The sequence below is a fragment of the Bacillus sp. VA15 genome (assembly GCF_055721145.1).
In genome coordinates this window covers 57,672-173,014 of sequence record NZ_JBVQPQ010000006.1, presented here as the reverse complement: position 1 = coordinate 173,014, position 115,343 = coordinate 57,672, and the positions used below count along the sequence as shown (strand labels likewise).

Genomic DNA, 115,343 nt, shown 5'->3' with positions numbered 1-115,343 from the left:
GATCGGGGAATATGACAGGCGTTTTTTCAGTACAGGATGCGGGAGAACCGAGAGACGAATCAGGAGTTTCACTGCAATCTGCGATGTATGAGAACGGCTTTGGCAAAGGCGTGTTTCAGTCAGCGTATAGGACAGATATCAGTGCTTTTGTTGAGCTTCATATTGAACAGGGGAAGACATTGGAAATGTCAGGACGGGATCTCGGCATTGTGACAAGTATTGCGGGGCAGAGGCGATATCTCGTCACGCTGGAGGGGGAATGCAATCACGCGGGAACCACCTCCATGAAATGGCGCAAGGACCCGCTTGCAACCAGCAGCCGCATCATTCATGAACTGCTGCTGCGGTCGGAAGAGCAGCCGGATGAGCTTCGTCTGACATGCGGAAAAATAACGGCAGAGCCCAATGTAGCCAATGTCATACCGGGCCGCGTGCAGTTTTCAATCGATATTCGCCATCAGCATCAGCACGTGCTGGAGCAATTTCATGAAGATATGGCTGCTTTGATCAACGGCATTTGCCATCAAAAAGGAATTCGCGCCATGATCGATGAATATATGCGGATAGAGCCTGTGCCGATGGACGAAAGGCTAAAGGCTGCGGCTTTTGAGACAGCGGCAGAAAACGGGATCAGCTGTGAAGAAATGGTGAGCGGAGCAGGGCATGATGCACAAATGATCGGAAGGTGCTATCCGGCTTGTATGCTGTTTGTGCCAAGCCGCGGCGGCATCAGCCACTCTCCGAAGGAATATACTTCAGCCAGACAGCTTGAGATCGGCGTCCGCGCATTGACTGATTTATTATACAAACTGGCTTATTGATAAAGGAGGAATGGCTGTGTCAGGCAGAAAAGAATTATGTACCCCGTTAAGAACGATTATGACGCCGGGTCCTGTTGAGGTTGATCCGCGTGTATTAAGAGTGATGAGTACCCCGATTGTTGGGCAATTTGATCCAGCGTTTACCGGTATCATGAATGAAACAATGGAGATGCTTCGGGAGCTGTTCCAAACGAAAAACCGCTGGGCATATCCGATTGACGGTACTTCACGGGCGGGAATCGAAGCGGTGCTTGCGAGTGTGATTGAGCCGGAAGATGATGTGCTTATTCCAATTTACGGCCGCTTCGGTTATTTGCTGACTGAAATTGCCGAACGGTATGGGGCGAATGTTCATACGCTTGAGTGTGAATGGGGAACGGTTTTTGACCCGGATGACATCATACGGGAAATGAAAAAAGTGAAGCCGAAAATTGTGGCAATGGTGCATGGGGAAACATCGACAGGGCGGATTCACCCGCTAAAAGCCATCGGCGAAGCCTGCCGAGCCGAGGATGCATTGTTTATTGTCGATGCAGTTGCGACGATTGGCGGCTGCGGGGTTAAAGTCGATGATTGGAAGATTGACGCGGCTATCGGCGGCACACAAAAGTGCTTGTCTGTTCCATCGGGAATGGCGCCGATTACATATAATGAGCGGGTGGCGGATGTGATTGCGGCGCGTAAAAAGGTGGAGCGCGGGATTGCGACACAAGCTGACAGGACAACGCTTTCGGGAAACCGGCCAATCACAAGCAATTATTTTGATTTGAGCCAGCTTGAGGATTATTGGAGCGAAAGACGGCTCAATCATCATACAGAAGCGACGACGATGCTGTACGCCTTGCGTGAGGGTGTCAGGCTGGTGCTTGAAGAAGGTCTTGAAGCCCGTTTTGAGCGGCATCGCCACCATGAGACCGCATTAGCAGCTGGGATTAGGGCAATGGGGCTGAAGCTGTTTGGAGATGACAGCTGTAAAATGCCTGTTGTCACTTGTGTAGAAATCCCCGGCGGCATTGACGGCGAGTCTGTCCGCCACATGCTGTTGGCGCAATTCGGCATCGAAATCGCCAGCTCATTCGGCCCGCTGGCGGGAAAGATCTGGAGAATTGGCACGATGGGCTACAGCTGCAGGAAAGAAAACGTGCTGTTCGTGCTTGCCGGGTTAGAGGCTGTACTGCTGAGACATGGCGCAGGGATCGAAGCAGGAAAAGCCCTCCAGGCAGCGCTTGATGTGTATGAAAACGCTGGCCGCCAGGCAGCGGTATAAAGAAAAGCTTGCGGAACGCCGCAAGCTTTTTTAGTGATGCGATTTCGCTTTTTCTCCAATCTGTTTTTCTTTGTTTGACTCTTTTTACAAATCCTCTTTCTCTGTGTTGCATTTTCTGACGAAGCATGAGTCATTTCTCCTTCCATCATCTATTCTTTATACAAGTTACCTATAAAACCATGCTGAACTTGTTGTTTCTTACAGCGATTTTTGAGAGGGGGATGCAGCATTGGGAAATTTGCACATGGTGTTAGATGCGCTCCTGGAAGATCAGGATGAGGCTGTACTTGCGACACTTGTTCAAGTGGAAGGCTCATCGTATCGAAAAGCAGGCGCTTCTATGCTCTTTAAGAAAAATGGCGAACGGGTCGGATTGCTGAGCGGCGGGTGTGTGGAAGAAGATTTGCTCCACAGAATTAGTGAACTGGGCGATCAGCTGACGTCAGTGCTGATTCCATATGACATGCGGGCGGAGGACGATCTTTCCTGGGGCATGGGAGCCGGATGCAACGGCATAATTCATATTCATGCGGAGCGAATCACTAAGGAAAAAAGACGGCACTATGAAAGAGTGAGGGACTGCCTTCATTCAGGCAAAGCTGTCACAGCCGTTACGCAGCTTGACTCCTCCCGTTATATATTTCTGTCGGAGAACGGGCAATTTGGGAACTGGCCGGACGCGCCTCTGCAAGACATTCAACGTACCGCTTCAACGCTTCATTTACCGCATTTTGATTCATCAACCAACATGTTTATTCGGCGAATTGAACCGAAGCCGCGTCTCATTCTGTTTGGAGCAGGGCCGGATATTGTGCCGCTTGCCAATTTGGCGGCTGATACAGGGTTTTCTGTTATCGTGACAGATTGGCGCCCCGCTTATTGCACATCCTCTCTATTCCCAAAAGCGGATCGGCTGATCACTGCTTTTCCGGAACAAATGCTGAGTGAATTTCAGTTTTACCCGCATGATGCAGCTGTTGTGGCAACCCACCATTTTCAGCACGATCAAGCGATCATCGACTTCTTATTTTCTCAAAATCTTCATTATATCGGACTGTTGGGTTCGACAAACCGTACGAAGCGGCTGCTGAATGAAAAACAGCCGCCGGCTCACTTTTACAGTCCGGTCGGGCTGAAGATCGGTGCGGAAGGCCCCGAGGAAATTGCCGTCAGCGTTGTCGCGGAAATCATTCAAACAAGAAAACGGCTGGCGGTTGTATGAGAAGCCCCTATATGATCGGAGTGTTTCTCGCTGCCGGCAAAAGCAAAAGAATGGGGCAAAACAAGCTGGCTTTGCCGTTAAAGGGAGAAACCATTGGGTCGCTTTCTTTGAAAACCGCTCTCTTGTCCCGCCTTGATCACGTGCTGATCATCGAGAGAACTGAACGTGCTTCCCATGAGTGGATGGGGGCGCCATATCACGCGCCGCCTTTTCGAAAACGCTGGAGCCTGCACGTTTGTCAAGAAGCTGAAAAAGGGCAAGGGCATTCAGTCAGCAGCGGGGTGAGAAAAGCAGAAAGCATGGGAGCGGACGGGGTTGTCATTTTATTAGCCGACCAGCCGCAGCTTTCCGTCAATCATCTCAATGCCCTTGTGGCAATGGCTCCTGAGTCATTTGCCGTGTCTTCGTCTTTAGGCGCGTTCGCCCCGCCAATCTATTTCTCATCGGCTTGTTTTCCTTATGTAAAGGAGTTAAAGGGAGATGAGGGGGCTCGCAGTCTTTTGAAAAGCGGGCAGCTCGGAACAGTAGCCGTTTTGGAGGCAAAGGCAAGCTCGGAGTTGAAAGACATTGATACACCGGAGGAATACGACATGGTGAGGAGGTTGATGGTTTGAATGGCCAAGTGACAAAAGCAAGGATGAATATACAATTATGGAGGCCGGCAGCGCTCGATGAAGCCTACTCACTTTTGGAGCAGCTTGCCCCAGGTGTGTGTGCCGTCTCGGGCAGCACGCTGCTTCAGCTTCAGTGGGACAAAGGGATTCTTCCAAAACAGCATCTCGTCAGTCTTGAAGGAATCAACGAGATGAGAGGAATCAGCGCCAGTGACACCCACCTCTCGATCGGGGCGCTTACAACACTGAGTGAATGCAGAAAGAACTCCCTAATTAAGAGTGCGCTTGGTTGTTTCAGCGAAGCTGCTTCCGCTGTTGCTGCACCCGGAATCCGCAGCCGGGCCACGCTTGGCGGCAACATCGCGAGTAAAATCGGGGATTTGCTTCCCCTCCTGCTTGTGCTTGATGCTGAGCTTATCGTGTACCAAAAGGAGCTGATGAGGCTACCGCTTGGCGATTGGCTCATAGATGAAGACTTTGAAACTGCCATCGTTACGCGTGTCATCATCCCTCGTGCGGAGGGAGAGCGAGTGTTTTACCGCAAGCTTGGGAGGCGCCAGGCTTTTACTGGAGCTGTTGCGGTTATAGCTGGACGTTTTTTGAAAGACGGCGGCATTAGCCTCGCCGCTGGCCATGCCGATATTACACCGGAAAGATTAATGGAAAGCGAGGCGATATGGATGGCGTCAGGGTGGAATCCGCACGAGCTTTACGAAACGCTTATCCATGAGCTGCCGTTTGCCGCAGATGCTTTTATGTCAGCGGCATACAGAAAAAAAGCCGCTGCCAACGTCATCATGGCAGAGCTGATGGCTGAGGGAGGGGAATAAATGATGATCAACAAACCGTCAAGAATCAGGCCGGATGGAAGAGGAAAGGTCACAGGGGAACTGAAATATATGACCGACCTCAGCTTTCCAGGAATGCTGTATGGCAAAGTGCTGAGAAGCGCTTATCCTCATGCGGAGATTGTGTCGATTTGCACCATGAAAGCTGAAGAAATGGAAGGTGTGCGGGCAGTTGTCACTCATAAAGACGTTCCCGGTTTAAACCGATTTGGCATTGTCATCCCTGATCAGCCGGTTTTATGTACGGATAGGGTACGGTACGTCGGAGATGCGGTCGCCGCAGTTGCTGCGGAAACGGAGGAAATCGCGGAAGCGGCGCTGGAGCTGATTCGTATTGAGTATAAAGAACTGGAGGTCATTGATTCACCAGAAAAAGCGCTTCGGCCGGACGCGCAAAAACTGCACGAGGACGGGAATATCCTGCATCGCGCATGTTTTTCACACGGCGATGTTGAAGAAGGATTTCAAGCATCTGGCACGGTCCTTGAAGAAACCTACGAGCTGCCGCGGCAGATGCATACGTATATGGAAACGGAAGGAGGCGTAGCCGTTCCTGAAGACAATGGGGGCTTTACGATGTATGCAGGAACGCAGCATGGCTATAAAGACCGTTTCCAGCTTGCCCGTATTTTTGACATTTCTGAAGAAAAGATCAGGGTTGTGTCGAGTCCGATGGGCGGCTCGTTCGGCGGGAAGGATGAGCTGAATATCCAGCCGTATGCCGCTCTTTTAGCACTGAAAAGCGGACTTCCCGTCAAAATTCATCAGACCAGAAAGGAATCTGTACGTTCTGGCATTAAACGCCATCCGATGAAGATTACGATAAAAACGGGTGCGGATCATGCGGGGAAACTTTTGGCTCATGATGTGAAAATTGTGGCGGACACAGGCGCTTACGCTACACTCGGACCGGCTGTTATTGACTTTTCTGTCGAGCACGCCGCGGGGCCTTACCGTATTCCAAATATCCGGACTGAAGGGATATCTGTGTTTACGAACAACGGGGTGGCGGGTGAATTTCGGGGCTTTGGCGGCAACCAAATCACATTTGCCCTCGAAACCCATCTAGATCGTCTCAGCGGCATGCTCGGCATCGACCCGCTGGAGCTGAGAAGAAAAAATATCAGAAAACCGCATGACTTGGGGCCGCTTGAGCACCGGATTGCACCGACTGACGGAGCGGCGCAGGTGTTGAATGCCATTTCTGAATCTCCCATTCTTACAAGAAAACACCAGAACTCCGGGTGTATACGGAGAGGCACGGGAGCGGCAATCACAATGCACGGCGGCGGGCTGGGGTATGGACGAATGGATGCGGCAGGAGGCCGTTTGTCCCTTTCAAGTGACGGCAAAATTACGGCTTCGTTCGGATTTGAAGAATGCGGACAGGGTATTCTAGCGGCAATCGAACATATTGTCACCGAGGAGCTGGGCTGTGTTGCGGAAGATATTTCCATTGTCATTGGGGATACCGCAAAAGTACCAAAATCAGGCTCATCCACAGCATCCCGCGGCACAAGCATGGTATGGCACGCGATCCAGCGTTTGAAGAAGCCGTTTCTTTCTCAGCTGAAAAAACGGGCGGCAGAATGGAGCGGCTGTTCAGCGGAAAGCCTTATTCCCGGCGCCGAGGGCTTGCGTGACAAAAACACAAAGGAGCTCGTGGTGACATATAGAGAGCTGGCTGAAGAAGGCCCTTTGGTAGAGGAAACAGCATTCGATTTTCCGACAACGCCTGATCCTGTGGTAGGCGGCCATTTTCTCTACTCATTTGGCGCGGCGGCTGTTGAGGTGGAGGTTGATCTATTAACAGGCGATGTCAAATTGATAGATTGTGAGCACGCCATTGCGGCAGGACCGGTTGTCAGCCCACAGGGCTACCGGGGGCAAATCGAAGGCGGCGCTGCCATGGCGCTCGGCTACACACTAATGGAGGAAGCGAAAATGACGGACGGCCGTTATGCCGCGGAAAATCTCGACCAGTATATCATTCCCGGCGTGAAGGATGTTCCCGAAATGAAGCTGACTGCGTTAGAAGAGCTGATGGAAGGCGATTCCCACGGCCCGCGCGGTGTAGGCGAAATCGGAACGATTGCCATCACCCCAGCGATTGTAAAGGCAGTGCACGATGCGGTCGGATGCTGGATAAACAAGCTGCCGATTTCAAGAGAAGAGCTGCTTGACGAGATAGACAGAAAGGGGATGAAGCAATGGACGTAAAAGAAGCTGGACCATTTCCTGTAAAAAAGGAACAGTTCCGAATGACCGTGAATGGGCAGGAGCGGGAGGTTGCAGCCGTTCCTACGACACGTCTGAGTGACCTGCTTAGAATGGAATTTCAGCTGACCGGGACAAAGGTGTCCTGCGGAATCGGCCGCTGCGGAACGTGCTCCATCCTAATCGACGGAAAGCTGGCCAATGCGTGCATGACCATGGCTTATCAAGTGGACGGCCATTCCATTACAACCATCGAGGGACTTCAAAAAGAAGAACTGGATATCTGCCAAACCGCTTTCCTGGAAGAAGGGGGCTTCCAATGCGGCTACTGTACCCCTGGCATGACGATTGCCCTCAAAGCGCTGTTCGAGGAAAACCCGCATCCCACAGATGAAGAAATAGAAGAAGGGCTGGCGGGGAATTTGTGCCGCTGCACCGGGTATGGCGGGATTATGCGGTCTGCTTGCAGGATTAGAAAAGAGTTGAGCTGCGGGAAAAGGGAGTCCGGTTTTTAAAAGCCGGGCTTATTAGTCTAATCAATTTATTTTCGAATTGTCATATGTAAAGAGCAGCCGAAGGATCAATTGCCGGTCTCTTGCTGGGGCATTGTGGACTCACCCAGTGGGAACAAAGATTTTCAAAACGGTCATATTAGGGTGAACACTGTGGATATTTTAAAGATGCAGATTTGTAGAAAATGTTTATATTTCCCTGATTAAGAAACGTTTGTGTCAGATAGATAAGCAAAACGCCATAAAAATTTTTTATGGCGTCTATCGAACAGGGAGGTGCTCATAAAACGGAGGTGCTAGGCAAAGTTAAAGCTTAAAAACCACCAAAGAAAGAAGTACCAACAATGATTAACAAAATGAATAGCACCACGATTAAAGCGAAGGAGCTACCATAACCATTAGAGTAACCCATATTGCCACCTCCTTTAGTGAGGATAGTATAAGATATGCCAAACGATCATTTTCGACATAGATTTAAGTCTAAAAAAGAGAAAATGAATATTTTGTCTAAAAGTGTAAGAGAGAACGCATAATCAATCACTATCTCAAATGCTGCTGCACCCCAGGAATGACGATTGCTCTCAAAACGCTGTTTTTAGAAAACCCGCACCCTACAGGTGAAGCATAGAAGAAAGGTTGCAGGCAATTTGAGCGGGTGTACCGGGATTATTTATGCGGTCAGCTTGCAGGACTAGAAGAATCGAATGGTAGAAAAAGGGAGTCCAGCTTTTAAAAGCCGTACGTAAAAATTGATTTCTCATACTGTTAGACGATCGAGAGGGTATTCCCTTATTTCTTTCTCGACTATTATGGAGTTATTGAATCATTATTGAAGTTAGTGAAAGGTATACATATCGTATAAGAGTTGTTGGATAGCACTGTAAAAACTTATGGGTCATATAAATCGGAAAACTCTGTAATATAATGAATAAAAGGGAGCGTTGCTCCCTTTTAGGGTTACTATAAGATTTTTCTGGGCGATAGTAATGTCCATCTCAAGTTTATAGCTTCGTCAGGGTAAATCGTAGGAACAATGATTTCCTCTTTTGCTTTTATTTTCATCAAGAATGCACCAATTTTTCATCTTTTAACCACCTTTCAGAAGGTGAGTTCAAACTCAACTTCTTCCTCTTAAATATTATGTCCAAGAAATACTATAGATCCACGTTCCCTTTCCGGTTACATCATGAAATTCTCCTAATCTCGTCTCTTTAAAAAGTATAAAATCATCTATTTTGACTCCTTTTAATGCATCTTATTGGTAACTCGCCTCAAATTAGAATTTCTATTTGAATTTTCTGAACATACTTCGGACGGTAATAGTTGGGCTGTAACACAATAATATATGATCAATGAACTTGTAGAAGAATTGTATATTTTGTGGAAAATACAGAATCCTCTGGAATAATGGTGTTTAAAAATGATAGAGTATACATATTCAAGTATTTTACATACTTGTAAAATTATATTAAAAATCGAAAGGGTGTTAGAGTCATGAAGAAATTTTTAGGTTCTGTAGTAATTGGTTGTGCAGTTTTATTCAGTTCATTTATGGTGCATCAAGAGTCAGCTTCGGCAGCTTCACAAGTGGAGACTATTCTCCAAAAATCACAAACTTCAAACTCTACGAAGAGAATTAAAGTTAAAGCAGGTCAAAATTTACAAGTTCGTGTTTTCCCTTTCAACAATAAAACGATTAAGTTGACTGTATTCAAAAACGGTAAAGCTTGGACCAGTAACCTAACCAGTTCTCCATCCATCTATGACTATACTTATAAAAATCCTGGTGCGGCAGAATATTCACTAAGGTTATATTGTGGGAAAAATGGCGGTCAAAAAGGTTGTTATGGTCAAGGCCTACTTACTGTGAGATAATGCAAAGTAAAAGACGCCAATAGCTTGGCGTCTTAATATTAACTTTGAAATAAAGTCGTAAGGTTTGAAAACCATATGTTTATCCATATCATTTTATTGGTGTATAAGAGTACGCCGATAATAACAAGTAAACCTCCACCTATCTTTAGTAGCAGGTTTGAATATTTGAGAAACACTCTTGCCTTTCCGATGAAAAATGCCATTAGAAAGAAAGGGATGGCAAAACCTAACGAATATCCGGTTACGTTAATAAAAGTATCTATCGTGTTTGGGTTGTTAAAGTTTGCGTACATGATCGTTCCGAAAATCGGGCCAATACATGGAGTCCATCCTGCTGCAAAAATGATGCCAACTAATATTGAATTTAATACGCCAATTTTGCCTCTTCGAAAAGTAAATCTTTTTTCCTGCATCATGAATTTTGGTTGAAAAATGCCTAGTAAAAAAAAACCCATTGTACACACAAAAATTCCGCCAAGCATTCTAATAAGATCTTTGTACTCGGTGAAAAATCTTCCAATTGAACTAGCAGAGAATCCTAATATGTAAAAAATGATTGAAAATCCTAATAAAAATGATGCTGCATGAATAGCAATATTTTTATTAAGTGTTTTAGAATTTCTATTTTTTAACTCATTGACAGAAACCCCTGTAATATAAGATATGAATGAGGGGTATAAAGGGAGACAGCAGGGTGAGATAAATGATAATAACCCTCCACCAAAAGCTAACCATACAGTCACATTTTCCATTGAATCAGCTCCTATTTAATAAAATTATAGAGGTGAGGACATGAAAAAAAGAAAAAGATTATTGCTTAGAATGTTAATTTTGTTTCTCCTTTTTACGGCAATTGGATTTGCACTGTATCAAAACTTATTTGCAGCAAACAGCGAGGAAGCCGTACAAGTCAACAAGCCGGCGGCAAACTTTAAACTAGCTCAATTTAATGGAGAACCCATTGAATTAAAACAACTTAAAGGAAAGGCTGTACTTGTTAATTTTTGGGGATCGTGGTGTGAACCGTGCAAAAATGAAATGCCTGCCATGCAAGATGCATATAATCATTATAAGAAAGATAAGTTTGAAATAGTTGCAATTAATGTTCAAGAATCTGACATTACTGTGAAAAATTTTATAAAAAGTTACGACTTATCATTTCCGATTGCTTTAGACAAGCAAGGGGAAGTGTACCGATCATGGGAAATTTTTAATCTTCCAACGTCCGTCTTTATAAATCCTAATGGAACCATAGAAAGGACCTATGAGGGTGAAATGAAAATGAAACAATTAGACCAGTGGATAAGAGATATATTACCTAATAAATCTTAGTAACTCAAAAAACCCCTTAAAGGGGTTTAGTATTAATTAATTTTAGCAGTCAAAACTCTATATGTCCCACTACCATAAAGGCCAATAACTACTCTTGTAGTATATTCAAAAGGGGTATATTTCAACGCTTTAAATGTCCCGGAACTCCTAATCTCCCAAACACTAGGATCTAATTTAGAAACTGATGTTGAGTGAGATTTTGAGTAAAGTGGTCCGGTTAAATAGACATCGTAACTGTTTCCTTTAATTTTACCTTTTTCATAAGTGAATTTACCACTAACAGAGTGTTTAAATCCTGCCCCTGGAAAGGTATTTGCGATGTAGCCAGAATATGATTTCTGTTGTACTGCTTTGATGGAGCCTTCACCGGATGTCTTAGTATTGACACCTAGTTCAATTCCGTCACCCTGTACATTCAGTGCTTTTTTGACTACAACATTTGTTTTGCCAGATGCAAGTTGCTTGTTTACTTCTTTTTTAGCCTCACTAAGAGCTTGATTTGCCTTATGAATAGTGAATGTATTTTCAGTGTAAGCGGGTTCTTTTGGTGTCTGGGCATTAACGTCAACAGGACTAAGGGCTAATGATAATGCAGTAACCGGAAGCAAAAGGGACGAGAACAAAACTTTTTTACTTAATGATCCAAAACGCATATTGCTCAACTCCTCTTCACGTGATAAAGTACAATACAATGGTACCATTACATATAATGGGTTGTCTACTATAATATGGTAATGTTTATAAAAAGGAGGAATGAAGTTGTTGAGCATCATTTTTGCAGTTGTTACTTTATTCATCATCTTTTATCTAATCAATTATATTGGACAGAAGCTAATGAAAACGGCAATAAACCAAACATTTCTACTGTCGCTTTCTATAATAGAGGCAGTTATCGTGTTAGGTTTGTTTTATTACAGGCCATTCTTTCTTTAAGCTATAACAGCTGTTGCGTGTTTATGGAATCTGCCGCAAATTAATTTGCGGTTTTTTTGCGGACATACATATTATCGGAAATGTTAGAATATTACACAAAGTGGTATATGAGGAGGGATCTTGTGAATCCGGTATTGCCATCATCAAAAGTTGGCGTAAAGATCAATGAATGGTATAAAATGATTCGTCAATAGTATTTACTTATTTACTTCTCTCTCATGAAATTCCGGTATCAGCACATGTTAGATTATTTGGAACCAGTTACAACACGAATTAGGCCAACTATTGTTGAACTGCTTGAAAAAATAGAGGCATCAAATAAAGGCATATCTGGTCTTTTGTCGTATTATTCTCTGTTTTTCCGAGGGATGTATGAGTTTGATCAAAAGCTATATGAAAGCCATCTACTATTATAGAGAAGCGGAGAAACAGCTTATAGCATGATCCATATTGCTTCTGACCGTTTTCAAACGTAAAAAAGTGTGTTCTTAATTCTTGGGCTGTCATTGACTTTAGTATGTGGTTTCATAGTTAACTTACCAGAGAACCAAACTCAAAACACATTTCATATTGCTTCAGATCGTCTTCAAACCTGAAGAAAGATTACTCCTATAATCCCTTCTAACGCGGAGGGTCTTTTTTATGTCTCAAAAACGATTGAACCTAATACGATGTTTATATTTCCCTGGTTCAGAACCTTTGTCAGCACATCGTTAGTTAATAACATAGCAAAACGCCATAAAGACTTCTTATGGCGTCTAGCCCGAACAGGGCAGGTGCTTATAACATACTGTTAAATTGGAACGCCTTCTGGATAACCTCCAAAGAAAGATGCTCCAACAATGATTAATAGAATGAATAGCACTACAATCAAAGCAAAGGAGCTACCATAATCGTTAGAGTAACCCATATTGCCACCTCCTTCAGTGAGGATAGTATAAGATATGGCTAACGATCATTTTCGACATAGATTTAAGTCCAAATAAGAAAAAATGAATATTTTGTTTAAAGGCTAGACAGAATACGCATAATCAAAAACTATTAAACAGTTAGGATAAAGCTTAACAGAAATCAAACATGTAGTATGACCCATACTGCTTCTTACTGTTTTCAAACCAGGAACCTTTTCAAGTAGAGAAGGTTTTTATTTATGCAGTATTGCCAGCCGCCTAAACATATTAAAGCCCGCCTCACCGGCGAGCTTCCTCCTTAACTCCCCCTATACACCTGATAACCAAAAGGCGACAGCAAAAGCGGGATATGATAATTCGCATCTGGATTTGCAAGCTGAAAACGGAAGGTGACAATGGTTAAAAACGGCTTATCGGGCGTGTTCACTTTTTGACTCGCAAAATAGTCTCCTGCATGAAATTCCATCACATACTCTCCAGACACCAGCTCTTCCCCTGCCAGCAACGGAGCATCGACTCGGCCGTCATTGTTGGTGAATGTCTCTTTAACAAGGATGACCTCTTCGCCCAGCCGCTTCAATTCAATTTTTACGTTCGCCGCGGGTTTGCCGCAGGTTAAATCTAAGATATGGGTTGTCAGCTTTCCCATCAGGCCTTCAGGCTCCCTAATGCTTCAGCGGCTTTCTGTTTTTCTTTCTCGGCGTCTTCTCTTGTCACGGTAAAGCGCTGGAAACCGAATGGCGGGCGCGGTTCGGTGTAGACTTTTCCTTTGGACCCTGGGATCTCTTCAACGACTGTATCCCATGTGTGGTTTTGAGATTGGAAGCTGACATCAGTGAGCTGCGGGAATGTCGTTAATATTCTGCAGCCGATATGATGGATTAAATTTTGAATTGAAGGGGTTTCGAGTTCGTGAAAAACGGTGCTCACCAAGTCACGAACTTGCTCAGCCGCGACGTAGCGGGCGGGATCGGTAGCACGTGCGTCATCTGTGTTTTCATACTGCCAGCTGATGTTTAAATAGACAAACAGCGGGCGGTTGCCGTCCTCCGGGAGCGTCGTATATTCGTCCCGGATAAAGCCAACGAAGGAGTTGCCGCTCACCTTGACGAGCTGAAGATCCATGATTTCGCTGTACTGCTCTTTGATCGTTATTGTATCCCCGGTTCGTTCCGCTTTCAGCACAGACCGAGCGCGTTCATTGCGTGATCTTCTAAAGACGAGGTGGCTTGTGCCGAGTTCTTGCTCCTCGTATGCAGGCATCGCCTCAAACGGAATGTCTTCGCCTGTCAAAGTGATCGTGTCCATATGAGAATAGGTATCTAAAAATCGGTGAGCCACATAGTGTAAGAATCCCTCGGTTGTCGTCCCTTCATAGGAAGCGAGATGGCGCTGAATAAAGTTTTTCATTGAGTCTGTAGCCACGACGAGTGTATTATCTCCGTCTATAAATGATGGCAGAAAGGCATCTCCGCCAATTTCGCATGTCACATCAATGCCGACAACAGTATTGTCTCTCCCTGTAAAAGAAGACTCTGGGATTTGCCGTACTCCTGTGAGCGGCTTTAAAAACGTTCGGTATGCAAATACATTTCCTTTGCCATAAGACATGGTTCTTTTCATTTGCGTCTCTCCTTTTTCAGTTATGATGTCCGCCAGCCGAAAGCGGGCGATGCGGTAAATTTCTTCAAGAGCCTGCTGGAACTCCGTTTCTCGTTCGTTCTCAAGCCTTTCCAGCAGGGCTTGGTGAATGTCCTGTTTCGTCTTTCCCTTTACCGCTAAAATAAAAGGAAAGCCGAAGCGTTCATAATAGTGCTCATTCAGCTTGAGAAATTCCTCGTATTCCTCTTGTTCAAGTTTGCTGAGCCCCGCGTTTTGCTGCTCTCTTACCGAGGTAACGCTCATTGTTTTCTTTGTTCCGAGTCGGGGGTGCTTGTTGATTAAATCAAGCTGTGTCCGGCGGTCCGCGGCTTTTACAATGCCGGCCATTTTGTGGTGAAGGTCAGAAAGGGAAGAAAACGGGCGCAATGCCGCGGCTTTCTCCGCAATCCATGAAGAGTGTTCAAAAATAGATCCAAGCGTGTCTGTCAGTGTTTGTATGTCCATTTGGTTCAGGTCATCCATTGTGAACATGAGCATCTTCCTTTACGTTTTTATTTCAACGCCATTCGGCTGTTTGGTTTGAAAAAAAGCGTGCAGTGCAATTGCCGTCAAACTGCCGATCACAATTCCGCTTTCAGCCAAGACTGAGGCAGAGCCCGGGAGAGATGAAAACAACGCGGGAACTGTTGTGGCGCCGAGCCCTAAGCTGACGGAAGAGGCGATAATCAGTAGGTTGCCTTGCGAATCGAAATCAACGCTGGAAAGCATTTTGATCCCGTAAGAAATGACCATGCCGAACATGACAATCATCGCGCCGCCGAGAACTGGGGTTGGAATCACTGTTGTCAATGCTGCGGCTTTTGGAACCAGTCCGATCGCCATGAGCATGATTCCTGTGATGGCGATGACATTGACACTTTTCATTTTTGAAAGCTGAACGATACCGACATTTTGCGAGAAGGCTGTATAGGGAAACGCATTAAATAAGCCGCCAAGCACAATCGCAAGCCCTTCCGCCCGGTAGCCTTTTTCCAGATCCTTCTCCGACAGCCTGCGGTTTGTGATATCGGCCAGAGCAAAGTAAACACCTGTCGATTCAACCAGGCTGACAATGGCAACGAGGAGCATCGTAACAACAGCCGGCAGCTCAAAGGTTGGCGGGCCAAAATAAAACAGAGACGGAACATGAAGCCAGGACGCCTCTATGACGTCAGAAAAATCGACTTTTCCCATAAAGAATGCAGCCGCTGTTCCTGCGATAAGGCCGAGCAAAATCGCAATGGAGCGTATAAAGCCTTTAAAGAAATAAAACAGCAATAAGATAAAAGCTGTGACGCCAAACCCGAGGAGTACGTTGTCCAGTGAGCCGAAGTCTTTGCTTCCTTCACCGCCGGCCAGGTTATTCATTGCCGTCGGAATCAGGCTGATGCCGATGATCATGACGACTGAACCTGTCACGACAGGCGGAAAAAAACGGACAAGCTTTCCGAAGAAGCCCGCGGCTAAGACGACAATCAGCCCTGCGGCGATAATGGCGCCATATATCGCTGAGACACCGTATGTGCTGCCGATGGAAATCATCGGGCCGACCGCGGTAAACGTACATCCGAGCACAACAGGGAGGCCGATGCCGAAGTATCGGTTTTTCCACAGCTGCAAAAGAGTCGCAGCCCCGCACATGAACAAATCGATCGCAATTAAATACGTCAGCTGCCCCGGATTCAGCCCGATCGCCGCTCCGACGATCAGCGGAACGAGAATTGCTCCCGCATACATGGCGAGCATGTGCTGAAGTCCGAGCATCATCAGCTGAAAGACATTGTGCTGTTCCTTCATCTTTTTTACACCTCTTTTTCTAATGCGAGTGTATGGTCTAATACCGGAAGTTCAGTTTTCTGAGCGGTTGTTTCTTTTTTGCCGCGCAAGCTGAAAAATAGATTCAAAAAGATGGCGGTCAGGCTTCCGGTGATGGTTCCGTCACTAACCAGAATCCGGATCGGAGCGGGGAATTCAGCGAAAATCCCGGGCACCGTGCTGGCGCCGATGCCGAGTGCGATTGAGCATGCGATGGTCAGCATGTGATATTGATTTTTGAGATCCGCTGTGCTGAGCATTTTGACGCCTGACGCAATCACCATGCCGAACATGACAACCGTCGCGCCGCCAAGCACAGCCGCAGGAACGGCAGAAGCAAGGGCTGCAATCTTCGGAACCAGTCCGAGACAGACAAGGATACAGCCGGCGGTAACGACGATGTTTCTTGTTTTCACTTTCGTCAGCTGTAGTAAGCCGGCGTTTTGCGCAAAGGTGTTATAGGGGAAGGCGTTGAACAGTCCACCGATAAGAATAGCGATTCCTTCCGCTCGATAGCCTTTGACAAGGTCTTTTTCGGTTAAGGGTCTGCCGCATATTTTTCCGATTGCGTAGAAAACGCCGGTTGATTCCACAATAATGACGATTCCGACAATCAGCATCGTTAAGATCGGGCCGATTTCAAATGAAGGGGCTCCGAAGTAAAACAGCTTCGGGACTTGAAAAAGCGGGGCTTCAGTGACAGCAGAAAAGCTGACCTTGCCCATGATGGCTGCTGCCGCTGTCCCGGCAGCGATTCCAACCAGAACGGACAGCGTTCGGGCAAACCCTTTGAGAAAGCGGTTGAGGACTAAGATCAGGACAAGGACGCCGACAGAGAGAAGAAGGTTTTCGAGCGAACCGTATTCGGGGTTGGCGCTGCCGTTTATTTTTTCGCCGCCAGCCATATTTTTCACACCTGTCGGAACAAGTGAAAGGCCGATTAAAGTGACAACGGTACCTGTTACGACAGGAGGGAATAACACGGTCAGCTTGCCGAAAAAACGTGCAAACAGAAAGATAAATAACCCTGTCGCGATGATTGAACCGTAAATCGCGTGAACGCCGTAGTTCGTGCCGATTGCGATCATCGGGGTGACGGCCACAAATGAACTGCCGAGCATGACGGGAAGCCCGATGCCGATGAATGCTCCGCGCAAGGTTTGCAAAAGCGTCGCCACACCGCACGTTAACAGGTCAATCGCCAACAGGTAAGACAGCTGTTCAGATGTTAGATTCAGCGCCCTGCCGACAAGCAGGGGCACCAAAATCGCACCTGCATACATGGCCAGCACATGCTGAAGGCCAAGAGTCAACACCGCGAACGATTTTTGTTTCACCATAGTCCCTCCTTTTATATGTGAACTTTAGTAACATGATAGCGTGCCGATTGCCGGGTGTCATTGGATACTGTAGCCGAAAAAGACAGGTGTTATTGATGAAAGTGACGAAAAACGATTCAGTTTGTAAGAGAATGTGACAAACATTAGCTGATCAGCCGCTGCATCCGTAAGGCAAGCCGCAAACGCATCGTCGTCTCAGGATCTTTTAAGCTTTTGCCCAGCAGCTCCTCACATTTTTCAAGGCGGTAGATGACGGTATTGCGATGAACGTACAGACGCTTTGCCGTCTCGGAAATTTGGCAGTGTGTCTCTAAATAGACGGACAGCGTATGAAGCAGGCTTTGATCCTCCTGCTGTTTTTCAGCGAGGCTTTGAAGCGTGGAGTTGTAAAATTTCTTCAAATCCTCAACCGGGAGAAGGCGGAGAAGCTCAGGCACATCTTTGGCATGATACACCTGAATAAACTCCGTGCTTCTTGACAAATGCCCTGATTGCAGAGCGTCTGAAGCTTCGGTGAACGCGTCGGGAACGTCAATGAGCTTTTGGCATATGTTGCTGATGCCAAAGGACACAGTCCGTTTAAATTGAGCTCTGACCTGTGTTTGAAACTGCTCTAAAAAGCTGATCACCGAGGCGTGCATTTCACTCCAGCTGTCTGTCGCCTCGATCAGAATAATGCCGACATTTCCTTTAATAAAGAGGTGGGGCGGAAACGGGAAGGCCGATAATTCGCCTTCAAGAAATTCGAATACGCCATCGGAGGCGAGCTGATTTTCTGTAAAGCTGATCGATTCGTCATTCCGGTCGAGTTTTCCCGCAATGCACATGTATTTTTGATCCCAGCGCAGCTTAAATTCCTTTGCCCGGTTTTTGATTTCTTCATCTGAAGAAAATGAGCGCTCAATAAAATTGCTGAAAAACTCATTGCGCGCCCGCCGGCCGAATTGCTTCAGCGCATTTTCCTTCAGCAGTTCAAAGGAAATGACGTTAGCAGCTTGTTCAATGGTGAGAATCAATCCTTTGTCTCCGGCCTGCACCATGTCGGGTATCAGCAGGTAGCCGCAGTTTTTTTCGTGATTATAAATAGGAAGGACAGAATACGTTTTTCGATCTGAGAACGTAGAGAAACAAGTGAAAAACGGCCCGGATACGGTATTCAGGGTGCCTTTCAGCTTTTCGGTCTCAAATGAAATCTGATGGGACGCAGAAAGCATTTTGGCATGCTGGTCAAGAAGCAGCACGGGAAGCTGAAGGAGGTCTGACACCTTTTTGAGGAGAGATTGCAGCCCCTTGCCGCTCATAATGTGGTTTGTGAATTTTTTGTGCGCGTAAATGGCTTGCTGCAGCTCGTTAGAACGCATATCGAGAATGTGGCTGAGTGTTGCATTCACAATATCGCCGAGGCGGATGTGTTCTGGAAGCTCGATGATCGGAAACGCGTATGAATCGGCCAGCTCGATGATTTCTTTCGGGATATCCTCCAGGTAGCGCTTTGTTTTAATGCCGAGGCCCGCGCAGCCGCGTTTTGCCATTTGCCGAATCAGCTCAGATAACTGGTGCGGGTGATCCTTCAGGTGATACGCGGTGGTGACGAGCAATTCATTCTTATGCAGAAAGTCTGCGATATCCGGAGCGTCCATCATATTGACATGCTGAACCTCTCTTTCTCCTCCTGCTTTTCCTGCGATTAAATTGGCGTTTTCATAAGCCGGTATTTTCATCACATCAAAAATATTCATAGCGCATTCTCCTTTTCTATAAAAAACATTGGTTAAGATGAATAATTTTCAATAGGAATTCTAGCGGTTTTGCTAATGTAATACGATCATAGTAGCAGTAAACTGTTGAAAATAGAACTGATTGTGTTACATAAACTGACATGAAAAATCGTCAACCTTACATGGGAGGATCAATATGGCTTACGATATGGTGATAAAAGGTGCGAAGGCAGTTACGCCAGATGGCGTTAAAGAAGCTGATATTGCAGTTCAAAACGGTGTCATTACCGAGATTGGTTCAGACATTGAAGCGAGCGGGGCAGCAATGATCCAGGCAGAAGGCCAATATGTGTTTCCAGGTGCGATAGACTGCCATGTTCATTTCAATGAACCGGGCAGAGAGGACTGGGAGGGGGTTGAAACAGGTTCGCAAATGATGGCAGCAGGCGGCTGCACCACCTATTTTGATATGCCGCTCAATTGCATTCCATCAACCGTGACGGCAGAGAATCTTCTCGCAAAAGCCGAACTCGGCAGGCGAAAATCAGCTGTGGATTTTGCACTATGGGGCGGGCTTGTGCCAGGTCATATCGATGACATCCGCCCAATGGCTGAAGCGGGGGCGATCGGGTTTAAAGCGTTTTTATCAAAATCAGGCACAGACGAGTTCCGCTCTGTTGATGAACGTACCTTGCTCAAAGGCATGACAGAAATCGCGGCTGCAGGAAAAATCCTCGCTCTTCATGCGGAGAGCGACGCAATCACAAGTTATTTGCAGATGGTTTTGGCCAATAAAGGAAAAGTGGATGCGGATGCGTACGCCGCCTCCCGTCCGGAGGAAGCCGAAGCTGAAGCGGTGTATCGCACGATCCAGTATGCGAAGGTGACAGGCTGTCCGGTTCATTTTGTCCATATCAGCACGGCGAAAGCGGTCCGGCTGATCAGAGAGGCGAGACAGGAAGGGCTTGATGTTTCGGTTGAAACATGCCCGCATTATGTCTTGTTCAGCCATGACGATTTACGGGAAAAGGGCTCTGTCGCAAAATGTGCGCCCCCGCTCCGGTCACAGCAATCGAAGGAAGCGCTGATCGAGGCGCTCATTGCGGGGCACATTGACATGGTTTCCTCAGACCATTCCCCTTGTCGTCCGTCTTTAAAGCGGGAGGATAATCTGTTTTTATCATGGGGCGGAATCAGCGGCGGACAGTTTACTTTATTGGCCATGCTTCAACTGGCGCTTGAGCGGGACATTCCATTTGAAACCATCGCTGAATGGACAGCAGCGGCCCCTGCGAGACGATTCGGACTTCAGAAAAAAGGGCGGCTTGAAGCGGGATGTGATGCGGATTTTGTGCTCGTCAGCATGGAGCCGTACACTGTCACAAAAGAATCGATGTTTTCAAAGCATAAAAAAAGCATTTACGAAGGACATACATTTCCCTGCAGCATTTCGGCCACTTACAGCAAAGGCCGGTGCGTGTACAATGATGGGGAAGAAGTCAGCGAAATTGATGGAGCACTGGTCGTTCCTTCGTAAGCCCGGCGATTTTACCGCCGGGTTTTTTGATTTCCTCCGTTCTTGTTTTTAAAATGAAATCAACGTGGTATCTTTTTTTAAAGGAGGCGGAGGCAATGGAACATATCACATACATACTCAAGCAATCTTGGTCGCGCCATACGAGCTCTAAATGGACGGAAGAATGCCCGGCATGCGGACAATGCGGTGTGACGGCATTGGTGATTCAAGATCAATTCGGCGGCGCCATTTTCAAAACCAAAGTCGGTGAGAGCTGGCATTTTTATAACAGCATCAATGGCGTGATGTACGATTTTACGAGTGAACAGTTTCAGGCGCCGATTGAATATCAGCATATTCCTTCTTCAAGAGAAGAGGCGTTTTTAGATACGAATGAGGAACAATACCAGCATCTTCGTTCAGCATTTTCCCGCCATATGAACAGCATTTCCGAGGAAACCTGAAAACACGTGTGATAAACTGGGAGAGAGGTGAATGATTGTGATTTATATCGGACTGACGGGGTGGGGGGATCATGACAGCATCTATCCGCCGAAAACGGCCAGCCAGAAAAAATTGCAGGCCTATTCCTCCCATTTTCCGATCGTTGAATTAGACGCGAGCTTTTACGCAATTCAGCCGGCGCGAAATAATGAAAAGTGGGTGAAGGAAACGCCGGAAACCTTTCAATTTATCGTGAAAGCGTATCAGGGCATGACAGGGCATCAGCGCGGAGAAATCCCCTTTGATTCAAAAGAGGAGATGTTTGACGCGTTTAAGGTGTCTTTAACGCCATATTTACATAGCAATAAGCTTGCCATGGTGCTGTTTCAATTTCCGCCGTGGTTTGACTGCAAGAAGGAGAATGTCGCTTATTTGAGATGGTGCAAGCACCAAATGGGAGATATTCCATGTGCGCTTGAATTCAGAAACCGCTCCTGGTTCTCGCCGCCATTTTATGAGCAGACGCTTTCATTTATGAAAGCGGAAGGCTGGATTCACAGTGTCTGTGATGAACCGCAAATCGGGGAAGGCAGCGTCCCGACTGTGTTGCGCGCGACCAATGAAAACAAAACGCTCGTCAGGTTTCACGGACGCAACAAGCAGGGCTGGATGAAGCCTGACGGCGGGAAAAACTGGCGGGAGGTCAGGTACTTATACCGCTACAATCAACAGGAGCTGGCGGATTGGAAAAAGCACCTGAATGAATTGCAGCAGCAATCTAAGGATGTTTTTGTCCTGTTCAACAACAATTCCGGCGGAGACGCCGCGGATAATGGCAAGCAGATGCTTGAACTGCTTGATATCGAGTACAGCGGACTTGCGCCGAGACAGCTCGATTTATTTTAGAAAAGAGGTTTTGATTGATGTCGTTGGTGATTTTGGCCGTACTGGGATTAATCGCAGGTACGGTAGGAAGCCTGATTGGGCTTGGCGGCGGAATTGTGATCGTGCCGTCTCTGATGTTTCTAAGCACAGTGACGCCGCTGTTTCAGGATGTGACGCCGCAGGTCGCAATTGGAACTTCGCTTTTGGTCATTATTTTTACGGGTCTTTCTTCAACTTTGGCTTATATTAAATATAAAACCGTTGATTATAAGAGCGGGCTCATTTTCTTTATCGGTTCAGGTCCAGGAAGCATTATCGGGGCTTACGTGTCAAAGCTGTTCAATTCAAACTCGTTTTCCATTTGGTTTGGCATTTTTATGATTCTTATTTCATTATCCTTAATGCTCAAAGCGAAAGCCCGGCCGATCAACAAAGCGCACAAAGGGATTATTCGGACATTTCAGGATGATGCCGGTGAGCCTTATACGTACTCATATCAGGCGCCTATCGGCATTGCGATTGCCTTTGTTGTCGGCTTTTTAGGGGGGCTTTTCGGAATAGGCGGTGGATCGCTCATGGTTCCGGCGATGATGCTGTTATTCCTGTTCCCGCCGAAAGTTGCGGTGGCAACATCCATGTTTATTATTTTCCTGTCCTCTATGACAGGGTCTGTTTCACATGTTATTTCCGGGCACGTCAATTGGCTGTATGCACTAGCACTTGTGCCCGGCGCCTGGTTCGGCGGAAAGCTTGGCGCCGCCATCAACAGAAAAATGCAGACGAAAACGATCGTAATGATCATGCGGATCGTATTGATTTTAATCGGCTGCCAGCTCATTTATGAAGGCATTTTCAGCTGAACGATTAGGGAGAGATAATATGAAGGAGAAGCTCCGCTTATATCATACAAATGATTTGCACAGCCATTTTGAAAACTGGCCGAAAATTGTAGATTATATCGAGCAGAAAAGAAAAGAGCATCAAGCAGACAGCGAAGAGACGCTCGTTTTTGATATTGGCGATCATCTTGATCGTTTTCAATTCGTGACAGAGGCGACTTTCGGAAAAGCGAATGTCGATCTCTTAAACCGTCTTCACATTGATGGAGCGGTGATCGGCAATAACGAAGGGATTACGCTTCCGCATGATGAGCTCGCAGCCTTATATGATCATGCTGAATTTCCCGTTATCGTCTCTAATCTATATGACAAAAACGGAAGCCGTCCGTCCTGGGCGGTTCCTTACCATATCAAAACATTGAAAAACGGTATGTCCATTGCTTTTTTAGGTGTAACTGTGCCGTATTATCCCGTTTATGACAAGCTGGGATGGACAGTAACCGATGCTTTTGAAAGCATAAAAGCAACCATTCAGGAAGTGAAAGGGCAGGCTGATATCATCGTTCTGCTGTCACATTTAGGCATCCTAGATGATCAGGCAATGGCTGAAGCGGTACCTGAGATTGATGTAATCCTCGAATCGCACACCCATCATTTGCTTGAAGATGGACAAGTGGTAAACGGCGTGTTGCTTGCCAGCGCCGAGAAATACGGGCATTATGTCGGCTGTGTAGAAATCACGGTGGACAGCATACAGCGAAGCATCATCAGCAAAACAGCGTCTGTGCAAAACATGGCGGAATGGACAGGAGAATCAGCAGAAACAAAAGCGTTTCTCAAAGAAAAAGAACGTGAAGCCGAGGATAAGCTGTCCGATGCTGTTGCGGAGCTTGCGCAAGATGCCGAGGTGAAGTGGTTTGAAGAATCAGAGCTGCCTTTGCTTTTGGCGTACGCGTTAAAGGAATGGTGCGGGACGGACATCAGTATGGTGAATTCCGGTGTCATTCTCGGTCCGCTGAAAGCGGGTCCTGTGACGAAGCTGGATCTGCACCGCATCTGCCCTCATCCGATCAACCCGGTGGCTGTCCGACTGACGGGAGAAGAATTGAAAGAGACCATTGTCCATGCCGCTTCAGAACAAATGGAGCAGCTCCGGATCAAAGGTCTCGGCTTCCGCGGAGAAGTAATGGGAAAAATGGTGTACGCGGGTGTTGCTGTAGAAACGAAACGGCTGGATGACGGAATCACGCATGTCACACGAATCACGCTGAACGGGGAAGAGATTGAAAAACATAAACAATACTCTGTTGCGGTGCTTGACATGTTTACCCTCGGCAGACTGTTTCCGATCATCCGTGACGCCGCAGAAAAAGAATATTTTATGCCGGAGTTTTTGCGGGATCTGCTCGCTTGGAAGCTCGCGCAATAAGAAGGTCAGCCCACAACAAGCTGTGCCCTTCATCATAAAGTGATGAATGAAGGGAGTGGTTGACGTGGTAAATCTGACACCAATCATGATAGAAGGACAGCCTTTTACAGCTGTGACAGTGAAGCTTCCAAAAACGAATTTTATGGCTGTCACAAATGAGCACGGATACATTATGTGCGGCGCGCTTGATGTGGCGCTGCTGAATGAAAAATTAAAGGAGCGGGGCATTGTGGCGGGGCGCGCAGTTGGTGTACGCACCATTGACCAGCTATTAGACGCACCTTTAGAATCCGTCACGTACGCCGCGGAAGATCTCGGCATTCATGCCGGCATGAGCGGCAGAGCAGCGCTTTTGAAAATGGTGAAATAAAAATTTGGCCCGGCTATTACTATGTCCCCTCTTACAAGCATACATTGTGATATGTAAGGGGGGATTTTCTTGCCAAGATATCGCGGCCCTTTTCGCAAGAGAGGACCTTTGCCTTTCCGGTACGTGATGCTTCTGTCAGTTGTCTTTTTTATCCTGTCAACAACAGTCAGCCTTTGGATGATCAATGGCTCGATCAAACCTGTTTTAATGGATATCGGCGAGATGGAAACGAAGCGTATAGCGACAGAGGTGATCCAGGATTCGATTGAGGATTATATGTCTGACAGTGAAAATATGAAAGATATGTTTCAAATGAATTCTGATGAAAACGGAAACTTAACGACAATCGATTTTAATACACAGGTTGTAAATAGTGTAAAAACAAAAGTGACAAAGCAGCTTCAGGCTCATCTAAAAGAGATGGAAACCCACTCCGGACACAGCGGCGCCAGTGAAAATATTATGATCAACATTCCGCTGGGACAGGTAACCGGCAACAGCCTCCTCGGAAACCTAGGGCCGAAAATCCCAGTCCGGTTCAATTTGATCGGTGACGCTTTTACAGATGTCAAAACCAAAATCAAGCCATATGGCATAAATAATGCACTTATTGATATCAGCATCTTTGTCGAAATTAAAGTGAAGGTCATCATTCCGTTTGCAAGCAAAACCGCTGTCGTCACAAATAATGTTCCTGTATCGATTAAAGCAGTGCAGGGCGAAGTGCCCCAGTTTTATAACGGAAGCGGCGGCTCAGGTGTCACGCCTTCTGTCCAGCTCCCAAGCAGCAAAGATGAGGACAGTGCCGAATCGGAATCGAAAAATGAAAAAAGCAGCAAATAAGCCGCCCGTTGAAGAGGCGGCTTTTCGTTATTTCTTTTTTTTGTATTCATATCGCTCCCACGCTCTCAAGTGCGGGTATGGATCAAACGACCATTCGGTTTTTCCGTTATCTTTGTACATGCCGTAGTGAAGATGCGGTGGGAACTTTCCAGCTGTTCCCGGCGGGCCGTATCCTGAGCTGCCGACTGATCCGATCACTTGGCCGGGCTCAACGATCTGTCCTGTTTTAATCCCTTTGGCAAACCCATTGAGATGGGCAAAATAATGATACGTATTGTTAATGTCTCTGATGCCGATTCTCCATCCTCCGAAGCGGTTCCAGCCCTTCATTTCAACTATGCCGTAACAGGTAGATTTGACAGGAAGGCCATAATGGGCAAAGATATCCGTGCCTTCATGAATCCGTCTTCCTCCGAAGCCGCGGGCATCTCCCCACGTGCTGCGATAGCTGTAATCGGTTCTGATCGGAAGCGGAAACGCATGCTCGCCCAGATCAATATGGCCGTAAGCTTTAAACAGCTTCATGAATTCAGATATGATCCCGACTGTCTGATCGCGTCGGTAATAATTCCAAAGCCCGATACGGATGTTGCCCTCATCTGTGCCATACGACAGCAAGTATTGGCTGAATGTATACAAAATATCTTCATCATTGCTGACCTCGGCTTTTCCGTCTCCGTCACCATCCATCCCAATCCCATCAAATACTTTGATGCTTAACGGTGCATCGTCTTTCGGATTCGGGTTTTCAGGCCCGCTCCAGATTTCATCCGGTATATAGATGCTGATGATTCCCGCTTTGTCAGGCAGATCTTTTCGGTTACTCCGCACATTTTCCTCGTACTGGTCTACTGCGGCGAGCGCATACCAAGGAATCTGCGTCACAGCCTCGACTTTATGATATAATTCCATCCGTTTCGACAGCACTGGATCTGAAAGCTTTTTTCCAGACGCAGAAGGCTCAAACGCAAACAAAAGGAGAAGAAGAGCGGATAACAAAACTTTCACAAAATAATCTCCTTTCATATTGAATACACATAGTTTGCGGCAAGCCGGCTTAAAAATGTCAGTAATCATCTTCCCTTGTCGAGAAATTTTTCCTATGTTAAAGTGTCTAAAGAAAAGACTTTCTTTAGTTAGAAAAACATTATTTTTGTTGCAGAAATAAAACCTGCACCTTTCTCGTTTTCAGAATGTTTCGTGTCAGAAATTGAGTATATTGGATATTGGAGATGATGGGAATTGGCAAAGAAAGACGAACACCTCAGAAAGCCCGAATGGCTCAAAATCAAATTAAACACAAATGAAAACTATACAGGGCTTAAAAAACTCATGCGTGAAAACAACCTGCATACCGTATGCGAAGAAGCAAAGTGTCCGAATATTCATGAATGCTGGGCGGTCAGACGTACAGCTACATTTATGATTTTAGGTTCCGTTTGTACAAGAGCATGCCGTTTCTGTGCTGTCAAAACGGGCCTTCCGACTGAGCTAGATCTGCAAGAGCCGGAACGCGTAGCGGATTCTGTCGCGCTTATGAATCTGAAACACGCGGTCATTACGGCTGTTGCGCGTGACGACCAGAAAGACGGCGGGGCAGGCATTTTTGCGGAAACTGTCCGTGCGATCCGCAGAAAAAGCCCGTTCACAACAATTGAGGTGCTGCCGTCTGATATGGGCGGAAACTATGATAACCTGAAAACCTTGATGGATACACGCCCAGACATCCTGAATCACAATATCGAAACGGTTCGCCGCCTGACGCCAAGAGTCCGCGCGCGTGCGACGTACGACCGTTCGTTGGAATTTTTGCGCCGTGCGAAAGAAATGCAACCTGACATTCCGACAAAATCAAGCATCATGATCGGACTCGGCGAAACGAAGGAAGAAATTATTGAAGTCATGGACGACCTCTTGGCAAACAACGTGGATATTATGGCAATCGGCCAATATCTGCAGCCGACGAAGAAACATTTGAAAGTTCAAAAGTACTATCACCCTGATGAATTTGCAGAATTAAAGGAAATCGCGATGCAAAAAGGCTTCAGCCACTGCGAAGCCGGCCCGCTTGTCCGTTCTTCTTACCATGCGGATGAACAAGTGAACGAAGCATCTAAAAAGCGCCAAGCACAAGCATAATGCCAAAACGCCAGATCATCTGGCGTTTTTGTCATTCCTATCGGTTTTCATGTCCTGTCGGGTTTCTCCGTTGGCATTTTCATTCTCTGAGACGGGGCTTCCTTGCGGGGAGGTTTTCATTTCTTGAATCGTCCCCGACATGATTTCTCTGATATCCCTTGAACCAGAGCCGAGATTGCTGAAATTTTCGATCGACTGCATATGGTTTGGATTATCAGAAATATACACATGATAGTATCGCGGTATTACAGAAGCCGCCGTTTTTTTCACCTGATCGGCGGTCAGCCCGCGGTTTTTAGAATCGGTTTTGTATACGACAAGCGCTTCTTGATCGGTGACCAATGTTGCAGCATCTTGAATATGGGGGAGCTGAACCGTTAAACTTGATATGTTGTGAGCGGTTTCTTCCCGGTTCATTACCGGCGTTTTCTGCTGTTCGCCGTCAAATTGTTCTTTTTGATAGCGGACATAGCCAAATTGTTCGTTCTCATCATGCCGGTTAAAAGCCTCGTTGCGGTCAGACACATGAATGGGTCTGGTTTGATTCTGCGCCTGATTTCGGACATTTTGCCCGGCATTGTCCAATCCTGCGCCTCCGCACCCGGATAAAAGCCCGGTCAACAGGCAGAGGCTGACAGCAGTTCGTTTCATTTGTAAATCCCTCCTCATGTGTAGGGTAGCCAAATCGCATGATTTATTCTTTAGCAATTGATGGGGACGGGGCAATGAATTATGATAGGAATGAGTGAAAAAGAGGTGAGATCATGATTCTTATTCAAAATGCCGAATTTGAATTGGTGCACAATTTTAAAGACGGCTTCAATGAAGAGGCTTTTAAAGCCCGTTACTCCGATATTTTAAATAAATACGATTATATTGTGGGAGACTGGGGATACGGTCAGCTCAGGCTCAAGGGCTTCTTTGACGACCAGAATCAAAAGGCAACCTTCGAAACGAAAATCAGCACATTAGATGAATACATTTACGAATACTGCAATTTCGGCTGTGCGTATTTTGTCTTGAAACGGATCAGAAAATAAACATACACAAAGGGGATGCTGTCATGTATTTTGTTGACAGAAACAAGATCGAGCAAACACTCAGGTTCTATGAGCACCAGCTGGCGCTTTTTAACTCACAAACAGACTGGCAGTCTGAAATCGGGGGACCGGCGCTTCAGCGTATAGGCCATTTGTTAATCGAATGCATCCTGGATACAGGCAATGACATGATTGACGGTTTTATTATGCGGGACCCGGGCAGCTATGATGACATTATGGACATACTTGTTGATGAAAAAGTTGTCACGGAACAAGAGGGAAGTGAGCTCAAGCAATTGATCGCCTACCGCAAAACATTAGTTCAGCAGTACCTGCTCGCTGACAGCGCCGAGCTTTACAGGCTGATCACGGCACATCAGACAGCTCTGCAAGACTTCCCGCAACGGATCAGAAGCTACTTGGAAACAGAGCTTGGCCCTGTTTCTGCGTTTAAATAACAACTGGAAAGCCACAGGAGTGTTGGAAATGAAAACATATAAAGGGTATTTAATTGATTTAGACGGAACGATGTACAATGGCACGGAAAAAATCGAGGAAGCGTGTGAATTTGTCAGAACGCTGAATGATCGCGGAGTTCCTTATCTTTTCGTGACAAACAACTCTTCGCGCACACCGAAGCAGGTGGCGGACAAGCTCGTGTCTTTTGATATTCCCGCAACAGAAGAGCAGGTCTTCACGACCAGCATGGCGACTGCCCAGCATATCGCTCAGCAGAAAAAAGACGCGTCTGTATATGTGATCGGGGAAGAAGGAATCCGCCAGGCAATTGAAGAAAATGGCCTGACGTTTGGCGGGGAAAACGCGGATTTTGTCGTTGTCGGTATTGACCGTTCCATTACATACGAAAAATTTGCTGTCGGCTGCCTGGCAATCAGAAATGGTGCCCGCTTTATTTCCACTAATGGAGATATTGCGATCCCGACTGAAAGAGGCCTTCTGCCTGGAAACGGTTCACTGACATCTGTATTAACTGTATCCACAGGCGTACAGCCGGTATTTATCGGCAAGCCGGAATCAATCATTATGGAGCAGGCGATGCGCGTTCTTGGCACGGATGTGTCCGAAACACTCATGGTCGGCGACAACTATGCGACGGACATCATGGCCGGCATTAACGCCGGTATGGATACGCTGCTCGTTCACACAGGCGTAACGAAAAGAGAGCATATGACAGACGATATGGAAAAACCGACTCACGCCATTGACTCTCTGACCGAATGGATTCCATACATTTAAAAAAGGGCGCCCGAAAAGGGTGCCCTTATTCTGTATGCCGCGCGCGGTGTGCGAGCCTGCTTGAGGCCGCGGCGGAAATCGCGCCGACGATGTCATCTAAAAAGGTATGGCATTCGCCGGTTGATTTATCATTTAAATGTTTAAGGATGCCGGGTTTTTCTTTGTCGATGTAACCGTAGTTCGTAAACCCGATTGATCCGTAAATGTTCACGATGGAAAATGCCAGAACTTCATCTACCCCATATAGGCTTTCATCTGTTTCCAGCATCGTTTGCAGCGGCTCAGACAGTTTTTTCTGCTCAGCAAGAATATCCAATTCAATGCCCGTTAAAATCGCATTTTGCACCTCGCGTTTTGCGAGAACGCGATTGACGTTCAACGTGCATTCATCAATGTTTAAATCCGGATGATATTTTTTCTGAAGAAAAAAGACAAGCTCGGCAATGTCTGATACCTCAACGCCGCGCTCCTTCATCCGTGCTCTTGCTTTTGCTTCCATCTGACTGATTTGTTCGTTTTCTGACATCAGCTTCACCCAATCTTTTTTACTAGTTTATACAAAATGTTTGAGATGTTTACGACTTTTTCTTGCGCCTTCGTCGGATTAAAATATGTATTCATAATTCCGGACGTGTATGACTACGATGTGATGAGCCCTAATTCAACAGGCAGGTGATCATTGTGAAAGGTACAATAAAAGAAAAATACGGTATTCACATTAGGCAGCTTTCCATGTACCAGCACACATATCAATGCTTTCAGACGCCGAATTCATTTTTTCTGATTGTCCCCGTTTCCCAATTCTCAGAGACAGAACTGGCAGAGCTTTATTACATGAGTCAGTATTTACAAGAACAAAGTGACCCATACGTTTCGGTTTTTATCTTTACAAAAGAAGGTGAGCTGACGTTTGAACATGAGGGGAAAACGTACGCTCTGCTGAAGGCGGCACCCCCTTTTTCAAACCGTGCGTTCTCCATTGGACAGGAGCTGGCGGAATTTCACCGAAAAGGCAGAGGGTATCCGTATGAAGTGAAGGCAGCCGGAAGAATCGGCCAGTGGAAGGATCTGTGGGGAAAACGCATTGATCAGCTGGAGGTGTTTTGGCAGCGAAAGGTTCATACCCCTCCTCACGAGCCATTCGATAAAAAAATGATTGAATCATTTCCATATTATTTAGGACTGTCAGAAAACGCGATACAATATTTAGTGGACACTGAGCTGGATGACAAGCCCCAAGTCGCAGATTCAGGAACGATATGCCATCAGCGGATGGAAAGGCATACATGGTCACCCGAATCCCTGATCAGGATTCCTGCGGATTGGGTATTTGACCACGCCTCACGCGATTTGGCTGAATATATAAGGCATACGTTTTTGCATCATAGACAAGATTTTCATCAGCAGGGTTTTCACTTTTTGCAGGAATACGAGCAAGTTACGCCGCTATCTTCGTTTTCAAAACGTCTTTTATACAGCCGCTTGCTCTTTCCGCTTCATTATTTTGAAATCGTGGAGAGCTACTACATGTCATCAGAATCAGAAAAGCATTATTATGAAGAGCAGCTTGACTTCATTCTTAGTGAGTGCGAACGCTATGAGCAATTTCTAAATACGGCGCAGGAATTCATGAACATGCGGGCGCAGAAACCGTTTGTTCCCCGCGTGAGCTGGCTCGGCAAAGGCGGAAAAATAATTAGAAAATAAAGAATCTTGTCATATCAACGGGTTAAGCGGTTACATTCATAAAATTCAGCCGATTACTGTCTTGTCAAAACAGGAGTGGGCTTATATAATGTTTGTAACTTATATGTCTGTGTTGAGTTAACAATTGTCTTTTTCGAGAGGACAATTAAAAGAAAGGTGGAGTTTTTTTGAAAGCAATTCGTGTAGGGCTTTTAGGTTTAGGTACCGTCGGAAGCGGTGTCGTTAAAATTATTCAAGACCATCAGGATAAGCTGATGCATCAGGTCGGCTGTCCGATTACGATAAAAAAAGTGCTTGTAAAAGATCTAGAGAAAAAGAGAGAAGTAGATTTGCCGAAGGAAGTGCTCACGACAGAAGTGTATGATGTCATCGATGATCCAGATGTTGATGTCGTCATCGAGGTGATCGGCGGAGTTGAGCAGACAAAACAATATTTGGTCGACGCGCTGAGATCGAAAAAGCATGTTGTCACAGCAAACAAGGATTTAATGGCTGTGTACGGTTCCGAGCTGCTTGCTGAAGCGAAGGAAAATGGCTGCGATATCTACTTTGAAGCCAGTGTTGCCGGCGGGATTCCGATTCTGCGCACGTTAGAGGAAGGCCTCTCATCAGACCGGATTACAAAGATGATGGGGATCGTGAACGGAACAACGAACTTTATCTTAACAAAAATGATCAAAGAAAAAAGCCCATACGAGGAAGTGCTCAAAGAAGCGCAAGATCTTGGCTTTGCCGAAGCAGATCCGACTTCAGACGTGGAAGGGCTTGACGCCGCACGGAAAATGGCGATATTGGCGCGCCTCGGCTTCTCGATGAATGTAGATTTGGAAGACGTCAAAGTAAAGGGGATCTCCCAAATTACAGACGAGGACATCAGCTTCAGCAAACGTCTCGGCTATACGATGAAACTGATTGGGATTGCACAGCGTGACGGCAGCAAAATTGAAGTCAGTGTTCAGCCGACACTTCTTCCTGACCACCATCCGCTTTCTGCTGTGCATAATGAGTTTAACGCCGTTTACGTATACGGAGAGGCTGTTGGTGAGACGATGTTCTACGGGCCTGGAGCCGGGAGCATGCCGACTGCGACATCCGTTGTTTCTGACCTTGTCGCGGTCATGAAAAATATGAGGCTCGGCGTAACCGGCAACAGCTTTGTTGGGCCGCAATATGAGAAAAACATGAAGTCGCCGTCTGACATTTACGCACAGCAATTTTTAAGAATTCATGTAAAAGATGAGGTCGGTTCATTCTCGAAAATTACGTCTGTGTTCTCAGAGCGGGGCGTGAGCTTTGAAAAAATCCTTCAGCTGCCGATTAAAGACCATGATGAGTTGGCAGAAATCGTGATTGTGACACACCATACATCAGAAGCTGATTTCAGTGATATTCTGCAAAACCTAAATGATTTGGAAGTCGTTCAAGAAGTCAAAAGCACATATCGTGTAGAAGGGAACGGTTGGAGCTAATGTGGAAAGGACTTATCCATCAATATAAAGATTTTTTACCTGTAACAGATCAAACACCGGCGCTTACTTTACATGAAGGAAATACACCTCTTATCCATCTGCCGAAGCTGTCTGAGCAGCTCGGAATTGAGCTTCATGTCAAAACAGAAGGTGTCAATCCTACGGGATCATTTAAAGACCGCGGAATGGTCATGGCAGTGGCGAAAGCAAAAGAAGAAGGCAACGATACGATTATGTGCGCGTCAACAGGAAACACGTCCGCTGCTGCGGCCGCTTATGCAGCCCGCGCCAACATGAAATGCATCGTCATCATCCCGAACGGAAAAATTGCGTTTGGAAAACTTGCTCAAGCTGTCATGTATGGAGCCGATATTATAGCAATTGACGGAAACTTTGACGATGCGCTTAAAATTGTCCGTTCCATCTGTGAGAAATCACCGATTGCTCTTGTCAACTCAGTCAACCCTTACCGCCTTGAAGGCCAAAAAACAGCTGCCTTTGAAGTGTGCGAGCAGCTGGGCGAAGCACCGGATGTTTTAGCGATCCCGGTCGGAAACGCAGGCAATATCTCAGCGTATTGGAAGGGCTTCAAGGAATATCATGAGAAAAACGGCACAGGCCTTCCGAAAATGCGCGGATTTGAAGCGGAAGGCTCGGCGGCAATCGTTCGCAATGAAGTAATTGAAAATCCGGAAACAATAGCAACAGCCATTCGTATCGGAAACCCGGCAAGCTGGGACAAAGCTGTAAAGGCAGCTGAGGAATCCAACGGGAAAATTGACGAAGTCACTGATGATGAAATCCTTCACGCGTATCAGCTGATCGCCCGTGAAGAAGGCGTGTTTGCAGAACCGGGATCCTGCGCTTCCATTGCTGGCGTTCTGAAACAGGTGAAATCCGGAGAAATTCCGAAAGGCAGCAAGGTCGTCGCTGTGTTAACAGGAAACGGGCTGAAAGATCCGAATACAGCAGTCGACATTTCAGAAATCAAGCCGGTCACATTGCCGACGAATGAAGACAGCATCCTTGAATATGTAAAAGGAGCGGCCCGTGTATGAACGAAGCCGACATGCTGTTCACTGTCACTGTTCCCGGAAGCACGGCTAACCTAGGCCCCGGCTTCGATTCAGTTGGAATGGCGCTCAGCAGATATTTGAAGCTGACCGTCTTTGAAAGCGACAAGTGGTCTTTTGAAGCTGAAACAGAAACAGTCGCCGGAATTCCGGCGGGTACAGATAATCTGATCTATCAAGTGGCAAAACGGACAGCAGATTTATACGGTAAAGAAATGCCGCCTGTCCATGTGAAAGTGTGGAGCGACATTCCGCTCGCACGCGGCCTTGGCAGCAGCGCCGCGGCGATTGTAGCGGCCGTTGAACTGGCTGATGAATTATGCGGCTTAAAGCTCTCTGAAGCGGACAAGCTGCATGTAGCCAGCCTTGAAGAAGGACACCCGGATAATGCGGGCGCTTCTCTCGTTGGCGGACTTGTCATTGGCCTGCATGAAGATGACGAGACACAAATGATCCGCGTCCCGGATGCTGACATTGATGTTGTCGTTGTCATTCCTTTTTACGAAGTGCTGACAAGAGACGCAAGAGACGTGCTTCCGAAGGAATTTCCATATGCCGATGCCGTAAAGGCAAGTGCCATCAGCAATATCCTCATTGCTGCGATCATGTCTAAGGATTGGCCGCTCGTCGGGAAAATCATGAAGAAGGATATGTTCCACCAGCCGTACCGGGCGATGCTTGTGCCTGAGCTGTCCAAAGTAGAACATGTCGCTGAGATGAAGGGCGCATACGGAACGGCTCTCAGCGGGGCAGGCCCGACGATTCTTGTTATGACTGAAAAAGGAAAGGGAGAAGAGCTCAAAGAACAGCTCGCGCTTCATTTCCCTCATTGTGAAGTCGACGCTTTGACCGTTCCGAAAGAGGGAAGTATAATAGAGCGAAATCCTTTATACCAAGTAAAAAGTGTATAGATCATGCCAAGCGTCCCTCAGCATCAGCGGAGGGCGCTTTTTTTCTGCTGGAGATAAAGGAGTTTTTATTTAGAAAAACGAAATAGTTGTTAAAAGGAGGAGATGAACATGAAAAAGCTGATAACCGCAGAAGACATCACAGCGATTGTCTCTGTAACCGATCCTCAATACGCCCCAGATGGCATCCGTGCCGCATATGTCCAGTCACAAGTGAATCAAGAGAAAGATTCGTATACATCAAATATATGGATCTATGAAACGAAAACAGGCAGGTCTGTTCCTTGGACACAAGGAGAAAAGCGGTGCACGGACCCAAGATGGTCTCCGGACGGGCGCACGCTTGCCTTTATTTCTGATCGTGAAGGCGATGCAGCACAGCTGTATATCATAAGTGCTGAAGGCGGGGAAGCAAGAAAACTGACTGATATCCCGTATGGCGTGTCAAAGCCAATATGGTCCCCGGATGGCGAATCGGTGCTTGTTACTGTCAGTTTAGGAGAGGGAGAAAGTATTAATGATCGAGAGAAAACGGAGCCGGACAGCTTTGAACCTGTTGAAGTTCAAGGTCTAGCCTATAAACGGGACGGCAAAGGGCTGACGAGAGGTGCGTATGCCCAGCTTGTGCTTGTCAGCGTGAAGTCTGGTAAGGTGAAGCAGCTGACAAATCACAAAGCCGATCATGGCGACCCTGCTTTTTCTCCTGACGGCAAATCGCTTGTTTTCTCAGCTAATTTGACTGAAACGGACGATGCCAGCAAGCCGCACGATGTCTGCATGATGTCGCTGGATACTGGAGATCTCAAGCAGATTACGTCTCATCGCGGCTCATTCGGACCAAGCTCATTTTCACCGGACGGAAGGTATCTTGCTTTGCTTGGACATGAAAAGGAATATCAGAATGCAACGTTCGAAAAGGCGTGGCTCTATGATATCGAACAAGACAACCTTACATGTCTGACTGAAATGCTTGACGTTCATTTAGCGGATGCGCTCATTGGAGATTCACTGATCGGAGGTGCCGAACAGCGCCCGGTTTGGACGAAAGACAGCCATGGGTTTTATGTCATCGGCACAGATCAAGGCAGTACGGGAATCTATTATATTTCGATTGAAGGCCTTGTGTATCCGATTCGTCTCGAAAAAGAGTACATCAATAGTTTTTCCATTTCACCTGACGAACAACACTTTATTGCCAGTGTGACAAAGCCGGACAGACCGAGCGAGCTTTACAGCCTCCCGCTTGGGCAGGAAGAGAAACGGCTGACTGGCGCGAATGACAAGTTTGTCGGCGAGCATACGATTTCAATACCTGAAGATATTCAATATGTCACAGAAGACGGCGTGACGGTGAACGGCTGGCTGATGAAGCCTGCACAGGCGGAAGGTGAAACCTCATATCCTCTTATTCTCAACATACACGGCGGTCCGCACATGATGTACGGGCATACATATTTTCATGAATTTCAAGTGCTGGCGGCGAAAGGATACGCAGTGGTTTATGTCAATCCGAGAGGAAGCCACGGTTACGGGCAGGAATTTGTGAATGCCGTCAGAGGAGATTATGGAGGAAAGGATTATGAGGATGTGATGCAGGCTGTGGATGAGGCTATCAAACGAGATCCGCAGATTGATCCTAAGCGGCTCGGTGTCACGGGCGGAAGTTATGGAGGATTTATGACCAACTGGATCGTTGGACAGACGAACCGCTTTAAAGCCGCTGTCACCCAGCGCTCGATTTCAAACTGGATCAGCTTTCATGGCGTCAGTGATATCGGCTATTTCTTTACAGACTGGCAGCTAGAGCATGACATGTTTGCAGACACAGAAAAGCTCTGGGACCGTTCCCCTTTAAAATACGCAGCAAACGTGGAGACACCGCTTTTGATTCTGCATGGCGAGCGAGATGACCGGTGCCCGATCGAGCAGGCGGAGCAGCTATTTATTGCTCTGAAAAAAATGGGCAAGGAAACGATGCTTGTCCGTTTTCCGAAAGCGTCGCACAATTTGTCACGCAGCGGACACCCGGTACAGCGGATCAAGCGCCTGAATTATATAAGCTCATGGTTTGATCAATATCTCTAATAAAAAAGCCAGGCTGATTAACGATCAGCCTGGCTGCTTTATTAAAAGACTTGTTCTACTTCAACGACACCCGGCACTTCTTCAAGAAGAGCGCGTTCAATTCCGGCTTTCAGCGTAATTGTTGAACTTGGGCAGCTGCCGCATGCGCCTAGAAGACGAAGCTTAACGATACCTTCATCTACGTCTACAAGCTCACAGTCACCGCCGTCACGAAGTAAAAACGGACGAAGTTTGTCCAGTACTTCCTGCACCTGTTCTTTCATTTCAACTTCAGTCATGACATTCGCTCCTTTCGTCATCATAAAACCATTATATTCAGTGTAACAATAAAAATCTATTGTTTGGTTTGCAAAGTTGCTTTCCCTATTATAGCACATTAAGACTTGAACACAAAAACGGTTTTTTTCTATAAAAACGTCTTTTGGCTCTGTATACTGAAAGAAAGGACATACATAGGGGGAAGGAGGCGTTTCCAGTGACAAAACCTGTCGTGCTCAGCGTGTACGGGGCAGAAACCGTTTGTGCAAGCTGTGTCAATATGCCGACGGCCAAGGATACATACGAGTGGCTTGAGGCTGCGCTGAAAAGAAAATATCCAAATCAGCCTTTTGCGATGCAATACATCGATATTTATGAGCCGCCTGACAATGAACTTGCAAAAGAGCTTGCGGAAAAAATCAGAAATGACGAGTATTTTTATCCGCTTGTTCTTGTAGAAGACAAAATTGTTGGTGAAGGCAATCCGAAATTAAAAGACGTTTATGAGGAAATGGAGAAGCATGGGTATACAGAAAACCGCTGACATGATCAGCGGTTCCAGCGTGTGGACAAACCCTCGCATTCGTTGTCAAGCCTGTGCGTTGGTGCTCACGAATTAAAACATTCGCTCCGCTCCAATGCTCGCCTTTCCTAGACTTCAAGGGTTTTCAAACACGCTGAAAAGATGAAAACGGCTAAAACTAAAACCGTTTTAGCCGTTTGTAATCATTTAAACCGCTGAAATGATCAGCGGTTCTTCTCTATCATTAACCGTTATGGTGTTTGTACATCCACAGCAAGCCGGATTTCAACATGCGCGGAACACGGCCGATCAGCGGGCGGTCAGCAACAAGACCGAAGCCGGCTTTTTTTCCGAGTGAACCGAGGACGCCTTTCAGCTTAAACTGCGGCATTGATTCTGGAAGGGCTTCTCCATTCCAGCGTTTTTGCAAGATTTGGACAATCTGCTCTGCTTGAGCCTCTGCCAGCTGGGCGCTCGGTGCATGAGGGAGGCTGGCGCAATCGCCGACAACGTACAGATGTTCATCACCAGGAAGATTGTGATGAGGCGTTAATACGATACGCCCTTGTGCGTCCTTTTCCACATCTAAGTCTCTGACGACTTTGTTCGGCTGTATGCCGGCTGTCCACACGATGGCGTCTGCAGAAATCGGTTCATCGTGGTTATACACAATGCCTTCTTCAACTTTTGTGATATTTGCCCTGTTAATAATGCGGACACCGTGCTCTTCGAACCAATTTTGCACATATTTGCTCAAACGCTCGGGAAAGCTTGATAAAATGAGATTACCGCGGTCGAACAGAATGATGTTCAGGTCATCACGGCTTTCTCTCAGTTCACTTGCAAGCTCAACGCCGCTTAAGCCCGCTCCGACAATGGCGACAGTGGCATTAGCGCTCAGGTTATTCAGCTTTTGATAGGTTTCGCGGGACTGGTCGATGGTTTGAATGCTGTAGGTGAATTCAGGCGCTCCCGGCACGTTGTGATATTTATCCTCGCAGCCGAGCCCGATTACAGCGTCATCGTAAGAAATCGGTTCACGATCTTGGAACAGCACTTGTTTTTGTGCAATATCAATTGATGAGATATCACCATATTGGACATCCAGGCGAGGGTGCTCTGGGAATGACACTCTGATATGATGGTCAGAAATTGTGCCTGCGGCAAGGGCATAATATTCTGTTTTCAAGCAGTGATAAGGATTTCTGTCAATTAACGTGATTGAAACATCATCAGGCAGCTGGTTTGGCAATAAGCGATGAAGAACACGCATGTTCCCGTAACCTCCGCCGATCAAGACCAATTTTTTCATTTGAATTCCCCTTTAATCCGAAGAGTATGATAGACACATTGAAGAAAATACGAACTATGTAAAATAACATCTAGAATTATATCGAATTTGATCTAAAATCACAATAATAGTTTGAAAATAACCTACAAATTAGCCTGAAAGTACAAATTAGTAAAACGTTATTCGAGTAATGATATGTTACGATAATAAATTTTGAACAATCCGTTGTCTTTGACGAATGGTGAAAAATTCGCGATAATGGACATATGTGAGGTGAAACCGCATGAATCCAATGATTGAATTTTGTGTTAGCAATCTGGCTCACGGCTCTCAGGAAGCCCGGGCGATTTTGGAGAAGGATCCAAACCTGGATGTCCTTGAATACGGCTGTTTAAGCTACTGCGGGACATGCATGGAGTCGCTTTTCGCTCTTGTAAACGGAGAAGTTGTCATGGGTGAAACGCCTGCTGAGCTTGTTGAGAATATATATACATTTATTGAAGAAAATCCAATGTTTTAAAAGAAAAGGGCCTGGGACAGGCCCTTTTTTATTTTGTCGTCCAAAAGAACTAAAAAATGTGTAGACATCAAAAAATATTATTGTTATCGTATAAAAGATATTTTTTTAAATAAAATTTTAAGAGGTGTAGGTGTATTCATGAGTGTTCTGTGGGGACTGCTCGGCGCAGTTGCGATCATTGCTATCGCGTTTTTATTTTCAGAAAAGAAAAGCAATATTAAGATAAGAACCGTCATCGTTGGTTTATGTACACAGGTGGCGTTTGGATACATCGTGTTGAAATGGGAAGCGGGACGCGCTGTTTTTTTATGGTTTTCAAGCCGTGTACAGCTTCTGATTGATTATGCGAATGAAGGCATCAGCTTTATTTTTGGACCGCTTCTGAAAGTCGGCGACAGTCCGGCATTTGCATTAAGTGTACTGCCTGTTATCATTTTCTTCTCAGCACTGATTGCAGTTTTATATCATTTGAAAATTATGCAGCTCATATTCCGTGTCATTGGCGGCGGATTGTCAAAGCTCCTTGGGACAAGCCAAACGGAATCTCTTGCGGCTGCTGCTAATATTTTTGTAGGACAATCAGAATCTCCGTTAGTGATCAAACCCCTGATAGCCGGGCTGACGCGCTCTGAATTATTCACGATTATGACGAGCGGTCTATCGGCTGTTGCGGGTTCTACCTTGTTTGGGTACGCGCTTCTCGGCATTCCGATTGAATACCTGCTTGCGGCCAGCTTTATGGCTGCTCCAGCGGGTCTTGTCTTTGGTAAACTGATTATTCCCGAAACGGAAAAGCCGCAAACCGTAAAAAGCGATTTTAATATGGATGAAGGCGAAGGCGCAGGCGCAGCCAATGTCATTGACGCAGCTGCAAAGGGAGCGTCAACAGGTCTGCAAATTGCCTTAAACGTTGGAGCGATGCTGCTTGCGTTCGTTGCATTAATCGCCGTAGTAAATGGTATTCTCGGCGGAGTTTTCGGCTTGGTCGGTTTAAAAGGCGTCACATTAGAATCCATTCTCGGTTATGTGTTTTCCCCAATCGCCTTTTTGATTGGCGTGCCATGGCATGAAGCGTTGCAGGCGGGAAGCTATATCGGCCAGAAATTGGTGTTGAATGAGTTTGTCGCTTATTCTAACTTCGGTCCGCACATCGGCGAGTTTTCTAAGAAAACCGCTACCATTATCAGTTTCGCGTTATGCGGATTCGCCAATTTTTCGTCAATTGCAATTATGCTCGGTACACTTGGCGGTTTAGCACCTAGCCGCCGTTCGGATATCGCACGCCTCGGCTTGAAGGCTGTTCTTGCGGGAACATTAGCCAATCTGCTTAGCGCAGCCATTGCCGGCATGTTTATATAAACAATAAAAGCTCCTTGCGACAGTGCAAGGAGCTTTTATGTATGAAAAACGGGGGATAATTGTATTGTGTCCGTTTATAATAGCTTTTATACTAAGAAAAAGAAAAAAAGTTGGAGGCACCTATGAACTCATTTCGATTTACCAAAATGCACGGCCTGGGAAACAGCTATATCTATGTGAATCAATTTGAAGAACAGCTTCCGGAAGAAAAACTGTCTGAGATTGCAGTTCAGGTTTCTTCTGTTTATACAGGGATCGGTTCCGACGGAATGATCCTAATATGCCCTTCAGATCAAGCGCCTGTCAAAATGCGCATTTTTAATAATGATGGGTCTGAAGGGAAAAACTGCGGCAACGGCCTGCGCTGCGTCGCAAAATATGCGTATGAGCATAAGCTGGTTGAGGAAACATCTTTTCTGATTGAAACCCTCTCCGGGCTTGTGAAAGCGGAGGTTCAAGTTGAAAACGGAAAAGTAAATGTGGTCACTGTCGATATGGGTGAACCGCGCCTGACAAAAGCCGAACTTCCGATGCTTGGCGGCGGAGAAGAGCACACGATCAATGAAACCATGACATTTGGTGAAGCTGAACTAACAGGCACTGCTGTTTCAATGGGAAATCCCCATATCGTTTTTCCGATCGCTGACATTGAACAGGCACCCTTGACGACACTGGGGCCGGTGATTGAGAAAGATCCGAGATTTCCGGAAGGCGTCAATGTGGAATTCGTCGAAACCGTGAATGAACATGAACTGCATTTCCGCGTCTGGGAACGGGGATCAGGCATAACTCAGGCATGCGGGACAGGAGCTTGTGCAGCAGCCGTCGCATCTGTGTTAAACGGCGTATCAAAACGAAATCAGGACATTACGGTGCATTTAGCAGGCGGAGATTTGGTGATTAACTGGAAAGACAACGGCCATGTGATGATGACAGGGCCGGCAGAGACCGTTTGTGAGGGTGTCTATTTCTTGTAAAACACCTTGTTTGAGAATTGGACCAATCATGTTTATAATAAAAGACAACATCCGGTTTTTAAAAGGAGGTTCACAAAGATGAGCAACCCGGTAACAATTACAGAAGCAGCAGCTTTGCATATAAAAGATATGATGAAAGAGCATGAAGAAGAAAATGCGTTTCTGCGTGTCGGCGTCAAAGGCGGCGGCTGTAGCGGCCTTTCTTACGGCATGGGCTTTGAGCATGAAAAGGGCGAATCAGACAGCATGTTTGATCAGCACGGCATTACTGTTCTTGTTGACAAGGAAAGCCTTGATATCATGAACGGTACCGTGATTGATTATAAGCAATCCATGCTCGGCGGAGGCTTCACTATCGACAATCCAAACGCCATCGCTTCATGCGGCTGCGGTTCTTCTTTTAGAACAGCGACGAATACAGGTACGCCTGAAGAGTGCTAGGCGCTACCCGATATTTCGAGATATGAATTGATCATCTCACCTGTTTCGGAGGATTGCGTGATTGCATTCCACGATTAACCGTAAGATTGTTCATGACGCTTTTCTTAGCGATAAACCATCGTTAAGGAAAGCGTTTTTTATTATGGCGTAAAATCAGAACGATCAAGAGTTATGAGAGTTTCAGCAGATAAATTTTACTTTAACTCGACCTCCTTCATCTGTATTTTTATTGTAAATGCAACAAAGTTGAGTTATATTTAACGCATGGTACTTTTATTGCATTTACAACAAAATACACGTTTGAGGAGTTGATGGTGAGAGAGATTCTTCGTGAAAGGGAGTGGTAGCAAGGGCAGTGTCTGTACCTTGTCAGAATATGTGCAAACCCAAGAGTATCAAGAAAAGTTAGCCGAAATGATATTAGTAGATCGAACAAAAGCATCTCGTACTATAAAAAAACTTTTTACAACAGAGAAAGGAAAAATGTATTTTCATTTATAAATAGAAAAGGACTGGAAATTTAGTAAACACGAGAAACTATTGATTATATAAAGGAGCGACATTTTTAAATGACGATAAATATAAAAAAGTGCAGCCGTGAAGATTTAAAAATACTCCAAGAACTTAGTATTGAAACATTCAACGATACATTTAAAGATCAGAATTCACCTGAAAATATGAAAGCCTATTTGGAAAGTGCATTTAACGCTAAACAGTTGGAAAAGGAATTATCCAATACGTCTTCACAGTTCTTTTTTGTTTATTTTAATCATGAAGTCGCTGGATATTTAAAGGTCAACACCGATGATGCTCAGTCTGAAAAAATGGGTGATGAATCACTTGAAATCGAGAGAGTTTATATAAAGAACAAATTTCAAAAACATGGGCTTGGTCAATATCTGCTGAATAAAGCTATAGAAATTGCTATAGAACGTAATAAAAAGAAAATCTGGCTAGGTGTATGGGAAAGAAATGAAAATGCCATTGCGTTTTATAAGAAAATGGGGTTTGTTCAAACTGGGGCCCACTCTTTTTATATGGGAGATGAAGAACAAACGGACTTTATTATGGCCAAAACACTCATATAACTTTTTTCGAAGGATGGATGATGATGTATATTCCAAAATATTTTAAGGTCACAAATGCGGAAGAAATTTGGAATTTTGTACAAGAAAACTCCTTTGGTACGATTGTCACAACAGAACAAGGAAAACCAATTGCCACTCATTTGCCGTTAGGATTCAATAAAAAAGGCGATCATTACTATATTACTGGGCATTTTGCTTATGGAAATTCTCAGTGGAGAACGTTTGAAGCCTGTGAAAAAGTGCTTGTCATGTTCCAGGGACCGCACGCTTATATTTCTTCTTCCTGGTATTCGCGTGAAAATGTTCCGACGTGGAATTATCAGGCTGTTCACATGTATGGAAAAGCAAGTATCCTAGAGAAAGATGAATTAGTAGAAGAATTAACAATGATGCTGGAGAAATACGAAAAACATCGTAAAAATCCTGTTTTATGGGATAAACTTTCTCCAAAACTCTTAGAAAGTGAATTGAAAGGTATCGTTGGATTTAAGATTAAGGTGGAAGACATTCAAGCAGCATATAAATTAAGCCAGAACCGAAATGAAACGGATTATATGAACATCATTGAACAGTTACAAAATGAAGAAAATCCAAATGCAAAACAAATGGCAGAACTGATGGAAAATAAATTCAAAAAGCAAATATAAGCTTACTTTGCTGAAGAAGTAGCAGAAAACGCCAACTCAAGCGGAGAACCGATGACTTGGCGTTTTTTATTTTTAATACTTATCCCCATTAAAAATCGAATTCTTCACAATCACATAATCCACATTGCGGATGGCGTCAAGTTTCGTTCCGCCTGCATAAGAAATAGAAGATTGCAGATCCTGTTCCATTTCAATCAGCGTATCCTTAATTGAGCCTTTATGTGCCACGTGCATTTTCTTGCCTTCTACATTTTTCTTTTCGCCTTTTTGGAATTCAGAGGCTGAGCCGAAGTACTCTTTGTAGAGCTTTCCGTCTTTTTCGATCGTTTGGCCTGGTGATTCTTCGTGCCCGGCAAATAGTGAACCGATCATGACCATCGTTGCGCCGAATCTGATTGATTTTGCGATGTCTCCATGTGTACGGATGCCGCCATCCGCGATAATCGGTTTGCTGGCAGCTTTGGCACACCAGCGCAGTGCCGCTAATTGCCAGCCCCCTGTGCCGAAGCCGGTTTTGATTTTCGTAATACATACTTTTCCCGGTCCGATGCCGACCTTAGTGGCATCCGCTCCAGCATTTTCAAGTTCTCTGACCGCTTCCGGCGTTCCGACATTGCCAGCAATAACAAAGCTGTCCGGCAAATGTTTTTTTAGGTGCTGAATCATTTCAATGACAGCATTTGAGTGCCCGTGGGCAATGTCTATTGTCACGTATTCAGGAGTCAGATTTTCTTCTGCCAGCTGGCAGACAAATTCATATTCCTCTTCTTTGACGCCCACGCTGATAGAAGAGAATAATCCGCGTGCGTTCATATCTTTAATAAAATCAATTCGTGTTTCAGGTTCAAATCGGTGCATCACATAAAAGTAGCCATTTTCGGCTAATTGAATTGCTAGCTTTTCATCTATAATCGTCTGCATATTGGCAGGAACGACGGGCAATTTAAATGTACGTTCGCCTAAACGTACGGATGTATCACATTCTGAACGGCTGTTTACAATGCATTTTGCAGGAATTAGCTGAATATCTTCGTAATCAAATACGTTTTCCATGTTTTTCACTCCTAAAAACGAATATTTAAAACAATAAATTATGAAATGTTCGCCTTCTATAATGTACTCTGTTTTATTTAGGATGTCAAACGTTTTTATTTGCTGGCATGTACGTTCAAGTGTCGAAGCTTGTCATGCTCGGTGAGTTTGGGTATCATAGTCTTAACGAAAAGTCTTAGAGAGCGGATTAAAACGCGAATGATATACGTTCAGCAAAGCTTGGTCGTTCAGCACCAGGCTTTCTTTATGAGATGGACATGTGAAAGGAGCGAATCAAATGACTCAAAACGAAGGAAAAACACCGAAGTCCCAAAAGATCCAAGACCGCATTATCATGACAATGATCTGGATCGTCGCAGCACTTGTGATTGCGCTGGTTATTGGAACTGCGATGAATTATATAAATATCTTCAAATAAAAAAGGAGCTGTGTCGCTGACACAAACTCCTTTTTTTATTACTTATTTTCAAAAAGACTTGTTGAGTGAAGAGGCTGTACGCGGGCTTTCGGATCCATGTAAGCTTTGGCGTTGTTCACTGCTGTCGGTGCCTCGCCGAAGCCGCTTGCGATCAGGTTGACTTTTCCTTCGTATGTGCAAATGTCACCTGCGGCAAAGAAGCCTTCGATGTTTGTTTCCATTGTTGATTTGACAACAATAGAATTTTTCTCGATGTCCAGACCCCAGTTTTTGATCGGGCCAAGAGATGAAACGAAACCGTAGTTGACGATTAAGTCATCGATTTCTAAAATCTCTTTGCGATCGCCTTTGACTTCTTCAAGCACAAGCTGTTCAATTTTGTCTTCCCCGATCAGCTCCGCAGGGACGAATGGTGTCAGGACATTAACCTTCGACGCATGAAGGTTTTCCACACTGTGCTCGTGCGCGCGGAACTTATCGCGGCGGTGAATGATGGATACTTCTTTTGCGATCGGCTCAAGCATAAGCGCCCAGTCAACCGCTGAATCTCCTCCGCCAAGGATCGCAACGCGTCTGCCGGCGAATTTTTGCAAATCGTCAACGAAGTAGTGAAGGTTTTTGCCTTCATACTGCTCGGCATTTTCAAGTTCCAGCTTTCTCGGTTTGAATGCGCCGTTTCCTGCAGTGATGATGACTGTTTTAGAATAGTGAGTTTCTTCATTTGTCACAAGCTTAAACACGCCGTCCGCTTGTTTTTCAACAGATTCAACCGCTTGCTCCAGACAAATGGTTTGGTCGAATTTCGCCATTTGCTCTTTTAGGTTATTGATAAGCTCTTGTGCGCGGATTTTCGGGAATCCCGCTACATCGTATATATATTTCTCAGGGTATAGGGCGCTAAGCTGTCCGCCGAGCTGAGGCAGGCTTTCGATAATTTTGACGCTTGCCTGTCTCATGCCTCCGTAAAAAGCGGTGAATAAGCCGACCGGTCCCCCGCCTATAATTGTAATATCATAAACCTTTGTATCCTCTCGCATACGAAAAATGCCTCCTAAATGAAAATTGTTATTAATTATACCATATTGCCGTTCAAATTGACGAGTCAGCAGAAAAAATCGTGAGTGTATCGCGTGCGCATCCATTCTTGAAAATATTTCCGCAGGCCGATACGATGATAACCAAATGATTTGATCTTTTTCTGAATGTTTCCTGGGCCAGCCGGATAAATATGATAGTAGTGCTATGCGTGAGGACTTCACAAAAAACTTTTCAATATATTTCATAAAATCCCGCCAATAAGCTGAAGCTAACACAAATGATGTTTTTATTATGCGTCTAACAAAAGCAAAAAAAGAGAAGGTGGATGTGATGGCATTGAATAAGCCCAAAATCGTGATTTTAGGTGCAGGATATGGCGGATTGATGACGGTAACTAGGCTGACAAAGTTTGTCGGGCCGAATGATGCTGATATTACGCTTGTGAATAAACACAATTATCATTATGAAACGACATGGATGCATGAAGCGAGCGCGGGTACGCTCCATCATGACCGCTGCCGTTATCAGATAAAAGATGTAATCAACCAGTCGCGGGTCAATTTTGTACAGGATACCGTAAAGGCAATCAAAACTGATGAGAAAAAAGTTGTGCTTGCGAATGGAGAGCTGCAGTACGATTATTTAGTCATCGGTCTCGGCGCGGTGCCCGAAACGTTCGGTATTAAAGGTTTGAAAGAATATGCGTTTCCGATTGCCAACATCAACACGTCGCGTCTGCTGCGGGAACATATTGAGCTGCAGTTTGCGACTTATCATACGGAAGCGGAAAAACGGCCGGACAGGTTAACGATCGTTGTAGGCGGAGCCGGATTTACGGGAATTGAATTTCTCGGCGAGCTGGCAGCCCGCGTGCCTGAGCTCTGCAAGGAGTATGACGTTGATAGGGGTCTCGTCCGCATTATTTGTGTAGAAGCAGCGCCGACCGTTTTGCCTGGCTTTGATCCTGAGCTTGTTGATTACGCCGTACATTATCTAGAGGAAAATGGAGTTGAGTTCAAGATCGGCACGGCTGTACAAGAATGTACACCGGAAGGAGTCAGAGTCGGGAAAAAAGATGAAGAACCAGAGCAAATCAAATCGCAAACCGTTGTATGGGCAGCAGGTGTCCGCGGCCATCCGATTGTGGAGGAAGCCGGTTTTGAAAATATGCGCGGCCGGGTCAAAGTCAATCCTGACCTTCGCGCACCCGGACATGACAACGTCTTCATTCTCGGTGACAGCTCGCTATTTATGAATGAAGATACGGAGCGCCCGTATCCGCCGACGGCGCAAATTGCGATGCAGCAGGGAATAACGGTTGCTAAGAATCTTGGCAGGCTCATTAAAGGCGGAGAGCTTGAGGAATTCAAGCCGGACATTAAAGGAACGGTGGCTTCTCTTGGCGAACATAACGCGGTAGGGGTCGTTTATGGCAGAAAGCTGAAAGGCACACCGGCTTCGTTTATGAAAAAAGTCATCGATAACCGCTCGCTGTTTTTGATCGGCGGACTCGGACTGACGCTAAAAAAAGGCAAGTTCAAGTTTTTCTAAAAACCCGCGGAAGCGGGTTTTCTTTATTAAAAAACGCTAAAATAAAAAGATAACGTGAGGAAAACAAGTATGTTTCCGCTTACATCAAAAGATTTGTCACATGGTCTGACTTTATTGTTGACAGTATGATATGATATATTATCAGAAAATTAAGAAAAAAGGGTGATGATCAGGTGAAAACTGCAACGACAACCGCTTCACATGCATGCCCATTTTGCTCAGGGAAAGGGTATTTTCAATTGATCCTCGGTGGTTCAGAAACTTGTCCGTCTTGCCAGGGGACAGGAAAAGACAATCATTCTTTTTCCAGCCGTTGACTTTATTTCAGCCCCCGCGTTACACTAAAAATAACGCAGGGGGTGGGATAGGTTGATTAGTCTGCCAGTCGTAATCATCTCAATTGTTTTATTTTTTGTCTTGTTTTTTGGAATCGGTTTCTTATTAAACATGCTGCTGAGAATGTCTTGGATTATGGCTGTGATTTATCCGATTGTATGCCTTTTCATTATTAGCAAGGAAAGGCTGGTCAGCTATATCCAGTCGCCGGGAGAATCCTTTGCTGGCCTGTTTCATCGTATCGTATCATTAGCGGCTGCTGATGTGCTGATTTTAGCCAGCGGTTTGGCTGGCGCCATCGTGTCCGGTATAGCGATCAACATGCTCAGAAAAAGAGGATATCAAATGTTTTAAATGCCGCTTTCTTCTAAAGAAAGCTTTTTTTGTGCTTTCTGATCATTCGCCATTTTGAATATTGCTCTCTCCAATTGGGAACAATGATTCGGAGGAGAGGTGAATGATGTTGAATATGATCAGACGTTTGCTGATGACCTGTTTATTTCTGCTTGCATTTGGCACGACATTTTTATCAGTGTCAGGAATCGAAGCGAAGGACTTGTCAAAATGGGTGCAGGAACATCAAGAAAAGCACTTGAAGCATGCAGGACTGACATTAAAAGCATTGCAGCAGAAAAAAACACAAACCATGTCAGCGGACAAGGATAAAACAAAACCGTTAGAAGAAGCATTTGACTGGGACGAGTATCCGGTCCAAAGAGTAACAGCAACAGGCTACACAGCAGGAGTTGAATCGACGGGAAAAAAGCCCGGCGATCCATTATACGGGCTTACATATTCAGGTGTGAAAGTGAAACGGGATTTATACTCCACGGTTGCTGCTGATCCGTCCGTTTTTCCGATCGGCACGATTTTATTCATTCCGAACTACGGTCTCGGAGTTGTGGCCGACACAGGATCAGCTATTAAGGGAAACCGCCTTGATCTGTACTTTGATACCGTCAAAGATGTGTACAATGAGTGGGGCAAAAAAACCCTTGATGTATATGTGATTAAAAAGGGAACGGGAAAGGTCACCGAGGATGAGCTTGAGAAGCTCAATGAAACAAAATCTTTGCAGGTGTTCAGAAATCAATATAAAACTGTAAAAGAATAAAACGCTCCAGCGGAAGCAGGAGCGTTCAGCGTGTTGACAAACCCTCGCATTCGTTGTCAGGCCTGTGCGTCGGTGCTCACGAATTAGAACATTCGCTGTGCTCCGATGCTCGCCCTTCCTAGACTTCAAGGGTTTTCAATCACGCTGAAAAGATGACAAAATCCTAAAACTTAAATCGTTTTAGGATTTTGTCAACAATCTGAGCGCTCCAGCCATGGCTGGAGCGTTTTTTACATGAAAAAGTAAGCGAGTATCAATGTTAGTAAAATACCTGTTAAGCCTCCGAAAAAAACCTCGATTGGCTGATGTCCGAGAAGCTCTTTCAGCTTTTTTTGCTTTTCTTTATTTTCAGCCTTCGGGAAGTCCTTTGCTTCATTTACGAAGCGGTTAAAATCAATGACAAGCTTATTGATGACTGTTGCCTGCTCACCGGCGTGACGCCTGACACCAGTAGCGTCAAACATGGTAATGACGGCGAAAATGGCGGAAACCGCAAAGAGAGAGGAGCCTAAACCATGATCCAAAGCGATGCCTGTAGAAAGTGCGGTGACCGCCGCGGAGTGAGAGCTCGGCATGCCGCCTGTGCTTGTGACCAGCGACCAGTCCAGTTTTCTGGACACGATAAACTGAATGGGCACTTTGATGACCTGAGCAAAAATAATCGCGGCCAGGCTTGATAATAAAGGGAAATTCGTTAAAAGTTCCATAGGCGACATCCTTTCTATTTAAAAAATCCTTCGTGTTTCAAAAGAAAAAAGCAAGTCTTAGACTGTTGTTTGATAAAATAAGTGTAATGGAAAGAATGTTTTTCCTATTATACCATTGTTCATTACAAATACCCATTACGTTAGGAGTGTAAGCCTCATGTTTTATGCGGTTCAGCAATTAGAGCATACAGAAACCCTTGTGGTCGGGCTTTTTCAAAAAAGCCAGTTGACAGGCAAAGCATTGGAAATTGATGAAATGCTGGAAGGCCATCTGACACAGCTTTTAAAAGATGGTGATGTCTCTTCGAAACCGAATCAAGTATCAAAAGTATTCCCTCCATCTTCTGCGGGTATGAAACGGATTTATTTCGTTGGTCTGGGGAGAGAAGCAAATTATTCGTTTGAACAGGCGAAGGAACGTTTTGCCCATGTTTTTCAAGCCATTCACAATGACCGAAAACAAGAAGCAGCAGTCCTGCTTGACACGTTTATTTCGGAAGACGTACCTCCAGCCGATGCCGCTCATGCTTTAGCTGAGAGCTGCCTGCTTGCGTCCTATGAGGTGCAGGATTATAAGCACAAATCAAATGAGCCTGACAAACAAATTGAAGCTGTGTATGCCGTCACAGATGAAGATATACAAGAAGTGCAGGCGGGACTTCGCGTCGGCCAGGCATACGGGCAAGGGGCAAATTCGGCTAGAACGCTTGTAAATATGCCGGGAAACATGCTGACAGCGACTGACCTCGCTTCTTATGCAGAAGAGCTTGCGGCGAAATATGATTTTGAGTGTGAGATATTAGAGAAATCAGAGATGGAAGAGCTCGGTATGGGCGGGATACTTGCAGTAAACCAAGGCTCGACCGAACCCCCAAAAATGATTGTTTTGAAGTACCAGGGCAAAAAGGATTGGGAAGACGTCGTCGGACTTGTCGGAAAAGGGATTACCTTTGACACAGGCGGCTATTCCATTAAAACGAAATCTGGAATTGTCGGCATGAAATCTGATATGGGAGGAGCAGCTGCAGTTCTCGGTGCTATGGAAACCATCGGAGAGCTTCGTCCCGAGCAAAACGTGCTGGCTGTTATTCCGTCAACCGATAATATGATCTCCGGCGGGGCGATGAAGCCTGATGATGTCATCGTATCATTAAGCGGAAAAACAATTGAAATCCTCAATACGGATGCTGAAGGAAGGCTTGTACTAGCAGATGGCATTACATACGCGAAACAGCATGGCGCGTCAGTTCTTGTTGATGTGGCTACGCTTACCGGCGGCGTCGTTGTGGCATTAGGAACAGAAACGACTGGCGCTATGACAAATGATCAAAGCTTTTATCAGCAGGTAGCTGATGCTGCACAAGAGTGCGGCGAGGCGATCTGGCAGCTGCCGATAACAGAGAAGGATAAAAAGCGTGTGAAAAGCAGCCAAATGGCGGATCTCAGCAATTCGCCGGGACGTGAAGGACATGCGATTATGGCAGGAACGTTTCTTGGTGAATTTGCTGAAACAACGCCTTGGGTTCATCTTGATATTGCGGGCACAGCTATTTCCAATAAAGCAACCTGCTTCGGGCCGTCCGGGGCTACCGGCGTAATGGCCAGAACACTTGCCACACTTGCGGAACGATTTACATTGGAAGAAGATAAAAGCGAATAATGTGACATCCCTGCTGCGGAATGCAGCGGGGATTTTTTCTTCTAAAATCTTTAGTTGACTAAAGTGCATCGGTTATGATAAGATACGTTCGTACTTTATTTATCTACTACATTAGCAAACTAAAGGATTTTTTGGAGGGTTATCATGAATGCAGTCGTCATCGCAGTGCTGCTTATGCTTGTTTTAAGCTTGCTGCGTGTTAATATTGTTATCGCATTAATTATAGGTGCATTGGCCGGCGGGTTAACAGGCGGACTCGGGCTTGGCGAAACGGTTAAAGCTTTTACGGACGGGCTTGGCGGAAATGCTACCGTTGCAGTCAGCTATGCCATGCTTGGCGCGTTTGCTGCGGCTTTAACGAAAACGGGTCTTCCGGACGCAATGGTGGAAGCCTCCGTTAAATTAATCGGAAATAAAGAAGACACCCGCAAAAAAGCACTGTCCAAAGTGCTGATTGTGCTTATTATTTTAATCATATCTTGTTTTTCGCAAAACGTGGTTCCGGTTCACATCGCATTTATCCCGGTGCTGATTCCGCCTCTTTTGAAAATCTTTAATGAACTTGAAATGGACCGCCGTCTGATCGCGTGTGTGATTACATTCGGTTTAACGGCACCTTATATTTTAGTGCCGGTTGGTTTCGGCCAAATCTTCCAGGGGATGCTGAAGGACAATATGGCGGATGCCGGATTAAACGTATCTCTCGGTGATATTCCTTACGCCTTAATGATCCCGGTTGCGGGTATGGTTGTAGGTCTGATTTTATCAATCATCGTGTTTCGTAAACCGAAAACATACGAAACAAAAGAAATATCTGGTGCGAATGCTTCTCCATATACGAAAAAAAGCCTGGCTATCGCGGTGCTTGCCATCGCAGTGTCACTCGGCGTCCAGCTCTACTTATCTCAGACATTGGGAGTAGAAGGGATGATTATGGGAGCGCTGGCAGGTCTGATTATCCTGTTTGTCAGCGGTGTGATGAAGCGTGATGAAGCGGACTCACTGATTACTGACGGAATGGTTTTAATGGCCTTTATCGGTTTTGTCATGCTCGTTGCAGCCGGATTTTCAAATGTATTGACGAAAACCGGAGATGTCGAGTCACTGGTTAAAACAGCAGCTGGCATTATGGGGCACAGTCAGTTAGTGGGCGCATTGCTGATGCTTATTGTCGGCTTGTTCATTACAATGGGAATCGGATCTTCTTTTGCGACGATTCCAGTGATCACAACGATCTTTGTGCCTCTTTGCATGCAGCTCGGATTCAGCCCAATGGCAACGGTTGCGATTATCGGAGCGGCTGCTGCGCTTGGCGATGCCGGTTCACCTGCCAGCGACAGCACACTTGGGCCGACTTCAGGTTTAAGTGCAGACGGCCAGCATCACCACATTTGGGATACTTGTGTGCCGACATTTTTATTTTATAATATCCCGCTTATCATCTTTGGCTGGGTTGCGGCGCTTGTTTTATAGGAAAAAGGCTCCCCTTTACTGGGGAGCCTTTTCTCGTTATGATAAAAAAACCGTCCAATAGAACGGTTTTTACGTGGATGATATGTGATTTCTGTTAAAGCCAGTTGCTTTATGAATTGAGCGGTAGATCGCAGGTGCGATAAACGCCAGTACCACAGCCATCGCCGTGTCTTTTACCATAAACCAAGTCATAAAGCCCCAAGCCGTGCCGTAGCTCACTGGCGTATGAATCCACAGCTTCAGTGCAAGATACATATAGGTAGTCCCGATGATATACATGATGGCTGTTCCAATAAGAGAAGCAGTCAGAAATCGGATTTTACTCGGCTGAATTTTGCGTTCTAAGAACCATCCAGCTGCAAATGCTGCAGGGATGTAGGAGATAATAAACCCGCCGCTTTTTCCCGCAAACGGTGCGAAGCCTGCTGAAAATTGAGCAAACACAGGTGCTCCGGCCAATCCGACAAGTGCATATACAATCATGGCAATACCTGCTCGTTTGCTGCCAAGAAGCATGGCTGCCAAGAGACAGAAAAACGGCTGCATTGACAGCGGAATGCCGGCTACTTGTAAAAAGGGTGCCACTGATGTAATGTTGGCGCCGACAGCCATAAGTGCGGCGAACATGCCGATCAGCGCCATATCGCCCGCACGAAGTTTATGTTGTTTCATTGTTGTTCCCCCTTAGGTTTACATACACAATCATAGAGTAATAAAGAACGGAAATATTGTCAACATAAACTGAAATAAGGTTAACAAAAAGGAGGGTTCTGTATGTATTTCGGAAAAACAAAACAATCCGATCAATCTGGGAGAGTCCCGCCAAACCAAAACGTCACAACCTCATTTCCTGTGCTTCATACGGGAAATGTACCGTATTACGAGGATATGGCTAAATGGAATCTTCAAGTATACGGATTGGTTGACCATCCGATGCTGCTAAGCTTTGAAGATATCAAAGCCTTTCCTCAGTACGAATCGAAAAATGACATCCATTGCGTCACTGGCTGGTCAAGGCTTGATAATGTATGGCAAGGCGTGCGGGCTCGTGATATAGCGGAAAAAGCGGGTGTAAAAGAAGAAGCGGGCTACGTCATTTTACATGCGGAAGAGGGCTGGACGACCAATCTGCCGCTTGCTGATTTTTTGGCTGAAACTTCACTTTTGGCTTATGCGCATAATGGCGCCCCTTTAACGCCTGAACATGGCTTCCCGCTGCGGGGCGTGTTTCCGCATCTATATTTTTGGAAAAGCGCCAAGTGGCTGCGCGGCATCCAATTTACGAAAGAGAATCACCCCGGTTTTTGGGAGCAGAACGGCTATCACATGAGAGGCGATCCTTGGCAAAATCAAAGGTTTACATGGGATTAAGGTTCTATTTCAAGTAGGATAATATGCATCTTTATCAGGTTTTTATTTCCATATTGATAGTCTTCAGGTACCTTATTTGATGCAGGTGCCTTTTTTATTTAGGAAAAAGTTGACTTTCTCTGGAAGAAAACCTATTATTTGAGATGTCTAGTTGATAGTGAAAATCATTATCATATATTGTGATTTAGTTTAAGGAGAGGAATGTCGTACTGCATGAATGAGAAAACAGATCGGGCGAAAGGCGGGACACAGAACGCATTTACCATTCCTGGTACGGAAGTGCGTATGATGTCTTCACGCAATGAAAACCGTGCCTATCAAATTTTTATCTCGAAACCGAATACGCCGCCGCCGCCCGCTGGTTATCCGGTTATTTATCTGCTGGATGCCAATTCTGTCTTCGGAACGATGGCAGAGGCCGTGCGAATACAGGGGCGCCGTCCTGAAAAAACCGGGGTGATCCCTGCTGTGATCGTCGGCATTGGCTATGAGACAGCAGAACCGTTCTCCTCAGCGCGTCACCGGGATTTTACAATGCCGACAGCTCAATCGAAGCTGCCAAAAAGACCCGACGGAAAAGATTGGCCGGAACATGGCGGAGCAGAGGGCTTTTTCAGATTTATTGAAGAGGATCTAAAACCGCAGATAGAACGAGATTACCAGATCGACAGCAACAGACAAACGATCTTTGGTCACTCACTTGGCGGGCTGTTCGTGCTGCAGGTGCTGTTAACAAAGCCGGGTGCGTTTCAAACCTATATCGCGGGAAGTCCGTCCATTCATTGGAATAAACCGTTTATTCTCGAGAAAGCGGACCATTTCGTCTCACGCTTCAAGGAAAACAATCAGCCTATCAATCTTTTGATTGCGGCAGGAGAATTGGAGCAGCACCATAAAAGCCGGATGAACGATAATGCGAGGGAGCTTTACAAGCGGCTGGCCGTTTTATCTGAACAAGGCATACGGGCAGAATTTTGTGAGTTTTCAGGAGAAGGACATATTTCGGTTCTTCCTGTTTTGGTCAGCCGGGCGCTGCGTTTTGCGCTTCACCCTGACGGACCGCATATTTCAATGGGCTGAGACATTCTCAGCCTTGCTTCTAAAAATAAAATATTAGTCACTGAAATTATATTTGACTGTCACATGACATTTGGATATGATTATTTTTATAATTGATAATGATAATCATTATCAATAAATTGCGTTTTTCTTTTCAAGACGCAACAGTCTTTTTCGCTGGATGTCAGTACGGCATCTGAAGCGAAGAAAGGAATTGATGACATGAATGCAATGGGTATAAAGGGCAAAATTGCTTTTATAACAGGGGCTGCCCAAGGGATAGGTGAAGCTGTTGCGCGGAAGCTTGCCGATCAAGGAGCACACATTGCGGCAGTTGATTATAATCCTGAAAAGCTGGAAAAGGTTGTGAGCAGCCTCAAAGCGGAAGGTTGCCGTGCGGAAGCCTTTCCCGCGGATGTGAGAGACAGCGCGGCGATTGACGAGATCACGGCGCGTATCGAACGTGAAATGGGGCCGATCGATATTTTGGTGAATGTAGCGGGTGTCCTTCGCCCGGGATTGATCCATTCACTCAGTGACGAAGAATGGGAGGCCACGTTTTCGGTGAATTCGACTGGTGTATTTAACGCCTCGCGTTCAGTCAGTAAATATATGATGGACCGGAGATCGGGTTCGATTGTAACGGTCGGATCGAATGCTGCCGGTGTGCCGAGGACATCAATGGCGGCATATGCCTCTTCAAAGGCTGCGGCTGTGATGTTTACGAAATGCCTTGGCCTTGAGCTTGCAGAATATAATATTCGCTGCAATATTGTGTCACCCGGATCAACGGAAACAGACATGCAGTGGTCATTATGGGCCGATGAAAACGGAGCGGAGCAAGTCATAAAAGGATCACTTGAGACATTTAAAACAGGCATCCCGCTCAAAAAACTGGCTCAGCCTTCGGATATTGCGAATGCCGTGCTCTTTTTGGTTTCTGGCCAAGCAGGGCATATTACGATGCATAATTTATGCGTAGATGGCGGCGCGACCTTAGGCGTGTAACTCATTTTAAAGGAGGTTCATGAGAATGTTGGAACAAAACGTTATATCACAAACAAAAGCGGAGCATTTGCTTCATGATTATCAGCCGGGGGCTTTTTTCTTAGCTTCTCCTCACCGCGTACTGTTAGCGAAAGGCATATGTGAAATCGTACCGGAAGCAGACGGGCAAAACCAAATAGAAACCCTTTCTGGCCGTATTGCAGAGACGCTGAATCAAGCAAAGCAATCAGGGCAAAGCCGTCCGCTTGTTGTCGGAGCTGTTCCTTTTGATCATGTAAAAGCAGCTCGGCTCGTTGTTCCTGAAGATGTGCGCTGGTCAGGACCGCTACAATTTGATCATGCGGAGAAGGAACAGCAGCCTGAGCATACATACCACATAGAACCTGTTCCTGCACCAGAGGGGTATAAAAATGGTGTCGAACAAGGACTGGCACGCATTGCCGATGGGACTCTCAGCAAGATCGTCCTGTCCAGATCGCTGCATTTGACATCGTCTGAACCGATTCAGACGGATGAACTGCTTCGCCATCTGGCGCAGCATAACACACATGGCTACACGTTTGCCGCGGACGTGTCCAGCGAAGCGGAAACGCCTTCCCGCCGAACATTGCTTGGTGCAAGTCCGGAGCTTCTCGTTTCAAGAATGGGAACTCAGGTCGTTTCCAATCCATTAGCCGGCTCAAGGCCTCGCAGTAACGATCCTGCTGAAGACCAGCGCCGGGCTGATGAATTGCTTTCTTCCGCAAAGGATCTCCACGAACACGCGGTTGTAGCTGACGCGGTTGTGGCAGCGCTGCGGCCTTTCTGCCGGACGCTGGATGTACCGGAAAAGCCTTCACTCATCAAAACGGAGACGATGTGGCATCTGTCCAGCGTGATTAAGGGAGAGCTTTCCGACCCGTCTGTGACCGCATTGGAATTGGCAGCGGCGCTCCACCCGACGCCGGCCGTCTGCGGAACACCGACTGACCTTGCAAGAGAAGCGATTCACAGCATTGAACCGTTTGACCGAGGTTTCTTTACCGGCATGGTCGGCTGGTGTGACGATGCTGGTGACGGAGAATGGATCGTGACGATCCGTTGTGCAGAGGCAGAAGAACGCTCACTCCGCCTGTATGCAGGAGCTGGTGTTGTTGCCGGGTCAAAACCCGAGGACGAGCTCCAGGAGACATCCGCGAAGTTTCGGACAATGCTGCGGGCAATGGGCGTGAATCACATATGATCAGAATGAATTGCTGGAGGGATACAACATGCTGAATGGATTTACTCCTTGGCCTGAAGAGTTAGCTGAGGCATATCGGAAGAACGGCTGCTGGGCGGGCGAGACGTTTGGAGATTTGTTAAGGGACCGGGCTGCTAAACATGGCGATCGCATTGCCATTACATGCGGAAACACCCATTGGAGCTATCAGGAGCTTGACACAAGGGTTGATCGCCTGGCTGCCGGTTTTCAGAAGCTCGGCATTCAACAGATGGATCGTGTCGTGGTGCAGCTGCCGAATATCGCAGAGTTTTTTGAAGTCATTTTCGCACTCTTCCGTTTGGGGGCGCTTCCGGTTTTCGCACTGCCTTCTCATCGAAGCAGTGAAATTACATATTTTTGCGAGTTTGCTGAAGCGGCTGCTTATATTATTCCCGACTCTTATTCCGGTTTTGACTACCGTTCACTTGCCAGACAGGTTCAAAGCAAACTGCCATCTTTAAAACATGTCATTGTCGCAGGTGAGGCAGAGGAATTTTTGCCACTGGAGGCTTTGCATACAGAACCTGTAAAACTGCCTGAAGTCAAATCTTCTGATGTGGCGTTCCTTCAGCTTTCTGGAGGAAGCACCGGCTTATCAAAACTGATCCCGCGGACTCACGATGACTACATATACAGTCTGCGGCGGAGTGCAGAGGTTTGCTGGCTCGACCACAGCACGGTGTACTTGGCAGCATTGCCGATGGCGCATAATTATCCGCTGAGCTCGCCCGGGGTACTCGGCGTGTTATACGCCGGAGGAAGAGTGGTATTATCTCCTTCTCCAAGTCCTGACGATGCATTTCCCTTGATTGAACGGGAACAAGTCACGATTACCGCTCTTGTTCCGCCCCTTGCAATGGTATGGATGGATGCGGCATCCTCACGCGATGACGATCTGTCCAGCCTTCAAGTGCTGCAGGTCGGCGGCGCCAAGTTCAGTGCTGAAGCTGCGCGCAAGGTTAAAGCTGTTTTCGGATGCACGCTGCAGCAGGTGTTCGGAATGGCAGAGGGTCTCGTCAATTATACGAGACTGGATGACTCTGAGGAAGTCATTGTCAACACCCAAGGAAAACCGATGTCCCCATATGATGAAGTGCGTGTTTGGGATGATAAGGATCGTGACGTAAAACCTGGTGAAACAGGGCATCTGCTGACACGGGGGCCGTACACGATTCGGGGTTACTATAAAGCAGAAGAGCATAATGCTGCTTCTTTTACTGAGGACGGTTTTTACCGCACGGGTGATATCGTCAGGCTGACATCAGACGGCTATATTGTCGTTGAAGGCAGGGCGAAGGATCAAATTAACCGCGGGGGAGAAAAAGTGGCGGCTGAAGAGGTAGAAAATCATCTTCTGGCGCATCCGGCTGTCCATGATGCCGCAATGGTCTCAATGCCTGACCAATTTCTTGGCGAAAGATCTTGTGTGTTCATTATTCCCCGGGATGAAGCCCCGAAAGCCGCAGAGCTCAAAGCTTTTTTGAGAGAGCGCGGACTGGCGGCATACAAAATCCCTGATCGCATTGAATTTGTCGAATCCTTTCCGCAGACAGGGGTAGGAAAAGTCAGCAAAAAAGCGCTTCGTGAAGCCATTGCCGAGAAGCTTCTTGCAGGATCAAAAAAATAAAACAAACAACAATTTGAGAGGGAGTGTTCTAAATGGCTATACCTGCCATTCAGCCGTATCAAATGCCGACGGTGTCTGATATGCCACAAAACAAAGTTACATGGGTGCCTGATCCAAATCGGGCAGTTCTGTTAATACACGATATGCAAAACTATTTTGTCGATGCTTTCACAGCGGGAGCCTCTCCGGTGACAGAGCTTTCAGCAAATATACGGAAGCTGAAGGATCAATGTGCTCAGCTTGGGATTCCTGTTGTCTATACTGCGCAGCCGGGAAGCCAAAATCCGGCTGATCGGGCGCTGCTGACTGACTTTTGGGGTCCTGGATTAAACAGCGGCCCTTATGAGGAGAAAATTATAACCGAACTGGCACCGGAAGATGCTGATCTTGTGCTGACAAAATGGAGATACAGCGCGTTTAAGAGAACGAATCTGCTGGATATTATGCGCAAAGAGGGACGCGATCAGCTGATCATTTCCGGGATTTACGCCCATATTGGCTGTCTCGTTACAGCATGTGAAGCATTTATGGAGGATATCGAAGCCTTTTTTGTGGGAGATGCAGTTGCTGATTTTTCATTAGAAAAACATCAAATGGCGCTGGACTATGCGGCTGGCCGCTGTGCGTTTACCGTGATGACTGACAGTCTTCTCGATCAGCTGAAGAATGCGCCGGCAGACGCTCAAAAAACGTCAGTAAACACTGGCAAAGAAGTGTTTACATGTGAGAATATCCGTAAACAAATTGCTGAGCTTCTTCAAGAAACACCTGAAGATATTACAGATCAAGAGGATTTGCTCGACCGGGGGCTTGATTCGGTAAGGATCATGACATTGGTAGAACAATGGCGCCGTGAAGGAGCCGAGGTGACATTCGTGGAACTGGCTGAACGCCCGACGATCGAAGAATGGCAGAAACTGCTCACAACCCGCAGCCAGCAAGTGCTGCCAAACGCGGATTATTTATAAAAGGAGGGTAAACAAACGGATGCCTGATACAAAAGACCTTCAATATTCTTTGACCGGAGCGCAAACCGGCATATGGTTTGCTCAGCAGCTAGATCCGGACAATCCAATCTACAATACAGCGGAATATATAGAAATCAATGGATCAATCAATATTGCTCTTTTTGAAGAAGCTTTGCGGCACGTGATAAAGGAAGCGGAATCGCTGCATGTTCGCTTCGGTGAAAATATGGACGGGCCTTGGCAGATGATAAACCCGTCTCCGGATGTACAGCTGCACGTCATTGACGTCAGCTCTGAGCCTGATCCGGAAAAAACAGCATTAAACTGGATGAAAGCAGATTTGGCAAAGCCGGTCGATTTAGAATATGACCCTTTGTTCAATGAAGCTCTGTTTATAGCAGGGCCTGATCGTTTCTTTTGGTATCAGCGCATTCATCATATTGCGATTGACGGCTTCGGCTTTTCCCTAATTGCCCAGCGTGTGGCAAGTACGTATGCCGCGCTTATGAAAGGACAATCAGCTACAGATCGTTCCTTTGGGTCGCTCCAAGCCATTTTGGAGGAGGATACAGATTATCGCGCATCAGAGCAGTATGAGAAGGATCGCCAATTCTGGCTGGATCGTTTTGCTGATGGACCAGAAGTTGTGAGTTTAGCTGATCGTGCGCCAAGAACATCTAACAGTTTTCTTCGTCAAACGGCGTATTTGCCTCTATCTGATGTGAACGCATTAAAAGAATCGGCGCGCTATTTCTCAGGAAGCTGGCATGAAGTCGTGATTGCAGTGTCAGCTGTTTATGTGCACCGGATGACCGGCTCTGAGGATGTTGTGCTCGGTCTGCCTATGATGGGACGGATAGGGTCCGCATCACTGAATGTGCCGGCTATGGTGATGAACCTTCTCCCGCTCCGGCTGTCTGTAAGCTCTTCAATGAGCTTTTCTGAACTTATTCAGCAAATTTCCCGGGAAATCCGCAGTATTCGGAGACATCATAAGTATCGCCATGAAGAGCTTCGGCGTGATCTGAAATTAATAGGAGAAAACCATAGATTATTTGGCCCGCAAATCAACCTCATGCCGTTTGATTACGGTCTTGACTTTGCCGGGGCCCGAGGAACAACGCATAACCTTTCAGCCGGTCCTGTCGATGATCTATCAATCAATGTATATGACAGAACGGACGGCAGCGGGCTGCGGATTGATGTAGATGCGAATCCTGAGGTATACAGCAAGTCAGATATTAAACTTCATCAGCAGCGGATCTTACAGCTGCTGCAAACGGCTTCTGCCGGGGAGGACATGCTGATTGGGCAAATGGAGCTTCTATTGCCAGAGGAGAAAAAACAAGTCATTCGTGAATGGAATGAGACGGCAAAATCTGAGAAGCTGCTCAGCCTTCAGGACATGTTTGAGAAGCAGGCAATCCTTACGCCGGAACGTATCGCTCTCATATGTGATGACGTTCAAGTAAACTATCAAGAGCTGAATGAAAAGGCAAACCGCCTCGCGCATCTGTTGATCGAAAAAGGGCTTGGTCCGGAGCAATTTGTCGCTTTGGCGCTGCCGCGTTCTCCAGAGATGGTGGCTTCGATGTTTGCTGTACTAAAGACGGGTGCGGCGTATCTTCCGCTTGATCCGGAGTTTCCGGCTGACCGAATTTCTTACATGCTCGAGGACGCGAAACCTTCATGCATCATAACGACTGAGGAAATAGCAACCCGTCTGCCTGATGACCTGTCTATTCCGCAGCTTGTGCTTGATCAGACTGTTACACAGGAGGTTGTAAAACGCTATTCGCCTGACAATCCGAATCTATCGGTTTCTCTTGATCATCCTGCGTATATCATCTATACCTCAGGATCAACAGGAAGGCCGAAGGGTGTCGTTGTTACGCTGAAAAGCTTGAGCAATTTTCTGCTGTCCATGCAGGAGGCATTTTCTCTAGGAGAAGAAGACAGGCTGTTGGCTGTGACGACTGTCGCTTTTGATATTTCAGCATTGGAGTTATATCTTCCGCTTATCAGCGGGGCGCAAATCGTGATCGCAAAAAAAGAAACGATCCGTGAGCCCCAGGCATTAGCTCAGATGATTGAATATTTCGATATCAATATCATGCAGGCGACACCGACACTATGGCATGCTCTGGTGACGAATAAACCTGAGACACTTCAGGGGCTCAGAGTGCTTGTCGGAGGCGAGGCGCTGCCGAGCGGCCTTTTGCAGGCGCTTCAAGAGCTTCATTGTCCAGTCACGAATTTATATGGACCTACTGAAACAACGATTTGGTCTGCAGCAGCTTTTCTTGAAGAAGGGCTGAAGGGCGTTCCGCCAATTGGCAAACCGATTTGGAATACGCAGGTGTATGTGCTTGATAACAGTTTGCAGCCGGTGCCGCCGGGAGTTGTCGGAGAGCTTTATATTGCAGGGACAGGCTTGGCTAGAGGTTATTTCCGCCGCCCTGATTTAACGGCTGAGCGTTTTGTGGCAGATCCATACGGACCGCCGGGGGCTCGGATGTATCGGACCGGAGATCAGGCCCGCTGGCGCGCTGATGGGTCTTTGGATTATATCGGACGGGCGGATCATCAAATCAAAATTCGCGGGTTCCGAATTGAACTTGGAGAAATTGATGCCGTGCTTGCCAAGCATCCGGACATCGAACAGGCCGCGGTTGTCGTTCGGGAAGATCAGCCGGGAGACAAACGATTGGTGGCATATGTAGTCGCTGCTTCAGCTATTGATACTGCCGCGCTTCGCCGTTATGTGGGTGCCAGTCTGCCTGATTATATGGTGCCGGTGGCATTTGTGGAGATGGACGAACTGCCATTAACACCTAATGGCAAGCTCGATCGGAAAGCACTGCCGGCGCCTGATTTAAGCACATCTGTCAGCGATCGGGGACCGCGGACTCCTCAGGAAGAGATATTGTGTGACTTGTTTGCCGAGGTTCTTGGTTTGGCACGTGTCGGCATTGATGACAGTTTCTTCGAGCTTGGCGGTCATTCGCTTCTTGCAGCCCGTCTGATGAGCCGCATTCGCGAGGTAATGGGAGCCGAACTCGGTATCGCGAATCTATTTGACGAACCGACAGTAGCCGGACTCGCTGCCCATCTTCATCAGGCGCAGAGTATACGCCCCGCATTGCAGAGAGCTGAGCGACCTGAAAGAATTCCGCTTTCTTTTGCCCAGCGCCGGCTATGGTTCCTCCATTGTCTTGAAGGGCCTAGTCCTACTTATAATATTCCGGTTGCTGTCCGTCTGTCGGGTGAGCTGGACCAAGGAGTGCTGCAAGCGGCACTTTATGATCTCGTCTGCCGCCATGAAAGCCTTCGGACGATTTTTCCTGAATCACAGGGGACATCTTATCAGCATATTTTAGACGCTGATCAAGCAAGGCCTGTTTTACATGTTACAGAAATTACTGAGAAGGAGCTTTCTGAGCGGTTTGCTGAAGCTGTGCGCTACAGTTTTGATCTTGCAGCTGAACCTGCTTTTCGTGCTGAGCTTTTTGTCATCGGTCCTGACGAGTACGTGCTGCTTCTCCTCGTGCATCATATTGTCGGGGACGGCTGGTCCTTAACACCGCTGACCCGCGATCTTGGAGCAGCTTATGCAGCTCGCTGTCACGGAAAAGCTCCTGAATGGGCGCCGCTTACTGTGCAATATGCAGACTATGCGCTTTGGCAGCAAGAACTGCTTGGAAGCGGGGATGATCCAAATAGTTTGATTGCCGGACAGCTTGCTTTCTGGAAAGAAACCTTGAAGAATCTGCCTGATCAGCTTGAACTGCCAACCGATTATTCACGTCCGGCTGAACCGAGTCATGATGGGGATACGATTCATTTCCGCATTGAGCCTGAGCTGCACAAGCGATTGCAGGATCTGGCCCGCGCAAATAGAGTGAGCCTGTTTATGGTGCTTCAATCTGGTCTCGCAGCTTTATTGACAAGACTCGGGGCGGGCACTGATATTCCGATCGGCAGCCCGATAGCGGGTCGGAATGATGATGCGCTAGGCGATCTTGTGGGGCTGTTTATCAATACATTGGTGCTCAGAACCGATACGTCCGGTGACCCAAGCTTCCGTGAGCTTCTTGACAGAGTGCGGGAAGTGAATCTGGCAGCCTATGAAAATCAGGATCTGCCTTTTGAGAGACTCGTAGAGGTTCTCAATCCGGCTCGTTCGCGTGCGACGCATCCTTTATTCCAAATCATGTTTGCGTTCCAAAATACACCGGACGCTGAACTGAATCTTTCTGACATAGAAAGCAGCCTGCGGATCCACAGTGTCGGTTCTGCCAAGTTTGATTTGACGCTGGAAATCAGTGAAAATCGTCTTGCTGACGGGACTCCAAACGGATTGGAAGGACTGCTCGAGTACAGCACTGATCTTTTCAAGCAGGAAACTGCTCAGGCTTTTGCTGACCGTCTGATGCGCCTGCTGGAGGCTGCCGAATCTGATCCTGACCAGCAAATCGGAAATCTGGACATCCTTGCACCGGAGGAGCGTAGCAGCATGGTGACAGATTGGCAAAGTGTTTCTGAAAAGATTCCGCACGCATGTTTGCCGGAGCAGTTTGAGAAGCAGGCTGCTTTAAGTCCTGATGCCATTGCCGTTGTTTGTGAAGATCAGTCACTGAGCTATGCAGAGCTGAATGAAAGCGCAAATCGGCTTGCCCGAATGCTGATCAGCGAAGGCGTCGGACCGGAGCAATTTGTGGCCTTGGCCATGCCTCGGTCTTTGGAAATGGCTGTCGGGCTATTAGCGGTGCTGAAAGCCGGCGCGGCTTATCTGCCTCTCGATCCTGACTATCCGGCTGACCGAATCGCTTTTATGCTGGAAGATGCGCAGCCTGCGTTTATCATGACGAACACAAAAGCTGCAGAGAACATTCCGCCAGCGGAAAACGTGCCGAAAATCGTGCTGGATGATCCAGAACTGGCAGAGAAACTAAACACCTACCCTGCTGAGAATCCGAGCAATACGGATAGAATTCAGCCGCTTTCTCCTTTGAATACGGCGTATGTCATTTATACATCAGGCTCAACGGGTGTTCCAAAAGGTGTGATGATTCCTCACCAAAACGTAACGCGTTTATTTGCAGCGACTGATCACTGGTTCCATTTCAGCTCAGACGATATCTGGACCATGTTCCATTCCTATGCGTTTGACTTTTCGGTGTGGGAGATTTGGGGTCCTCTGCTGCATGGCGGACGTCTTGTGATCGTGCCTCATCACGTCAGCAGATCGCCAGAAGCGTTTCTGCGCCTGCTTGTCAAAGAGGGTGTGACCGTTCTGAATCAGACACCATCTGCCTTCTATCAGTTGATGCAGGCGGAACGGGAGCAGCCTGATCTCGGTCAGGCGCTCAGTCTGCGCTATATCATTTTTGGCGGAGAAGCGCTTGAACTCAGCCGTTTAGAGGATTGGTATAACCGCCACCCTGAAAATAGACCGCAGCTTATCAATATGTATGGTATTACAGAAACGACTGTGCATGTGAGCTATATCGAATTAGACCGAAGCATTGCAGCTTTACGGGCAAACAGCTTGATCGGCTGCGGCATTCCTGATCTTGGTGTTTATGTGCTGGATGAGCGCTTGCAGCCGGTTCCACCGGGTGTTGCTGGAGAGCTGTATGTATCAGGAGCGGGGTTGGCACGAGGCTATTTAGGCCGGGCTGGATTAACAGCAGAACGCTTCATAGCTGATCCGTTCGGTCCTCCGGGTACCCGAATGTATCGCACTGGGGATGTGGCCCGCCTCCGCGCCGACGGCTCTCTTGACTATGTCGGCCGTGCCGATCACCAAGTGAAAATTCGGGGCTTCCGAATTGAACTAGGAGAAATTCAAGCGGCGCTAGTTCAGCATTCGCAGCTTGAAGATGCGGCAGTAATCGTGCGTGAGGATCAGCCGGGAGATAAACGTTTGGCAGCTTATGTCATACCTTCTTCGGAAGACACAATTGATACGGCGGAACTGCGCAAATATGCTGCTGAGAGACTGCCAGATTACATGGTGCCTTCTGCCTTTGTAACGATGAAAGAATTGCCGCTGACACCGAATGGAAAGCTTGACCGTAAAGCGCTGCCCGCACCGGATTTCGCAGCGGCCGTGACAGGACGCGGACCGAGAACGCCGCAGGAAGAAATCCTCTGTGACCTGTTTATGGAGGTGCTTCACTTGCCGCGTGTCGGCATTGATGACCGTTTCTTTGATTTAGGCGGACATTCCTTGCTTGCTGTACAGCTGATGAGCCGCATTCGCGAAGCACTCGGCGTAGAACTCAGCATCGGAAACCTATTCGAAGCGCCGACTGTAGCCGGGCTTGCAGAAAGACTTGAGATGAGCTCAAGCCAAAGCGCACTCGACGTTCTGCTGCCGCTCCGAACAAGCGGAGACAAACTTCCTTTATTCTGTGTGCATCCGGCAGGCGGACTCAGCTGGTGCTATGCCGGTTTGATGACGAACATAGGAACAGAGTATCCGATCTACGGCTTGCAGGCACGGGGAATCGGGCAGCGGGAAGAGCTTCCGAAAACACTTGACCACATGGCTGCCGACTACATTGAACAAATCAGAACAATCCAGCCGAAAGGACCGTACCATCTGCTGGGCTGGTCCCTTGGTGGGAATGTCGTTCAAGCGATGGCCACCCAGCTGCAAAATCAAGGGGAAGAAGTATCCCTATTGGTGATGCTGGACGCCTATCCGAACCACTTCCTTCCTATAAAAAAGGCGCCGGATGATGAGGAAGCGCTTATTGCCCTTCTGGCGTTAGGCGGGTACGACCCAGACAGCTTAGGGGACAAACCGCTTGATTTTGAAACGGCAATTGAGATTCTTCGCCGGGACGGAAGCGCGCTTGCAAGCCTGGATGAATCGGTCATTTTAAATCTGAAGAATACGTATGTCAATTCTGTCGGCATTTTAGGCTCATATAAGCCGAAAACCTTCCGTGGAAATGTCTTGTTTTTCAGATCAACAATCATACCTGAATGGTTTGATCCGATTGAACCGGATTCGTGGAAGCCTTATATTAACGGACAAATTGAACAAATCGACATCGACTGCCGCCATAAAGATCTTTGTCAGCCGGAACCGCTCGCTCAAATCGGCAAGGTTCTCGCTGTCAAACTGGAAGAGATGAATAAATAAGGGGGAAGAAAGAGATGGCAAATCCTTTTGAAAATGCTGATGGCACATATTTGGTGCTGATCAATGAAGAGGGCCAACATTCCCTGTGGCCCGGTTTTATAGATGTGCCGAGCGGCTGGACAGTCGTTCATGAGCAAAAAGGGCGTGAAGCTTGTCTGGACTATATTCAATCGCATTGGAGCGATATGAGGCCCAACAGCCTAAAGCCTGTTGAAAATGTGTAATCGCATGAAAAAGAGACTGCTTGCCGCAGTCTCTTTTTCTATCTTACGCAGACGTTTGGGTATGATCACAATCTCTGACTGGGTTTCCGTTTTCATCCGTACACCAAGATTGGGATAAAAACGCTAAAAACACAGCGGCCCACTGATCGGCGAATTGAATCAGAATGCCTCCGTCATGCCAAGAGCCGTTGTCTTTTTTCCAGCGGCTATCCATTGCATTCCCTTGATTCATATGGATATTGTGCATGCCGTTGGTCGGGGTAAAACCGAATATTTTATCTGCAGCCTGTTCCGGCCCAAATTTTGAACCGAATATATAAACTGGTGCTTTCTCTTCTTGCGCTTTCTTCATATACGTCTCAATAAAGTCATTTAAATCATTATCAGGCCCCGTGATTTCATGCGGCAAAGGCTTCATTTCTCCCGGGTCAAACAAATTGCCCCGCACATAATCCAGCGCCACTTCACGGTTTGCCTCATTGATCTTTGTATATCCATACGGCATGTTCGGAAGGATGGTAATTGAGCTTGAATCAAACTGATCGTCAGCCAAATACAATACTTCAGATTCCTCGGAACTGGACATCACATTGATGGCGCACCTGTAATACGTATTCTCTTCACCGAGTACTTTGACTTGGAAATGAGGACTGTCATCATCAGTTTCCCGCTTCATATCTAAGACAATGCCTTTTAACACGCCATATTGCTGAACAGCCATATGAATCCTCCTTTATGATCAAGTTTCATCGTTTTAGTTCGTGAAATGGTCTCTTTTTTCCTTTTGAAAAATAAAAAAAGCCTGCAGAAATCTTTCTGCAAGCTCAATGTCATTAAGCACCTGCCACAGATGACTCATCCTCTAAAGCTTTCTCGGCAGGAACATACTCATATCCTAAATCCTTTGCCACAGCTTCATAGGTCACGTGTCCGTTTGCTGTGTTTAAACCAGCTTTCAGTGCCGCATTGTCTGCGAGCGCTTTTGCTGCCCCTTTGTTAGCGATTTGCAGCGCGTATGGAACAGTAACGTTAGTCAGGGCGATTGTTGATGTACGAGGGACAGCGCCCGGCATGTTCGCCACAGCGTAGTGGACAACGCCGTGTTTTTCATATGTCGGCTGATCATGTGTAGTAATATGGTCGACAGTTTCGACGATGCCGCCTTGGTCGATCGCAACATCGACAATCACTGAACCCGGTTTCATTTGTTTTACCATTTCCTCAGTGACAAGAGTCGGAGCTTTAGCCCCCGGAATTAAGACCGCGCAAATGAGAAGATCCGCTTCCGCCACAGCATCTGCAATATTGACCGGATTAGAAATTAACGTTTTAATCTGATGGCCGAAGATGTCATCAAGCTGGCGCAGGCGGTCTGCGTTTAAGTCGATGATGGTCACGTCCGCCCCGAGGCCGACAGCCATTTTCGCTGCGTTTGTGCCGACTACGCCTCCTCCGATAATCGTTACTTTTCCGCGAGAAACGCCTGGCACTCCGGCAAGCAGAATGCCTTTTCCGCCTTTAGGTTTCTCTAAAAATTGAGCTCCGATTTGCGCTGCCATTCTGCCTGCAACCTCTGACATCGGCGTCAGAAGCGGCAATGTCCGGCCCTGACTAACCGTTTCATATGCGATCGCCGTAACTCCTTTATCTTTCAAGGCTTGTGTAAGCTTAGGCTCAGCTGCTAAATGAAGGTACGTAAACAGCACAAGCCCTTCGCGGAAGTAGACATATTCTTCCGGCAGCGGTTCCTTTACCTTCATGACCATTTCGGCGTCCCACACCTGTTTCGGGTCAGCGATGATTTCCGCTCCTGCTGACTCATAGGCTTCATTTTCAAATCCGCTTCCAAGGCCCGCGCCTGTTTCAACCAGCACCCGGTGGCCGTTTGAAATGAGCTGAGAAACGCCTCCAGGTGTTAGTGCGACACGGTTTTCATTGTTTTTTATCTCTTTAGGAACCCCTATGATCATATCTGTCTCCTCCTGTATCTGTGATGTTTTTAGTGTAGCTTGATTCTTAAGAAAATTCTTTGTTTGAAAAAGAAAATAAAAAAACATGGATTTGTGAAATTTCACAAATCCATGTGCCGAAGCTTGATATCTAAATAGATGGTGAATTTTTGATTCACATTTTTTAAATCGATTTCAGCAATCTGGCTGATACGCTTGAGACGGTAATTCAACGTATTAACGTGTATATTTAATATCTTGGAGGCTGTATTCACGTTGCTGTCTGCTTCAATAAAACGCTCTAGCGTTTCTACCATATTTGACTGGTGATCTCGATCATACTGTTCCAGTTTGGAAAGCGAATAGTTAAAATATCCAGTCTGTTTCCGTTTTTCATCTAAGATATCCAAGTATTGATAAATGCCTAACTCAGAAAAACTGAAAAGATGTTTTGTCTCTTCTGCGAAACGTTCCTTTGCTTTTAAGACAGACAATGCCTCCTGATAGGAGCGGGAGACAAAAGAAATAGAATGGTATATTCCGCCAAAAGCGATAGAAACGTCTTCTATTTTATAACGTTCTTTCAGCTGTTTTTGCGTACTTAAAGCAAACTGCTTTAAATCTTGAAAAGGGTGATCTGTTTTAGGGGCGGTTAAAATAATGAGTTCATTGGAATCTACGGTTGTCAGCAGCACGTGAACCTGCTGGGTCGTTTCCTGCAAATATTGCAGCTGCTGTTCGATTTTTTCAGTCAGCTCGCCGTTTATCCGGATGATCATAACGGAAAACTCAGAAGGGGCGGCCATTCCAAGCTTGTGGAAGCCATCCGCCATGTCATGCTCCTGATGAATGTGTCCGGTCAGCATTTTCCAGAAAAATTCTTGGCTGCGTTCTTCATTTTTCGTTTTTCTGATTTGGAGTTTGAGAAGCTTGTTTCTCACTGCTTTTGCCGCCATTTGCAATGTCATCAGATCATCGTCAGACAATGTTTTTTGGATCTCAAGCGCCCATATGAAGCCAAGCACTTGGTTGTTTTTCCAAATGGAAATTGCAACGCGATTGCTTAGTCCGACTTCATCTATTTGCTTTACTCTGATCGGCTGGTCCGTTTTTAAAAGAGCTGGAATCGTCCCATCTTTCCACAACTTGTTAATGACCTTCTCGGGTACTCTTCTGCCAATGATTGTAGACGTTCGGGCAGGATCTGTGCAGTCACTGTGTGTGCTGTAGGCAAGCAGCTTGTGGTTAACATCCTCTATGGTGATCGGGCACCGCAGAACGTCGCTGATATGATCAGCTACATCTTCAAGTCTGTCAAAACTGTATTTAAACGGATCATTCGGCATGGTCATAAATCTCCCTACTTTTCATGCTTGATTTCTCTTTGACATCTCATCCCCTTCCTTTTATTATGATTGTTGTTGTTTGGGAAAATCAACAACAAAGAGCGGAAGCCAAAAAAACAAGTACATGGCATATTGAGAGCAACGTCTTAATATATGATTGGCAGTGCATTCGCCTTTTTACAGTACAGTTGTATGCCTTAAATGATACGAAACTTATCCTATTATTCTTCTAAGAAAGTCATCGGGGGGCAAGACTGATTAAGGAAAGAAAAAACTGAACCTTTCAGAAATGGTGCTGTAGCATCAAATTTTCTGAAAGGTTTTTTTTGGGAGTTGGTGAATCATTTGGGTCTTTTGGATTATTCGGAGAATGAAGAGAAGATTAAGAAAATAAACCTACTTGTTTAACAATATATGTCATTTTTAAGTGATTCGGGATAAACCATTGGACTCATTTTGTAAAATTAAAACATATTTGTTTGACTGTACCGAAAAACTGTTTTTATAATAATGACGTTCTAAAAATAAGTGAATTAGCCCATATTTAGGCTGATGGCACAGGAGGTAATGAGGAATATGGCAGGATTAATTCGTGTCACACCCGAAGAGCTAAGAGCGATGGCGAAGCAATACGGCGTTGAAAGCCAAGAAGTATTAAATCAGGTCGATCGTTTAAATCGCATGATCTCTGATTTGAAAAGCATGTGGGAAGGTGCTTCAAGCGAAGCGTTCGCAGATCAATACGAGCAGCTCAAACCTTCATTTATCAAAATGTCAGATTTGCTTCAAGATGTGAATCAGCAGCTTGATCAAACAGCAAATACACTTGAGTCTACTGACCAAGACATCGCAAATCAAATCCGCGGATAACAGTATGAAAGGGAAGGAGCGCCTGATTCACGAGAAGACGGCGCTCTTTCTATGTAAGGGTGATCCTAAAATGTATATTGATATTACAATAGATTTGAAACATTATAATGGCAGTGTCTTTGATCTCAGATTGTCAGATTACCACCCGGTGAAAAAAGTAATTGATATTGCTTGGCAGGCTCAAAGCGTAGCTATACCTCCGCGCGAAGGGCACTGGATCAGAGTGGTTAATAAGGATACGGTGTTTTCCGGAGAATGCAAGCTATCAGATTGCGGCATTACAAACGGAGACCGGCTTGAAATATTATGAAAGGATCTGGTTGAATGTCAGGTAAACAAAAATCATATTTAGAAAACCAATTAGAAGCCGTTGCCGAGAAAACAGATGCCGGCTATACATTTACCTTTCAGCGGGAAAAAATAAAGCTTCTGGACGGTCTCGAAGCCAACGTGATCAAAGATGTAAATCCATTTTTTCATAAAGAGATCGATGTGACGGATGATGAAGTGATCATCACAATCCAACCTCCTCCCTCCTATAAAGCATTCCGCGTAATGAAAGCTAAAGATAAAAAAAGCAAATGGCAGTTTGCCTATCAGCTTGTTCAAGCTGTACAGCAGCACAATCTGTCAAGGCTGAATTTGATTGTCGCTCCTGAAAACATTGTATTCGATAAAGGCCTAACGCCTTATTTTCTCCATTATGGAGTAAAAGAAAGCATTCCTCCTTACGAGCAGGATGAGGAAAGAGTGTGGAGGGAGCTGAAAGCGGCAGCGGCTTTGGCAGTTGACGGCGCTTTTGATTTTGAAGACTACCTGAAATTTAATGAAACGCTGACGTTCTCCGCAGAGGCTAAGGCGATATTGGATGCGGCGTCCTATGATGACCTGCTCGAGCTGATTCAAACCCATATCGATGAGCTCGAAGCCAAAGCGAAAACATACATACATATCCCGAGAAAGAAATGGAACATCCAGCGATATATCGGCCTGGGGCTCATTGTTTTGCTTGTGCCCGCCCTTATTTATTCGATGTACTCATTATTTTTCGCACAGCCAAAGCACCAGGCGATAGTGGACAGCAACCGTGCTTTCCTAAATAAGCAGTACAGTGAAGTTATCAGCACACTGTCTAAGTACGATGCGGAAAGCCTGCCTGAATCGGTGCAGTATCAGCTTGCTTATTCCTATGTGGAAGTTGAAAAACAGCTTTTAGATTATCAACGGGATAATATTGAGAAGCTAGTGACATTGCAATCTGAACCGCAGCATTTCCTTTATTGGATTGATATTGGTAGAGGGGATTATAAAGAAGCGATCAGTATTGGACATAAGCTCGAGTATAACCCATACATTTGGCTTGGCCTTTATAAATATAAACAGCAGCTCTTAGCTGAGGATAGTAATGATGAAGCAACTCAAAAAGAACTTGATTCTGTAGACAGCGAACTTGATAAAGTGAATAAAGCTAACGCTGAACAGAAAAAAGAATCGAATACTGAGTCTTCAACAACTGATACAACCGAAGAAAAACAACAAGCTGAAGAGAAAGCGGCAGAAGAAAAAGCCGCAGCCGAGGAAAAAGCGAAAAAAGAAGAACAAGCGAAGAAAGAAAAAGAAACAGAAAAGAAAGATGAGAAAAAAGATGACAAATAACGTGAGACATGAAGCGCAGGTCATCGCATGCTGCCATTCGGCCGTTAGGGGGTTCGCCATTTGAGTCTATTATGGGTTTTTTACCAAAATAACGTTCAAAAACTGAAATTGTCTGACCTCCCGTCGTCCCATCCGGTGACCATAGGGCCTGATGTGAAGGATTCCGTGACGATCGGCACCATTCCGTTTGAAAGCGGAGTGATTTCTCTTCAAAGAAAGGAATCCGGCGGCCAATACGAAGTTTTCCTGGGAAATGATTGTCTCGGTACGATTGAGCCTGATACATCATTTACTCTCCAAACGGATCAGCAGGGTATACGCTTGATCTTGATGGGCAGTGAGCCTGAGAAATCCGTTTATTTTACGGGGAATCGGGATGAAATCATATGCTCTTCAGAAAAAACAAATGCAGATATTTATTTGAATCCGCAAGATTTTGCTTTTGCAGATCAAAGCACGTTTTCTATGCTTCGTGTCGGCGAAAGCTGGTCGGTTCATCCTGAAAGCGGGACGATCTTCTTGAACGGAGAGAGGATCATCGCCCATACACCGCTCCAGCCGGGGGATGAAATTTTCTGGAACTTTACGCAAATGAGAGTGACGGAACAAGACCTTTTAGAAATTGTTCATGTTGCACCTTTTGAAACAGCATTAACAGAAACGGTCAAACCGAGCACAGAGATGCAGAAAAAATACCCGCAATACAGAAGAACGCCGCGGATGGTGTACGATTTGCCGGATGACCGCGTTTCTTTCAGTTTTCCCTCTCAGGAGAGCGATCAAACCAACAGAGGGCTGTGGCTCGTCATTCTTCCGCCGCTTGTCATGCTGATCGTGATGGGCGTCGTCGCACTAATCCAGCCGCGCGGCATATTCATACTCGTTTCTCTGGCGATGTTTATGATGACCCTTATTACCTCGACGGTACAATATTTCCGGGATAAAAACCAGCGGAAAAAACGCGAGGAAAAACGGGAACGCGTGTATAAGCTTTACCTAGACAATAAGCGGAAAGAGCTTCAGGCGTTAGCTGAAAAGCAAAAGCAGGTACTTGAATTTCACTTCCCTTCGTTCGAACAAATGAAATACTTAACAAGTGAAATCAGCGACCGGATCTGGGAAAAATCACTAGAAAGCAAGGATTATCTCCAGCTGCGGCTGGGGACGGGAACAGTCCCTTCAAGTTATGAAATCAACATGAGCGGCGGAGACTTGGCCAATCGTGATATTGATGACCTCATGGAAAAATCGCAGCACATGCAGCGTGTTTATAAGGATATCGGCAATGCGCCGGTTACGGTCGATTTGGCGGAAGGTCCGATGGGACTTGTCGGTAAATCACAAATTGTGAAAAATGAGATTCACCAGCTGATCGGACAGCTGTCGTTCTTTAACAGCTATCACGATCTGCGTTTCGTTTTTATTTTTCATGAAGAAGAGTATAAAGACTGGGAGTGGATGAAGTGGCTTCCGCAATTTCAAATGCCCCATATTTATGCGAAAGGGTTTATATATAATGAGCAAACCCGAGATCAGCTCCTGTCTTCACTTTATGAATTGATCAGAGAGCGCGATCTTGAAGATGACAAAGAAAAACTGCAGTTCAAACCGCATTTTGTATTTGTCATCACGAACCAGCAGCTGATCTCAGAGCACGTCATTCTCGAATATTTAGAAGGACAGCATGAGCATCTGGGCATCTCTACAATTGTCGCTGCGGAAACAAAGGAAAGCTTGTCGGAAAACATTACGACTCTTGTCCGCTACATCAATGAGCATGAAGGCGACATTTTAATACAGAAGAAAAAAGCGGTAAGAATTCCGTTCCGCCTTGATCATCATCAACGCGGGGACAATGAACGGTTCTCACGCACACTGCGGACGCTGAATCACCAGGTCGGCATTACAAATTCCATTCCGGAAACGGTATCGTTCCTGGAGCTTTTCCATGCCAAGGAAGTAAAAGAAATCGGCATTCAGCAAAGATGGCTGACGAGTGAATCGTCGAAGTCGCTGTCAGTGCCGATCGGCTATAAAGGAAAAGATGACATTGTGTATCTGAACCTTCACGAAAAAGCCCACGGTCCGCACGGGTTGCTTGCGGGGACAACGGGGTCAGGGAAAAGTGAATTTCTCCAGACCTACATCCTGTCACTTGCGGTGCATTTTCACCCGCATGAAGCGGCTTTCTTATTAATTGACTATAAGGGCGGGGGGATGGCGCAGCCGTTTCGCAACATTCCTCACCTGCTCGGCACGATCACAAATATTGAAGGCAGCAAAAACTTCAGTATGCGTGCGCTTGCTTCCATTAAAAGTGAGCTGAAAAAAAGGCAGCGCCTGTTTGACCAATATCAAGTCAATCACATCAATGACTATACAAAGCTGTACAAGCAGGGGAAAGCAGAAGTGGCGATGCCTCACTTGTTCTTAATTTCTGATGAGTTCGCCGAGCTGAAAAGCGAGGAGCCTGATTTTATCAGGGAGCTTGTCAGCGCCGCGCGTATTGGGCGAAGCCTCGGCGTTCATTTGATTTTGGCGACACAGAAGCCGGGCGGCATCATTGACGACCAGATCTGGAGTAACTCACGCTTTAAAGTAGCGCTGAAGGTTCAGGATGCCACCGACAGTAAAGAAATTTTGAAAAACAGCGATGCCGCAAACATTACCGTGACAGGACGCGGGTATTTGCAGGTCGGAAACAATGAAGTGTATGAGCTGTTCCAATCCGCCTGGAGCGGGGCTCCTTACTTAGAGGAAGTCTACGGAACAGAGGATGAAATTGCGATCGTCACGGATACGGGTCTGATCCCGCTTTCTGAAGTGGATACCGAAGACATCGCGAAAAAAGACGTTCAAACAGAAATCGAAGCTGTAGTTGACGAAATTGAACGTATCCAAGATGAAATGGGAATCGAGAAGCTGTCAAGCCCTTGGCTGCCGCCGCTCGCGGAACGTATCCCGCGCACTCTTTTCCCTTCAGAGGAAAAAGACCATTTCCACTTCGCGTATGTCGATGAACCTGATCTGCAAAGACAGGCGCCGATTGCTTATAAGATGATGGAAGACGGAAATATCGGCATATTCGGCTCTTCCGGCTATGGAAAATCCATTACAGCTGCAACGTTCCTGATGAGCTTTGCGGACGTATACAAACCAGAAGAGCTTCATGTCTATATCTTTGATTTCGGAAACGGAACGCTTCTGCCATTAGCGAAGCTCCCGCATACCGCGGATTACTTCCTGATGGACCAATCAAGAAAAATCGAAAAGTTCATGATTCGAATCAAAGAAGAAATTGACCGCCGTAAACGTCTGTTCAGGGAAAAAGAAATCAGCCACATCAAAATGTACAATGCGCTGAGCGAAGAAGAGCTTCCGTTCATTTTCATCACCATTGACAACTTTGACATTGTCAAGGATGAGATGCATGAGCTTGAATCGGAATTTGTCCAGCTTTCCAGAGACGGGCAGAGCTTAGGCATCTACTTCATGCTGACAGCGACGCGGGTTAATGCGGTCCGCCAGTCATTATTAAATAACCTGAAAACTAAGGTTGTCCATTATCTCATGGATCAATCTGAGGGATATTCCATTTACGGGCGGCCGAAGTTCAATCTTGAACCGATTCCGGGGCGCGTCATCATTCAAAAGGAAGAGCTTTATTTCGCGCAAATGTTCCTGCCTGTTGACGCGGACGATGATATCAGCATGTTCAACGGACTGAAATCAGACGTTCAGCATCTTCAGGAGCGCTTTGCTTCAATGGAGCAGCCCGCACCAATTCCAATGCTGCCTGAGAGCCTGTCGACGAGAGAATTTTCTCTCCGCTTCAAGCTGGAACGCAAGCCTTTATCTGTACCGATCGGGCTTCATGAAGAAACAGTCAGCCCAGTCTATTTTGATTTAGGCAAGCACAAGCACTGCCTGATTTTAGGCCAGACCCAGCGCGGGAAAACAAACGTCTTAAAAGTAATGCTTGAACATCTGATTGATGATGAAACCGAAATGATTGGCCTGTTTGACTCGATTGACCGCGGATTATCCCAATATGCGAAGGAATCGGATGTCTCATATTTGGAAACGAAAGAAGATATTGAGCAGTGGATCGAAGCAGCAGAAGACATTTTCAAAACAAGAGAAGCCATGTATGTAGAAGCCGTCCGCCAGGGAGACGCGCAAAATCTGCGATTCTCACAAGTGGTGCTGATGATTGACGGGATTACGAGATTCCAGCAGACGATTGATACGAGAATACAAGACCGTCTCGCAAACTTCATGAAATCATACGCGCATCTTGGGTTCAGCTTTATCCCGGGCGGAAATCACAGCGAATTCTCAAAAGGCTATGACTCCTTGACGACAGAGATGAAGCAGATCCGCCACGCAATTCTGCTGATGAAAAAATCTGAGCAAAATGTCATTCCTCTCCCGTACCAAAGACAAGAGCCTGAGATTCAGCCGGGCTTCGGATATGTTGTGGAAAACGGGAAGGAGCAAAAAGTTCAAATTCCTTTATGTTCTGCTGAAAGGGAGAGTGCTAGATGACAGAACAACGAAAAAGCTTGATCAAGTTAATATCCGCCGTCATCATCATTTTGCTACTGCCGGTTTTGTTTTTCCGCTTTATCGGAGACGATCCGACGAAGAAAGCAGTCAATTCCACGCGGCAAATCGCGGTGGTGAATGAAGACACAGGCGTATTGAGTGATGAGGTAAAATCTGATGAAGAGGACAAATCCGCCCAGTTCGGCAAGGAAGTAGCGGCCTTTCTGGGTGAACGTCCTAATTATTCATGGACGGTCGTAAACCGAAGCGCGGCCGAGACTGGTCTCGCATCAAAGAAATACGATGCGATCGTCTACATTCCCTCAGATTTCTCAAAAAACATTTTGAGCTATGACAAAGATCATCCTCAAAAAGCAACGCTCGAATTCAGCATTCAAGATAACCTGAATGCGGTCAACAAAGAAAAAGTTCAGCGTGAGCTTGAGGATGCGCAAAAGACAATGAACAAAAAAATGTCGGCCTTATACTGGAACTTTGTTTCACAAAAAGTGGACAACATCAGAGGAGAATTTGACAAAATCGTCAATAAAGAATCTGAATTCCAGAATGTCATGTACAACTTTTACAAACCAAGCTCTAATGATTTAGCAGGTGAAATCAAACAGCAAAAAGACTTAATCGATGAGCTGAAGAAATCAATGAACGAAGCGCAGGGTACGACAAAAGAAAAAGCTTCAACAGCGGAGGAAGCCAAAAACACGCTGAAAGAATTCATTGATACCGTTGAAAGATACAAAGAATATCAAGAAAATCAGAAAAAACTGCTTTTGGCAGCCCAGGATTCAACTCAGCAGCAAATCCAGACAGGTCTGGATGCAATCGCAGCACAGCAAAAGGCAAATCAGTTCAGCGAACGCATGAGCGGACTGGTAACTGGGATCAGCCAAGCGAAAACACAGCTTGCACAAACAAGTACAGTGTTGGCAAATGCCCAGCAACTTAGGGAGGGTCAAGTGCCTCAGCAGGAACTTGGTATGGCGAAGATACAAAGCGATTTAATTAATCAATACCAGGTCGCATCAAAACAGACAGCATTAAATCAGGTTTATGAACTGCTTGTCCCAGCGCGTAAGGCACTGACAGTTGCGAAAGGGGACGATCCAGTCAAAGATGATGGCTCTGACAACAATGATCAAGATAAAGACCCAAAAGAAGAAGATCCTGAAGAACTGAAAATTGATCTTGAAAAACAGCGTGAAGAACTGAAAAACATCGCTGCTGATATTCAGGATATCTCAGACAATCTGAAGGAGCCTGAAAAAGAGGACCCTACTCCAGAGCCGGATACAAATTCCGGAAATAATGATGGAGACGGGACGATTCCAAATGATCAAAATGATAATTCTGGAGAAGACAATAACAGCAGTGATAACGGGACTGACGGACAAACGGACGGCGATACTCAGGATCAAGACCAGCAGCAGGGAACAGGCGGTCAGGAGCAGAACGGCGATGCCTCTAATGGTGAGTCAGACAGCGGACAAACCGAAACGGGTACATCTGCCGAACAGACTGCTTCATCTGACTCAGCCCTTCAATTTATCAAGCTGGCAAATGAAGGCGGAACCGGAGATTCAGGAGATACTGGAGGCGACGGTGGCGCGACTCAGCCTGAGGACGAAGGTCAAACAGGAAACGATGAGATTTCTGATATCGCCAAAGCAAAAGAACAGCTCAGCAAAGCGTCTGAGCGAATCAAGCAAATTGAAGAAGAGCTCAAAGAAAAAGAAACTGCCCATAATGAAGAGCTAGATAAGAAATTAAAAGAATTGCAAGAGAAAATAGACAACCTAGATGATGAAATACTTAAATTGAAGAAACAAGTAAATGATTTAGAAGATCAGTTAAAAGATATGCATGAACAGGTGTATAATAGTGGCATTTATAAAATGATTCGGGAGCTAGAAAATAAAGACCAGCTACAATATCAAAAAGAATTTCAAGGAGAAATCAATACAGAGAACATTAACGCTTTAATGAAATACTATAAATATCTATCTGTTTATGACTCTGTATTATCCGGAACGATAGACAGCGCTGCGAAAACCAATGCAATTAAAGACCAGCAGGGCAACGTCAAATCAGTCCTGGCTCTCTCACCTGCAGAAACAGCCAGCTGGGAAGATCTGAAAAACAACACGATGCAAACCGATGAAGACATTAACAGCTTCATCGACGGCATGACCAAATTTACGGAGGACTACAGCGGCTTCATCCGTGACTCTCAAGCAGGTGTTCTTGACGAACTGACGAAAATCTCTGAAAGTGCCGCAAAAGCGTCAGAACAGCTAGTAACAGGTACAACGCAAGAAGCTGCGACGTTCAGTAACGACGGGCTGTCTGGCACAATGGCATTGAGTGTCCAAGATACGGTCGGCCAGGAAGTGCTGCAAATGTCAGACATGATGGGGTCATTGTCTGATCGCCAGTCAGGCATTATTGATTACACGACGAATATGCAGCAAAGCGTCAATGATGTTCAGGCGAAAGCTGACACCTTAAACAACAACTGGGGGAAAAATGTCGCTTCCACGAAACTCGTGCGCAATGACGTATACGGCATACTCGGAAATACATTAGTAGACGGGCAAAACAACAGCTATGTATATGATTACTTGGCGAATCCGCTTAAAATCAGCGGAGAGGTACCGGAAGAAAAAACTCAGACGGTGCCGCCGGTTGTCATCCTTGTCATTGTATTGATCAGCAGTCTGTTAATCGGCTATTTCAGCTCGTATTACCAAAACGCGCCGCTTCTCGTCAAAGGAGCGCTATTCGGAATTCTGAATATCCTTGTCGGACTCATGATCAGCTTGTTCGGTTTGAATATTTATTCATTGCCGGACGATCAGACGATTAAGTGGTCGGTGTTTACGATTCTATTGCTAGTCGCAAGCTCTGCCTTCATCCGGACAGCATTCAGATTCGGGTCGATCCCTGGATGGGTTGCTTCAGCGGCAATGATTCTATTCTACGTCGCACCGCTTATTGATTTGATTATGCCGAACTTTACATTTGAAGATCCGGTTTCGAAAGTATATATCGACATCCAGTACGGTACAGGACACTTGTTTACAATGGGAATAACGGTTCTGCTGATCATTACGGTGATTGCCGCGGCTCTGCCGCTGATCATCCGGATGATGGCCGAACACACAGCAGAAAGCGATGAAACGTATGAAGCGTAATCGCATCATGGAAAAGGGGATCATGATTTGTATGCTCTCCTTTTCCCTTTTCATACCCTCTGCCGTAGCAGCCGAAACCGAGGAAAACACAGATGTCGCGCCAAACCAGTATGAGAAAAAAGACATCGAAATTGATACGAATTATTTGCATGAAGATACCTACTATGAAGAGAAAACAGAACTGCCTGAGGAACAGAAGGATATCACTTTTGATAAGCCCGAGGACAAGGACGCCGAGCTGATAAAAGATTTGTTTACATCAACAAATACCGAGGAATCCAACACGATTGCGGCCCAGTCGAAACAGCTCGGGATTACGTTTGCTGAAAAACCAATGACAAAGACGTCATCCACGGAAACAGAAGAAGGACAAGAAACATCTTCATTGCTGCTTCCGATTATGTATGTTGTGCTGATCCTGCTCGGAATTGCAGGCATTGTGTTTCTCATCCCAAAAGTCACAGCGCAGGAGAACAAAAAGGCATAGGCCCTGTGCTTGTGTTGTGCAAAAGCGGTACCGTACAATAGGAATGGAAGGAGGAGGTTTCCAATGGAACTTTATATCATCACCGGAGCGTCAAAAGGACTGGGTGAAGCCATTGCATTACAGGCTTTAGAGAAGGGTCATGAAGTCCATGCCTTATCCAGAACGAAAGCGGATGTCTCTCACGAAAAACTGACGCAGCATCAAATAAACCTCATCAATCTCGCAGAAACTGAACAGCAATTTGAAACATTGCTTTCATCCATTAATCCAGATCGTTATTCAGGTATTATCCTGATCAATAACGCCGGAATGGTAACGCCGATCAAACGCGCCGGCGAAGCGTCTCTTGACGAGCTTCAGCGCCATTATCAGCTGAACCTGACTGCGCCCGTCCTTTTGAGTCAGCTGTTTACAAAACGGTTTGCTTTATACAGCGGCAAAAAGACGGTTGTCAACATCACGTCAGGCGCCGCCAAAAATCCATATAAGGGATGGAGCGCGTATTGCAGCTCAAAAGCCGGACTCGACATGTTTACGAGGACATTCGGATTTGAACAAGAAGATGAAGAACTGCCAGTGAACATGATTTCTTTCTCACCAGGTGTTATGGACACTGAGATGCAAGCTGTCATCCGTTCTTCATCGAAAAAGGATTTCCACGACATTGAACGTTTCCAGAAATTAAATGAAACAGGAAGCCTTCGCAGTCCGTCCTTTATTGCCGGCACACTGCTTTCTTTATTAGAAACAGGGACAGAAAACGGACGCATTTACGATATTAAAGAGTTTTTGTAGAGCAGACATTTTCTGCTCTTTTTTTTATAAAAAAGTCAATCGCCCTCGCATTCTGTTGAACAGCCGCATATACTGACTGAAACTCTGCTTTTAGGGTATAACAATGATGATTAGAAGACAAAATGATGTGACATAAGAATTGAGTTTCTCTGCAAATTATGTTAGGATTCTAAAAATATCTAAAGGAGGGGTTTCCATGAGAAAGGTTACATTAATGGATGTTTTCACCCATCCAATTGCACAAAAATATCTACAGCGTTCCGGCGTGGCACATGCGATTGCCTGCGCTTACCATGCGTACAGGCTGTCTATAAAGGCTGACATCAACCCTGATTTAGCTGCAAAAGCGGCGCTGCTGCATGACATCGGCCATTATGAATGGTATACAGACGGAAAGTGGGATTATGAGAAATACAAAAGAAATGACATTCATGCCATTAAAGGGGCGGAACGGGCTCATAAGCTTCTGATTCGGCTTGGCGAGGAACCGAAAGCGGCAAAAGAGATTGCCCTTGCCATTTTGCTTCATACCGATTCCTATTTACCTGAAGGCGAATTAGATAAAAACACGCTGCAGCAGATTGTCAAAAAAGCGGACGAACTTGATGAAGAGCCGGGAGGCCACCATCATTACCGCCAAATCGATCCTTCAACTGCACGTAAAAAAATAGAAAAGCTGGACCGATTAATCGACCAAGCCCAGGCATCCATGATAAAGCCTGTATAAGTCCCGTTTTTTCACGGAACAGCGCCAGCTCTCTTCGCTGTCTCCGCTTCATCACCATTTCCTTTACACCCGCTTCCAAACATATTCTCCTAAAATCCCCGCGTTCCTGGTTTTATCAGGTAAGCCTGTGTCATTATCCATAATTGCGGCATAAACTGAGATAAAACATCAAAAGGGGATTGAAGTATGGTCAACCAAGGTAGTCCGCAACTGGTCTCTTTAGTCGATCCTTATGTCTATCAGACCATTAAAAAGCTCATCGGCTCAAGGTTCGTGATACAGACAGTACGAGATACGGTCAGAGGCAGACTGATCGATGTAAAACCTGACCATATCACCATTGAAGGAGCCCGAAATTCTGTTTGTTTGATCAGAATGCAGCACATGATACCGTTACGCCAGATTATAGTGAGCGGGTTTAACAGTGCTTGCGCATGAAAAATAGGCGTACACCGGGACGTCCTATTTTTCAGTTAAGCGCTGTAAAAAAGCACTATGATACAATGTATCGTCAAGGTCAAAATCGGCAAATTCTTGATAGTCACCATCTGAAAAACAAAAAGTGACGCCGTACACTGTATAGCAGGAACGGACTGAAGCATGCTGGCGGACACGAAAATGATAACCATCTGAATCTTTTACATATAGCCTGGATTTCCCGGCAAATGGGGCACAGAGCAGTGCTGCCTCACCAAAACATTCGAATCCGGCAATTTTGCCGTCTTGGCTGATATCCAGCAGGATGCAATCATTGACTCTAAGCTCCTCAGACCGTACATTCCTGCTCTATTTTGGAGGAAGAACATAGATATAAGCCAGTGAATCTCTGTCGTATGTGACTGCCTGCATCATCAATACTCCTTTCATTATACTAAGAGTTCTGATATGAGTTCATTTTTGTTACAATGATGGGGTATAAGTCCTTTTATCTGACAGACAAAGAAAAACTAGGAGGAACAAAGCTTGTTGAAATCAAAAGTCCATTTTTGGACATTGCAGATTTTATTTGTTTTGCTGATTATTTACGTAGCAACAAAGGTTTCATTTGTATTTCAGCCGTTTATTGTTTTTATCTCGACATTGTTTTTCCCGATGCTGATTGCGGGAATTTTGTATTTCATTTTTAATCCGGTCGTCCGCCTGCTTGAGAAAAAAATTCCGCGGACATTATCCATTCTATTGATCTATTTACTATTTATCGGTTTGCTGGCCTTCGTTTCGGCGTCAGTCGGACCTGTCATAACATCGCAAGTGACCGGGCTGTTTAACAATCTTCCTGATTATATAAAACAGATTCAGTCGCTCACAAAAGATATGTCCCATTCCCAATGGTTTACCTGGATGATGAATCAGGATTATGTATCGATATCAAAAATTGAACAGTCGTTGACAAGCTTTCTCCAAAACCTGCCGCAAAATATCACGTCCAGTTTATCTGCGGTGTTTGGTGTCGTGACAAACATCACGCTTGTTATTATCACTGTTCCATTTATCCTTTTTTATATGCTGAAAGACGGACACCGCTTTCCGCATCTGGCGGTAAAAATTCTTCCGGCTTCCTATCGGACAGAAGGCTTAAAGATTTTTAAAGATTTATCCGATACGCTTGCGGCTTATTTTCAGGGACAGCTGTTGATCTGTCTTTTTGTCGGAACAGCGTGTTTTATCGGCTACTTAATTGCCGGGCTGCCGTATGCCTTAATTCTTGGGATTGTCATGGCGATTACCAATATCATTCCTTATGTCGGGCCTTTCCTCGGTGCTGCGCCGGCTGTCATTGTTGGTTTTATGGACTCTCCGGCCAAAGCACTGTTTGCGATTATTGTGGTTGTCATCGTTCAGCAGCTCGACGGGAACCTGCTGTCTCCTCTCGTGATCGGAAAGCGGCTGAATACGCATCCGCTTACGATTATTTTGCTGTTGATCGGAGCTGGAAGCTTCGGCGGAATTCTCGGCATGATTTTAGCAGTGCCGGTCTACGCGGTAGTGAAGGCATTCTTCCTGAATATTGTCCGCTTGATCAAGCTGCGCCAGCGGTCACGCCTTGAAGAAAACGCCAAGTCCGCTGAATAGGCGGGCACCATTTGCGCCTCTTTGCATATGATGCTGTAAATCAATGCGGGAGGTGGGGAAATGCCTGCGATTGTAGGTCCGATTTATATTATGTCCATATCAGGTGATGCAGCGGCCAGCTTTGGAGATGTGTTTGCGATTTCGCCAAAGAGCGTTGATCACACAGGCGCAGGATCGGGTGCGTTTCAATTAGGTGATTATATGAAGGTCAATAATGAACACAGTAAAACGATTTTCAAAGATGCCGATATCATTGATGAAACAGTTTCGTTTAACGGGTAACAGCCTTTTCAGGAGAGGCTGTTGCTTTTTTATTGTATAATATGGGTAGTCTTTGAATAGAGAGGTCATGTTATGAAAATCAGAAAAGCGAATATCAATACGCAAACCGGAATGATCACGGACGTGTATCTGCATGAAAACAGAAAAGAACTGCGCACGTTAGTAGCGGTTCCGCAGCTGGAGTGGAGTACGATCATTTCTTATGAAGAAGATAAAGCATCTCTGCCTGAACGGCTGGAAGCTTCTTTGCGCCGGCATACAGAGGAAGAACCGGCTGGTGAGCTGGCCAAAAAAATCATTCATTGGGTAACAGAAATGTAAACCGCCCTTGAAAGTTTAGCTCCTGCCTGATCAGGTGATAATGAAGACAAACAAGACGGGAGGACAAGCTTTTGAGTGATGAAAAAATGGATCTCTATTTGCAGCAAGGAATGTACGGGCCCTTGGAGACAAAGCCTGACGAGCGCCATTTGTTTTTAGGCTCATTAAGGGAAAGAGTGCTTTTGGCATTGACGAAAGGGCAGGTGCTCAGAAGCAAACCGTATGAAGAAGCGGAGCAGGCGCTGAAAAACAGCAAAAACATAACCCTTTTGATTAATGGAGAGCTTCAGTATCAGTCGTACTCTCCCTATATCCAAATGGCGAACCGGAACGGAGTGCACTTCAAGATCGTATCAGATCTTCAGTTTCATACGCCTTTAGGCCTTGTCATTGCGGCTGACATCGCTGTGAATCGTGAATTGATATATATTCAGGACGACATTTTTAACCGGTCAGTGCTGAAACCTTAAGAGACAAACGGACCGTTTGTCTTTTTATTCATGGCAATTCACTTACAACTGGAGATAAGATATAATGTTCTCATACTGATGGCGGGGAGGCCGGCTATGAAAAAAGCACTTATTTGTATTGATTATACGAATGATTTTGTGGCGAGTGACGGAAAATTGACCTGCGGGGAGCCCGGCAGAATGATTGAAGAGGCGATCGTCAATTTGACTGAAGAATTCATCACAAACGGTGATTACGTCGTATTAGCAGTAGATTCTCATGATGAAGGGGATCAATATCACCCTGAAACCCGTCTTTTTCCTCCGCATAATATTAAAGGCACGGATGGAAAAGATCTGTACGGAAAGCTTTTGCCTCTATATCAGAAACATGAACATGAACCAAATGTTTACTACATGGAAAAAACGAGATATTCTGCTTTTGCGGGAACTGATTTAGAGCTCAAACTCAGAGAGCGGCAGATTGACGAACTGCATCTTGCCGGTGTCTGCACAGATATTTGTGTGTTGCATACAGCGGTTGACGCTTACAACAAAGGTTTTCGGATTGTTGTGCACAAACAGGCTGTTGCCAGCTTTAATCAGGAGGGGCACACGTGGGCTCTTTCCCATTTTGCAAACAGCATCGGAGCGCAAGTGGCAGAGTAAGGAAGGGGAAAAACAGTGTTAGAGTATGGATTTAAAGATGACAGCCTGTCATTACATACAGACCTTTATCAAATCAATATGGCAGAAACTTACTGGAGAGACGGCATTCATGAAAAGAAAGCCATTTTTGAGCTTTTTTTCAGAAGGCTTCCGTTTGAAAATGGTTATGCGGTGTTTGCGGGCTTAGAAAAAGCCATCGAATACCTGGAAAATTTTAAGTTCACGGATAGTGACCTGAATTATTTACAGGAAGAACTCGGGTATCATGAAGATTTTATTGAATATTTGCGTGGTTTAACGTTTACAGGTTCACTTTACTCCATGAAAGAAGGAGAGCTCGTATTTAACAATGAGCCGATTATGAGGGTGGAAGCCCCCCTTGTAGAAGCGCAGCTGATTGAAACGGCTTTGCTCAACATTGTGAACTACCAAACATTAATCGCAACAAAGGCTGCCCGGATTAAAGGCGTCATCGGCGATGAAGTCGCACTTGAATTCGGAACAAGACGGGCGCATGAAATGGATGCAGCCATGTGGGGAGCGAGAGCAGCCTTAATCGGCGGATTCAGCGCGACAAGCAATGTAAGAGCCGGAAAGCGCTTTAATATCCCGGTATCCGGCACGCATGCGCATGCGCTTGTGCAGGCTTACCGTGATGAATATACAGCTTTCAAAAAATACGCGGAAACGCATAAGGATTGCGTCTTCTTAGTCGACACGTATGACACGCTTCGCTCAGGCATGCCGAATGCGATTAGAGTGGCCAAGGAATTCGGAGACCGCATTAATTTCATCGGCATCCGCCTGGACAGCGGCGATTTGGCGTACCTGTCAAAAAAAGCCCGGAAAATGCTCGATGAAGCAGGATTTACAGATGCGAAAGTCATTGCTTCAAGCGATTTGGATGAGCATACCATTATGAATTTAAAGGCTCAGGGAGCGCGCATTGATGTCTGGGGTGTCGGTACGAAGCTGATCACGGCCTATGACCAGCCGGCTCTCGGCGCGGTTTACAAACTCGTTGCCATTGAAGAAGACGGGAAAATGGTCGACACAATCAAAATTTCGTCCAATCCTGAAAAAGTGACAACACCGGGCAGAAAGAAAGTGTACCGCATTATCAATCAGTCCAATCATCATTCTGAAGGCGACTATATTGCGCTATATGATGAGCAGGTGAATGATCAGAAGCGGCTCAGAATGTTCCACCCGGTTCATACATTTATCAGCAAATTTGTCACGAATTTTTATGCGAAGGATCTTCATGAGCTGATTTTTGAAAAGGGCATTCTTTGCTACCAAAACCCTGAGATCTCAGACATACAGCAGTATGTGCAGGATAACCTCAGCCTGCTGTGGGAGGAATATAAGAGAATCAGCAAGCCGGAGGAATATCCGGTAGATTTAAGCGAGGACTGCTGGAGCAATAAAATGCAGCGGATTCACGAAGTGAAAAGCAGACTTGATGAAGAGCTTGAGGAAGAATAAAGAAAACTGGCCTTTCGTTCGCGAAGGGCCAGTTTTCTTTTTGAATATATTATTTTTCATGTTTAGACAATTTTCGTCAAATTATTTGATATACTTAAGGGTGAAAGCTGCGCGTATTGTAAGGGGGATAAATCAATGAGGGTGTTTGTTGCAAGACAGCCTATTTTTAATAGAAAAGAACAGGTTGTTGCTTATGAACTGCTGTATAGAGAAAGCGAAGAGAATGTATATAGCGCGAAAGACGGCGATCAGGCAACAACAGATTTAGTAATCAACAGCTTTTTAAACATCGGAATTGAGAAGCTGACGGAAGGGAAACGCTGTTTTGTTAATTTTACGGAAAGCCTGATGTTTTCGAACCTTCCTACCTCCTTCAATCCGAAACAGCTTGTCATTGAAATCCTTGAAGATATACCGATCACGCCGGCCCTCATCTCAAGATGCAAAGAGCTGAAAAAAATGGGGTATATGCTGGCACTTGATGATTTTTATGCAATAAACCCGCAAAATGAAGGCTTATTGGAAAAGCTCATGAGCTATATTGATATATTGAAAATTGATTTTCTCAAAACAACACGAATGGAACGCAGAAAAATTTTGCAAACCTACGGCTGCAGAGGCTTGATTTTTTTAGCGGAAAAAGTAGAGACCCGAAAAGAATATAAACAAGCGGCACAAGACGGCTTTCAATTATTCCAGGGCTACTTTTTCAGCGAACCGCGCATCATCAGCGGGCATGATCTGTCGACTCATTTCTATTCTTACTATGAACTGCTTAACGAATTGAGCAAAGAACAGCCTAACATAAAGCGTGTGACCGAATACATAGAGCGGGATTTATCACTGTCCTATCAAATCCTAAAATTTTTAAACTCATCCCACAGCCGTTTGAGCCAGAAAATTGAAAGCATTCAACAGGCCATTATGCTGCTTGGGTTTAATGAAATCAAACGATGGATATACATTCTTTCCTTTAAGGATTTAAGCAGAAAAGGGCATTCCAGCAAGCACGAGATCATTAAGATTTCTTTGATGAGAGCAAAGCTTTGTGAGCTGCTGGCGAGAAAAACAGCCCGGCCGCAGCCTGCGTCTTATATGCTGATCGGAATGTTTTCTCTCATAGACACCCTGCTGCACCGAGAAATAGAGGAGATTATTCAAGAATTGCCTTTAAAAGATGAAGTTGGGCAAGCGTTATTAGGCCATCAAAACGACTATTACCAAATGCTTGAGCTTGTGAAATTAATTGAAAGCAACAACTGGGACACTTGCACAGAATTAGGCAAAGAACTGGATAAAGAAGAAGCGTATGAATGTTACCTTGAAGCTCTGGAGTGGTGTCATAATCTGATGGACGCAAAATGATTGCGGTCCTCTGACCACCGCAAAGCAAGAATCATTCGGCTTTGCGTCCCGATGAGGGTGATGTAGATGCCGTCGGGATTAAAGACCGTATCCACTTCATGCCGTACGCCCATTTGTTTGATTAGGCGCTTTACAGATTGTTTGTCTGACTGCTCGGCTGCGGTCAGAATGCGGTGCGAGAGCTCCCGCGAGCCCGCAATGCGACTGAGAACAAGCTGGGCATCGGCGAACAGCCCTGACGCCTCCCTCGCTGAACGGATAAAGACATCTGGATTGGCAGGAGAAGCTGGAGGGCGGCGAATCTCATACGGATAGGCGTAAAACCAAGGATAACGATAACTCATGGGAGCACCTCACACAAAAGGGATGTTTCTATATGTATAGATCCTTAATTGCCGAATATGACAAAGCGAAAAGGCCACAACTTTAGCGTTGCGGTCTTTTTCGGTGTTTGTCGGTCAGGATACGCCAAGAATCGCATATTCATTTTTGAAAATACAGTACCAAGGACTATAGTCTTGCTTAGTAAAAATGCGAAACCCGTTAAAATCAAGGAGATTAAGAATCTTTCTCAATTTCAGCACATATTAACGCTCTTCCGCATAGAAAGATAGTCCCGTTCTCGTTGTGATTCCTTTGAGCATAAGGACCTATTTAGATTTGCGGTGTCACGCAGGACTTTTTTGTATACTTTTCGGTGAAAAATAAGCCGAAAGCAGATACACTATTAGTAACAGATCAAATACCTAGGACTCGTTCACCATACACAATTCATTGATCTTTCAAAAAAAGGAGTGTGGAAACGATGGAAAAGAAACTTGAAGAAGTAAAACAATTGTTATTCCGACTCGAACTTGATATTAAAGAAACGACAGATTCATTACGAAACATTAACAAAAGCATTGATCAGCTCGATAAATACAATTACGCAATGAAAATTTCGTGAAAAAGACTTGGAAACAAGTCTTTTTTTTCGTTCTTCCCATACAATAAAAGGATAAAGTATTATATGATTGTTAAAAAACGAAAAACCTGCTGTCCTTTAAATGTCCCATTTAGTAAAATGGAATGGGAGGGGGGAAGTCGTTATTGAGCAGATATGTTTAGATTCTGTCCGAATCAAGGAGAAAATGAAGGAGATTGTAGATGAAAATATTTTAAATGAAGACTTAAAAACAAAACTTATATCTTTTATTGAAGAAAAAAAACAATTTTCATTTGCAGAATTAGCTTATCACCATTACATAGCATTTGACGGAAAAGATGTTACAGCAATTGAGTTGTTGGCTTCTGGTATAGAACTTTTAATTTTATCTGCTGACATTTTTGACGATATTGAGGATAAGGACAATCTTCAGGCTTCTTGGATGAAAATAGATCCTTCGATAGTGATTAACGCAGCAACTGCACTTTATACATTGAGTCTGCAAGTGATAAGTTCAGTCTCGAATAATCCAAAACTTTTAAGTCTTACTTTACAATATTCACTTCAATCTTTACAAGGGCAACATGCAGATTTAAATGTAACAGTCTCTTCAGAATCAGAGTATATTGAAATGATTAAACTTAAGTCAGGTTCTCTTGTAACATTGCCTAGTGTTCTTGGTGTATATTTGGCAACTGGAGAATTTAATGAAACAGTCGAGGAGTATTCACGTTATTTGGGCATAGTCGAGCAAATTGCGAATGATCACCATGGGCTATATTATCCTGACAATAATGACATAAAAACTAGACACAATCTTGCCTTCTACTATCTAAAAAATAAATATAACCAATCATCGATTGACTTATTAAATTTTTATGCGCAAGAAAATAATCAGATAAATAATATGGATGGATTGAAAAAGAAGTTACAAGAATCAGGTGTAATCCAATATTTGAATGTTATTAAAAATATAGCACTGGAAAATTTTAAAGAATCATTCAAAAAACTGAGATTAGATGAACAAAGAAAGAATAAACTACTTGATCAATTATTAAGGGGGAATATAAATTGAAACATATCGATAAAATCATAAGCCATCTAGTAAACAATCCGGAAGCTTTTGATCAATTTAAGAATGGGAACTTAACCTTGCTAAATATAAATGAAAAAGAAAAGAAAGCAATATTATATGCGTTTGAAGAAGGAGAGGCACCGAGAACAAGCAATTGGCCCCCAATAGAAACTATCAGTAGTTTTTTTGAGGATGATAAAAGAAAAAGTTTTATTTAATTATGGGATGATGAGATGCACAGAAATAATAACTTCTATAAATATTTGTCTCTAGCTTTTATAATTTTAAGTTTTGTTTATGTTATCTACCTCTCTTATATTTCTGTTTTTAATATCTTTGTAGGTGCGGATGTGAAGATTAATGAACAGGGTAAGTTAGAGGTTACCAAAGTTGTGGATTATACAGATGAATATTATTCAGGTGTAAAAAAGGGTGACATCATTCTTGAAGTTAATGGGCAAAAGGGAAGCGAAATCCAGTTAGAAAGCGGAAGATTGGTCAACGTAGAAAGCTTAACTGTTGAGAGAGATAATAAATCATTTCATTTACAAAATGTAAGCCTAATAAGTGAAGAAAATTTATTTATGTATCTCATTCCACTCATATCTTATTCAATCTGTTTATTTTGTATATTTTTTGTTTACAGAATAAATAAAGTAAGAAAATCACCTTCTGCTTTTGTTTTAATCTTATTTTTGTTATTTGTATCAGTAGCATATGTAAGTGCCTGCGGGGCAAGAAGAGGTGAAGAGGTCAGCACTTACCTGCTTGTCCTTACTTTAGTAAGTTGTCCAATTTTATATATACATTTCATATATAAATACTTTGCGGAATTGGGCACTAAGTTATTCAAAAAGAAGATTTTAATCATTATGTATATACTTCCACTCGTAAACCTGTTACTAGAAGCTGTTTTGAGTAATAGATTAAATTCTTCGGCTTTTTTGTCTAACTTGAACTTGATTTCCTTTTTTGTCCTAGTCCTTACTGTATGTATTCTTATCCATCAAGGGATTAGAAAAATCAAACAAAATGAGCAAAAGTCAATTTTAAAAATCCTTGCTTATATAAATATCCTGTCTTTTAGTCCCTTTATTATCTTTTTTGTTATTCCCTATGTGTTGTTTGATAAGTATCTTTCACCCTTTAGTTTGGCAGCTTTTACACTTGTTATACCTTTTTCTTTAGTGTATCAATTTATGACAAATAGACTTTATAATATTGACTTTGTTGTAGGACGGCTTAAGTACTATGGATTTTTAGCCATTACTCCTACTGTTATTGTGGTCACCATATTTAATTACATTCAAAAACCAGAAGATAACTTTTACTCCGTTAAACTAACAGTTGTAATATATTTGCTTATGTTTGCTGTCTTTTACTTTAAAGAAATCATTGATTTTCGTTTCAAGTTGAAAAGATTTACAGAGAAATTTAATTATCAAGATGGAATTTTTAAATTTACTCAGTTAATTAAGCAAGCATCATCGGTAGATCAAGTACTTAATCACTTTAAAAATACAATCCTAGAAGTATTAAACATAGATAATGCTTGCGTGTATGATAATTCTAAAGGGGAAATCACCCTCCTTAGTAAGAACAACTTTAAAGATATGACTTATAAAAATCATGAGCAATATGTGAAAAAATTTTCTGGTGATATCGGTAAAATTAAAGAGTTTAAACAAGGTTTTATTATTAAAATAGGTGAACGAGGAGACAGATCATTTTTAGTACTCTGTTTCTCAAGTTATAATACTTTTAAATTAACAAGAGATGAAATTGCTTGGCTTCAAACATTAGCGTTCTATACAAGTGTTTCATTGGAAAACGTCATGAAAATTGAAGAATTGATGATGCATCTTGAGGATTTAAAACAACAAGAATCAAACCCCGTCTGGCTCAAAAAACTCATGTACACGATCGAAGAAAAACAACGTTCTGATCTCGCCCGCGATCTCCACGATTCTGTTCTTCAGGATTTGATTTCATTAAAGCGCCAGTGTGAGCTGTTTTTGGCTGATTTTAAGAAGGATAATAATCCGTGTCAGGAAGAGGTACAGGACAAGCTTGTACAGATGAATGAGCAGATGTCTGATGTGATTTCGATGACGAGGGAGACGTGTCATGAGCTGCGGCCGCAGCTTCTGTATGATCTTGGGCTGGTGAAGGCGCTGTCCAAGCTGGTGGCGCAGCAGCAGGAGCGGGTTCCGTTTCATATCCGTTTAAATACCGGCAGATTTACGGCTTCGCTTGATCTGGATTCGCAGTTGAATTTGTACCGGATCATTCAAGAGTTTCTGTCTAATGCGGTCAAGCACTCCCAGGCGACGGATGTGCTGATTATGCTCATCAGTATTCAAAATAAAATCGTTCTTCATTATGAGGACGATGGCGTAGGGTTTGATCAAGAAAAAAATAATGAACATTCCATGAGTATGGGGCTTTCTGGCATTAAGGAGAGAGTCAGGGCTTTAGATGGACGCCTTCGGATTGAAACAAGTGAAGGAAAGGGCTTTAAGGCTGATATTGAAATCGAATTGTAATGGTTTTATAACGGAAACGACTTGGCACAAGCCAAGTCTTTTTTATAAAATGGAAATGAGTGAGTAAAAGGGAGGAAAACATGAAAAAGATACTAGTGATTGATGACCATCCGGCTGTCATGGAAGGCACCAAGACAATTTTGGAAACGGATTCGAATCTGTCTGTTGATTGTCTCAGTCCTGAACCGAGCGAACAGTTTATCAAGCAGCATGATTTCTCGTCATATGATCTCATTTTAATGGATCTGAATTTAGGCGGCGAGGTCAATGGGATGGAGCTTTCTAAACAGATATTACAAGAGAATCCTCATTGTAAAATTATCGTGTATACCGGTTATGAGGTTGAGGATTATTTTGAGGAAGCGATTCGTGCGGGACTGCACGGTGCCATCAGCAAAACGGAATCTAAAGAAAAGATCACCCAATACATATACCACGTACTCAATGGAGAAATTTTAGTCGATTTTGCTTACTTTAAACAGCTGATGACTCAGCAAAAAACAAAGCCGGCTCCTTCCTCTCAAAAAGAACAAGATGTGCTCACACCTAGAGAATGCCTGATTCTTCAAGAAGTTGAAAAGGGATTTACAAACCAAGAAATCGCAGATGCACTTCATTTAAGCAAGCGGTCCATTGAATACAGCCTGACATCGATTTTCAATAAGCTGAATGTCGGTTCCCGGACGGAAGCGGTTTTGATTGCGAAATCAGACGGTGTACTTTAAATAAGGGGGGATATGATGGATACGAAACACACATTGCTTGAAGCGCTTGGTATTGAGATTGTTGAAAACACAGCGGAACGATGCGTTGCAGTCATGCCAGTGGATCATCGGACGGTGCAGCCGTTCGGATATTTGCATGGAGGCGCTTCAGTGGCTCTGGCGGAAACCGCGGCGAGCGCAGGTGCGCAGAATCTGATTGATCACACAACACAAGCTTGTGTCGGTTTGGAAATTAACGCTAACCATTTAAAATCCGTAAAGGAAGGAACGGTAAAGGCAGTAGCCGAACCCGTTCATATAGGCAGAACGACTATTGTCTATCAAATCCATATTTATGACGAGCAAGAGAGGCTGATCTGTATCTCCAGATGCACGCTGGCTGTCATCAAAAAATAAAAAAACAGCCGGAACTCTGCCTGTCCGGCTGCTTATTTTTATAAGTAAGAATCCTCTTTTCGTTTAATCACAAAGTTTCTGATCCCGTTATAGTCATCCTGTACGCTTCTCTCATTAAGCTTGACGCCGGAGTTGTACGCGGCACGGCAGATCAAGTGTCCTCCGACAGGCGACGTAATAAAGATAAAGAGAATCCCGAGCAGAATTTTAGCGGAAATGTTCCCCGTCACAAACCACAAATAGAAGAAGACACCAAGCAGAATCATATTGACGCCCAACGTTGAGCCTTTAGATGCAGCATGAGAACGTGTAAACACATCAGGAAGGCGAATTACTCCTAATGAAGCAACGAGGCACACAAGTGCGCCAAGCAAAATGAATACAGACACAACGACCTTAGCGATTTCGATCATTTTCGATAATCTCTCCTTTCTCCAGGAACTTGGAAAATGCGATCGTTCCGATAAATGATAAAATCCCCAGCAGCAAAATAATATCCAGAAACGCACTTGTTTTCAGCAAAATGGAGACAAGCGCCGTGATCGCGATCAGATTGATGCCGATTGCATCCAGAGCCACGACCCGGTCAGGCACAGTCGGCCCTTTAATAACACGAATGACATACAAAAAGGTAGACACTGCCATAATGCCGAGCGCGAGTTGCAGAATCAGCGTAAACATCAGCGGCTCACCTCCTGTATGGCTTTTTCAAATGACTCCCGAATATCAAAAATGGCTTTTTCCGCATCCTCAATATCCATCGCGTGAATATAAAGAATCGTCCTGTCATCTGAAATGTCCATCACCAAGGTTCCCGGCGTTAATGTAATAAGCAATGACAGCAGGGTGATTTCCCAATCCGTCGTAAGCTCTGTTTTAAAAGCGAAAATGCCCGGTCTGATATTCAGCTTCGGCGATAGGACTGATTTCAGCACACTGACATTGGCAAGGTACAGTTCCTTTAAAAAAATCAAAAGGAGTTTGATGATAGAAAACATTTTCCATAGATAAAACTGGCGAGTAAAAAAGCGCCGGAAGAAAAAGAGAGAGAGCATCCCCAGAATATAGCCTGTGAAGAATCCTGCGGCGCTTGGACTATTGCTCAAGAACATCCAGCAAAAAGCGAGAAACACATTTAATAAAATTTGAAATGCCATGCGATCTACTCCTTCAAAACAGCTTCAATATATTTTTCCGGATTCAGCAACGTCTCGGCCGCTTGATCAACGTAAGGTGACACCCATTCTGTACCCAATCCGAAGAGAAGAGACAGTAAGAGAAAAATAGCTGCCGGATAAAGAAGTCCTTTAGCTGTTCTATGATTTGGTTTTGGTGTTTCTTTTTCTTCGCCCCAAAACGCATGTATAAAGATCCTCAGCACAGAGTAAAGTACGAGCAGACTCGAAAGCAGAATCAGCATGGAAATCGTAAATTCACCTTCTGTGAAGCCGCCCTCTGCAATTTTCAATTTGCCGACAAATCCGCTGAGAGGCGGGATGCCCGCAAGAGAAATAGCTGAAATGAAAAACATCCATCCTAGAACAGGATAGCGTTTGATCAGCCCGCCCATTTTGTGTAGGCTCGCTGTTCCAGTCAATGCGATCAGCGTCCCTGCCAGCATAAATAAAGCGCCTTTAATCAGCATATCGTGAATCAGATAATAAATCGCGCCTTGGATTGATGCGGGGGTATGAACTGCCACACCGAACAAAATCACGCCGACAGCAGTAATAATGTTGTAGATCACAATTTTCATGACATCCGAATAAGCGAGTGAACCGATAACACCGAAAATCACAGTCAGCGCCGCGAGCCAAATCATCAGCTGATGGGTAAAGGCTGTATCGTGAATAAAAATCAATGTGAAGACCCTAGTGATCGCGTATAAACCGACTTTTGTGAGCAATGCGCCGAACAACGCGGAGATTGCCGCCGGAGGCGCGTAATAAGAGCCTGGAAGCCAAAAGTAGAGGGGGAAGATTCCGCCCTTCATGCCAAATACCAAAAGCAGCAGGACACCAATCACAGTGATCAGCCCGGTTTGTCCTGATTCGCTGATTTTCACACTAAGATCGGCCATGTTTAACGTACCGGTTACAGCGTATAAAAAGCCGACGCCGATGACAAACAAGGCAGACGATACGATATTAAACACAATATATTTAAGGGACTCCCGCAGCTGAATTTTTGTGCCGCCTAATACAATCAGCATATAGGAAGCAATAAGCAGGAGCTCAAAAAACACGTACATATTAAATAAATCGCCTGTTAAAAACGCTCCGCTGACACCGGCAAGCAAAAACTGAACACCAGAGTAATAAAAGGAACGCTCCCGTTTTTCACCGACGGAACGGAAGGAATAAAGCACAACCAATAAACCAATTATCGATGTTGTGAGAACGAGCAGGCTGGCGAATTGGTCTGCGACCAGCACAATGCCGTACGGCGCTTTCCAGTCGCCCAAACTGAGTGTCTGGATACCATTTGTAAAGACAGTCTGTACGAGTATGCCACTGATCACAATCCCGATTGCCGATGCCGCAGTGCTGAAGATCCGCATGAGCATAAGATTCTTCGTCATGAAAATCAGCAGAATGGCCGACAGAAGCGGGATCAGGATTGGCAAAATAACAAAATTATTCATGTTGATCATTTCCCCTCATTTGATCCATATCGTCCGATTTCAATTCCTGATAAGCGCGAAAGGCCATGACGAGGATGAATGATGTAACGCCAAATGAAATGACAATTGCGGTCAAAATCAGGGCTTGCGGAAGCGGATCGACAAATGATTTGGCATGCTCGCTCAAAATCGGAGCGGCACCTTTCTTTAATCCTCCCATAGTCAAAAGCATTAAATGAACGCCATGGCTTAACAGTGCTGTTCCGATAATGACGCGAAGCAGGCTTTTAGACAGCAGCAAATACGTAGCAGCCATAAAAATAATACCGGCTAAAACAGCCATTAAGATTTCCATTATTCTTCCTCTCCAATCGTTTGAATAATGGTCATCGTAATGCCTACGACAACTAGATAAACGCCTAAATCAAATATCGTCGCCGTGGCGAGCTCCGTTTTCCCGAGGATCGGCAGCTGAAAGTATCCGAATGTGTGGGTTAAAAAAGGAGCCCCGAAGACAAAGGAGCCAACCCCGGTTAATACAGCGAGCAGAAGGCCGGCTCCCGCGATATAAATGAAATTAACCGGCAAAATGGAACGCACGGTTTTTAAATCATATGCCAAGAGCAATAGAACGATGGAAGAGGACGTGATCAGTCCGCCGACAAAGCCTCCTCCTGGTGCGTTATGCCCTGATAAAAATAAATAGAAAGAGAAAAGCAAAATGATAAAGGATACCAGCTTTGTCACGGTTTGAAGAATCAAGTCATTTGTTTTTTGTTCATTCACCGCTTTTCCCCTCCTCTTTTACTTTTGTTTTAATCATGCTGTAAATGCCAAGAGCGGCAATCGTTAACACCGTAATTTCAAACATTGTATCAAAGCCCCTGAAATCAACGAGGATGACATTGACGACATTATCCCCTCCGCCGAGATCGTGGCTGTGTTTTAAGAAGAAGGATGAAATGCTGTCTTTTGTCCGCTGGCTTGATGATGCGATACCAAGCAGGGTGACGATAATACCAACGCCTAAAGCAATGATAAAGTTCGTCAATCGGAACGTTCTCGTTTTCTTTTTCAGCCTCAGTTTCGGCAGATGATAGAAACAAAGCAGAAACAGTGCCACAGAAATGGTTTCAATGACAAGCTGGGTCAAGGCCAAGTCCGGCGCTCTGAAAATCACAAAAAACAATGCGAGCGCATAACCGACGACACCAAGTGAGATAATCGCCGTCAGTCTTGATCTGGCAAAAACAGTTGCCGCTGTGGCGCTGATCATCACAAGCGTCAAAATGATTTCGTATACGCCGATTTTAGCCATGCCTTCTGTTGTAAAGGAAAATCCGCCTTTGATGACAAAAGCTCCGCCCATCAGAATGATGAAACCAGCGAAGATATACAGCAAGTAATCCCTTAAAAACCCGGTCATATATTGCTTTGTGACTCGGTAAGACCCTTTCTCCATCAGCGTCACAAGCTTGTCGTATAACCGGTTGAGTGTGAGCTTCGAAGGAAACAGCTTATAGATTCCCTTCCACTTATTCAGCGACAAATATCCGATGGTGCCGATAACAATAATGCCTGCAGTCATCAGCACTTCTGTATTCAACCCGTGCCACTGTGAAATGTGAACATGGAATTTCTCATGGCTGTCCAGCAGTGTCGGATAGATCGAGTTCATCGCAGGCTCTATCAAGCTGTACGACAATATATTCGGGAAAAAGAAGAGACTGACAGCCAAAGCGACAAGAATGACAGGTGATACGAGCATGCCAATCGGCGCTTCGTGAGCCTGTTTTTTAAGCTGTTCAGGCTGGTAACTTCCTCTGAATGTTTTAAACAGCAATTTCATGCTGTAGATAAACGTAAATACGCTTCCGATCCAGGCGAGAACAGGGAATAGAATGCCCCATGTCTGTACGTTGAACAGATCGAAATGTGTCACGCGAAGCATGCTTGTGAAAAACATTTCTTTACTCAAAAACCCGTTAAACGGCGGAAGGCCGGCCATTGAAAATGTTCCGATTAAGGAAATCGTAAATGTAATCGGCATTATCGCCATCAGGCCGCCGAGCTTCCGGACATCCCGTGTGCCTGTTTCGTGATCGATAATCCCGACTGCCATAAACAAGCTTCCTTTAAAGGTAGCGTGATTGATTAAATGGAAAATGGCAGCCATGGCGGCAACTGTATAATATTCTGTATGGCCGTAATGAAGGGCCGCAGCACTGACTCCGAGCATGGAGATGATCATTCCGAGCTGGCTGACGGTTGAAAATGCCAAAATCGATTTTAAATCAGTTTGTTTCACGGCATGGAATGAACCCCAAACCATCGTAAAGAGCCCGACGAGGGAAACGATCCAAAACCACTGAGCAGAAAAAGCGAAAATAGGACTGAATCTCGCAATCACATAAATGCCGGCTTTGACCATAGTAGCTGAATGGAGATAAGCGCTGACAGGTGTCGGAGCTTCCATCGCATCAGGCAGCCAGATATAAAAAGGGAATTGCGCGGATTTCGTAAATGCCCCTAATAAAATGAGAATCATAGCTGGGATAAACAAGTCGTGGCCGGCAATTAATTGAACCTGATGAATCATCTCTCTAATACTGAAGGAATCCGTTATCAGATAAAGGAGAATAAATCCGCCGAGCATGCACAGCCCGCCGCTGACCGTTATCAAAAGTGATTTGGCGGCGCCGTAGCGCGACTTTTCACGTTTATACCAATAGCCGATCAGTAAAAAGGACGAAAGGCTGGTAAGCTCCCAAAACATGTAGAGAACCATGACATTGTCTACAAGAACGACACCGAGCATGGCGCCCATGAACATCAATAAGTAGACATAAAAGGGCCCAAGCTGTTCTTTTTCTTTCGATAAATAAAAAATGCTGTAAAGAGTGACCAAAGAGCCGATGCCTGTGATCAGTAAGGCGAATAATAATCCGAGACCGTCTATATAAACGGTAAAGTTAATGCCAAGTGAAGGAATCCACTCAAATACCGACCGCAGTGTTTCTCCAGATTGTGTCATCCTGATCATTGGGAGAAAGTATATAAACAGCAAGACGGGCAGGATCAACACAAACCAGCCCGTGTGCACTCTTTTTGCGTATTTTGCCAAAAAGGGAATGATAAAAGCAAATAAGAAAGGCGATAAAATAGCAAAATGTAAGAGCTGCAAAGTTAGACCTCCTTTTTCTCTTTCTCAATTGAAAAATGCGCTATGTATCAAATATACGGTCAAACGACCTAGTCCAAATTATATCGCACTTTTCTGCAAGCTGCCATGCTTCGAACTGCGCAATGAGATTTTATGAGTTCTTTTGACCTCAAAATAAGTCTAACAAAAATAATGTCATTTGTATATTTAAAATCATTCCTGATCAAGCTGAATGTAAGGAGCTGGTCATGTGAAAAGAAAGGTATTGATGTGCTCAGGTTTATTCTGCTCAGTATTTGCTGGGGCATTCATTTTGAATCAATATGACGGGCGCAGCGGTGCGGAGGCTAGTGAGGAGTGGGAGCTGTATTTATTGGAGCACCACCTGTCAGCCAGATTGAGTGAAATGGAATCAATGGATCTGCCGTTTGGCCCCCGAGAGTATATCCGGATTGTGAACAGATAAAAAAAGAGTTCCGCATATAACGGAACTCTTTTTCTGATTATGAAGTGAAAAAACGAAGCAGAACTGTCGCACAAATAACTGTACCTGCACCGCCGAGGCGGGTGGAAATTTGGGCGAACGGCATAAGGCCCATTCTTCCTGACGCTGATAAAATCGCAACATCACCAGTTCCGCCGAGACCGCTGTGGCAGCAGGTAACGATTGCAGATTCAACCGGGTACATGTTCATCAGCTTGCCCACAAAATATCCAGAAGCAATCATTGCGATAACAACTGAAATACAAATGATGACAAACGGAATAGAAATCACAGATGCCACGTCATCCAACGGAATAAAGAGGATGCCGAGACCGACCATCAGCGGCCATGTAAAGCTTGAAGAAATAAATTTATAAAGCTGGTAAGCGCCATCCTCCATTTTTTTCGGAAGAATATTTGCATATTTGACAGCCGCAGCTGAAATAATCATTAAGATCGCGCCCGGTATGAAGATGAATTTCTCCAATAATCCGCCGAAAATAAAGAATGTACACGCGAGCAGAACGCCGGCTCCCATCAATTTAAAATCAATTTTTGCTTCCGCTTCTTTTTGATTGAAAATCTCATTTGCTTTTTTAGATTTGACGAGGCGTCCGTTTCCATTTAGATCAGGCCGCTTATCGCCAAGCTTTTTCATTAAGGCAGCACAGATGATAGCAAAAACGTTTCCGATAATAGCAGCAGGGACCAGCTGAGACACATACACATCAGCGGATGAACCGAGTATTTGTGAATAAGCGATTGAGAGCGGTAAAATTCCTTCGCCTATTCCCCCGGCAATAATCGGAACAACAACAAAGAAAAAGGAATCGTAGGCACTGTAGCCAAAAATAAATCCGACAAGGATGCCGGCCGCAACTGCTGCGATCGTTCCTGCAACAAGCGGAACGAACATCCTGATAAACCCTTGTATTAAAACAGTTCTGTTCATTCCGAGGATACTTCCCACAACCAGACAAGCGATATAGAAATAAAGGAAGTTAGACGTTTTCATCAGATTGGTTACAGCGTCTAAAGATGTTGAATTCAGCACATTGTAAAAGACTAAAAATGAAGGAACAAACAAAGATAAAATGGCAGGGCCGCCAATATCCTTCAATATCGGTATGCGTTGGCCTATGTCTCCAAGAAACACACCAAGAATCATGATGATGGCAAACCCGCCAAGCATATTTGCCGGCAGCTCATTGTAATAGGCTGCAAGAATAATAATAACAGCTAATACTGTGTATAATGGCAGAGGAATCACACCGATTTCCCAAGACCAGATTTTTTGAAACAGGTTTTTCCCCTGTGGGTCTTTTTGCTCAGGTGAAATTGTCCCCGTTTTTGGAATTGCTCCCATGTCATACACCCCCATGTATTGTTTGTTACAGTCTACAAGAAAGCGTTAACACTTCATATTTTTTTAAGTTAAAAAACTGATAAACAATTAAATTAAGAGGGTCTTTTGGATTAGAAAAAAATCCCTGAGAAGCGTCTTCCCAGGGGAGAGTGTTTTATCTTTTTCCTTTAATATAAGGCACGCCATTGGCTTTTGGCGCATCAGCCCGCCCGATAAAGCCGGTTAAAGCGAGAATCGTTAAGACATAAGGGGCCATCAGCATATACACATTTGGTATGTCTTTAAAAATAGGGAGAAGCGATCCAATGATGCTTAAGCTTTGGGCGAATCCGAAAAACAGGGCGGCCCCCAGTGCTCCAATTGGATGCCATTTTCCGAATACAAGCGCTGCCAGTGCGATAAAGCCTTGTCCGGAGATGGTAGAGTGCGTGAAATCAAGCGCAATCGTGGAGGCATATACGCCGCCGCCGAGACCGCCGAACAATCCGCTGATCATCACGCCGATGTAGCGCATTTTATATACGTTGATTCCCATCGTATCGGCCGCCATCGGATGCTCTCCGACAGAACGGATACGAAGGCCGAACGGTGTTTTGAACAAGATAAACCAAGAAATAAAGGCCAATGCAATTGCAAGAATAGACGTATAATAGACATCCGAAAAGAAGATTTTTCCCAATACAGGAATGTCGCCCAAGCCGGGAATTTTCGTTTTATAAAAAGGCTCAGGGATTTTGTCTGTCTGCGCTTTGCCGTAGATCAGTTTTACAATAAATAAAGTTGCCCCGAGCGCCAGCATGTTAATGGCGACGCCGCTGACTGTCTGATCGGCGCGAAACGAAATGGCCGAAGCCGCGTGAATCAGTGAGAACAGCGCGCCTGCTGCCATGGCGGCAAGGAGTGAAAGCCAAGGCGCGGCGGCACCCAATTCCGGACCTAAAAATAAATTAAATAACACGCTGGTGAACGCCCCGATAATCATGAGGCCTTCAAGACCGATATTCACAACTCCTGATCTCTCGGAAAACACGCCGCCGAGAGCAGTTAAAATAAGCGGGGCGGCATAGACGAGTGTGGCTGGGACAATGATGGATAAAATCTGCACAAAGTCCACTTAGTTCGCCCCCTTTTTCTTCAATTTGTCCATGACAAAACGAATTGCGTAGCTTGAAGCCACAAACAGAATGATAATGGCAATCACAATATCGACAACCTCTGATGGAACGCCTGATTCAATCGGCATATTTAAAGCACCGATTTTCAGTCCGCCGAGCAGGCATGCAGCCAGCACAACACCGACAGCTGTGTTCCCCCCGAGAAGAGCGACAGCGATACCGTCAAAGCCTACGCCGGTAAATGCGCCTTTCACGGCTGCGTATTCGAAAGTCCCAAGCCCCTCCATGGCTCCTGCAAGACCTGCAAAAGCACCTGAGATGAGCATGGAGGTCATGATATTCTTCCGCACGCTCATACCGGCATACTGGGAAGCGTGCTGGTTGAATCCGACCGCTCGAAGCTCAAATCCCTTTGTTGTTTTGTTGATGATAAACCACATGACAACTGCTGCGAGAAGAGCAACGATGATCCCCCAATGCAGCCGTGAATAATCGGTTATCTGTTCAAGAAACGGCGAGCGAAGGGAGGCGGATTCGTGAATTTTCTCCGTCTTATCCTGACGATCTGTCAAGACGTTTGAAATGATGTAATTGGTCATATGCAGCGCGATATAATTCATCATAATGGTAACAATGACTTCATGAACGTAGAAGCGCGCTTTCAAAACACCGGGAATAAAACCCCATAATCCTCCTGCAGCCGCCGCTGTAATCAGTGCGAGCGGCATGTGAATATATGCCGGTCCGTCAAACGCTGTCCCGACCCAAACAGCTGCTGTCCAGCCGACGAGCAGCTGGCCCTCGACGCCGATATTAAAGAGTCCAGTTCGGAATGCAAAGGCGACAGCCAACCCCGATAAAATATAAGGTGTAATTTGCCGGATGGTTTCTCCGACATAATAGATTTCTCCGAATATCCCATTCCACAAAGCCGAATATCCGCTGATCACACTGTATCCGCTCGCAAGCATAATCAGCGCGCCGGCCGCAAGACCGAGGATGATTGCAATGAGGGGCACGAGTAAATGAGAGAGACGTTTAACCATTTGCTTTCCCCGCTTCCTTTTGCATGCTTCCTGCCATCAAGAGACCGAGTTCCTGCTCAGTGGTGTCCTGCGGATCGACGGTAGCGATAATATGTCCTTCAAAAATAACGGCGATTCTGTCACTGAGATTCATAATTTCTTCAAGCTCAAACGAGAGGAGAAGAACGGCTTTTCCAGCATCACGCTGCTCAATGAGCTTTTTATGGACAAATTCAATCGCTCCGACATCAAGGCCGCGAGTCGGCTGGGCGGCGATTAATAAATCAGGATTCCGGTCTACTTCCCGCCCGATAATCGCTTTTTGCTGGTTTCCGCCTGACAATGCCCGGGCGTGTGTATATTCATCCGGCGTTCTGACATCGTACTCGCTGATCAGGCTGCGTGCTTTTTTGTACATTTCGCCTTTATGTAATACGCCAAATGCTGCATACGGCTTTTTGTAATAGCTTTGCAGCACGATATTTTCTCCGATCGGAAAATCAAGGACGAGACCATGTTTATGGCGGTCCTGAGGAATATGCCCGATTCCGGATTCGGTCACTTTTCTTGGCGTCAGGTTTTGGATTTGTTTTCCGTTTAAGGTGATTGTTCCTGAATCTGTGTTGCGAAGGCCTGTTATTGCTTCAATCAGCTCCGACTGCCCGTTTCCGTCAACGCCGGCTATGCCGACAATTTCTCCTGCTTTGACAGAAAGCGATAAATCCCTGACTGTCTCTACTCCGCGGGTATCCTTTACAGTCATTCCGTCAATCGCAAGCACTTCCGCTCCCGGCTGAGCAGCCTTCTTTTCGGTTTTGAATGATACTTCGCGGCCGACCATAAGACTGGCGAGCTCGTCTTTGTTTGTATCACGGACATCAAGTGTTTTGATGCCTTTTCCTTTGCGGATAATGGTAACGCGGTCACAAACCCCCATAATCTCTTTCAGTTTATGGGTGATTAAGATAATTGATTTTCCCTCATTGACCAGATTCTTCATGATTTGCATCAGTTCTTTGATTTCATGAGGGGTCAATACAGCCGTCGGTTCATCAAAAATCAGAATGTCGGCCCCGCGGTAGAGGGTTTTTAATATTTCTGCACGCTGCTGCATGCCGACAGATATGTCAGCGACTTTTGCTCCGGGATGAATCTGAAGGCCGTATTGGTCGGAAATGTCCTGCACCTCTTGGACAGCACGCTTCCGGTCAATTCTGCCAAACTTTTTTGGCTCTTTGCCGAGAATAATGTTTTCAGCAACTGTAAAGGTGTCAACAAGCATAAAGTGCTGGTGTACCATCCCGATGCCAAGGTCATTCGCTTTGTTCGGGCTGTTGATGTGCACCTTCTCGCCGCGCACCCGAATTTCACCCCGCTCCGGCTGATATAGCCCGAAAAGGACATTCATCAACGTTGATTTCCCCGCTCCGTTTTCACCGAGCAACGCGTGTATTTCGCCTTTTTTGACCTGAAGATTGATATTGTCATTGGCGACAATACCAGGAAACTCCTTGCGGATATTGAGCATTTCAATGACATATTCCACTGATTTGACCGCTCCTTTAATCAAAATAAAAGAAAAACAAGGGATAAGGGCTCGACCTCCTTATCCCCGCGATTCTTATTCAGCTTTGAAGGTTTTCAGCTCTTTCTCAGTTGCCGGCACTTCCAATCCGTCGATGATTTTTTTCTTCCATTTATCAACCGCTTTGATCACATCATCCGATAGATTTTGTTGAGATGAGGAAATGCCGACCCCGTCCTGATCAAGGCCGTAGGTGAGTGTTTCGCCGCCCGGGAACTTTCCTTCGCGTGCTTTTTTCGTTAAATCTTCAACCGCTGTATCTACTTTTTTGACCATGGAAGTGAGGGTGACGTTATCATCTGTTCCTTCTACCTGGCCTTCTGCGTATTGGTCTTTATCGACACCGATGACCCAGACATCGCGTTTCGGATTTTCTTTTTTTAGGTTTTTCGCTTCAGTAAAGACACCTGTCCCAGTAGCGCCTGCAGAGTGATAAATAACATCTACGCCGGATTTATACATGCTTTCGGCGGTGGCTTTACCGACATCGGCTTTATCGAAACCGCCTGCGTATTTCACTTCGACAACGGCTTTAGGGTTTACAGCCTGCACGCCAGCACGGAAGCCGACCTCGAATTTTTTGATTAATTCTGATTCCATGCCGCCTACAAATCCGATTTTTCCTGATTTGCTTGATAGGGCTGCGGCCACTCCAACGAGAAATGAGCCTTCCTGTTCTTTAAACGTAATACTTGCGACGTTGTCTTTATCAACAACAGCATCTATGATCGCAAAGTTTGTATTTTTGCGCTGATCAGCAATTTCGCTGATTGAGTCCTCCATTAAGTAGCCAACCCCGTAAATCAAGTCGAAATTCTCGCGTGCTAATTTATTTAAGTTCGTTGTATAGTCTGCATCTGATTTTGATTGAAGGTAGTCGTAACCGTTTTTGCCTTTTTCCAGCCCGTTCTCTTTGCCGAAGGCTTGAATGCCTTCCCAGGCTGATTGGTTGAAGGATTTGTCATCTACTCCGCCTACGTCAGTAACCATCGCCACACTGAATTTATTTTTATCTTCGCTGGAGCCGCTGCTTTTTTCGCTGTTTCCGCATGCTCCTAATATGGTGCCTGCTGCGATCACAAGTGACATCGCCAATCCGATTTTTCGTTTATTCAAAGATATAACCCCCCAGAAAAATTTGGTTCAAAGCTGATCCGGCCAGTCATGTGATGGGCTGTCTGTACAATTTCTAAGAATCGATAAAATTTTCTGATAATAACAAATGGAATGCGCTGAGACAGTTCTGATCTTCCCTGAATAAGCGTGGTGTGAGTGTTTCCTTCGAAAGGAGGGGAAGAGAAGGATGCGGAAGGCGTTCCAGGCGGAAAACCGTGACATCTTTTTCTGAAGTGAGACTTATGACTTAGTTTTGGGATCAACTAACCAATCATAATTTATCATTTTACTCACAAGAAATAAATAGAATTTCGCATAATTTTTTTAAAAATATCTATTTTTAGAATTGTTTGCTCAAAAATGTAAAAAGGCTCTATATTATTCTTGTATAACTAATCACCAATAGAATCAAGCAGCTTGGCAAGAGATATGACAAAAAAAACGCACTGCTCGGAGTGAACAGTGCGTTTTTTTATAGATATTGCTTAATTCCATTAAGGTTTCCTGTGTTGACGTTGTACTGAAACACAGGTCTTCCGATTGTACCGTACGCCATTTCTACATTTAGAACCTGTATATCTTCAAGAAACTTCAAGTATTTTCGTATGGATACTTGAGAGATTTCTGTGTGCTTTGCCAGGTCTTCTGTTGTAAAAGATTCATTTTCAAATGACTGGATACTGGACCAAATCAGCTTCAGCGTGCTTTTTGTCAGGCCTTTAGGAAGCTGTACTTTTTCTGTTGCTTCTTTCTTTTGGAAAAGCTCGGCGTCCAGTTCTTTCTGGCTCATGTTGCGATGGGTTGAATATACCTTTTGTTTTCGTCTGTAATCAGACAGGGCAGTTTGGAAACGTTCAAATTCAAACGGTTTGATTAAATAATCGACAGCACCGTAACGAAGTGTTTTCTTGATAACGTCAAGCTCGCTGGCCGCCGAGATGACAATCACGTCAACCGCTTCATTTTGGGCCCGCAGTTCGGTTAGCAGTTCCAGCCCGTTTTTACCCGGCATATAAATATCGAGCAAAATAAGGTCGATGTGATGCTCTCCTAAAATATGCAGAGCGCTTTGAAAGGAAGAGGCGATGCCTTTCAGCTGAAAGCCTTCTATTTGGCTTAAGTATCGTTTATTTAATTCACCCACCATGGGGTCATCTTCAACTATTAGTACATTAATCATGATTTTCCTCCTTCGGTTCGTACGGGACGCGAAGACTGAATGTCGTTCCTTCATTCTCTTCGCTTGTGAGGATCATTTGGCCCTTTAAATTTTCGATGCTTTGCTGTGTAAAATAAAGGCCGAATCCCCGGTTTTTGCCCTTTGTTGAATAGCCTTGCTCAAATACTTTGGCTTGGTCTTCTTCAGACATGCCTGCTCCAGTATCGGTAATTTCAATGTCCAGTATGCTGTTATGAAAGCGCATGGACATGGTGATTTGTTTTTTCGGCATATCGGCAACGGCGTCTAGGGCATTGTTGATGAGATTTCCGATGATTGTAATGAGTTCATGGATGACAGAAGGGTCTGCCGCGTTCGGGATGACACCTTTGCATTCTATATCAAGATTTGCGCCCTGCTCCCGTATGAAGCTCTGTTTTCCGAGCAGAAAACCGGCCAGTACGGAGCTTTTGACATCGTTTATAATTTCGCTTGTTTCTGATTTTTGCTGAATGGCAATATCTTTAATATAATCTCCAAGATCGTCATACTCTTTCAGCTGGACGAGGCCTAATATCACATGCAGTTTGTTCATGAATTCATGAGACTGCGCTCTCAATGCGTTTGCATACATTTTAACACCGGAAAGCTGTTCAGCTAAATGTTTTACCTCGGTTTTGTCCCGGAATGTCGCAATCGCTCCGACGGTTTGTCCTTTCAGCTGAATGGGAACTTCATTAAACACAAGCTCTAATCCGTTAATGCGGACGTCTCTGTCTTGAAGCGGTTTTTTTGTCTCAATGACCTTTTTCAAGCGGCTTTTCGGCAAGATGTCATTTACATCCTGATCAACGGGATTTGTGTTGATGCCCATTTTCACGAATAGACGCTTTGCTTCCGCGTTGGCAAGTTTGATTTTACCGTGTTCATCGACAGCAAGTATTCCTTCCTTCGTCGATTCCAGCATCGCGCTCCGTTCTTCAAGAAGAGTGGCAATTTCATAAGGTTCAAGTCCGTACATGATATTCTTCACCGTACGTGCGACGATAACAGCCCCGATTACACCGACGAAAATGCTGACGCAGATAATAAAGTAGAGCGGCCGTAAGCTGTGGCTGATCACTTCATCAATTTCATTTACGGTGATGCCGACCGCGACTGCACCGACCTGTTTTCCATTCTCCGCGTAGACAGGGACGAATGCTCTTTGCGATTTCCCGAGCGTGCCAGAGGCAGTGCTGATGTGGACATGACCATTTAATACTTCCGATTCATCACCGCCCCTGAATTTTTTTCCGATTTTGTTCGGGTCGGGATGGGTTTTACGAATGCCGTCCATATCCATGACGACAACAAATTCCGTGCCCGTGATTTTCTGAACCCTCTTTGTGTAGCTTTGCAGTTCCTTCTGGTTTTTTCCGCTTTCTAAAGCAGAAGCTGTGATCGGCGCCTCGGCTACCATTTCAGCAGTCTGCAGCGCAGTGGCTTTTTCCTGATCTCTAATCCGTGTGGTGGTTTGGGCACCTACTGTAAAAAATGTAATGAGCAACGCGATTAACACAACGATACAAACAAATATGGTGAGTCTGGTTTGCAGTTTCAATGTTTTTTTCATATAAAACTTCCTTACGTTTTATGATTCCTGCGTACTACTTTACTCTCAAAATGCTGCTTTGTGAAGATTTGGGATCGTAATTCGTAAAAAGGAGAAAAAATGGAATAATTTATCTTGTCAATGTGTTTTAAGTCCTCCATAATAAATGAGGTAGATTATAGAAAGGGACTTTTTTATATGAAAAATACTTATTTGACAGGATACTTTCCGCTGATTGCGATCCTGCTTTTTAGTTCGTCGTTATCCATTTCAACTTCACTTTATGCGTTGAAGATGCTGTCCTCATTTGGAATGTATGATGGAATGCTCGATTATTTTTCAGAGAAAGGGATCAGGCTTGCGTTATTTGCTGCCTTTGCACTTTTATATTTTATGGTTCTGTCCGCTCTGAAATTAATTGCGAATACCATGACTGAGCTGTCATTGCTGTTTTTTGCTAATGATCCGGAAGGGAACAATCTGAAAAAAATCAGAATGGGTTCCATGATTTATTTAGGCGGCGGGATTTTATCCTTTGTGCTCTTGCAAAATGTCGTCTGGATTGTGATCTGGTTTGCGGTCGTCACGCTCGCTTACTTTGTGTTTATTGTATACCGGATTTATTCGACGCTTTCCCTCATGTCATTAGTCGGATTCATTCTATTGGAACTGCTGTTTTGGTTTACCTTTGTTATCGGTATTCTGTTCATATTTATCAAGCTTTATAATAGCATAATGGCTAGCTTACCTGTGTAAGCTAGCCATTTTTTCGTTTACGGTAAAAATCTTTTTTTGATAGAAGGGGAGGGGAGCATACATTCATTTTTTTTGCCAAACCACTTATAACGGTTCCTGGCAATGAAAGAATAGACCATATCTCTGAAAGGCTTCGGCACTGCGAAAAACAGGACGAAGAGGCGCCATAGGCCCCGCAGATGCCTGAAAACCTTAATGGCTGCAGTTGACTTTGTGTACACTTGGCCGTCTTCAATAAAGACAAAGCTGTCAAACTGATCAGTCGGAAGCCCGCTTTTTTTCAGCAGGCTCTGTCCTGTTTCCGACTGCAACGATGTAAAAGAAATCAGTCCGTCTGGATCACGTTTAATGATAAATTGCACGGCGCCATTGCATAAATTGCACACGCCGTCAAACAGCAAAACGCGATTTGGAATTTGTTCTGATGCCACGCCAGATCCCCTCCGATCCTTTAATAAGCCGCTTGCAGCGTTCCTTTAAAGATGGAAAGCTGAGGGCTGATGCTGTGAAGATATTCAACGCTGCTCGGTGTATCTTTTCCGACCCAGACACCCATTGTGTACGTATCTGTCAGGCCGACAAACCACATATCGTGATAATCATTTGATGTTCCTGTTTTACCGCCGATGTAAGGCGCTTTAAAATATCCTTTTTTCCCTGTCCCGCTTTTCATAACGGAAGACATTAGTTTTTTCAGCTGCATGTTTGTGCGGACACTGAATATTTGAGTCGATTTATCATTCCATTTATAAAGCGTTTTTCCTTTAAGGTCTGTCACCTTTGTAATCGCATGGCTCGGCGTATAGCTTCCGCTGTTGCCGAATGTCGTATACGCCTTTGTCATCTCAAGAGGCGTCATGCCGTTTGTAAATCCGCCAAGCGCGGCCGGGAGAAGATAGTCGCTGTCGACAAGTTTGGCAAAATGATACGGCTCAATATAACTGAATGCTTTTTGGATGCCGACACGGTCCAGCATTCTGATGGCCGGTGTATTATATGAATTTTTAAATGCCGTGTCGAGCGTCACTGTCCCGTACGTACGGTTATTGTAGTTTTGCGGACAGTAATCTCTGCTGCAAAACTTGCTGGCATCAATGGTGCTGCTTGCTGTCGCGCCGGTCTGTTCAATATAAGGACCGTAATCAAGAAGCGGCTTAATGGATGAACCCGGCTGTCTGTATGCCTGGTAGGCGCGGTTAAAGTCATATTTTTGATAGTTTTTCCCGCCGGATAGAGCGATGATTTGATGCGTCTGGTGATTAATCACAGCCGCTCCGCCCTGTACGTCCGCATACGGGAGCTTGGCATTCATTTGTGCCACAACCTGATTTTGCATGTACGGATTAAGTGCAGTATAAATTTTCACGCCGTCTTTCATCAGAGTGCTGACTCTTGCGGACAGCTCGTTTTCGATTTTTTCTTTTTGTTTCCCTGACGCTTTTTGAAGACGTTTATCATAGCCTTCTGATTCAGACACCAGTTGAGTGAATTCATCATTGACATAGGAAACGTAGTCCGGATATTTGTCTTCTCTCTTTTCAACATCCAGCTTGATTTTTTGTTTGACGGCTTTTTTCAGCTCTTTATCCGTAATGACCCCGGCATCTTTTAACCCTTTAAGCAAACGTTCTTGACGGCTTTTCGTGTAGTCAAAATGCTTGAGAGGATCATATAATGTAGGGTTATTAGGTATAGCACAGATAAAAGCCATTTCTCCCACTGTGAGAAATTTCAGCGGTTTGCTGAAATAGAATTCAGCCGCTGAACCGACACCGTAAACGCCATTGTTAAAGTAAATGGTATTTAAGTAAGCTTCAAGAATTTCATTTTTCGTATACTTTTTCTCTAGCTGATAAGAATACGCGAGCTCAGTCAGCTTACGGCTGAAGGAGCGTTCGTGGCTTAAATACAAGTTTCTTGAAAGCTGCTGTGTGATAGTGCTTGCGCCCTGATCAATTTTCTTGTCTTTTACGTTAGAAGCGGTTGCCCGCACCATTCCCATAAAGTCAAAACCTTTATGCTCGTAAAAATGCCGGTCCTCAGACGTTAAGAAAATCTGTTTGACTTCCTCGGGAATCTTGTCAAATGGAACGAGTACGCGGTTTTCATGATCGCTGACGATTTCCGAGACCAAGGAGCCGTCCCTGTCATACATGTAGCTGTTCTGAACAAGGCTGATATCTTTCAGATTAATATTTTTATCAAGCACCTGATCGAGGGACTTCATTTGTTTTACTTCTTTTCCGGAAGCGATAACTGTAAATGCAAACAATGGGATTATGCAAAGGAGCAAAATCCATCCGATTATTTTTCGTAACATGGTCACTCTCTTTTCTCCTAAATTCTAGCCATATCGTACCATTCTTTTGAGTTTACGAGAAGGTTAAATTTAGAAGATTCCTCAGTTTTTTCTGAGAATCAGCTTGCTTTGGCATAAGAATCTTTCCGGAATTTCTGCATGATCCAAAGCATGCAGGCGCCGGCGAAAAAGAGAAACGCTGTGACATAAAAGGCGGCTGAAATTGTAAAATGGCTCGATATGATTCCGCCCAGAAGAGGCCCGAGCACGTTTCCTAAAAAGCGAAAGCTGACATTGTAGCCGAGTACTTCTCCTTGAATGCTGCCGGGAGCCTGAACGCGGATCGCTGCCGTGATGCATGGCAGCAAACCGCCCATCGCCATTCCGAATAAAAATCTGAAAACAAGGAGCACGTTGAGTGAGGACGCGAGCGCCTGCGGAATAAAAAAGAAAGAGGCGACAAGTAAAAGTCCAATTAAAATGCGGCGGTGGCCGTAGCGGTCGCCCAGATCACCCCATTTTCTAGCCAGCAGCAAACTTCCGAGTCCAGTTGCTGAAAATGCCATGCCGGAGAAAAAGGCCAGGTTGACAGGTCCGTGCAGCTCATTTACATATAAAGCGAGCAGCGGCTGGATACTGAAATTGCCTGTTTGAATCAGCATGGTTAACAGCATCATGACCCAAAGCGCCGGCTGGTGAAAAATATAGGAGAGCACTTCTTTTCTCGTGTAAGACGTACGTTTGGCTGTCTTCTCTGCAAGGGGTTTTTCTTTGACACCGAATAACACGAGAAGAACAGATAAGAAAATCACAAAGGATGTGATAAAAAAGGTATACGTAAAGCCGAAATTATCAGCAAGCATGCCTCCCAAAAGCGGGCCGAACAAGCTTCCGGACACTTGCCCCATTTGCAGCGTGCCGAGTGTTTTACCGGCTGAGCTCTTCGGAGTCTGTGCCGAAATCATCGCAAGAGA

Annotated in this window: 110 protein-coding genes and 4 pseudogenes (2 of these 114 cut by a window edge); 73 read left to right on the top strand and 41 right to left on the bottom strand. The window is 45.3% G+C overall.

Annotated elements, in window-relative coordinates; genetic code table 11:
* From allC to pucE, 7 genes are all read left to right on the top strand, one after another.
* Positions 1 to 821 carry the 3' portion of an allantoate deiminase gene (allC, locus tag AC0DBE_RS16055; protein ID WP_014115064.1) on the top strand. The gene continues 418 nt to the left of window position 1, outside the view, so 821 of the gene's 1,239 nt are visible here — the last part of the coding sequence; its start codon lies off the left edge, out of view; the stop codon is at positions 819 to 821.
* Positions 822 to 837: 16 nt separating this feature from the next.
* Positions 838 to 2,088 (top strand): (S)-ureidoglycine--glyoxylate transaminase, encoded by a 1,251-nt coding sequence (gene pucG / locus AC0DBE_RS16050; RefSeq protein ID WP_014115063.1) that lies wholly within the window; start codon positions 838 to 840, stop codon positions 2,086 to 2,088.
* Positions 2,089 to 2,317: 229 nt separating this feature from the next.
* On the top strand, positions 2,318 to 3,310 hold the full coding sequence (locus AC0DBE_RS16045; RefSeq protein WP_472962857.1) for an XdhC family protein: 993 nt from the start codon (positions 2,318 to 2,320) through the stop codon (positions 3,308 to 3,310).
* On the top strand, positions 3,307 to 3,924 hold the full coding sequence (pucB, locus tag AC0DBE_RS16040; protein ID WP_242734360.1) for a xanthine dehydrogenase accessory protein PucB: 618 nt from the start codon (positions 3,307 to 3,309) through the stop codon (positions 3,922 to 3,924). Before AC0DBE_RS16045 ends, pucB begins: the two co-directional genes overlap by 4 nt.
* Positions 3,921 to 4,754 carry a xanthine dehydrogenase subunit C gene (gene pucC / locus AC0DBE_RS16035; RefSeq protein ID WP_242734363.1) on the top strand — a complete coding sequence of 278 codons (834 nt, stop codon included), beginning with the start codon at positions 3,921 to 3,923 and terminating at the stop codon, positions 4,752 to 4,754. Before pucB ends, pucC begins: the two co-directional genes overlap by 4 nt.
* On the top strand, positions 4,755 to 6,992 hold the full coding sequence (gene pucD / locus AC0DBE_RS16030) for a xanthine dehydrogenase subunit D (protein ID WP_242734366.1): 2,238 nt from the start codon (positions 4,755 to 4,757) through the stop codon (positions 6,990 to 6,992).
* A complete protein-coding gene (gene pucE, locus AC0DBE_RS16025; RefSeq protein ID WP_014115058.1) occupies positions 6,983 to 7,504 on the top strand; it encodes a xanthine dehydrogenase subunit E in 522 nt (173 codons plus the stop codon). The genes pucD and pucE overlap by 10 nt, the downstream gene beginning before the upstream one ends.
* 310 nt (positions 7,505 to 7,814) lie before the next feature.
* On the opposite strand, the gene AC0DBE_RS16020 is transcribed toward pucE, so the two are convergent.
* On the bottom strand, positions 7,815 to 7,913 hold the full coding sequence (locus AC0DBE_RS16020) for a YjcZ family sporulation protein (protein ID WP_003222857.1): 99 nt from the start codon (positions 7,911 to 7,913) through the stop codon (positions 7,815 to 7,817).
* A gap of 1,082 nt (positions 7,914 to 8,995) precedes the next feature.
* Between AC0DBE_RS16020 and AC0DBE_RS16015 the strand changes: the two genes are divergently transcribed.
* Complete coding sequence (locus AC0DBE_RS16015; protein ID WP_041521061.1) at positions 8,996 to 9,376, top strand: hypothetical protein; 381 nt, start codon at positions 8,996 to 8,998, stop codon at positions 9,374 to 9,376.
* A gap of 38 nt (positions 9,377 to 9,414) precedes the next feature.
* Here the strand turns inward: AC0DBE_RS16015 and AC0DBE_RS16010 are convergent, their stop codons facing one another.
* Complete coding sequence (locus AC0DBE_RS16010) at positions 9,415 to 10,128, bottom strand: cytochrome c biogenesis CcdA family protein (protein WP_014115057.1); 714 nt, start codon at positions 10,126 to 10,128, stop codon at positions 9,415 to 9,417.
* Positions 10,129 to 10,168: 40 nt separating this feature from the next.
* Between AC0DBE_RS16010 and resA the strand changes: the two genes are divergently transcribed.
* Entirely contained in the window at positions 10,169 to 10,708 is a 540-nt protein-coding gene (gene resA / locus AC0DBE_RS16005) for a thiol-disulfide oxidoreductase ResA (protein ID WP_014115056.1), read from the top strand.
* A gap of 32 nt (positions 10,709 to 10,740) precedes the next feature.
* On the opposite strand, the gene AC0DBE_RS16000 is transcribed toward resA, so the two are convergent.
* On the bottom strand, positions 10,741 to 11,505 hold the full coding sequence (locus tag AC0DBE_RS16000; protein WP_238528863.1) for a hypothetical protein: 765 nt from the start codon (positions 11,503 to 11,505) through the stop codon (positions 10,741 to 10,743).
* Positions 11,506 to 11,763: 258 nt separating this feature from the next.
* Between AC0DBE_RS16000 and AC0DBE_RS15995 the strand changes: the two are divergent.
* Positions 11,764 to 12,079, top strand: a pseudogene (locus AC0DBE_RS15995) (aspartate phosphatase); the annotation flags it as partial.
* A gap of 355 nt (positions 12,080 to 12,434) precedes the next feature.
* Here the strand turns inward: AC0DBE_RS15995 and AC0DBE_RS15990 are convergent.
* The 6 genes from AC0DBE_RS15990 to pucR all read right to left on the bottom strand — a co-directional run bounded on the left by AC0DBE_RS15990 (position 12,435) and on the right by pucR (position 19,087).
* Positions 12,435 to 12,551 (bottom strand): YjcZ family sporulation protein, encoded by a 117-nt coding sequence (locus AC0DBE_RS15990; RefSeq protein WP_472962852.1) that lies wholly within the window; start codon positions 12,549 to 12,551, stop codon positions 12,435 to 12,437.
* 299 nt (positions 12,552 to 12,850) lie between these two features.
* Positions 12,851 to 13,201: a hydroxyisourate hydrolase gene (uraH, locus tag AC0DBE_RS15985; RefSeq protein ID WP_439846083.1), complete on the bottom strand. Its 351-nt coding sequence runs from the start codon at positions 13,199 to 13,201 to the stop codon at positions 12,851 to 12,853.
* Positions 13,201 to 14,685 (bottom strand): factor-independent urate hydroxylase, encoded by a 1,485-nt coding sequence (gene pucL / locus AC0DBE_RS15980; protein WP_439846082.1) that lies wholly within the window; start codon positions 14,683 to 14,685, stop codon positions 13,201 to 13,203. Before pucL ends, uraH begins: the two co-directional genes overlap by 1 nt.
* A 12-nt stretch (positions 14,686 to 14,697) precedes the next feature.
* Positions 14,698 to 15,990 carry a uric acid permease PucK gene (pucK, locus tag AC0DBE_RS15975; RefSeq protein WP_090557141.1) on the bottom strand — a complete coding sequence of 431 codons (1,293 nt, stop codon included), beginning with the start codon at positions 15,988 to 15,990 and terminating at the stop codon, positions 14,698 to 14,700.
* 5 nt (positions 15,991 to 15,995) lie between these two features.
* On the bottom strand, positions 15,996 to 17,345 hold the full coding sequence (locus tag AC0DBE_RS15970; RefSeq protein WP_052303546.1) for a nucleobase:cation symporter-2 family protein: 1,350 nt from the start codon (positions 17,343 to 17,345) through the stop codon (positions 15,996 to 15,998).
* A 146-nt stretch (positions 17,346 to 17,491) separates the two neighbouring features.
* On the bottom strand, positions 17,492 to 19,087 hold the full coding sequence (pucR, locus tag AC0DBE_RS15965) for a purine catabolism transcriptional regulator PucR (RefSeq protein WP_087987484.1): 1,596 nt from the start codon (positions 19,085 to 19,087) through the stop codon (positions 17,492 to 17,494).
* 175 nt (positions 19,088 to 19,262) lie between these two features.
* On the opposite strand from pucR, the gene AC0DBE_RS15960 reads away from it, so the two are divergent.
* The 7 genes from AC0DBE_RS15960 (at position 19,263) to yunB (ending at position 25,392) form a co-directional block, all read left to right on the top strand.
* On the top strand, positions 19,263 to 20,603 hold the full coding sequence (locus tag AC0DBE_RS15960; RefSeq protein ID WP_326198183.1) for an allantoinase: 1,341 nt from the start codon (positions 19,263 to 19,265) through the stop codon (positions 20,601 to 20,603).
* A 95-nt stretch (positions 20,604 to 20,698) separates the two neighbouring features.
* On the top strand, positions 20,699 to 21,046 hold the full coding sequence (locus AC0DBE_RS15955; protein ID WP_014115046.1) for a YunG family protein: 348 nt from the start codon (positions 20,699 to 20,701) through the stop codon (positions 21,044 to 21,046).
* A gap of 37 nt (positions 21,047 to 21,083) precedes the next feature.
* Complete coding sequence (locus tag AC0DBE_RS15950; protein WP_079288398.1) at positions 21,084 to 21,932, top strand: DUF72 domain-containing protein; 849 nt, start codon at positions 21,084 to 21,086, stop codon at positions 21,930 to 21,932.
* Positions 21,933 to 21,949: 17 nt separating this feature from the next.
* Positions 21,950 to 22,771 carry a sulfite exporter TauE/SafE family protein gene (locus AC0DBE_RS15945; protein ID WP_268454355.1) on the top strand — a complete coding sequence of 274 codons (822 nt, stop codon included), beginning with the start codon at positions 21,950 to 21,952 and terminating at the stop codon, positions 22,769 to 22,771.
* A 19-nt stretch (positions 22,772 to 22,790) separates the two neighbouring features.
* Positions 22,791 to 24,179: a bifunctional metallophosphatase/5'-nucleotidase gene (locus tag AC0DBE_RS15940; protein ID WP_472962847.1), complete on the top strand. Its 1,389-nt coding sequence runs from the start codon at positions 22,791 to 22,793 to the stop codon at positions 24,177 to 24,179.
* A 64-nt stretch (positions 24,180 to 24,243) separates the two neighbouring features.
* On the top strand, positions 24,244 to 24,549 hold the full coding sequence (locus AC0DBE_RS15935; protein ID WP_014115042.1) for a YunC family protein: 306 nt from the start codon (positions 24,244 to 24,246) through the stop codon (positions 24,547 to 24,549).
* A 69-nt stretch (positions 24,550 to 24,618) separates the two neighbouring features.
* A complete protein-coding gene (gene yunB / locus AC0DBE_RS15930; RefSeq protein ID WP_041521060.1) occupies positions 24,619 to 25,392 on the top strand; it encodes a sporulation protein YunB in 774 nt (257 codons plus the stop codon).
* 27 nt (positions 25,393 to 25,419) lie between these two features.
* Here the strand turns inward: yunB and lytH are convergent, their stop codons facing one another.
* Positions 25,420 to 26,400, bottom strand: a complete 981-nt coding sequence (gene lytH, locus AC0DBE_RS15925) for an L-Ala--D-Glu endopeptidase (protein WP_061188009.1) — start codon at positions 26,398 to 26,400, stop codon at positions 25,420 to 25,422.
* A 234-nt stretch (positions 26,401 to 26,634) separates the two neighbouring features.
* Between lytH and lipA the strand changes: the two genes are divergently transcribed.
* On the top strand, positions 26,635 to 27,531 hold the full coding sequence (gene lipA / locus AC0DBE_RS15920) for a lipoyl synthase (protein WP_003222888.1): 897 nt from the start codon (positions 26,635 to 26,637) through the stop codon (positions 27,529 to 27,531).
* Positions 27,532 to 27,546: 15 nt separating this feature from the next.
* Here lipA and AC0DBE_RS15915 read toward each other — a convergent pair whose 3' ends face one another.
* Positions 27,547 to 28,182, bottom strand: a complete 636-nt coding sequence (locus tag AC0DBE_RS15915; protein WP_472962843.1) for a YhcN/YlaJ family sporulation lipoprotein — start codon at positions 28,180 to 28,182, stop codon at positions 27,547 to 27,549.
* Between the two features lie 113 nt (positions 28,183 to 28,295).
* On the opposite strand from AC0DBE_RS15915, the gene AC0DBE_RS15910 reads away from it, so the two are divergent.
* From AC0DBE_RS15910 to nucF, 3 genes are read left to right on the top strand one after another with little or no spacing between them, the layout of a single operon-like run.
* Positions 28,296 to 28,571: a YutD family protein gene (locus AC0DBE_RS15910; protein ID WP_003228682.1), complete on the top strand. Its 276-nt coding sequence runs from the start codon at positions 28,296 to 28,298 to the stop codon at positions 28,569 to 28,571.
* A gap of 23 nt (positions 28,572 to 28,594) precedes the next feature.
* Positions 28,595 to 29,029 (top strand): DUF86 domain-containing protein, encoded by a 435-nt coding sequence (locus AC0DBE_RS15905; protein ID WP_014115038.1) that lies wholly within the window; start codon positions 28,595 to 28,597, stop codon positions 29,027 to 29,029.
* A 28-nt stretch (positions 29,030 to 29,057) separates the two neighbouring features.
* Complete coding sequence (nucF, locus tag AC0DBE_RS15900; RefSeq protein ID WP_090557146.1) at positions 29,058 to 29,828, top strand: 5' nucleotidase NucF; 771 nt, start codon at positions 29,058 to 29,060, stop codon at positions 29,826 to 29,828.
* Between the two features lie 25 nt (positions 29,829 to 29,853).
* Here nucF and AC0DBE_RS15895 read toward each other — a convergent pair whose 3' ends face one another.
* On the bottom strand, positions 29,854 to 30,354 hold the full coding sequence (locus AC0DBE_RS15895) for a phosphatidylglycerophosphatase A family protein (protein ID WP_014115036.1): 501 nt from the start codon (positions 30,352 to 30,354) through the stop codon (positions 29,854 to 29,856).
* A 152-nt stretch (positions 30,355 to 30,506) separates the two neighbouring features.
* Here AC0DBE_RS15895 and cotNH point away from each other — a divergent pair, with 152 nt between their 5' ends.
* The 5 genes from cotNH to AC0DBE_RS15870 all read left to right on the top strand — a co-directional run bounded on the left by cotNH (position 30,507) and on the right by AC0DBE_RS15870 (position 37,070).
* On the top strand, positions 30,507 to 31,535 hold the full coding sequence (gene cotNH / locus AC0DBE_RS15890) for a spore coat-associated protein CotNH (RefSeq protein ID WP_242734452.1): 1,029 nt from the start codon (positions 30,507 to 30,509) through the stop codon (positions 31,533 to 31,535).
* 167 nt (positions 31,536 to 31,702) lie between these two features.
* A complete protein-coding gene (locus AC0DBE_RS15885; protein WP_061188012.1) occupies positions 31,703 to 33,004 on the top strand; it encodes a homoserine dehydrogenase in 1,302 nt (433 codons plus the stop codon).
* The gene (gene thrC / locus AC0DBE_RS15880) at positions 33,004 to 34,062 is read left to right on the top strand and encodes a threonine synthase (protein WP_061188082.1); all 1,059 of its coding nucleotides are present in this window, start codon (positions 33,004 to 33,006) and stop codon (positions 34,060 to 34,062) included. Before AC0DBE_RS15885 ends, thrC begins: the two co-directional genes overlap by 1 nt.
* Positions 34,059 to 34,988, top strand: a complete 930-nt coding sequence (gene thrB / locus AC0DBE_RS15875) for a homoserine kinase (RefSeq protein ID WP_072565215.1) — start codon at positions 34,059 to 34,061, stop codon at positions 34,986 to 34,988. The genes thrC and thrB overlap by 4 nt, the downstream gene beginning before the upstream one ends.
* A gap of 108 nt (positions 34,989 to 35,096) precedes the next feature.
* Positions 35,097 to 37,070 carry a S9 family peptidase gene (locus tag AC0DBE_RS15870; RefSeq protein ID WP_472962838.1) on the top strand — a complete coding sequence of 658 codons (1,974 nt, stop codon included), beginning with the start codon at positions 35,097 to 35,099 and terminating at the stop codon, positions 37,068 to 37,070.
* Positions 37,071 to 37,111: 41 nt separating this feature from the next.
* Here the strand turns inward: AC0DBE_RS15870 and AC0DBE_RS15865 are convergent, their stop codons facing one another.
* Positions 37,112 to 37,447 carry a NifU family protein gene (locus tag AC0DBE_RS15865; protein WP_171017000.1) on the bottom strand — a complete coding sequence of 112 codons (336 nt, stop codon included), beginning with the start codon at positions 37,445 to 37,447 and terminating at the stop codon, positions 37,112 to 37,114.
* Positions 37,448 to 37,545: 98 nt separating this feature from the next.
* Here AC0DBE_RS15865 and AC0DBE_RS15860 point away from each other — a divergent pair, with 98 nt between their 5' ends.
* On the top strand, positions 37,546 to 37,872 hold the full coding sequence (locus AC0DBE_RS15860) for a YuzD family protein (RefSeq protein ID WP_072182293.1): 327 nt from the start codon (positions 37,546 to 37,548) through the stop codon (positions 37,870 to 37,872).
* Positions 37,873 to 38,095: 223 nt separating this feature from the next.
* On the opposite strand, the gene AC0DBE_RS15855 is transcribed toward AC0DBE_RS15860, so the two are convergent.
* Positions 38,096 to 39,163, bottom strand: a complete 1,068-nt coding sequence (locus AC0DBE_RS15855) for an NAD(P)/FAD-dependent oxidoreductase (RefSeq protein ID WP_061188016.1) — start codon at positions 39,161 to 39,163, stop codon at positions 38,096 to 38,098.
* A 262-nt stretch (positions 39,164 to 39,425) separates the two neighbouring features.
* On the opposite strand from AC0DBE_RS15855, the gene AC0DBE_RS15850 reads away from it, so the two are divergent.
* From AC0DBE_RS15850 to paiB, 7 genes and pseudogenes are all read left to right on the top strand, one after another.
* Positions 39,426 to 39,662 (top strand): YuzB family protein, encoded by a 237-nt coding sequence (locus AC0DBE_RS15850; RefSeq protein WP_003222913.1) that lies wholly within the window; start codon positions 39,426 to 39,428, stop codon positions 39,660 to 39,662.
* Positions 39,663 to 39,800: 138 nt separating this feature from the next.
* A complete protein-coding gene (locus AC0DBE_RS15845; RefSeq protein WP_472962834.1) occupies positions 39,801 to 41,021 on the top strand; it encodes a NupC/NupG family nucleoside CNT transporter in 1,221 nt (406 codons plus the stop codon).
* A gap of 122 nt (positions 41,022 to 41,143) precedes the next feature.
* A complete protein-coding gene (gene dapF / locus AC0DBE_RS15840; protein ID WP_061188017.1) occupies positions 41,144 to 41,998 on the top strand; it encodes a diaminopimelate epimerase in 855 nt (284 codons plus the stop codon).
* 78 nt (positions 41,999 to 42,076) lie between these two features.
* Entirely contained in the window at positions 42,077 to 42,439 is a 363-nt protein-coding gene (locus AC0DBE_RS15835; protein WP_003222918.1) for a HesB/IscA family protein, read from the top strand.
* 347 nt (positions 42,440 to 42,786) lie between these two features.
* Positions 42,787 to 42,931 (top strand): annotated as a pseudogene (locus tag AC0DBE_RS15830) (MarR family transcriptional regulator); the annotation flags it as partial.
* A 77-nt stretch (positions 42,932 to 43,008) separates the two neighbouring features.
* Complete coding sequence (gene paiA, locus AC0DBE_RS15825; RefSeq protein ID WP_472962831.1) at positions 43,009 to 43,527, top strand: spermidine/spermine N(1)-acetyltransferase; 519 nt, start codon at positions 43,009 to 43,011, stop codon at positions 43,525 to 43,527.
* Positions 43,528 to 43,550: 23 nt separating this feature from the next.
* Positions 43,551 to 44,174 (top strand): protease synthase/sporulation negative transcriptional regulator PaiB, encoded by a 624-nt coding sequence (gene paiB / locus AC0DBE_RS15820; protein ID WP_472962830.1) that lies wholly within the window; start codon positions 43,551 to 43,553, stop codon positions 44,172 to 44,174.
* 72 nt (positions 44,175 to 44,246) lie between these two features.
* Here paiB and guaC read toward each other — a convergent pair whose 3' ends face one another.
* Positions 44,247 to 45,227, bottom strand: coding sequence for a GMP reductase (gene guaC / locus AC0DBE_RS15815; RefSeq protein WP_014115023.1), 981 nt, complete (start codon positions 45,225 to 45,227; stop codon positions 44,247 to 44,249).
* Positions 45,228 to 45,504: 277 nt separating this feature from the next.
* Here guaC and AC0DBE_RS15810 point away from each other — a divergent pair, with 277 nt between their 5' ends.
* Positions 45,505 to 45,645 carry a hypothetical protein gene (locus tag AC0DBE_RS15810; protein ID WP_003220614.1) on the top strand — a complete coding sequence of 47 codons (141 nt, stop codon included), beginning with the start codon at positions 45,505 to 45,507 and terminating at the stop codon, positions 45,643 to 45,645.
* A 38-nt stretch (positions 45,646 to 45,683) separates the two neighbouring features.
* On the opposite strand, the gene yumC is transcribed toward AC0DBE_RS15810, so the two are convergent.
* A complete protein-coding gene (gene yumC, locus AC0DBE_RS15805) occupies positions 45,684 to 46,682 on the bottom strand; it encodes a ferredoxin--NADP reductase 2 (RefSeq protein WP_003220618.1) in 999 nt (332 codons plus the stop codon).
* 331 nt (positions 46,683 to 47,013) lie between these two features.
* Here yumC and AC0DBE_RS15800 point away from each other — a divergent pair, with 331 nt between their 5' ends.
* From AC0DBE_RS15800 to spsC, 4 genes are all read left to right on the top strand, one after another.
* Positions 47,014 to 48,234, top strand: coding sequence for an NAD(P)/FAD-dependent oxidoreductase (locus AC0DBE_RS15800; protein WP_041521058.1), 1,221 nt, complete (start codon positions 47,014 to 47,016; stop codon positions 48,232 to 48,234).
* A gap of 173 nt (positions 48,235 to 48,407) precedes the next feature.
* A complete protein-coding gene (locus AC0DBE_RS15795) occupies positions 48,408 to 48,551 on the top strand; it encodes a YuiA family protein (RefSeq protein ID WP_003220621.1) in 144 nt (47 codons plus the stop codon).
* A 52-nt stretch (positions 48,552 to 48,603) separates the two neighbouring features.
* Positions 48,604 to 48,924, top strand: coding sequence for a YuiB family protein (locus tag AC0DBE_RS15790; RefSeq protein ID WP_014115020.1), 321 nt, complete (start codon positions 48,604 to 48,606; stop codon positions 48,922 to 48,924).
* Between the two features lie 103 nt (positions 48,925 to 49,027).
* Positions 49,028 to 49,684 (top strand): stationary phase survival protein SpsC, encoded by a 657-nt coding sequence (gene spsC, locus AC0DBE_RS15785; RefSeq protein ID WP_072182286.1) that lies wholly within the window; start codon positions 49,028 to 49,030, stop codon positions 49,682 to 49,684.
* Between the two features lie 230 nt (positions 49,685 to 49,914).
* On the opposite strand, the gene AC0DBE_RS15780 is transcribed toward spsC, so the two are convergent.
* On the bottom strand, positions 49,915 to 50,391 hold the full coding sequence (locus AC0DBE_RS15780; protein WP_014115018.1) for a divergent PAP2 family protein: 477 nt from the start codon (positions 50,389 to 50,391) through the stop codon (positions 49,915 to 49,917).
* Between the two features lie 157 nt (positions 50,392 to 50,548).
* Here AC0DBE_RS15780 and AC0DBE_RS15775 point away from each other — a divergent pair, with 157 nt between their 5' ends.
* Together AC0DBE_RS15775 and AC0DBE_RS15770 are read left to right on the top strand one after the other, a co-directional pair.
* Positions 50,549 to 52,051, top strand: coding sequence for a leucyl aminopeptidase (locus tag AC0DBE_RS15775; protein WP_472962825.1), 1,503 nt, complete (start codon positions 50,549 to 50,551; stop codon positions 52,049 to 52,051).
* Between the two features lie 144 nt (positions 52,052 to 52,195).
* Positions 52,196 to 53,524 carry a Na+/H+ antiporter family protein gene (locus tag AC0DBE_RS15770; RefSeq protein ID WP_014115016.1) on the top strand — a complete coding sequence of 443 codons (1,329 nt, stop codon included), beginning with the start codon at positions 52,196 to 52,198 and terminating at the stop codon, positions 53,522 to 53,524.
* A gap of 69 nt (positions 53,525 to 53,593) precedes the next feature.
* Here AC0DBE_RS15770 and AC0DBE_RS15765 read toward each other — a convergent pair whose 3' ends face one another.
* Positions 53,594 to 54,196, bottom strand: coding sequence for a biotin transporter BioY (locus tag AC0DBE_RS15765; RefSeq protein ID WP_014115015.1), 603 nt, complete (start codon positions 54,194 to 54,196; stop codon positions 53,594 to 53,596).
* A gap of 102 nt (positions 54,197 to 54,298) precedes the next feature.
* On the opposite strand from AC0DBE_RS15765, the gene AC0DBE_RS15760 reads away from it, so the two are divergent.
* From AC0DBE_RS15760 to AC0DBE_RS15725, 8 genes are all read left to right on the top strand, one after another.
* Positions 54,299 to 54,895 carry a sulfite oxidase-like oxidoreductase gene (locus AC0DBE_RS15760; RefSeq protein ID WP_472962823.1) on the top strand — a complete coding sequence of 199 codons (597 nt, stop codon included), beginning with the start codon at positions 54,299 to 54,301 and terminating at the stop codon, positions 54,893 to 54,895.
* A 213-nt stretch (positions 54,896 to 55,108) separates the two neighbouring features.
* Positions 55,109 to 55,975: a ferri-bacillibactin esterase BesA gene (besA, locus tag AC0DBE_RS15755; RefSeq protein WP_472962821.1), complete on the top strand. Its 867-nt coding sequence runs from the start codon at positions 55,109 to 55,111 to the stop codon at positions 55,973 to 55,975.
* 201 nt (positions 55,976 to 56,176) lie between these two features.
* Positions 56,177 to 56,962 carry a 2,3-dihydro-2,3-dihydroxybenzoate dehydrogenase gene (locus AC0DBE_RS15750; protein ID WP_014115011.1) on the top strand — a complete coding sequence of 262 codons (786 nt, stop codon included), beginning with the start codon at positions 56,177 to 56,179 and terminating at the stop codon, positions 56,960 to 56,962.
* A 25-nt stretch (positions 56,963 to 56,987) separates the two neighbouring features.
* Positions 56,988 to 58,184 (top strand): isochorismate synthase DhbC, encoded by a 1,197-nt coding sequence (gene dhbC, locus AC0DBE_RS15745; RefSeq protein ID WP_472962819.1) that lies wholly within the window; start codon positions 56,988 to 56,990, stop codon positions 58,182 to 58,184.
* Positions 58,185 to 58,212: 28 nt separating this feature from the next.
* Positions 58,213 to 59,832, top strand: coding sequence for a (2,3-dihydroxybenzoyl)adenylate synthase (locus AC0DBE_RS15740; protein ID WP_472962817.1), 1,620 nt, complete (start codon positions 58,213 to 58,215; stop codon positions 59,830 to 59,832).
* A 32-nt stretch (positions 59,833 to 59,864) separates the two neighbouring features.
* Positions 59,865 to 60,800, top strand: coding sequence for an isochorismatase (locus AC0DBE_RS15735; protein WP_061188026.1), 936 nt, complete (start codon positions 59,865 to 59,867; stop codon positions 60,798 to 60,800).
* Between the two features lie 19 nt (positions 60,801 to 60,819).
* A complete protein-coding gene (locus AC0DBE_RS15730; protein WP_472962815.1) occupies positions 60,820 to 67,959 on the top strand; it encodes an amino acid adenylation domain-containing protein in 7,140 nt (2,379 codons plus the stop codon).
* Between the two features lie 14 nt (positions 67,960 to 67,973).
* Positions 67,974 to 68,183 (top strand): MbtH family protein, encoded by a 210-nt coding sequence (locus AC0DBE_RS15725; RefSeq protein ID WP_472962813.1) that lies wholly within the window; start codon positions 67,974 to 67,976, stop codon positions 68,181 to 68,183.
* A 43-nt stretch (positions 68,184 to 68,226) separates the two neighbouring features.
* On the opposite strand, the gene AC0DBE_RS15720 is transcribed toward AC0DBE_RS15725, so the two are convergent.
* The 3 genes from AC0DBE_RS15720 to adeR all read right to left on the bottom strand — a co-directional run bounded on the left by AC0DBE_RS15720 (position 68,227) and on the right by adeR (position 71,484).
* A complete protein-coding gene (locus AC0DBE_RS15720) occupies positions 68,227 to 68,904 on the bottom strand; it encodes a YukJ family protein (RefSeq protein ID WP_072182278.1) in 678 nt (225 codons plus the stop codon).
* A gap of 112 nt (positions 68,905 to 69,016) precedes the next feature.
* Positions 69,017 to 70,153, bottom strand: coding sequence for an alanine dehydrogenase (gene ald / locus AC0DBE_RS15715; RefSeq protein WP_072565208.1), 1,137 nt, complete (start codon positions 70,151 to 70,153; stop codon positions 69,017 to 69,019).
* Between the two features lie 101 nt (positions 70,154 to 70,254).
* Positions 70,255 to 71,484, bottom strand: coding sequence for a sporulation transcriptional activator AdeR (adeR, locus tag AC0DBE_RS15710; protein ID WP_053407036.1), 1,230 nt, complete (start codon positions 71,482 to 71,484; stop codon positions 70,255 to 70,257).
* 570 nt (positions 71,485 to 72,054) lie between these two features.
* On the opposite strand from adeR, the gene AC0DBE_RS15705 reads away from it, so the two are divergent.
* The 9 genes and pseudogenes from AC0DBE_RS15705 (at position 72,055) to AC0DBE_RS15665 (ending at position 84,192) form a co-directional block, all read left to right on the top strand.
* Entirely contained in the window at positions 72,055 to 72,348 is a 294-nt protein-coding gene (locus AC0DBE_RS15705; RefSeq protein WP_003220661.1) for a WXG100 family type VII secretion target, read from the top strand.
* A gap of 70 nt (positions 72,349 to 72,418) precedes the next feature.
* Positions 72,419 to 72,658 (top strand): ESX secretion system protein YukD, encoded by a 240-nt coding sequence (gene yukD, locus AC0DBE_RS15700; protein ID WP_010329928.1) that lies wholly within the window; start codon positions 72,419 to 72,421, stop codon positions 72,656 to 72,658.
* A 14-nt stretch (positions 72,659 to 72,672) separates the two neighbouring features.
* The gene (gene essB / locus AC0DBE_RS15695) at positions 72,673 to 74,004 is read left to right on the top strand and encodes a type VII secretion protein EssB (RefSeq protein WP_372401947.1); all 1,332 of its coding nucleotides are present in this window, start codon (positions 72,673 to 72,675) and stop codon (positions 74,002 to 74,004) included.
* A 60-nt stretch (positions 74,005 to 74,064) separates the two neighbouring features.
* Positions 74,065 to 78,552 (top strand): type VII secretion protein EssC, encoded by a 4,488-nt coding sequence (gene essC / locus AC0DBE_RS15690; RefSeq protein WP_472962808.1) that lies wholly within the window; start codon positions 74,065 to 74,067, stop codon positions 78,550 to 78,552.
* Positions 78,549 to 81,761: a type VII secretion protein EsaA gene (gene esaA / locus AC0DBE_RS15685; RefSeq protein ID WP_472962806.1), complete on the top strand. Its 3,213-nt coding sequence runs from the start codon at positions 78,549 to 78,551 to the stop codon at positions 81,759 to 81,761. The genes essC and esaA overlap by 4 nt, the downstream gene beginning before the upstream one ends.
* Positions 81,762 to 81,792: 31 nt before the next feature.
* Entirely contained in the window at positions 81,793 to 82,248 is a 456-nt protein-coding gene (gene essA, locus AC0DBE_RS15680; RefSeq protein ID WP_326201215.1) for a type VII secretion protein EssA, read from the top strand.
* 63 nt (positions 82,249 to 82,311) lie between these two features.
* A complete protein-coding gene (locus AC0DBE_RS15675; protein ID WP_326201015.1) occupies positions 82,312 to 83,043 on the top strand; it encodes a (S)-benzoin forming benzil reductase in 732 nt (243 codons plus the stop codon).
* A 196-nt stretch (positions 83,044 to 83,239) separates the two neighbouring features.
* Positions 83,240 to 83,770: an HD domain-containing protein gene (locus AC0DBE_RS15670; protein WP_014114996.1), complete on the top strand. Its 531-nt coding sequence runs from the start codon at positions 83,240 to 83,242 to the stop codon at positions 83,768 to 83,770.
* A gap of 186 nt (positions 83,771 to 83,956) precedes the next feature.
* Positions 83,957 to 84,192: pseudogene (locus AC0DBE_RS15665) on the top strand (YuzF family protein).
* 40 nt (positions 84,193 to 84,232) lie between these two features.
* Here the strand turns inward: AC0DBE_RS15665 and AC0DBE_RS15660 are convergent.
* A pseudogene (locus AC0DBE_RS15660) lies at positions 84,233 to 84,619 on the bottom strand (DUF2283 domain-containing protein).
* Positions 84,620 to 84,733: 114 nt separating this feature from the next.
* Here AC0DBE_RS15660 and AC0DBE_RS15655 point away from each other — a divergent pair.
* The 7 genes from AC0DBE_RS15655 to pdeH all read left to right on the top strand — a co-directional run bounded on the left by AC0DBE_RS15655 (position 84,734) and on the right by pdeH (position 90,417).
* On the top strand, positions 84,734 to 85,843 hold the full coding sequence (locus AC0DBE_RS15655) for an AI-2E family transporter (RefSeq protein ID WP_014114993.1): 1,110 nt from the start codon (positions 84,734 to 84,736) through the stop codon (positions 85,841 to 85,843).
* A gap of 60 nt (positions 85,844 to 85,903) precedes the next feature.
* Complete coding sequence (locus tag AC0DBE_RS15650; protein ID WP_014114992.1) at positions 85,904 to 86,125, top strand: spore germination protein; 222 nt, start codon at positions 85,904 to 85,906, stop codon at positions 86,123 to 86,125.
* A gap of 72 nt (positions 86,126 to 86,197) precedes the next feature.
* Entirely contained in the window at positions 86,198 to 86,446 is a 249-nt protein-coding gene (locus AC0DBE_RS15645; protein WP_014114991.1) for a YueH family protein, read from the top strand.
* 71 nt (positions 86,447 to 86,517) lie between these two features.
* The gene (locus tag AC0DBE_RS15640) at positions 86,518 to 86,916 is read left to right on the top strand and encodes a YueI family protein (RefSeq protein WP_014114990.1); all 399 of its coding nucleotides are present in this window, start codon (positions 86,518 to 86,520) and stop codon (positions 86,914 to 86,916) included.
* 96 nt (positions 86,917 to 87,012) lie between these two features.
* On the top strand, positions 87,013 to 87,564 hold the full coding sequence (locus AC0DBE_RS15635) for a cysteine hydrolase family protein (RefSeq protein ID WP_003220692.1): 552 nt from the start codon (positions 87,013 to 87,015) through the stop codon (positions 87,562 to 87,564).
* 15 nt (positions 87,565 to 87,579) lie between these two features.
* Positions 87,580 to 89,052 carry a nicotinate phosphoribosyltransferase gene (locus AC0DBE_RS15630; protein ID WP_014114988.1) on the top strand — a complete coding sequence of 491 codons (1,473 nt, stop codon included), beginning with the start codon at positions 87,580 to 87,582 and terminating at the stop codon, positions 89,050 to 89,052.
* A 135-nt stretch (positions 89,053 to 89,187) separates the two neighbouring features.
* Positions 89,188 to 90,417: a cyclic di-GMP phosphodiesterase gene (pdeH, locus tag AC0DBE_RS15625; protein WP_014114987.1), complete on the top strand. Its 1,230-nt coding sequence runs from the start codon at positions 89,188 to 89,190 to the stop codon at positions 90,415 to 90,417.
* On the opposite strand, the gene AC0DBE_RS15620 is transcribed toward pdeH, so the two are convergent.
* On the bottom strand, positions 90,393 to 90,761 hold the full coding sequence (locus tag AC0DBE_RS15620) for a YuzC family spore coat inner layer protein (RefSeq protein WP_014114986.1): 369 nt from the start codon (positions 90,759 to 90,761) through the stop codon (positions 90,393 to 90,395). The two genes, pdeH and AC0DBE_RS15620, sit on opposite strands and share 25 nt — an antisense overlap.
* Before the next feature lie 114 nt (positions 90,762 to 90,875).
* Complete coding sequence (locus AC0DBE_RS15615; protein ID WP_014114985.1) at positions 90,876 to 91,001, bottom strand: hypothetical protein; 126 nt, start codon at positions 90,999 to 91,001, stop codon at positions 90,876 to 90,878.
* 221 nt (positions 91,002 to 91,222) lie between these two features.
* Between AC0DBE_RS15615 and degQ the strand changes: the two genes are divergently transcribed.
* The 6 genes from degQ (at position 91,223) to AC0DBE_RS15585 (ending at position 96,084) form a co-directional block, all read left to right on the top strand.
* Positions 91,223 to 91,363, top strand: a complete 141-nt coding sequence (gene degQ, locus AC0DBE_RS15610; RefSeq protein WP_003220708.1) for a degradation enzyme regulation protein DegQ — start codon at positions 91,223 to 91,225, stop codon at positions 91,361 to 91,363.
* Positions 91,364 to 91,547: 184 nt separating this feature from the next.
* Entirely contained in the window at positions 91,548 to 92,417 is an 870-nt protein-coding gene (locus AC0DBE_RS15605) for a polyprenyl synthetase family protein (protein WP_014114984.1), read from the top strand.
* The gene (gene comX / locus AC0DBE_RS15600; protein ID WP_014114983.1) at positions 92,414 to 92,635 is read left to right on the top strand and encodes a competence pheromone ComX; all 222 of its coding nucleotides are present in this window, start codon (positions 92,414 to 92,416) and stop codon (positions 92,633 to 92,635) included. The genes AC0DBE_RS15605 and comX overlap by 4 nt, the downstream gene beginning before the upstream one ends.
* A 15-nt stretch (positions 92,636 to 92,650) precedes the next feature.
* A complete protein-coding gene (locus AC0DBE_RS15595; protein WP_146881505.1) occupies positions 92,651 to 94,963 on the top strand; it encodes a sensor histidine kinase in 2,313 nt (770 codons plus the stop codon).
* An 80-nt stretch (positions 94,964 to 95,043) separates the two neighbouring features.
* On the top strand, positions 95,044 to 95,688 hold the full coding sequence (gene comA, locus AC0DBE_RS15590) for a two-component system response regulator ComA (protein WP_003220716.1): 645 nt from the start codon (positions 95,044 to 95,046) through the stop codon (positions 95,686 to 95,688).
* 15 nt (positions 95,689 to 95,703) lie between these two features.
* Positions 95,704 to 96,084: a hotdog fold thioesterase gene (locus AC0DBE_RS15585; RefSeq protein ID WP_003220719.1), complete on the top strand. Its 381-nt coding sequence runs from the start codon at positions 95,704 to 95,706 to the stop codon at positions 96,082 to 96,084.
* Positions 96,085 to 96,122: 38 nt separating this feature from the next.
* On the opposite strand, the gene mnhG is transcribed toward AC0DBE_RS15585, so the two are convergent.
* Genes mnhG through AC0DBE_RS15550 form a run of 7 tightly spaced genes read right to left on the bottom strand, consistent with a single transcriptional unit; the run spans position 96,123 to position 101,891 of the window.
* Positions 96,123 to 96,497 (bottom strand): monovalent cation/H(+) antiporter subunit G, encoded by a 375-nt coding sequence (gene mnhG, locus AC0DBE_RS15580; protein ID WP_072182177.1) that lies wholly within the window; start codon positions 96,495 to 96,497, stop codon positions 96,123 to 96,125.
* Complete coding sequence (locus AC0DBE_RS15575; protein WP_014114980.1) at positions 96,481 to 96,765, bottom strand: Na(+)/H(+) antiporter subunit F1; 285 nt, start codon at positions 96,763 to 96,765, stop codon at positions 96,481 to 96,483. Before AC0DBE_RS15575 ends, mnhG begins: the two co-directional genes overlap by 17 nt.
* Complete coding sequence (locus AC0DBE_RS15570) at positions 96,765 to 97,241, bottom strand: Na+/H+ antiporter subunit E (protein WP_014114979.1); 477 nt, start codon at positions 97,239 to 97,241, stop codon at positions 96,765 to 96,767. Before AC0DBE_RS15570 ends, AC0DBE_RS15575 begins: the two co-directional genes overlap by 1 nt.
* A gap of 5 nt (positions 97,242 to 97,246) precedes the next feature.
* A complete protein-coding gene (locus AC0DBE_RS15565) occupies positions 97,247 to 98,728 on the bottom strand; it encodes a Na+/H+ antiporter subunit D (RefSeq protein ID WP_472962796.1) in 1,482 nt (493 codons plus the stop codon).
* Complete coding sequence (locus AC0DBE_RS15560) at positions 98,721 to 99,062, bottom strand: Na(+)/H(+) antiporter subunit C (RefSeq protein WP_003220730.1); 342 nt, start codon at positions 99,060 to 99,062, stop codon at positions 98,721 to 98,723. Before AC0DBE_RS15560 ends, AC0DBE_RS15565 begins: the two co-directional genes overlap by 8 nt.
* On the bottom strand, positions 99,062 to 99,493 hold the full coding sequence (locus tag AC0DBE_RS15555) for a Na(+)/H(+) antiporter subunit B (protein ID WP_014114977.1): 432 nt from the start codon (positions 99,491 to 99,493) through the stop codon (positions 99,062 to 99,064). The genes AC0DBE_RS15560 and AC0DBE_RS15555 overlap by 1 nt, the downstream gene beginning before the upstream one ends.
* Positions 99,486 to 101,891, bottom strand: a complete 2,406-nt coding sequence (locus tag AC0DBE_RS15550) for a Na+/H+ antiporter subunit A (protein WP_061188036.1) — start codon at positions 101,889 to 101,891, stop codon at positions 99,486 to 99,488. Before AC0DBE_RS15550 ends, AC0DBE_RS15555 begins: the two co-directional genes overlap by 8 nt.
* 229 nt (positions 101,892 to 102,120) lie before the next feature.
* Here AC0DBE_RS15550 and AC0DBE_RS15545 point away from each other — a divergent pair, with 229 nt between their 5' ends.
* Positions 102,121 to 102,336, top strand: a complete 216-nt coding sequence (locus tag AC0DBE_RS15545) for a hypothetical protein (protein WP_072182178.1) — start codon at positions 102,121 to 102,123, stop codon at positions 102,334 to 102,336.
* Positions 102,337 to 102,373: 37 nt separating this feature from the next.
* Here the strand turns inward: AC0DBE_RS15545 and maeN are convergent, their stop codons facing one another.
* From maeN to maeL, 7 genes are all read right to left on the bottom strand, one after another.
* Positions 102,374 to 103,720, bottom strand: a complete 1,347-nt coding sequence (maeN, locus tag AC0DBE_RS15540; protein WP_014114974.1) for a sodium/malate symporter MaeN — start codon at positions 103,718 to 103,720, stop codon at positions 102,374 to 102,376.
* Positions 103,721 to 103,874: 154 nt separating this feature from the next.
* On the bottom strand, positions 103,875 to 104,834 hold the full coding sequence (nupQ, locus tag AC0DBE_RS15535) for a guanosine ABC transporter permease NupQ (protein ID WP_472962792.1): 960 nt from the start codon (positions 104,832 to 104,834) through the stop codon (positions 103,875 to 103,877).
* Positions 104,835 to 105,881, bottom strand: coding sequence for a guanosine ABC transporter permease NupP (gene nupP, locus AC0DBE_RS15530; RefSeq protein ID WP_003241062.1), 1,047 nt, complete (start codon positions 105,879 to 105,881; stop codon positions 104,835 to 104,837).
* On the bottom strand, positions 105,874 to 107,406 hold the full coding sequence (nupO, locus tag AC0DBE_RS15525; protein WP_072182201.1) for a guanosine ABC transporter ATP-binding protein NupO: 1,533 nt from the start codon (positions 107,404 to 107,406) through the stop codon (positions 105,874 to 105,876). The genes nupP and nupO overlap by 8 nt, the downstream gene beginning before the upstream one ends.
* Before the next feature lie 75 nt (positions 107,407 to 107,481).
* Positions 107,482 to 108,561, bottom strand: a complete 1,080-nt coding sequence (gene nupN, locus AC0DBE_RS15520) for a guanosine ABC transporter substrate-binding protein NupN (RefSeq protein ID WP_061188040.1) — start codon at positions 108,559 to 108,561, stop codon at positions 107,482 to 107,484.
* 472 nt (positions 108,562 to 109,033) lie between these two features.
* A complete protein-coding gene (gene maeM, locus AC0DBE_RS15515; protein ID WP_003220739.1) occupies positions 109,034 to 109,741 on the bottom strand; it encodes a two-component system response regulator MaeM in 708 nt (235 codons plus the stop codon).
* Complete coding sequence (maeL, locus tag AC0DBE_RS15510) at positions 109,734 to 111,335, bottom strand: two-component system sensor histidine kinase MaeL (protein WP_072182180.1); 1,602 nt, start codon at positions 111,333 to 111,335, stop codon at positions 109,734 to 109,736. The genes maeM and maeL overlap by 8 nt, the downstream gene beginning before the upstream one ends.
* A 177-nt stretch (positions 111,336 to 111,512) precedes the next feature.
* On the opposite strand from maeL, the gene AC0DBE_RS15505 reads away from it, so the two are divergent.
* Entirely contained in the window at positions 111,513 to 112,070 is a 558-nt protein-coding gene (locus AC0DBE_RS15505; RefSeq protein ID WP_072565199.1) for a YufK family protein, read from the top strand.
* Positions 112,071 to 112,087: 17 nt separating this feature from the next.
* Here AC0DBE_RS15505 and AC0DBE_RS15500 read toward each other — a convergent pair whose 3' ends face one another.
* The 3 genes from AC0DBE_RS15500 to AC0DBE_RS15490 all read right to left on the bottom strand — a co-directional run.
* Positions 112,088 to 112,501, bottom strand: a complete 414-nt coding sequence (locus AC0DBE_RS15500) for a thiol-disulfide oxidoreductase DCC family protein (protein ID WP_003220746.1) — start codon at positions 112,499 to 112,501, stop codon at positions 112,088 to 112,090.
* A 20-nt stretch (positions 112,502 to 112,521) separates the two neighbouring features.
* Positions 112,522 to 114,396, bottom strand: a complete 1,875-nt coding sequence (locus AC0DBE_RS15495) for a transglycosylase domain-containing protein (protein WP_472962789.1) — start codon at positions 114,394 to 114,396, stop codon at positions 112,522 to 112,524.
* Between the two features lie 92 nt (positions 114,397 to 114,488).
* Positions 114,489 to 115,343 carry the 3' portion of a multidrug efflux MFS transporter gene (locus AC0DBE_RS15490; protein ID WP_472962918.1) on the bottom strand. The gene runs 354 nt beyond the window's last position, so the window shows 855 of its 1,209 coding nt (coding positions 355-1,209); its start codon lies off the right edge, out of view; its stop codon occupies positions 114,489 to 114,491.

Excerpts from the sequence above, each read along its gene's own strand:
- pucB (WP_242734360.1), top strand. The coding sequence starts at position 3,307 with ATGAGAAGCCCCTATATGATCGGAGTGTTTCTCGCTGCCGGCAAAAGC.
- pucD (WP_242734366.1), top strand. The coding sequence starts at position 4,755 with ATGATGATCAACAAACCGTCAAGAATCAGGCCGGATGGAAGAGGAAAG.
- pucE (WP_014115058.1), top strand. The coding sequence starts at position 6,983 with ATGGACGTAAAAGAAGCTGGACCATTTCCTGTAAAAAAGGAACAGTTC.
- AC0DBE_RS16020 (WP_003222857.1), bottom strand. The coding sequence starts at position 7,913 with ATGGGTTACTCTAATGGTTATGGTAGCTCCTTCGCTTTAATCGTGGTG.
- AC0DBE_RS16015 (WP_041521061.1), top strand. The coding sequence starts at position 8,996 with ATGAAGAAATTTTTAGGTTCTGTAGTAATTGGTTGTGCAGTTTTATTC.
- AC0DBE_RS16010 (WP_014115057.1), bottom strand. The coding sequence starts at position 10,128 with ATGGAAAATGTGACTGTATGGTTAGCTTTTGGTGGAGGGTTATTATCA.
- resA (WP_014115056.1), top strand. The coding sequence starts at position 10,169 with ATGAAAAAAAGAAAAAGATTATTGCTTAGAATGTTAATTTTGTTTCTC.
- AC0DBE_RS16000 (WP_238528863.1), bottom strand. The coding sequence starts at position 11,505 with ATGAATAAAGTAACAACTGCAAAAATGATGCTCAACAACTTCATTCCT.
- AC0DBE_RS15990 (WP_472962852.1), bottom strand. The coding sequence starts at position 12,551 with ATGGGTTACTCTAACGATTATGGTAGCTCCTTTGCTTTGATTGTAGTG.
- uraH (WP_439846083.1), bottom strand. The coding sequence starts at position 13,201 with ATGGGAAAGCTGACAACCCATATCTTAGATTTAACCTGCGGCAAACCC.
- pucL (WP_439846082.1), bottom strand. The coding sequence starts at position 14,685 with ATGTTCACAATGGATGACCTGAACCAAATGGACATACAAACACTGACA.
- pucK (WP_090557141.1), bottom strand. The coding sequence starts at position 15,990 with ATGAAGGAACAGCACAATGTCTTTCAGCTGATGATGCTCGGACTTCAG.
- pucR (WP_087987484.1), bottom strand. The coding sequence starts at position 19,087 with ATGAATATTTTTGATGTGATGAAAATACCGGCTTATGAAAACGCCAAT.
- AC0DBE_RS15960 (WP_326198183.1), top strand. The coding sequence starts at position 19,263 with ATGGCTTACGATATGGTGATAAAAGGTGCGAAGGCAGTTACGCCAGAT.
- AC0DBE_RS15955 (WP_014115046.1), top strand. The coding sequence starts at position 20,699 with ATGGAACATATCACATACATACTCAAGCAATCTTGGTCGCGCCATACG.
- AC0DBE_RS15945 (WP_268454355.1), top strand. The coding sequence starts at position 21,950 with ATGTCGTTGGTGATTTTGGCCGTACTGGGATTAATCGCAGGTACGGTA.
- AC0DBE_RS15940 (WP_472962847.1), top strand. The coding sequence starts at position 22,791 with ATGAAGGAGAAGCTCCGCTTATATCATACAAATGATTTGCACAGCCAT.
- AC0DBE_RS15915 (WP_472962843.1), bottom strand. The coding sequence starts at position 28,182 with ATGAAACGAACTGCTGTCAGCCTCTGCCTGTTGACCGGGCTTTTATCC.
- AC0DBE_RS15910 (WP_003228682.1), top strand. The coding sequence starts at position 28,296 with ATGATTCTTATTCAAAATGCCGAATTTGAATTGGTGCACAATTTTAAA.
- AC0DBE_RS15905 (WP_014115038.1), top strand. The coding sequence starts at position 28,595 with ATGTATTTTGTTGACAGAAACAAGATCGAGCAAACACTCAGGTTCTAT.
- nucF (WP_090557146.1), top strand. The coding sequence starts at position 29,058 with ATGAAAACATATAAAGGGTATTTAATTGATTTAGACGGAACGATGTAC.
- AC0DBE_RS15895 (WP_014115036.1), bottom strand. The coding sequence starts at position 30,354 with ATGTCAGAAAACGAACAAATCAGTCAGATGGAAGCAAAAGCAAGAGCA.
- thrC (WP_061188082.1), top strand. The coding sequence starts at position 33,004 with ATGTGGAAAGGACTTATCCATCAATATAAAGATTTTTTACCTGTAACA.
- thrB (WP_072565215.1), top strand. The coding sequence starts at position 34,059 with ATGAACGAAGCCGACATGCTGTTCACTGTCACTGTTCCCGGAAGCACG.
- AC0DBE_RS15870 (WP_472962838.1), top strand. The coding sequence starts at position 35,097 with ATGAAAAAGCTGATAACCGCAGAAGACATCACAGCGATTGTCTCTGTA.
- AC0DBE_RS15865 (WP_171017000.1), bottom strand. The coding sequence starts at position 37,447 with ATGTGCTATAATAGGGAAAGCAACTTTGCAAACCAAACAATAGATTTT.
- AC0DBE_RS15855 (WP_061188016.1), bottom strand. The coding sequence starts at position 39,163 with ATGAAAAAATTGGTCTTGATCGGCGGAGGTTACGGGAACATGCGTGTT.
- AC0DBE_RS15850 (WP_003222913.1), top strand. The coding sequence starts at position 39,426 with ATGAATCCAATGATTGAATTTTGTGTTAGCAATCTGGCTCACGGCTCT.
- AC0DBE_RS15845 (WP_472962834.1), top strand. The coding sequence starts at position 39,801 with ATGAGTGTTCTGTGGGGACTGCTCGGCGCAGTTGCGATCATTGCTATC.
- dapF (WP_061188017.1), top strand. The coding sequence starts at position 41,144 with ATGAACTCATTTCGATTTACCAAAATGCACGGCCTGGGAAACAGCTAT.
- AC0DBE_RS15835 (WP_003222918.1), top strand. The coding sequence starts at position 42,077 with ATGAGCAACCCGGTAACAATTACAGAAGCAGCAGCTTTGCATATAAAA.
- paiA (WP_472962831.1), top strand. The coding sequence starts at position 43,009 with ATGACGATAAATATAAAAAAGTGCAGCCGTGAAGATTTAAAAATACTC.
- paiB (WP_472962830.1), top strand. The coding sequence starts at position 43,551 with ATGTATATTCCAAAATATTTTAAGGTCACAAATGCGGAAGAAATTTGG.
- guaC (WP_014115023.1), bottom strand. The coding sequence starts at position 45,227 with ATGGAAAACGTATTTGATTACGAAGATATTCAGCTAATTCCTGCAAAA.
- AC0DBE_RS15810 (WP_003220614.1), top strand. The coding sequence starts at position 45,505 with ATGACTCAAAACGAAGGAAAAACACCGAAGTCCCAAAAGATCCAAGAC.
- yumC (WP_003220618.1), bottom strand. The coding sequence starts at position 46,682 with ATGCGAGAGGATACAAAGGTTTATGATATTACAATTATAGGCGGGGGA.
- AC0DBE_RS15800 (WP_041521058.1), top strand. The coding sequence starts at position 47,014 with ATGGCATTGAATAAGCCCAAAATCGTGATTTTAGGTGCAGGATATGGC.
- spsC (WP_072182286.1), top strand. The coding sequence starts at position 49,028 with ATGATGTTGAATATGATCAGACGTTTGCTGATGACCTGTTTATTTCTG.
- AC0DBE_RS15780 (WP_014115018.1), bottom strand. The coding sequence starts at position 50,391 with ATGGAACTTTTAACGAATTTCCCTTTATTATCAAGCCTGGCCGCGATT.
- AC0DBE_RS15775 (WP_472962825.1), top strand. The coding sequence starts at position 50,549 with ATGTTTTATGCGGTTCAGCAATTAGAGCATACAGAAACCCTTGTGGTC.
- AC0DBE_RS15770 (WP_014115016.1), top strand. The coding sequence starts at position 52,196 with ATGAATGCAGTCGTCATCGCAGTGCTGCTTATGCTTGTTTTAAGCTTG.
- AC0DBE_RS15765 (WP_014115015.1), bottom strand. The coding sequence starts at position 54,196 with ATGAAACAACATAAACTTCGTGCGGGCGATATGGCGCTGATCGGCATG.
- AC0DBE_RS15760 (WP_472962823.1), top strand. The coding sequence starts at position 54,299 with ATGTATTTCGGAAAAACAAAACAATCCGATCAATCTGGGAGAGTCCCG.
- besA (WP_472962821.1), top strand. The coding sequence starts at position 55,109 with ATGAATGAGAAAACAGATCGGGCGAAAGGCGGGACACAGAACGCATTT.
- AC0DBE_RS15750 (WP_014115011.1), top strand. The coding sequence starts at position 56,177 with ATGAATGCAATGGGTATAAAGGGCAAAATTGCTTTTATAACAGGGGCT.
- dhbC (WP_472962819.1), top strand. The coding sequence starts at position 56,988 with ATGTTGGAACAAAACGTTATATCACAAACAAAAGCGGAGCATTTGCTT.
- AC0DBE_RS15740 (WP_472962817.1), top strand. The coding sequence starts at position 58,213 with ATGCTGAATGGATTTACTCCTTGGCCTGAAGAGTTAGCTGAGGCATAT.
- AC0DBE_RS15735 (WP_061188026.1), top strand. The coding sequence starts at position 59,865 with ATGGCTATACCTGCCATTCAGCCGTATCAAATGCCGACGGTGTCTGAT.
- AC0DBE_RS15730 (WP_472962815.1), top strand. The coding sequence starts at position 60,820 with ATGCCTGATACAAAAGACCTTCAATATTCTTTGACCGGAGCGCAAACC.
- AC0DBE_RS15725 (WP_472962813.1), top strand. The coding sequence starts at position 67,974 with ATGGCAAATCCTTTTGAAAATGCTGATGGCACATATTTGGTGCTGATC.
- AC0DBE_RS15720 (WP_072182278.1), bottom strand. The coding sequence starts at position 68,904 with ATGGCTGTTCAGCAATATGGCGTGTTAAAAGGCATTGTCTTAGATATG.
- ald (WP_072565208.1), bottom strand. The coding sequence starts at position 70,153 with ATGATCATAGGGGTTCCTAAAGAGATAAAAAACAATGAAAACCGTGTC.
- adeR (WP_053407036.1), bottom strand. The coding sequence starts at position 71,484 with ATGACCATGCCGAATGATCCGTTTAAATACAGTTTTGACAGACTTGAA.
- AC0DBE_RS15705 (WP_003220661.1), top strand. The coding sequence starts at position 72,055 with ATGGCAGGATTAATTCGTGTCACACCCGAAGAGCTAAGAGCGATGGCG.
- yukD (WP_010329928.1), top strand. The coding sequence starts at position 72,419 with ATGTATATTGATATTACAATAGATTTGAAACATTATAATGGCAGTGTC.
- essB (WP_372401947.1), top strand. The coding sequence starts at position 72,673 with ATGTCAGGTAAACAAAAATCATATTTAGAAAACCAATTAGAAGCCGTT.
- esaA (WP_472962806.1), top strand. The coding sequence starts at position 78,549 with ATGACAGAACAACGAAAAAGCTTGATCAAGTTAATATCCGCCGTCATC.
- essA (WP_326201215.1), top strand. The coding sequence starts at position 81,793 with ATGCTCTCCTTTTCCCTTTTCATACCCTCTGCCGTAGCAGCCGAAACC.
- AC0DBE_RS15675 (WP_326201015.1), top strand. The coding sequence starts at position 82,312 with ATGGAACTTTATATCATCACCGGAGCGTCAAAAGGACTGGGTGAAGCC.
- AC0DBE_RS15670 (WP_014114996.1), top strand. The coding sequence starts at position 83,240 with ATGAGAAAGGTTACATTAATGGATGTTTTCACCCATCCAATTGCACAA.
- AC0DBE_RS15650 (WP_014114992.1), top strand. The coding sequence starts at position 85,904 with ATGCCTGCGATTGTAGGTCCGATTTATATTATGTCCATATCAGGTGAT.
- AC0DBE_RS15645 (WP_014114991.1), top strand. The coding sequence starts at position 86,198 with ATGAAAATCAGAAAAGCGAATATCAATACGCAAACCGGAATGATCACG.
- AC0DBE_RS15635 (WP_003220692.1), top strand. The coding sequence starts at position 87,013 with ATGAAAAAAGCACTTATTTGTATTGATTATACGAATGATTTTGTGGCG.
- pdeH (WP_014114987.1), top strand. The coding sequence starts at position 89,188 with ATGAGGGTGTTTGTTGCAAGACAGCCTATTTTTAATAGAAAAGAACAG.
- AC0DBE_RS15620 (WP_014114986.1), bottom strand. The coding sequence starts at position 90,761 with ATGAGTTATCGTTATCCTTGGTTTTACGCCTATCCGTATGAGATTCGC.
- degQ (WP_003220708.1), top strand. The coding sequence starts at position 91,223 with ATGGAAAAGAAACTTGAAGAAGTAAAACAATTGTTATTCCGACTCGAA.
- AC0DBE_RS15605 (WP_014114984.1), top strand. The coding sequence starts at position 91,548 with ATGAAGGAGATTGTAGATGAAAATATTTTAAATGAAGACTTAAAAACA.
- AC0DBE_RS15595 (WP_146881505.1), top strand. The coding sequence starts at position 92,651 with ATGCACAGAAATAATAACTTCTATAAATATTTGTCTCTAGCTTTTATA.
- comA (WP_003220716.1), top strand. The coding sequence starts at position 95,044 with ATGAAAAAGATACTAGTGATTGATGACCATCCGGCTGTCATGGAAGGC.
- AC0DBE_RS15585 (WP_003220719.1), top strand. The coding sequence starts at position 95,704 with ATGGATACGAAACACACATTGCTTGAAGCGCTTGGTATTGAGATTGTT.
- mnhG (WP_072182177.1), bottom strand. The coding sequence starts at position 96,497 with ATGATCGAAATCGCTAAGGTCGTTGTGTCTGTATTCATTTTGCTTGGC.
- AC0DBE_RS15575 (WP_014114980.1), bottom strand. The coding sequence starts at position 96,765 with ATGTTTACGCTGATTCTGCAACTCGCGCTCGGCATTATGGCAGTGTCT.
- AC0DBE_RS15570 (WP_014114979.1), bottom strand. The coding sequence starts at position 97,241 with ATGGCATTTCAAATTTTATTAAATGTGTTTCTCGCTTTTTGCTGGATG.
- AC0DBE_RS15565 (WP_472962796.1), bottom strand. The coding sequence starts at position 98,728 with ATGAATAATTTTGTTATTTTGCCAATCCTGATCCCGCTTCTGTCGGCC.
- AC0DBE_RS15560 (WP_003220730.1), bottom strand. The coding sequence starts at position 99,062 with ATGGAAATCTTAATGGCTGTTTTAGCCGGTATTATTTTTATGGCTGCT.
- maeN (WP_014114974.1), bottom strand. The coding sequence starts at position 103,720 with ATGGGAGCAATTCCAAAAACGGGGACAATTTCACCTGAGCAAAAAGAC.
- nupP (WP_003241062.1), bottom strand. The coding sequence starts at position 105,881 with ATGGTTAAACGTCTCTCTCATTTACTCGTGCCCCTCATTGCAATCATC.
- maeM (WP_003220739.1), bottom strand. The coding sequence starts at position 109,741 with ATGATTAATGTACTAATAGTTGAAGATGACCCCATGGTGGGTGAATTA.
- maeL (WP_072182180.1), bottom strand. The coding sequence starts at position 111,335 with ATGAAAAAAACATTGAAACTGCAAACCAGACTCACCATATTTGTTTGT.
- AC0DBE_RS15505 (WP_072565199.1), top strand. The coding sequence starts at position 111,513 with ATGAAAAATACTTATTTGACAGGATACTTTCCGCTGATTGCGATCCTG.